Source organism: Chryseobacterium sp. SSA4.19 (assembly GCF_022601875.1).
GTDB lineage: Bacteria > Bacteroidota > Bacteroidia > Flavobacteriales > Weeksellaceae > Chryseobacterium.
Genome location: NZ_JAKVIP010000014.1, coordinates 1 through 115,343 on the forward strand (window position 1 = coordinate 1; position 115,343 = coordinate 115,343).

The 115,343-nt window shown below is 37.1% G+C and carries 108 protein-coding genes (1 of these 108 running past the window's edge); 44 read left to right on the plus strand and 64 right to left on the minus strand.

The window, feature by feature from the left end; translation table 11 throughout:
- Positions 1-99: 99 nt before the first annotated feature.
- The 9 genes from MKJ01_RS11050 to pdhA form a co-directional block, all read right to left on the minus strand.
- The gene (locus MKJ01_RS11050; protein ID WP_241614161.1) at positions 100-711 is read right to left on the minus strand and encodes an inorganic pyrophosphatase; all 612 of its coding nucleotides are present in this window, start codon (positions 709-711) and stop codon (positions 100-102) included.
- A gap of 22 nt (positions 712-733) precedes the next feature.
- Complete coding sequence (locus MKJ01_RS11055) at positions 734-1,246, minus strand: hypothetical protein (protein ID WP_241614160.1); 513 nt, start codon at positions 1,244-1,246, stop codon at positions 734-736.
- A gap of 35 nt (positions 1,247-1,281) precedes the next feature.
- A complete protein-coding gene (locus tag MKJ01_RS11060) occupies positions 1,282-2,178 on the minus strand; it encodes a phytanoyl-CoA dioxygenase family protein (RefSeq protein ID WP_241614159.1) in 897 nt (298 codons plus the stop codon).
- Positions 2,179-2,342: 164 nt separating this feature from the next.
- A complete protein-coding gene (locus MKJ01_RS11065; protein ID WP_241614158.1) occupies positions 2,343-3,257 on the minus strand; it encodes a hypothetical protein in 915 nt (304 codons plus the stop codon).
- Entirely contained in the window at positions 3,254-3,931 is a 678-nt protein-coding gene (gene radC, locus MKJ01_RS11070; protein ID WP_241614157.1) for a DNA repair protein RadC, read from the minus strand. The genes MKJ01_RS11065 and radC overlap by 4 nt, the downstream gene beginning before the upstream one ends.
- Positions 3,932-3,948: 17 nt before the next feature.
- Positions 3,949-4,530 (minus strand): murein L,D-transpeptidase catalytic domain-containing protein, encoded by a 582-nt coding sequence (locus tag MKJ01_RS11075; protein WP_241614156.1) that lies wholly within the window; start codon positions 4,528-4,530, stop codon positions 3,949-3,951.
- A 13-nt stretch (positions 4,531-4,543) separates the two neighbouring features.
- Positions 4,544-5,212 (minus strand): ABC transporter ATP-binding protein, encoded by a 669-nt coding sequence (locus MKJ01_RS11080; protein ID WP_241614155.1) that lies wholly within the window; start codon positions 5,210-5,212, stop codon positions 4,544-4,546.
- A 161-nt stretch (positions 5,213-5,373) separates the two neighbouring features.
- Positions 5,374-6,993, minus strand: coding sequence for a pyruvate dehydrogenase complex dihydrolipoamide acetyltransferase (locus tag MKJ01_RS11085; RefSeq protein WP_241614154.1), 1,620 nt, complete (start codon positions 6,991-6,993; stop codon positions 5,374-5,376).
- A 108-nt stretch (positions 6,994-7,101) separates the two neighbouring features.
- Entirely contained in the window at positions 7,102-8,103 is a 1,002-nt protein-coding gene (pdhA, locus tag MKJ01_RS11090) for a pyruvate dehydrogenase (acetyl-transferring) E1 component subunit alpha (protein WP_241614153.1), read from the minus strand.
- A gap of 126 nt (positions 8,104-8,229) precedes the next feature.
- Here pdhA and MKJ01_RS11095 point away from each other — a divergent pair, with 126 nt between their 5' ends.
- Entirely contained in the window at positions 8,230-8,832 is a 603-nt protein-coding gene (locus MKJ01_RS11095) for a phosphatase PAP2 family protein (RefSeq protein ID WP_241614152.1), read from the plus strand.
- A gap of 9 nt (positions 8,833-8,841) precedes the next feature.
- Complete coding sequence (locus MKJ01_RS11100) at positions 8,842-9,321, plus strand: BlaI/MecI/CopY family transcriptional regulator (protein WP_241614151.1); 480 nt, start codon at positions 8,842-8,844, stop codon at positions 9,319-9,321.
- A 51-nt stretch (positions 9,322-9,372) separates the two neighbouring features.
- Here MKJ01_RS11100 and MKJ01_RS11105 read toward each other — a convergent pair whose 3' ends face one another.
- Positions 9,373-9,804: an RNA-binding protein gene (locus tag MKJ01_RS11105; protein ID WP_241614150.1), complete on the minus strand. Its 432-nt coding sequence runs from the start codon at positions 9,802-9,804 to the stop codon at positions 9,373-9,375.
- A gap of 411 nt (positions 9,805-10,215) precedes the next feature.
- Here MKJ01_RS11105 and MKJ01_RS11110 point away from each other — a divergent pair, with 411 nt between their 5' ends.
- The 7 genes from MKJ01_RS11110 to MKJ01_RS11140 all read left to right on the plus strand — a co-directional run bounded on the left by MKJ01_RS11110 (position 10,216) and on the right by MKJ01_RS11140 (position 18,408).
- A complete protein-coding gene (locus tag MKJ01_RS11110) occupies positions 10,216-10,617 on the plus strand; it encodes an acyl-CoA thioesterase (RefSeq protein ID WP_241614149.1) in 402 nt (133 codons plus the stop codon).
- Complete coding sequence (locus MKJ01_RS11115; RefSeq protein WP_241614148.1) at positions 10,614-11,174, plus strand: AraC family transcriptional regulator; 561 nt, start codon at positions 10,614-10,616, stop codon at positions 11,172-11,174. The genes MKJ01_RS11110 and MKJ01_RS11115 overlap by 4 nt, the downstream gene beginning before the upstream one ends.
- 110 nt (positions 11,175-11,284) lie before the next feature.
- Positions 11,285-14,125, plus strand: coding sequence for a heavy metal translocating P-type ATPase (locus MKJ01_RS11120; RefSeq protein WP_241614147.1), 2,841 nt, complete (start codon positions 11,285-11,287; stop codon positions 14,123-14,125).
- A gap of 2 nt (positions 14,126-14,127) precedes the next feature.
- Complete coding sequence (locus MKJ01_RS11125) at positions 14,128-14,856, plus strand: DUF72 domain-containing protein (RefSeq protein ID WP_241614146.1); 729 nt, start codon at positions 14,128-14,130, stop codon at positions 14,854-14,856.
- A gap of 72 nt (positions 14,857-14,928) precedes the next feature.
- Complete coding sequence (locus MKJ01_RS11130; RefSeq protein WP_241614145.1) at positions 14,929-15,588, plus strand: YggS family pyridoxal phosphate-dependent enzyme; 660 nt, start codon at positions 14,929-14,931, stop codon at positions 15,586-15,588.
- Between the two features lie 57 nt (positions 15,589-15,645).
- Positions 15,646-16,830: a sigma-54 dependent transcriptional regulator gene (locus tag MKJ01_RS11135; protein ID WP_241614144.1), complete on the plus strand. Its 1,185-nt coding sequence runs from the start codon at positions 15,646-15,648 to the stop codon at positions 16,828-16,830.
- Between the two features lie 216 nt (positions 16,831-17,046).
- Positions 17,047-18,408: an MATE family efflux transporter gene (locus MKJ01_RS11140; RefSeq protein WP_241614143.1), complete on the plus strand. Its 1,362-nt coding sequence runs from the start codon at positions 17,047-17,049 to the stop codon at positions 18,406-18,408.
- A gap of 43 nt (positions 18,409-18,451) precedes the next feature.
- Here the strand turns inward: MKJ01_RS11140 and MKJ01_RS11145 are convergent, their stop codons facing one another.
- From MKJ01_RS11145 to MKJ01_RS11170, 6 genes are all read right to left on the minus strand, one after another.
- Positions 18,452-18,955 (minus strand): GNAT family N-acetyltransferase, encoded by a 504-nt coding sequence (locus MKJ01_RS11145; RefSeq protein ID WP_241614142.1) that lies wholly within the window; start codon positions 18,953-18,955, stop codon positions 18,452-18,454.
- A gap of 150 nt (positions 18,956-19,105) precedes the next feature.
- Positions 19,106-21,508, minus strand: coding sequence for a S9 family peptidase (locus MKJ01_RS11150; RefSeq protein ID WP_241614141.1), 2,403 nt, complete (start codon positions 21,506-21,508; stop codon positions 19,106-19,108).
- A 293-nt stretch (positions 21,509-21,801) separates the two neighbouring features.
- Complete coding sequence (locus MKJ01_RS11155) at positions 21,802-22,233, minus strand: DoxX family protein (protein ID WP_241614140.1); 432 nt, start codon at positions 22,231-22,233, stop codon at positions 21,802-21,804.
- 66 nt (positions 22,234-22,299) lie between these two features.
- A complete protein-coding gene (era, locus tag MKJ01_RS11160) occupies positions 22,300-23,175 on the minus strand; it encodes a GTPase Era (protein ID WP_241614139.1) in 876 nt (291 codons plus the stop codon).
- Positions 23,176-23,294: 119 nt separating this feature from the next.
- On the minus strand, positions 23,295-24,194 hold the full coding sequence (locus MKJ01_RS11165; protein WP_241614138.1) for a carbohydrate kinase: 900 nt from the start codon (positions 24,192-24,194) through the stop codon (positions 23,295-23,297).
- Positions 24,195-24,209: 15 nt separating this feature from the next.
- A complete protein-coding gene (locus tag MKJ01_RS11170; RefSeq protein ID WP_241614137.1) occupies positions 24,210-25,208 on the minus strand; it encodes a LacI family DNA-binding transcriptional regulator in 999 nt (332 codons plus the stop codon).
- A gap of 412 nt (positions 25,209-25,620) precedes the next feature.
- On the opposite strand from MKJ01_RS11170, the gene MKJ01_RS11175 reads away from it, so the two are divergent.
- A complete protein-coding gene (locus MKJ01_RS11175; RefSeq protein ID WP_241614136.1) occupies positions 25,621-25,947 on the plus strand; it encodes a multidrug efflux SMR transporter in 327 nt (108 codons plus the stop codon).
- A 43-nt stretch (positions 25,948-25,990) separates the two neighbouring features.
- Entirely contained in the window at positions 25,991-26,701 is a 711-nt protein-coding gene (locus tag MKJ01_RS11180) for a T9SS type A sorting domain-containing protein (protein ID WP_241614135.1), read from the plus strand.
- 46 nt (positions 26,702-26,747) lie between these two features.
- On the opposite strand, the gene MKJ01_RS11185 is transcribed toward MKJ01_RS11180, so the two are convergent.
- The 5 genes from MKJ01_RS11185 to gpmI all read right to left on the minus strand — a co-directional run bounded on the left by MKJ01_RS11185 (position 26,748) and on the right by gpmI (position 31,669).
- Complete coding sequence (locus tag MKJ01_RS11185) at positions 26,748-27,515, minus strand: class I SAM-dependent methyltransferase (protein ID WP_241614134.1); 768 nt, start codon at positions 27,513-27,515, stop codon at positions 26,748-26,750.
- Positions 27,515-28,324: a type I methionyl aminopeptidase gene (gene map / locus MKJ01_RS11190; protein WP_241614133.1), complete on the minus strand. Its 810-nt coding sequence runs from the start codon at positions 28,322-28,324 to the stop codon at positions 27,515-27,517. The genes MKJ01_RS11185 and map overlap by 1 nt, the downstream gene beginning before the upstream one ends.
- 157 nt (positions 28,325-28,481) lie before the next feature.
- Entirely contained in the window at positions 28,482-28,913 is a 432-nt protein-coding gene (locus tag MKJ01_RS11195) for a BT0820 family HAD-type phosphatase (RefSeq protein WP_241614132.1), read from the minus strand.
- A gap of 91 nt (positions 28,914-29,004) precedes the next feature.
- Positions 29,005-29,985, minus strand: a complete 981-nt coding sequence (locus MKJ01_RS11200; RefSeq protein ID WP_241614131.1) for an acyl-ACP desaturase — start codon at positions 29,983-29,985, stop codon at positions 29,005-29,007.
- Positions 29,986-30,127: 142 nt separating this feature from the next.
- A complete protein-coding gene (gpmI, locus tag MKJ01_RS11205) occupies positions 30,128-31,669 on the minus strand; it encodes a 2,3-bisphosphoglycerate-independent phosphoglycerate mutase (protein WP_241614130.1) in 1,542 nt (513 codons plus the stop codon).
- A 186-nt stretch (positions 31,670-31,855) separates the two neighbouring features.
- Here gpmI and MKJ01_RS11210 point away from each other — a divergent pair, with 186 nt between their 5' ends.
- Positions 31,856-32,179: a translation initiation factor gene (locus MKJ01_RS11210; RefSeq protein WP_241614129.1), complete on the plus strand. Its 324-nt coding sequence runs from the start codon at positions 31,856-31,858 to the stop codon at positions 32,177-32,179.
- A 4-nt stretch (positions 32,180-32,183) separates the two neighbouring features.
- On the opposite strand, the gene MKJ01_RS11215 is transcribed toward MKJ01_RS11210, so the two are convergent.
- The 3 genes from MKJ01_RS11215 to MKJ01_RS11225 form a co-directional block, all read right to left on the minus strand.
- Complete coding sequence (locus MKJ01_RS11215; protein ID WP_241614128.1) at positions 32,184-33,083, minus strand: leucine-rich repeat domain-containing protein; 900 nt, start codon at positions 33,081-33,083, stop codon at positions 32,184-32,186.
- Positions 33,084-33,141: 58 nt separating this feature from the next.
- A complete protein-coding gene (locus tag MKJ01_RS11220) occupies positions 33,142-35,292 on the minus strand; it encodes an alkaline phosphatase PhoX (RefSeq protein ID WP_241614127.1) in 2,151 nt (716 codons plus the stop codon).
- Positions 35,293-35,677: 385 nt separating this feature from the next.
- Positions 35,678-37,504 (minus strand): cytochrome-c peroxidase, encoded by a 1,827-nt coding sequence (locus MKJ01_RS11225; RefSeq protein WP_241614126.1) that lies wholly within the window; start codon positions 37,502-37,504, stop codon positions 35,678-35,680.
- Between the two features lie 301 nt (positions 37,505-37,805).
- Here MKJ01_RS11225 and MKJ01_RS11230 point away from each other — a divergent pair, with 301 nt between their 5' ends.
- From MKJ01_RS11230 to MKJ01_RS11240, 3 genes are all read left to right on the plus strand, one after another.
- A complete protein-coding gene (locus MKJ01_RS11230) occupies positions 37,806-38,660 on the plus strand; it encodes a nucleoside phosphorylase (RefSeq protein WP_241614125.1) in 855 nt (284 codons plus the stop codon).
- A 201-nt stretch (positions 38,661-38,861) separates the two neighbouring features.
- A complete protein-coding gene (locus tag MKJ01_RS11235) occupies positions 38,862-39,161 on the plus strand; it encodes a hypothetical protein (protein WP_241614124.1) in 300 nt (99 codons plus the stop codon).
- A 117-nt stretch (positions 39,162-39,278) separates the two neighbouring features.
- The gene (locus MKJ01_RS11240; RefSeq protein WP_241614123.1) at positions 39,279-40,088 is read left to right on the plus strand and encodes an enoyl-ACP reductase; all 810 of its coding nucleotides are present in this window, start codon (positions 39,279-39,281) and stop codon (positions 40,086-40,088) included.
- A gap of 149 nt (positions 40,089-40,237) precedes the next feature.
- On the opposite strand, the gene MKJ01_RS11245 is transcribed toward MKJ01_RS11240, so the two are convergent.
- The 7 genes from MKJ01_RS11245 to MKJ01_RS11275 form a co-directional block, all read right to left on the minus strand.
- Entirely contained in the window at positions 40,238-41,677 is a 1,440-nt protein-coding gene (locus MKJ01_RS11245) for a glycoside hydrolase family 30 beta sandwich domain-containing protein (protein WP_241614122.1), read from the minus strand.
- Positions 41,678-41,716: 39 nt separating this feature from the next.
- Positions 41,717-42,520: a family 16 glycosylhydrolase gene (locus MKJ01_RS11250; protein WP_241614121.1), complete on the minus strand. Its 804-nt coding sequence runs from the start codon at positions 42,518-42,520 to the stop codon at positions 41,717-41,719.
- A gap of 350 nt (positions 42,521-42,870) precedes the next feature.
- A complete protein-coding gene (bglX, locus tag MKJ01_RS11255; protein ID WP_241614120.1) occupies positions 42,871-45,093 on the minus strand; it encodes a beta-glucosidase BglX in 2,223 nt (740 codons plus the stop codon).
- Between the two features lie 8 nt (positions 45,094-45,101).
- A complete protein-coding gene (locus tag MKJ01_RS11260) occupies positions 45,102-46,562 on the minus strand; it encodes a glycoside hydrolase family 30 beta sandwich domain-containing protein (RefSeq protein ID WP_241614119.1) in 1,461 nt (486 codons plus the stop codon).
- An 8-nt stretch (positions 46,563-46,570) separates the two neighbouring features.
- Positions 46,571-47,419, minus strand: coding sequence for a hypothetical protein (locus MKJ01_RS11265; RefSeq protein ID WP_241614118.1), 849 nt, complete (start codon positions 47,417-47,419; stop codon positions 46,571-46,573).
- Between the two features lie 9 nt (positions 47,420-47,428).
- A complete protein-coding gene (locus tag MKJ01_RS11270) occupies positions 47,429-48,979 on the minus strand; it encodes a RagB/SusD family nutrient uptake outer membrane protein (protein ID WP_241614117.1) in 1,551 nt (516 codons plus the stop codon).
- A gap of 12 nt (positions 48,980-48,991) precedes the next feature.
- Positions 48,992-51,910 (minus strand): TonB-dependent receptor, encoded by a 2,919-nt coding sequence (locus MKJ01_RS11275; RefSeq protein ID WP_241614116.1) that lies wholly within the window; start codon positions 51,908-51,910, stop codon positions 48,992-48,994.
- Between the two features lie 175 nt (positions 51,911-52,085).
- On the opposite strand from MKJ01_RS11275, the gene MKJ01_RS11280 reads away from it, so the two are divergent.
- The 3 genes from MKJ01_RS11280 (at position 52,086) to MKJ01_RS11290 (ending at position 55,387) form a co-directional block, all read left to right on the plus strand.
- Positions 52,086-53,279 (plus strand): sugar MFS transporter, encoded by a 1,194-nt coding sequence (locus MKJ01_RS11280; RefSeq protein ID WP_241614115.1) that lies wholly within the window; start codon positions 52,086-52,088, stop codon positions 53,277-53,279.
- 16 nt (positions 53,280-53,295) lie between these two features.
- The gene (locus MKJ01_RS11285; protein WP_241614114.1) at positions 53,296-54,084 is read left to right on the plus strand and encodes an NUDIX domain-containing protein; all 789 of its coding nucleotides are present in this window, start codon (positions 53,296-53,298) and stop codon (positions 54,082-54,084) included.
- 121 nt (positions 54,085-54,205) lie between these two features.
- Positions 54,206-55,387: an acyl-CoA dehydrogenase family protein gene (locus tag MKJ01_RS11290; protein WP_241614113.1), complete on the plus strand. Its 1,182-nt coding sequence runs from the start codon at positions 54,206-54,208 to the stop codon at positions 55,385-55,387.
- Positions 55,388-55,457: 70 nt separating this feature from the next.
- On the opposite strand, the gene MKJ01_RS11295 is transcribed toward MKJ01_RS11290, so the two are convergent.
- The 4 genes from MKJ01_RS11295 to rsmG form a co-directional block, all read right to left on the minus strand.
- Entirely contained in the window at positions 55,458-58,151 is a 2,694-nt protein-coding gene (locus tag MKJ01_RS11295; protein ID WP_241614112.1) for a PD-(D/E)XK nuclease family protein, read from the minus strand.
- Complete coding sequence (locus tag MKJ01_RS11300) at positions 58,148-58,684, minus strand: hypothetical protein (RefSeq protein ID WP_241614111.1); 537 nt, start codon at positions 58,682-58,684, stop codon at positions 58,148-58,150. Before MKJ01_RS11300 ends, MKJ01_RS11295 begins: the two co-directional genes overlap by 4 nt.
- Before the next feature lie 3 nt (positions 58,685-58,687).
- Positions 58,688-59,095, minus strand: a complete 408-nt coding sequence (locus tag MKJ01_RS11305; RefSeq protein WP_241614110.1) for a hypothetical protein — start codon at positions 59,093-59,095, stop codon at positions 58,688-58,690.
- A 192-nt stretch (positions 59,096-59,287) separates the two neighbouring features.
- Entirely contained in the window at positions 59,288-59,923 is a 636-nt protein-coding gene (gene rsmG / locus MKJ01_RS11310) for a 16S rRNA (guanine(527)-N(7))-methyltransferase RsmG (RefSeq protein ID WP_241614109.1), read from the minus strand.
- Between the two features lie 91 nt (positions 59,924-60,014).
- Between rsmG and MKJ01_RS11315 the strand changes: the two genes are divergently transcribed.
- The 4 genes from MKJ01_RS11315 (at position 60,015) to MKJ01_RS11330 (ending at position 63,173) form a co-directional block, all read left to right on the plus strand.
- The gene (locus tag MKJ01_RS11315; protein ID WP_241614108.1) at positions 60,015-61,208 is read left to right on the plus strand and encodes a pyridoxal phosphate-dependent aminotransferase; all 1,194 of its coding nucleotides are present in this window, start codon (positions 60,015-60,017) and stop codon (positions 61,206-61,208) included.
- Between the two features lie 650 nt (positions 61,209-61,858).
- Complete coding sequence (locus MKJ01_RS11320; RefSeq protein ID WP_241614107.1) at positions 61,859-62,491, plus strand: peroxiredoxin; 633 nt, start codon at positions 61,859-61,861, stop codon at positions 62,489-62,491.
- 125 nt (positions 62,492-62,616) lie between these two features.
- Positions 62,617-62,922 (plus strand): thioredoxin family protein, encoded by a 306-nt coding sequence (locus MKJ01_RS11325; RefSeq protein ID WP_241614106.1) that lies wholly within the window; start codon positions 62,617-62,619, stop codon positions 62,920-62,922.
- 2 nt (positions 62,923-62,924) lie between these two features.
- Positions 62,925-63,173, plus strand: a complete 249-nt coding sequence (locus MKJ01_RS11330; RefSeq protein ID WP_241614105.1) for a hypothetical protein — start codon at positions 62,925-62,927, stop codon at positions 63,171-63,173.
- 147 nt (positions 63,174-63,320) lie between these two features.
- Here the strand turns inward: MKJ01_RS11330 and MKJ01_RS11335 are convergent, their stop codons facing one another.
- Genes MKJ01_RS11335 through MKJ01_RS11345 form a run of 3 tightly spaced genes read right to left on the minus strand, consistent with a single transcriptional unit; the run spans position 63,321 to position 65,588 of the window.
- Positions 63,321-64,007 carry a Bax inhibitor-1 family protein gene (locus tag MKJ01_RS11335; protein WP_241614104.1) on the minus strand — a complete coding sequence of 229 codons (687 nt, stop codon included), beginning with the start codon at positions 64,005-64,007 and terminating at the stop codon, positions 63,321-63,323.
- Positions 64,008-64,065: 58 nt separating this feature from the next.
- Positions 64,066-64,515 (minus strand): hypothetical protein, encoded by a 450-nt coding sequence (locus MKJ01_RS11340; RefSeq protein ID WP_241614103.1) that lies wholly within the window; start codon positions 64,513-64,515, stop codon positions 64,066-64,068.
- 38 nt (positions 64,516-64,553) lie between these two features.
- The gene (locus MKJ01_RS11345; RefSeq protein WP_241614102.1) at positions 64,554-65,588 is read right to left on the minus strand and encodes an acyl-CoA reductase; all 1,035 of its coding nucleotides are present in this window, start codon (positions 65,586-65,588) and stop codon (positions 64,554-64,556) included.
- A gap of 59 nt (positions 65,589-65,647) precedes the next feature.
- Here MKJ01_RS11345 and MKJ01_RS11350 point away from each other — a divergent pair, with 59 nt between their 5' ends.
- The 7 genes from MKJ01_RS11350 (at position 65,648) to MKJ01_RS11380 (ending at position 72,886) form a co-directional block, all read left to right on the plus strand.
- Positions 65,648-65,998 carry a 4Fe-4S dicluster domain-containing protein gene (locus MKJ01_RS11350; protein WP_241614101.1) on the plus strand — a complete coding sequence of 117 codons (351 nt, stop codon included), beginning with the start codon at positions 65,648-65,650 and terminating at the stop codon, positions 65,996-65,998.
- Between the two features lie 119 nt (positions 65,999-66,117).
- Positions 66,118-67,182, plus strand: coding sequence for a 3-phosphoserine/phosphohydroxythreonine transaminase (gene serC, locus MKJ01_RS11355; protein WP_241614100.1), 1,065 nt, complete (start codon positions 66,118-66,120; stop codon positions 67,180-67,182).
- 121 nt (positions 67,183-67,303) lie between these two features.
- Complete coding sequence (locus tag MKJ01_RS11360) at positions 67,304-68,266, plus strand: D-2-hydroxyacid dehydrogenase (RefSeq protein WP_241614099.1); 963 nt, start codon at positions 67,304-67,306, stop codon at positions 68,264-68,266.
- Positions 68,267-68,269: 3 nt separating this feature from the next.
- Positions 68,270-69,514 (plus strand): DUF1015 domain-containing protein, encoded by a 1,245-nt coding sequence (locus MKJ01_RS11365; protein ID WP_241614098.1) that lies wholly within the window; start codon positions 68,270-68,272, stop codon positions 69,512-69,514.
- Between the two features lie 52 nt (positions 69,515-69,566).
- Positions 69,567-70,973, plus strand: a complete 1,407-nt coding sequence (locus MKJ01_RS11370; protein WP_241614097.1) for a M28 family peptidase — start codon at positions 69,567-69,569, stop codon at positions 70,971-70,973.
- Between the two features lie 52 nt (positions 70,974-71,025).
- On the plus strand, positions 71,026-71,490 hold the full coding sequence (locus MKJ01_RS11375) for a hypothetical protein (RefSeq protein ID WP_241614096.1): 465 nt from the start codon (positions 71,026-71,028) through the stop codon (positions 71,488-71,490).
- Positions 71,491-71,515: 25 nt separating this feature from the next.
- On the plus strand, positions 71,516-72,886 hold the full coding sequence (locus MKJ01_RS11380) for a M20/M25/M40 family metallo-hydrolase (protein WP_241614095.1): 1,371 nt from the start codon (positions 71,516-71,518) through the stop codon (positions 72,884-72,886).
- 548 nt (positions 72,887-73,434) lie between these two features.
- Here MKJ01_RS11380 and MKJ01_RS11385 read toward each other — a convergent pair.
- The 5 genes from MKJ01_RS11385 to MKJ01_RS11405 all read right to left on the minus strand — a co-directional run bounded on the left by MKJ01_RS11385 (position 73,435) and on the right by MKJ01_RS11405 (position 78,598).
- Entirely contained in the window at positions 73,435-74,598 is a 1,164-nt protein-coding gene (locus MKJ01_RS11385) for an aspartyl protease family protein (protein ID WP_241614094.1), read from the minus strand.
- A 292-nt stretch (positions 74,599-74,890) separates the two neighbouring features.
- A complete protein-coding gene (locus MKJ01_RS11390; protein WP_241614093.1) occupies positions 74,891-75,466 on the minus strand; it encodes a hypothetical protein in 576 nt (191 codons plus the stop codon).
- A gap of 165 nt (positions 75,467-75,631) precedes the next feature.
- Positions 75,632-76,669 carry a peptidylprolyl isomerase gene (locus MKJ01_RS11395; protein ID WP_241632612.1) on the minus strand — a complete coding sequence of 346 codons (1,038 nt, stop codon included), beginning with the start codon at positions 76,667-76,669 and terminating at the stop codon, positions 75,632-75,634.
- A gap of 81 nt (positions 76,670-76,750) precedes the next feature.
- Positions 76,751-77,260: an FKBP-type peptidyl-prolyl cis-trans isomerase gene (locus MKJ01_RS11400; protein ID WP_241614092.1), complete on the minus strand. Its 510-nt coding sequence runs from the start codon at positions 77,258-77,260 to the stop codon at positions 76,751-76,753.
- Positions 77,261-77,527: 267 nt separating this feature from the next.
- The gene (locus MKJ01_RS11405; RefSeq protein WP_241614091.1) at positions 77,528-78,598 is read right to left on the minus strand and encodes a branched-chain amino acid aminotransferase; all 1,071 of its coding nucleotides are present in this window, start codon (positions 78,596-78,598) and stop codon (positions 77,528-77,530) included.
- A gap of 84 nt (positions 78,599-78,682) precedes the next feature.
- On the opposite strand from MKJ01_RS11405, the gene mnmD reads away from it, so the two are divergent.
- Together mnmD and MKJ01_RS11415 are read left to right on the plus strand one after the other, a co-directional pair.
- Positions 78,683-79,360: a tRNA (5-methylaminomethyl-2-thiouridine)(34)-methyltransferase MnmD gene (gene mnmD, locus MKJ01_RS11410; protein ID WP_241614090.1), complete on the plus strand. Its 678-nt coding sequence runs from the start codon at positions 78,683-78,685 to the stop codon at positions 79,358-79,360.
- Between the two features lie 149 nt (positions 79,361-79,509).
- The gene (locus MKJ01_RS11415) at positions 79,510-79,926 is read left to right on the plus strand and encodes an NUDIX domain-containing protein (protein ID WP_241614089.1); all 417 of its coding nucleotides are present in this window, start codon (positions 79,510-79,512) and stop codon (positions 79,924-79,926) included.
- Between the two features lie 32 nt (positions 79,927-79,958).
- Here MKJ01_RS11415 and MKJ01_RS11420 read toward each other — a convergent pair whose 3' ends face one another.
- Entirely contained in the window at positions 79,959-80,663 is a 705-nt protein-coding gene (locus tag MKJ01_RS11420) for a DUF4294 domain-containing protein (protein WP_241614088.1), read from the minus strand.
- Between the two features lie 53 nt (positions 80,664-80,716).
- Here MKJ01_RS11420 and MKJ01_RS11425 point away from each other — a divergent pair, with 53 nt between their 5' ends.
- Together MKJ01_RS11425 and rpe are read left to right on the plus strand one after the other, a co-directional pair.
- Entirely contained in the window at positions 80,717-81,793 is a 1,077-nt protein-coding gene (locus MKJ01_RS11425) for a M42 family metallopeptidase (RefSeq protein ID WP_241614087.1), read from the plus strand.
- Between the two features lie 106 nt (positions 81,794-81,899).
- Positions 81,900-82,550, plus strand: coding sequence for a ribulose-phosphate 3-epimerase (rpe, locus tag MKJ01_RS11430; RefSeq protein ID WP_241614086.1), 651 nt, complete (start codon positions 81,900-81,902; stop codon positions 82,548-82,550).
- 293 nt (positions 82,551-82,843) lie between these two features.
- Here rpe and MKJ01_RS11435 read toward each other — a convergent pair whose 3' ends face one another.
- The 10 genes from MKJ01_RS11435 to MKJ01_RS11480 all read right to left on the minus strand — a co-directional run bounded on the left by MKJ01_RS11435 (position 82,844) and on the right by MKJ01_RS11480 (position 92,414).
- Positions 82,844-83,935 carry a DUF692 family multinuclear iron-containing protein gene (locus tag MKJ01_RS11435; RefSeq protein ID WP_241614085.1) on the minus strand — a complete coding sequence of 364 codons (1,092 nt, stop codon included), beginning with the start codon at positions 83,933-83,935 and terminating at the stop codon, positions 82,844-82,846.
- Between the two features lie 3 nt (positions 83,936-83,938).
- Positions 83,939-84,145: a hypothetical protein gene (locus MKJ01_RS11440; protein WP_241614084.1), complete on the minus strand. Its 207-nt coding sequence runs from the start codon at positions 84,143-84,145 to the stop codon at positions 83,939-83,941.
- Positions 84,146-84,349: 204 nt separating this feature from the next.
- Entirely contained in the window at positions 84,350-84,766 is a 417-nt protein-coding gene (locus MKJ01_RS11445) for a nucleoside-diphosphate kinase (protein ID WP_241614083.1), read from the minus strand.
- Positions 84,767-85,194: 428 nt separating this feature from the next.
- Positions 85,195-86,121 carry a ribosome small subunit-dependent GTPase A gene (gene rsgA / locus MKJ01_RS11450; RefSeq protein WP_241614082.1) on the minus strand — a complete coding sequence of 309 codons (927 nt, stop codon included), beginning with the start codon at positions 86,119-86,121 and terminating at the stop codon, positions 85,195-85,197.
- Between the two features lie 91 nt (positions 86,122-86,212).
- Positions 86,213-87,292: a chorismate mutase gene (locus MKJ01_RS11455; protein WP_241614081.1), complete on the minus strand. Its 1,080-nt coding sequence runs from the start codon at positions 87,290-87,292 to the stop codon at positions 86,213-86,215.
- A gap of 471 nt (positions 87,293-87,763) precedes the next feature.
- Positions 87,764-87,997: a hypothetical protein gene (locus MKJ01_RS11460; RefSeq protein WP_241614080.1), complete on the minus strand. Its 234-nt coding sequence runs from the start codon at positions 87,995-87,997 to the stop codon at positions 87,764-87,766.
- A 386-nt stretch (positions 87,998-88,383) separates the two neighbouring features.
- Positions 88,384-89,469 carry a DNA polymerase III subunit gamma/tau gene (gene dnaX, locus MKJ01_RS11465; RefSeq protein WP_241614079.1) on the minus strand — a complete coding sequence of 362 codons (1,086 nt, stop codon included), beginning with the start codon at positions 89,467-89,469 and terminating at the stop codon, positions 88,384-88,386.
- A gap of 94 nt (positions 89,470-89,563) precedes the next feature.
- Entirely contained in the window at positions 89,564-90,193 is a 630-nt protein-coding gene (locus MKJ01_RS11470) for a TetR/AcrR family transcriptional regulator (protein ID WP_241614078.1), read from the minus strand.
- Between the two features lie 6 nt (positions 90,194-90,199).
- On the minus strand, positions 90,200-91,456 hold the full coding sequence (locus MKJ01_RS11475) for an aminotransferase class I/II-fold pyridoxal phosphate-dependent enzyme (RefSeq protein ID WP_241614077.1): 1,257 nt from the start codon (positions 91,454-91,456) through the stop codon (positions 90,200-90,202).
- A gap of 196 nt (positions 91,457-91,652) precedes the next feature.
- Positions 91,653-92,414: a response regulator transcription factor gene (locus MKJ01_RS11480; RefSeq protein ID WP_241614076.1), complete on the minus strand. Its 762-nt coding sequence runs from the start codon at positions 92,412-92,414 to the stop codon at positions 91,653-91,655.
- Positions 92,415-92,512: 98 nt separating this feature from the next.
- On the opposite strand from MKJ01_RS11480, the gene MKJ01_RS11485 reads away from it, so the two are divergent.
- The 3 genes from MKJ01_RS11485 to MKJ01_RS11495 all read left to right on the plus strand — a co-directional run bounded on the left by MKJ01_RS11485 (position 92,513) and on the right by MKJ01_RS11495 (position 94,799).
- Complete coding sequence (locus MKJ01_RS11485) at positions 92,513-93,160, plus strand: DUF1349 domain-containing protein (RefSeq protein WP_241614075.1); 648 nt, start codon at positions 92,513-92,515, stop codon at positions 93,158-93,160.
- 499 nt (positions 93,161-93,659) lie between these two features.
- On the plus strand, positions 93,660-93,989 hold the full coding sequence (locus MKJ01_RS11490) for a hypothetical protein (RefSeq protein WP_241614074.1): 330 nt from the start codon (positions 93,660-93,662) through the stop codon (positions 93,987-93,989).
- Between the two features lie 393 nt (positions 93,990-94,382).
- Positions 94,383-94,799, plus strand: coding sequence for a hypothetical protein (locus MKJ01_RS11495; protein ID WP_241614073.1), 417 nt, complete (start codon positions 94,383-94,385; stop codon positions 94,797-94,799).
- Positions 94,800-94,967: 168 nt separating this feature from the next.
- Here the strand turns inward: MKJ01_RS11495 and MKJ01_RS11500 are convergent, their stop codons facing one another.
- Complete coding sequence (locus MKJ01_RS11500) at positions 94,968-95,768, minus strand: Cof-type HAD-IIB family hydrolase (RefSeq protein ID WP_241614072.1); 801 nt, start codon at positions 95,766-95,768, stop codon at positions 94,968-94,970.
- A gap of 311 nt (positions 95,769-96,079) precedes the next feature.
- Between MKJ01_RS11500 and MKJ01_RS11505 the strand changes: the two genes are divergently transcribed.
- Together MKJ01_RS11505 and MKJ01_RS11510 are read left to right on the plus strand one after the other, a co-directional pair.
- A complete protein-coding gene (locus MKJ01_RS11505) occupies positions 96,080-97,522 on the plus strand; it encodes a LuxR C-terminal-related transcriptional regulator (protein WP_241614071.1) in 1,443 nt (480 codons plus the stop codon).
- Positions 97,523-97,893: 371 nt separating this feature from the next.
- Entirely contained in the window at positions 97,894-99,261 is a 1,368-nt protein-coding gene (locus MKJ01_RS11510) for a T9SS type A sorting domain-containing protein (protein WP_241614070.1), read from the plus strand.
- A gap of 309 nt (positions 99,262-99,570) precedes the next feature.
- On the opposite strand, the gene MKJ01_RS11515 is transcribed toward MKJ01_RS11510, so the two are convergent.
- Both MKJ01_RS11515 and MKJ01_RS11520 read right to left on the minus strand, forming a co-directional pair.
- Positions 99,571-100,032 (minus strand): Lrp/AsnC family transcriptional regulator, encoded by a 462-nt coding sequence (locus MKJ01_RS11515; protein ID WP_241632614.1) that lies wholly within the window; start codon positions 100,030-100,032, stop codon positions 99,571-99,573.
- A gap of 332 nt (positions 100,033-100,364) precedes the next feature.
- Entirely contained in the window at positions 100,365-101,531 is a 1,167-nt protein-coding gene (locus MKJ01_RS11520; protein ID WP_241614068.1) for a cytochrome-c peroxidase, read from the minus strand.
- Between the two features lie 146 nt (positions 101,532-101,677).
- Between MKJ01_RS11520 and MKJ01_RS11525 the strand changes: the two genes are divergently transcribed.
- Positions 101,678-103,867, plus strand: coding sequence for an outer membrane beta-barrel family protein (locus MKJ01_RS11525; RefSeq protein ID WP_241614067.1), 2,190 nt, complete (start codon positions 101,678-101,680; stop codon positions 103,865-103,867).
- A gap of 137 nt (positions 103,868-104,004) precedes the next feature.
- The gene (locus tag MKJ01_RS11530) at positions 104,005-104,286 is read left to right on the plus strand and encodes a hypothetical protein (RefSeq protein WP_241614066.1); all 282 of its coding nucleotides are present in this window, start codon (positions 104,005-104,007) and stop codon (positions 104,284-104,286) included.
- 51 nt (positions 104,287-104,337) lie between these two features.
- On the opposite strand, the gene MKJ01_RS11535 is transcribed toward MKJ01_RS11530, so the two are convergent.
- From MKJ01_RS11535 to MKJ01_RS11565, 7 genes are all read right to left on the minus strand, one after another.
- On the minus strand, positions 104,338-104,697 hold the full coding sequence (locus MKJ01_RS11535; RefSeq protein ID WP_241614065.1) for a response regulator: 360 nt from the start codon (positions 104,695-104,697) through the stop codon (positions 104,338-104,340).
- Positions 104,698-104,725: 28 nt separating this feature from the next.
- Positions 104,726-105,289, minus strand: a complete 564-nt coding sequence (locus MKJ01_RS11540) for a chemotaxis protein CheB (protein ID WP_241614064.1) — start codon at positions 105,287-105,289, stop codon at positions 104,726-104,728.
- A 27-nt stretch (positions 105,290-105,316) separates the two neighbouring features.
- Complete coding sequence (locus MKJ01_RS11545) at positions 105,317-106,147, minus strand: protein-glutamate O-methyltransferase CheR (RefSeq protein ID WP_241614063.1); 831 nt, start codon at positions 106,145-106,147, stop codon at positions 105,317-105,319.
- Positions 106,148-106,513 carry a response regulator gene (locus MKJ01_RS11550; RefSeq protein ID WP_241614062.1) on the minus strand — a complete coding sequence of 122 codons (366 nt, stop codon included), beginning with the start codon at positions 106,511-106,513 and terminating at the stop codon, positions 106,148-106,150. It abuts the gene before it with no gap.
- Positions 106,514-106,528: 15 nt separating this feature from the next.
- Positions 106,529-110,140 carry a response regulator gene (locus MKJ01_RS11555; RefSeq protein ID WP_241614061.1) on the minus strand — a complete coding sequence of 1,204 codons (3,612 nt, stop codon included), beginning with the start codon at positions 110,138-110,140 and terminating at the stop codon, positions 106,529-106,531.
- Positions 110,141-110,144: 4 nt separating this feature from the next.
- Positions 110,145-111,620 (minus strand): ATP-binding protein, encoded by a 1,476-nt coding sequence (locus tag MKJ01_RS11560; RefSeq protein ID WP_241614060.1) that lies wholly within the window; start codon positions 111,618-111,620, stop codon positions 110,145-110,147.
- A gap of 429 nt (positions 111,621-112,049) precedes the next feature.
- Entirely contained in the window at positions 112,050-112,250 is a 201-nt protein-coding gene (locus tag MKJ01_RS11565) for a hypothetical protein (RefSeq protein WP_241614059.1), read from the minus strand.
- Positions 112,251-112,472: 222 nt separating this feature from the next.
- On the opposite strand from MKJ01_RS11565, the gene MKJ01_RS11570 reads away from it, so the two are divergent.
- From MKJ01_RS11570 to MKJ01_RS11585, 4 genes are all read left to right on the plus strand, one after another.
- Positions 112,473-113,069: a Crp/Fnr family transcriptional regulator gene (locus MKJ01_RS11570; protein ID WP_241614058.1), complete on the plus strand. Its 597-nt coding sequence runs from the start codon at positions 112,473-112,475 to the stop codon at positions 113,067-113,069.
- Between the two features lie 137 nt (positions 113,070-113,206).
- Positions 113,207-113,566 carry a hypothetical protein gene (locus tag MKJ01_RS11575; RefSeq protein WP_241614057.1) on the plus strand — a complete coding sequence of 120 codons (360 nt, stop codon included), beginning with the start codon at positions 113,207-113,209 and terminating at the stop codon, positions 113,564-113,566.
- A 100-nt stretch (positions 113,567-113,666) separates the two neighbouring features.
- Positions 113,667-114,959: a serine hydrolase gene (locus tag MKJ01_RS11580; protein ID WP_241614056.1), complete on the plus strand. Its 1,293-nt coding sequence runs from the start codon at positions 113,667-113,669 to the stop codon at positions 114,957-114,959.
- A gap of 218 nt (positions 114,960-115,177) precedes the next feature.
- On the plus strand, positions 115,178-115,343 hold the 5' end (the start) of the coding sequence (locus MKJ01_RS11585) for a response regulator (protein WP_241614055.1). It continues 197 nt past the right edge of the window; 166 of the gene's 363 nt are visible here — the first part of the coding sequence; its start codon is at positions 115,178-115,180; its stop codon lies off the right edge, out of view.

The following is a 115,343-nucleotide window of genomic DNA, read 5'->3' on the forward strand; positions in this document are numbered from 1 at the left end:
TGCAACTCTAAGATAGCTTTTTTAGAGATAATCTCAACAAAAAATTGAGGCTGACCAAACTTTTTGGACAGCCTCTTAATTTTATATTTTATGAGAATTCTATCCTCCGTATTTGTTAGCGTAATCTTCCTGAGAAGCTTTGATTACTCTTTTGGCATGTTCAGCCCCGTATACTTCCTGGATTCTGCATTTCGCAGGCTCATCAGGTAAATTTTTATAGGTCAGGAAATAATGCATTAATCGTTTCACTTCAGCTTCAGGCAATTCTGAAATATCCCTGAAATGTCCGAAAGCGTGGTCTCCGATCATTACCGCAACAATCTTATCATCAGCTTCACCACCATCGATCATTTTAAAACCTCCGATCGGAATAGCTTCCATCAATAAGCCTCCTGCATGAATGTTGTGAGAACTCAATACACAGATATCCAGCGGATCATGATCTCCCATCGTTACATCTTCTGCCCCTCTCTCCACTGCAAGATTCATCACGGCAGCATCACAATACGTTCTTGGAACAAAACCATATAACGCAGGAATGATATTGGAAAACTTTTGGGGCCTGTCTACCTTTAAAAACCCGGTTTCTTTATCCACTTCATATTTAATAGTGTCCGAAGGAACAATTTCCACGAAAACATTAACAACGTTCGGCGCATCTTCTCCCGCAGAAATCCCGTGCCATGGATGTGCTTTAAAATTTGGAATCATTATTTAATTTTATTTTTTTTAGTTAAGCTATTATTAAGATTTCTTTCCTCATATCATCAATGGTTGCTGAGATATAGTCATCACCATTCATGTAGTTCATAATGAATATGGTTTTAAATTCATCAAGATCAGTATTGCTGTTAATTCCTTCATAGGTTTTATGAAGCAGGCTCACGACTGCATTTTTCGAATCGACAATGTTCTGCCAGGAATTTTTTGTCACATACAGCTGCTGTGAAGAATTGTATTCAAACTCATCCTGAATTGATTTTTCCGTTAAAAAGATAAACTCATGGACAGCCAGTTCTTTATCGAATCGCTGAATAAGATTTGACGGCTTCATTCTTTCCAGAAAAAGAATCATTCTTTCATAAGACTGGGTCTTGTTCTGTGAATTCGATTTTACGGAAAGAAGTTTTATTTCCTGCTCTTTAAGTTTAATATAAGTGAATACAAATTGTCTTAGCAAAACCAGAAACGGTATTGCAATAATCAATGCAAAAGCATAGGGTAAATATCCTGAAAAATTTGCCATAATTTGAGGTAGCAAAATTAATGATAATTTCTGAATTATGCTTCAAATAAAGCAGGCCGTTGTGTTACTTCATGATAACATATGCTGTTTTCATCAAAATAGTGGTATACAAGGCTTTTTCTGGTTCTCGTTTTGTCAATATGAGGTTCACCACCATGCAGTATATTGGCGTGCCATATTAATAAGTCCCCTTTTTTAGCATTAAAAATTTCCTTTTTCAATCCCATTTCTCTTACTTTGCTTTCAAGAAACAGTTCATATTCCTTATAGCTCTTTTTGCCTATTTTAAAAAAGGTTCCTTCGTTATCATAATCGGAATTCAGGAAATAAGGTAATTTATGGCTTCCCGGAATATAGTGCAATGCTCCGTTATTTTCATCCACATCTTCTAAAGCAATCCAGACTCCCAAAAGACCTCCCAACGGATAAGTCGTCATATGAATACTGTCCGAATGGGTTTTTTGCTGGCTCCCGTTGATAAAGTTAATGCTCTGGAAAAGTTTAGCTTTCCCATCCAGTAAAACAGAAAGGAACTCCAACAGGTTTTTATCGGTACCAATATTGCGCAGGAGATCGGAATGGTGAATGGCAAACATAAGCTTCCCTCCATACCTGAATTTCAAGGTTTCATTACTGACAAGCTTTTCAATTTCAGAATTGATGGCATCTGCTGTTTCAGCACTAAGATAATTTTTCAGAATCAGGTAGCCATTATCATCATATTGATCTGCACTTTTCTTATTTTCTTCAGAAAGATTTTTATACAAAGCAGTATTGGTTAAGTGTTGCTCGTCAATTTTTCTCTCATAAGGAGTGAGATGTGAAAAGTCTTTGCTGGATATACTTGAGTAATAGTTTTTATTAATTTTATACTTTTTATATAACGGAATATTATGTTTCAGTTTTCTCTTGTTGAAAAAATTGAAAAGCATGTACGTTATTTTATAGTTACGGATCTTATTTAACATGGTATTATCATTTTTATGATGTAAATTTATTAATAATCAAGACGACAATATCAGATATTGATTATCTTATAGTTAATAGCGATTGTATAGTTTTTACGACACTCAAGTGAGTGGATTAAAATATTTATTTACAGGAAGTTATTTTTAAATTTTTCTAATATCAATACCTCTTTGGCAATTTCTTTTTTAGAATTTCTCAGAAATGGATAAGGCTTTAATTCGGGACGGAATCCTCTGAAAAATTCTTCAATAGCAGAAACTTCACTTCCTTCAAAATCAAAAATTTTATTTTTAATATTTTTCTTAATGACATGGTCAATCAATACTGAAGAGCCGGAGAGTTTCACAAATTCTTTATCATTGAATGTCCCAAGCAATGCAGCTGTTTTATCGTCATGATACACTGCAATAGAATTGATGATTTTATTTTCATACAAAAAAGAAGTGATCGTAAGCGAGCCTGCCTTATCAAAATCTTGGAAAGTCTTTATGAATTCCTGCTTATCATGGTCATTCTTTGTACCGATCAAATGTTCAGAAATAAAGGAAGATGCTTCCTGCATTGAAAGGTCTTTTATTTCAGATAGGGCCAGCACTTCTTCATCAAGCCTTAATTTCCTTTTTCTTTTCGGTGAATATTTCTGCCTAACCACCTCGTATTCTGCAGGAGGAATAAGAAAATTCTTTCTTTGATTTAATGGTATGCTAAATGTATTCTGATCATTAAAAGGATAGTACCAGATGTTATATTTTTTTTTAAAAAAGGTTAAAAAATGATCATTTACATGGACATCATCTTTTTCAGAAAATATGCCCAATTGCTGGCAAAGCCTGGGATTAATAATTATTTTTAATCCGAATTTTCGTATGAATGGAACAGGCATTATAGCTTCATAATCGTTTAAAACCAGAATCTCCCAGTTTTTACGGGCTGTAATATCAAGGAAAAGCTTAGAGGCAGAATATTTTCTCTGCTCAGAATTTTCCAGGCACCTGCTATATTTATCAAAATCAATTTCATTATACTTTAATCGTCTGATCATAATATTCCGTCGTCTGAAAAGCTAAAATATGCGTTTTGGGTAATAATGAGATGGTCCAGAAGCTGGATGCCCAATATTCTCCCGGCTTCTTTTATCTTTTGCGTGATATCAATATCTTCCCGGCTTGGTTTTAAATTTCCTGAAGGATGATTGTGCGCCACAATAATTCCCGTTGAAAAATGATCCAAAGCCGTTTTGAATAAGACTCTGACATCTACAATAGACTGGCTGATTCCGCCTTCGGTCAGTTTAGCCGTATGAATGATTTTGTTTCTTTGATTAAGGAAGATGGCCCAAAATTCTTCTGTCCGTAGATCCGACATTTGATTTTTGAAAATCAAATAGGCGTCATTACTACCGGAAATAACTTTGATGTCCGAAGTTTCCTGTCTTGCTCTTCTTCTTCCAATTTCCAATGCTGTGGCAATAGAGATCGCCTTTACTTTTCCCACTCCTTTAAATTTCATAAGGTCCTGAATAGAGAGCAGGCTCAAGCGGTGCCAATTGTTATCCACCGAAGCCAGTATTTTCTGGCCCAGTTCCAAAGCGCTTTCATCTTTGTTTCCATTTCTCATGATAATGGCCAACAGTTCGGAATCAGACAATGAATTCTTGCCCTTCTGAAAAAATTTTTCACGGGGACGGTCGTCTTCAGCAAGAAATTTTATAGACATATTTTTTCATCGTTTCGTTAATAAAAAGCATATAAAATTACAGGGCTTTTTGATTCATCAAGATATTGTGCCGTTTCCCGGAACGCATTCTTGGAAAGCATAGGACATCCGAAACTTAAACAGGTAAGGCTTTTCGATTCCTGATCGGGCACACAATAATAGGAATGAAGAACAATAGCTCTGGGCATGGCATTACTGTTGGTTTCGTCAAGGCCTTTCAAACGGTACGCTTTCCCGAATTTTCCGGAATAACTTTCGCCAATTTCATACTTACCTAAAGAAGACTGATGGGAACCGTCTGTATTACTAAACTTTAAAGTTTCCGAATTTTTAACAACCGAACCTTCACTATGTGCTACAATAGCTTTCTGTATTATTTTATTGTTCTTAAGGTCGTATATAAAATACCTGTACTTCCCGGAATGGATTTTAAAATTAATAAAAACAGCAAGATTCTGATTGTAGTTTTTTCCTTTAAGAAAATTCTTAATCTCAGAAATTTTTGATTGGGGCAGATCATTAACAGCAGATGATGATTGAGATCTGATTGTTGAATTGAAGCTCAGGAAAGCCAATACAATAATAAAGTTTTTCATCATGCGATTATCAATTTTATTCAATGATCATTCCGTCTTTCATTACCAATTTCCTGTCAGTGATTTCTGCAAGATTTGGGTTGTGGGTAACAATGACAAATGTCTGGTTATACTTGTCTCTTAAATCAAAAAACAAACGGTGAAGATCATCTGCATTTTTTGAATCGAGATTACCTGTAGGCTCATCTGCGAAAATAATCTTAGGGGAATTGATTAAAGCTCTGGCCACCGCTACCCTCTGTGCTTCCCCTCCTGAGAGCTGATTGGGCTTATGGTGCAGCCTTTGCTCGATTTTCAGGTCTTCAAATAAAGCATACGCCTTCTCGGTGGTTTCTTTTTCATTCGCTCCGGCAATTTTTGTAGGCAGCAGAACATTCTCCAAAGCGGTAAATTCTGGAAGCAGCTGATGAAATTGAAATACGAAGCCAATATTCTGGTTTCTGAATTTAGAAAGCTGTCTGTCGTTCATATTGATAAAAGACTCTTGAGCGATGGTTATTTCGGTATTGTATTTATTTGAATAGCTTGGCTGATCCAATGTTCCCAGAATCTGCAGCAACGTAGATTTTCCTGCTCCGGATTCACCGACAATTGATACTACCTCTCCCGTTTTAATATGGATATCAACGCCTTTCAATACTTGTAAATTCCCATAAAATTTATGGATATTCCTTGCTTTAATCATGATTCAAAAATAGTAAATTGATTTTATATAATGACAATTTTTGACAGTAATAAATGGTTTTGAGATCTGTTGCTTTTTAACTTTTTTTAATATCACTAAAAATTAATAGTAATGAAAAAACCTCTCGGAATGGAGAGGTTTTTTATGAAAAATTTAAAAAATTACAGTAACAAAGTTAATGGACTTTCTAAATAGGTTTTTAAAGTCTGTAGGAACTGTGCTCCTGTAGCACCGTCTACCACTCTGTGGTCACATGCCAGTGAAAGCTTCATTATATTTCCGACTACGATCTGACCATTTTTCACAACAGGCTTCTCTGTGATGGCACCTACTGAAAGAATGGCTGCGTTAGGCTGGTTAATGATGCTGGTAAACGTTTCAATCCCGAACATTCCAAGGTTGGAAATAGAAAATGTGGAACCTTCCATTTCATTTGCCTTAAGACCTTTGGATTTCGCTCTTCCGGCCATATCCTTTACCGCAGCAGAAATCTGCGTATAGTTCATCTGGTCGGTATTTTTAAGTACCGGAACCACCAAACCGTCCGGAATAGCAACTGCCACACCGATATTGATGTTTCCTCTGTGAATAATCTTATCACCAGCCCAGCTTGAATTTACCTGCGGATGTTTTCTCAGGGCAACAGCGGTAGCTTTGATAATCATGTCGTTAAAAGAAATTTTTGTATCCGGTAAGGAATTGATTTCTTTTCTGGCTTCAATGGCTTTGTCCATATTGATTTCTACCATCAAATAGTAGTGAGGCGCAGAGAATTTACTTTCGGAAAGACGTTTCGCAATAATATTTCTTACCTGTGAATTCGGAGTTTCCGTATCCTCGCCCTGAACAAAGCTTACTGCTACCTGAGCCGCTGCAGATGATGCCTGAGTTGCTTGAGCAGTTTCCTGTTTAGCTGCAGGCGTATAGTTTTCAATATCTTTTTTAACGATTCTTCCGTTTTCTCCTGATCCCTGAACACCGTGGATATCCACTCCTTTTTCCTGGGCCATTTTCTTTGCCAACGGAGAGATTGCCACTCTGTCAGAAGATGAAGAATTTTCAGCCGGAGCCTGTTTTTCTTCTTCTTTTTTTACTTCAGCTGTTTTTTCAGCAGGCTTTTCTGATGACTGATCAGCAGCTTTCGGGGTATCTACTCCGGAAACATCTGTTCCTTCAGGTCCGATGATAGCCAATACAGAATCAACCGGAGCTGCTCCTCCTTCTTCAACACCCTGTTTTAAAAGGATCCCGTTAAATTCAGATTCAAAATCCTGAACCGCTTTATCTGTTTCGATCTCCGCAAGAAGGTCTCCTTCTTTCACAGTATCGCCTACGTTTTTATGCCATTTAGCCACTTTTCCTTCCGTCATGGTATCGGAAAGTCTTGGCATGGTAATCACTTCCACTCCTGCAGGAATCTCAGCATCGGTTTGTTCCACGCTGGTAGCGTTATTCTCTGTTTTTAATTCTTCTTCAGATTTCTTTTCTTCAGAATCATCAGATTTAGGAGCATCTCCGCCGGTCAGCCCTGAAATATCTTCTCCTTCTTTACCTATAATGGCAAGAACAGAATCTACCGCAGCAGCGCCTCCTTCTTCAACACCAATATACAAAAGAGTTCCTTCCAGCTCAGATTCAAAGTCCTGAACCGCTTTGTCTGTTTCGATCTCTGCTAAAATATCTCCTTCTTTTACTTTATCTCCTACGTTTTTATGCCATTTTGCCACCTTTCCTTCTGTCATGGTATCGGAAAGACGCGGCATTGTAATTACTTCTGCCATAATTTATTTTAATTTGAAAATTTGGTAATTTGGTAATTTGAAAATTAAAAAAGATATGATAATAAATCATTTTCAAATTTTCAAACTTTCAAATTGACTTATTATCTTTTAGTTCTCTAATTTGTCTAAGAATGGATAATCTTCCTGAGCATATACGTACTCATAGATTTTTTCAGGATCCGGATATGGTGAATTTTCCATAAACTCAATGCATTCTTCAACGAAATCCCTTGATTTGTTGTCTGTAGCTTCCAGTTCCTCTTCCGTTGCCCAGTTATTTTCAAGGATTCTCGCTTTGATCAATTCAATAGGATCATCTTTTTTATGGATAGCCACTTCGTCTTTAGAACGGTAAGGTTCCGCATCAGACATTGAATGCCCTCTGTAACGGTAAGTTCTTGCCTCAATAAAAGTAGGTCCGTCTCCTCTTCTTGCTCTTTCAATGGCTTCATAAGCAGCTTCGGCTACTTTTTCAGGATCCATTGCATCTACGGCAAGACAAGGCATTTCATAGCCTAAACCTAATTTATAGATATCTTCGTGGTTTGCCGTTCTTTTTACAGAAGTACCCATTGCATACTGGTTGTTTTCCACTACAAAAACCACCGGTAATTTCCAGTTCATCGCCATGTTAAACGTTTCATGTAATGAACCCTGTCTAGCAGCTCCGTCCCCGAAAAAGCAGATGTTTACCGCTTTTCTGTCAAAATACTGATCTGCAAAAGCAATACCCGCACCTAAAGGAATCTGTCCTCCTACAATACCGTGGCCTCCGTAAAACCGATGCTCTTTACTGAAAATGTGCATAGATCCACCCATACCTCCGGACGTACCTGTTGCCTTACCGCAAAGTTCTGCCATAATTCTTTTAGGGTCTACGCCCATAGCCATCGGATGAATATGACATCGGTAAGCGGTAATCATACTGTCTTTGGTTAAGTCCATTGCATGGGTAAAACCGGCAGGAATAGCTTCCTGGCCATTATACAAATGTAAAAAACCTCTGATCTTTTGTTTTAAATAAAGAGAACGGCATTTGTCTTCAAACCTTCTCCACATTGTCATATCTTCATACCACTTCAGGTATACCTCTTTAGAAAATTCTTTCATGTGTTGAGCTCTTGCTTATTTATTATGAAATAGTTGAGCAAAATTATAAAAAAAACTTCGTTTTTATTGTATTTACACCCATTGTTTTTTAGTTATAATATTATATTTACATGTTCAAACTTACTTATGGAAGAAAAACAGACCTCGATTATTTATAAAATCTCAAAAATCATATCGGATTTCTTCAACCCATTGGTTTCTCTGGTGATCTTTTTCTTTTATATGAGCGTGAAAACATATTCCCTGCATGCTTCATTACTGTACTTTCTTCCTATTTTATTGATAATTATACTGCCCGTCATTACCTGGATCGTATGGAATGTAAAAACTGGAAGGTATACCAATATGGATGTCTCGAACCGGAAGCAAAGGATATCACTGTATTTTTTTATCGCAGCCTGTGTTCTTGTTTATATCGGTTTTGACTATTTTAAAAAAGGACATGTTGATTTAATCATGCTTTTCATTCTGATCCTGCTTTTAACCATGCAGCTCAGCAATTATTATATTAAAAGTTCGATGCATACGGCATTTAATATATTTGTTGCCGCTTTATTTTTTGCTTTGGATACTACTCTGGGAATAGCCTGGCTGGGAATTGCTGTTTTAGTAGGGATTACAAGGGTGGTCGTTGGAAGGCATACCCCAAAAGAAGTATTCATGGGCGCCGGAATTGCGTTTATGGTATCTTTTGTTTATCTTTATTGCAACATACAATTTCAATCGTAAGGATCTCATATGAAAATTAATCATCTTACATCCGCTGAAGAAAACTTAATGAGGCTGTTGTGGAAACTTCACAGGTTTTATTTGAAGGATATTATGGAGCAGCACCCAGAGCCCAAACCCCACCAGAATACCGTTTCCACCTATTTAAAAATACTTATTGAAAAAGGCTATTTATCTACCGAAAAAGAGGGACGGATTTTCAGGTATACCGCAGTGGTACCATTTGAAGAATACCGTAAGTTCCTGGTGGAGGAAATTGTACAAAAATTTTTTAACAATTCAGGGAAGGAAGTTTTGGAGCTATTGATGAATGAACACATGATTTCGCAGGAAGATATCAAAGATTTAGGGATTGATATTTCTATGCCGGGCCCGGAAAAAGTAAAAGAACCGGTTTTTGAATATGCTGAAGAAATTCTGAATGCTAAAAAAACCAAAGATAAAAAGAAAGGTAAGGATAAGAAAAAGAAGAAAGATAAAAAAGGATAGACATTAAACTTACAAATAAAAAACGGCTTCAATTTGAAGCCGTCTATATTTTTACCAACGTTTTCCACCGCCGTTTCCGCCACGGTCTCCACCGCCGCCGTAACCGCCGCTTCCACCTCTGTTGCTGCTTCCACCATAACCACCGCTACCGCTTCCACCTCTGTTTCCGCCACCGTAACCGCCGCTTCCGCCTCTGTTACCTCCGCCAGTGTTACCACCTCCGAAAGATCTTCTTGGCTTTTCTTCTCTTGGCTTAGCTTCTGAAACATTAAGTGTTTTTCCGTTGAATTCTTTTTGATTAAGAGCTTCAATAGCCTGCTGCCCTTCAGCATCTTCCATTTCAACAAAACCGAAACCTCTAGAACGACCTGTCTCTTTGTCTGTAATGATTTTTACTGAAGAAACTTCTCCAAATTCTGAAAATAAATCTTGCAACTCATAATCTTTAGTTGCGTAATTGATGTTTGAAACAAAAATGTTCATCTGAATAAAAAAATTAAAAATGTTAAAAATGATTTGGTTTATAAAAGAAAAGCAACATAAAGAATGAACAAATATTGATTCCAGATATAAGACAGGTGCAAGATACGATTATTAATTTCATAACAAAATTTTTTTTCGGAAATTTTTAGTGAATTTTTCAATCAGATTGTGATTCTTTTAAAGACTAACAATTATACTGTCATAATATTTAATATAATGAACTATTCTGCGTGAAATTTATAATCAGAATGTCTCATTGAATGATAATGAGATCAAAAACAGCATATATATATACAATTATACATTCATTACATTATCGAGCCGGTAAATCATTCTTTGTGGCTAACTCAATTCCTATTGATTGAACAAATCAGTTTTAAACAGTAAATTTGTGCTTTAAATTTTTATACTATGAATTATCACACCAGAAAGTGGGTAAAGCCTGAAGATCTAAATCCTAACCAGTCATTATTCGGAGGAAGACTACTACAGTGGATTGATGAAGAGGCTGCTCTGTATGCGGTCATCCAGCTGGAAAATAAAAAAGTGGTGACCAAATTCATTTCAGAGATCAATTTTGTCAGTTCTGCCAAGCAGGGCGATATTATAGAAATCGGTATTGAGGTTTCTGCTTTCGGGTCAACTTCTCTTACGTTAAAATGCGATGTGAGAAATAAAATGACTCACCAGACCATCATTACTGTTGAAAGGATTGTGATGGTTAACCTTGATGAAGAAGGAAATCCTGCGCCTCATGGGAAAACAAAAGTTGAGTTTGTAAAAGACAGGCTGAGTAATCATAACCCGTCATGAAGATCTTTATAAAAAATATGGTATGCGGAAGATGTATTTCTGCAGTTTCAACTATTTTTACTGAAGCGGGAATTAAAATGACCTCAGTGTATCTCGGTGTGGTGGAAACAGAATCTGAGATTAACGGTACAATGATGCAAGCCATTGATGAGAATCTTCTGCAGACAGGATTTGAAAGAATAAAAGATAATGCCCGTCAGCTTGTCGAAAAAATAAAGAATCTGATTATAACTGAAATCAGTGAGCTCGATATCCAAGAGGATTTTCTTTTATCTGAATTTCTTAGGTCTTCATTACACAAAGACTACAGTTCACTCTCGAAAACGTTTTCCCAAAACGAAGCGGTGACTCTTGAACAGTTTTTTATTCTCCAGAAGATCGAAAAAGTAAAAGAGCTTCTTCTGTACAACGAATTTACCCTGACTGAAATTGCCGGAAAGTTAGGCTATAAAAGTGTTCAGCACCTTTCGTCACAGTTCCGGAATATTATGGGTTTTACACCTACCGAATTTAAAAAGCTGAAAACTCATCAGAGAAAACCTTTAGACCATATTTAATAATCTATTTTATTCAAAAATTTTCCTGCCTAATTTTATAATCATTATCCTTAAATTTATAATACGTTTCCATCTTCATTTTGGAAATTTGTAGTATAAATTAAAGCATCATGCAAAAACAATATAAAATCCTCGGAATGACCTGCTCAGGATGTCAGAAAAAGATTTTTGAAAAACTGAACACCATTGAAGGCATTAAAGTAGAGATCAATGCAGAAGATCATACAGCAGTCATCATTTCCGATAAAAAGATTGAATTACATCTCTTAAATAAAGCCCTGGAAGAAACAGGAAATTATAAGCTGGAAGATCCTAAAACTCCGGAAAAGATTTCTGTAAAGCCACAGGACCGCGTCTCCCCTTCCTCAGTTTATTACTGTCCGATGGAATGTGAAGGTGAAAAAGTCTATTTCCAGCAGGGAAAAAGATGCCCGGTTTGTAATATGTACTTAGTGCCAATTGAAGAAAAACACTCAAAAGATCCAAACTATAGACCTAAGTATTTATCAACTTATTTGCCGGAAAACTTCAAAAATGAAAACGGGAACTACTATTGTCCAATGTTTTGTGAAGGAGACAAAGTGTATGAAGAAAAAGGTGACTGCCCCGTATGTCATATGCATTTGGAAAAAATCACGGAGGAACTGGTCAAAAATACGGAAACCCATACCCATGCGCATCATTACAACCATTATCATCGGGATACACCAAAAATTACCGATGCCATGGCCGGGAAATATTATTGCCCGATGTATTGCGAAGGAGATAAAGTATATGACAGCAACGTAGGCTGTCCGGTATGCGGAATGGACCTTGTAAAATATCCTGAAAAGCGTAATGTGCAGTATACCTGTCCGATGCACCCGGGAATTATTCAGGACGAGCCTGGAAACTGCCCTCTTTGTGGAATGGATTTGGTAAAAATGCCTGATAAGAATGACGATGAAGACGAAATGTATCGTGTATTGAAAAGAAAATTCATAATTTCATTAATCTTCACCATCCCTGTTTTTATTCTTTCGATGGGCGGTATGCTGATCAGCTTTCCATTTTCGCATCAGGTACAAGGAACTATAGAACTTGCTTTAACCCTTCCGGTATTATTTTATTCGGGATGGTTTTTGATGAAAAGAGGATTTGTTTCTTTCAAAACCATGAATCTGAATATGTTCAGCTTAATCGCTCTGGGAGTAACGGCTGCATTCATTTTCAGTATCGCAGCATTGATATTCCCGAATCTTATACCACACGAAATCCGAGGATCTCATCATGAAACCCCGTTATACTTCGAAGCGGTCTGTGTCATTTTAACTCTTGTGATTTTAGGTCAGCTGATGGAGGCTCTGGCTCATCATAAAACGGGTAATGCCATACGGGAACTTATGAATCTCTCCCCTGAAGAAGCAATAATCATGTTAAATGGAGAAGAAAAAAAAGTACTGATCTCTCAGGTAAAGATAGGTGATCTGCTTAAAGTAAAACCAGGAGCGAAAATTCCGGTAGATGGTAAAATTACCGAAGGAACTTCATATGTTGATGAAAGCATGATTACGGGAGAACCCGTTCCTGTGGAAAAAAATGTACATGATAAAGTGTCTTCGGGAACGATCAACAGCAATCAGGTATTTATTATGAAAGCTGAAAAAGTAGGTGATGAAACTCTGCTTTCCCAAATCATCAAATTGGTTAATGAAGCCAGCCGAAGTAAGGCCCCGATCCAGAAACTGACCGATAAGGTGGCAAAAATATTCGTTCCTGCGGTGATCTTAATTGCAGTAATCACTTTTATCTTGTGGCAGTCTTTTGGCCCCGAAGGTAAAAAAAGCTTATTTGCATTTGTAAATGCCGTTGCCGTTCTGATTGTTGCGTGTCCGTGTGCATTAGGACTGGCCACTCCAATGTCATTAATGGTGGGAATCGGCAAAGGAGCCAAAAATGGAGTTCTTATCAAAAATGCAGAAGCTCTGGAGCAGATGAATAAGGTAAATGTCTTAATTACTGATAAAACAGGAACCCTGACTGAAGGAAAACCTTTTGTAGAACATATTGAGACAATCGATAACAGCCAGGATCATTCGCAGATTTTAAAACTGGCATATTCATTAAACCAGAATTCAGAACATCCTCTGTCGGGTGCGGTCATCAAAAGAGCAAAGGAAAAAAATATTTCCCCTGAGAAAACTGAGAATTTTGAAAATATTTCCGGCAAAGGAATTAAAGGAGATATCAAAGGGAAAACCGTTTATCTGGGAAATGAAAGTTTATTGATTGCTCATTCCATTGCGATTCCTGAACACTTAAAACAAAAGGCATCCGAAATTCAGTCAAAAGCGCATACCATTTCTTATCTGGCACAGGGAAATGAAGTGTTGGGATTCATCAGCTTTACGGATAAAATAAAGAAAAGTTCTAAAGAAGCAGTCAAGCAGCTGCTGGAGGACGGGATTGATATTATCATGATGACGGGAGACAATGAACATACGGCTAAGGCTGTTGCAGATGAACTGGGAATCCTGCATTTTAAAGCCAGTTGCCTTCCCGAAGATAAACTCAACGAAGTTAAAAAATTACAGCAACAAGGCAAAATCGTTGCCATGACCGGTGACGGGATTAATGACTCCCCCGCTTTGGCTCAGGCCAATATCGGTATTGCCATGGGAACCGGAACAGATGTTGCTATTGAAAGCGCACCAATCACCTTATTGAAAGGTGATCTTTCCGGGGTTTTAAAAGCCAGGATACTCAGCGAAAAATTGCTTGGAAACATCAAAGAAAATCTGTTTTTTGCTTTTATTTATAATGTATTGGGTATTCCGGTTGCGGCAGGCTTATTGTATCCGTTCTTTGGAATTTTACTATCTCCGATGATCGCTGCGGCGGCTATGAGCGTCAGCTCTTTGTCGGTGATTTTAAATTCTTTACGGCTGAATTCTGTCAATCTAAACAAATAAATATGGAAAAAGAAAATCTTTATATCGGATGCTCAGGTTTTTATAATAATGACTGGAAGGGATCACTGTACCCCGAGGATACGAAAAGTAAAGACTATCTTATGCTTTATTCCAAAGAATTTAATTCTGTGGAAATCAATTCTACATTTTACAGAAAACCGACGGCAAAAACACTTCTGAAATGGGCTGAAGAAACCCCTGATGATTTTATGTTTTTCATAAAGATCCCGAAAGCTATTTCCCATGAGCAAAGGCTGAAAGGCTGTAAAGAAGAAATAAGTGAATTCTGCCATCATATCCAGAATCATCTGAAAGAAAAGCTTTCCGGTTTTCTGTATCAGTTTCCACCTTCTTTTAAAAATGCCCAGGAAAATACAGAGCTTATCCTCAATAATCTTGATTTTGATTTTCTGAATGTGATTGAATTCCGCCATGAATCATGGTGGCACGAAGAAATTTTCAATCTCCTGAAAGCGTATAATATTGTCTTTTCAGGCGTAAGCTTTCCCGGAAATCTGCCTGAAGATGTAATAACCAATCATCCTGAAATTTTATACTATCGGCTGCATGGAAAGCCTGTTTTGTATAAATCTGAGTACAGCAAAGAATTTCTTGATCTTTTGGCAGAAAAAATTAAGAACAGTCAGCAACAGGCTTTTATATTTTTCAATAATACCTGGGGAACGGCCGCCATTAAAAATGCGCTGTACCTTAAGGAAATCCTATCTTAAAATCTAGGAAATCAATCTCAATATGTACCTGACCGCATTGCTTTTTGTTTTTTAATTTCAGAAATTTGCGATATGAATATTCACGAACAGTACAACGATATTAAAAGCCGGCTCCCGGAACATGTGCAATTGGTAGCCGTTTCAAAGACACATCCCGCTTCGGCCATTCAGGAAGTTTATGATCTGGGACAAAGGATTTTCGGTGAAAACAAAGTACAGGAAATGACGGAGAAATCCCCTCTCCTTCCTAAAGATATCCAATGGCATATCATTGGGCATCTGCAGACCAACAAGGTAAAATATATTGCCGGATTTGTAGATACTATACAAAGTGTGGATTCTGAAAAGCTGATCAGGGAAATCGATAAAGAAGCTGCCAAACATAGCCGTATTATTAAAGTATTGCTTCAGGTAAAGATTGCTGAGGAGGAAAGTAAGTTTGGATTGGAACCGGAACAAGCAAAAGAAATCTTTCGCAAATACATCAACGGTGATTTTACAAACATTGAAATTACAGGATTGATGGGCATGGCTACTTTTACGGAAGATCAGGATCAGGTCAAAAACGAATTTCTAATACTTAAACACCTTTTTGATGAACTTAATAAGCTGAAACCGCTGCAAACTCTTTCAATGGGAATGAGTGATGATTTCCCGCTCGCTATTGAGTGCGGTGCAAATTCTATACGTGTCGGATCCGCTATTTTCGGGCGAAGGGATTATTCCAAATAGAATCATTTAGGTATAGTTTTTGCTAATAATTCAATCAAAAAATCTAAATTTGCAACTATGCAAAAAATCCTTATTGTAGAAGACGAAAAAGCAATTTCAGGCGTACTCCAAAGTATCCTATCCGATGAACTTACTGAATACGAATTTATTATCGCTGAAGATGGCCTAGAAGGCTATAAACAAATAGAAAAAGAAGATTTTGCCCTGGTGATTTCTGATATTAAAATGCCTAAACTTTCGGGTACCGAACTTCTAAAACAGAGTTTGGCTTTAAAACCGGAGTCCACCTTCATCATGATTTCCGGGCATGCCGATATTGATTCAGCAGTTTCATGTTTAAGAGACGGTGCATACGATTTTATTTCTAAGCCTATCGATATCAACAGACTGATTACAAGCGTAAAAAATGCTTTAGCTAAAGAATATCTTAAAAAAGAAAATAAAAACCTTCAGACAGAAAACAAAACCCTGAAAAAGAAGGTCAACAAAAAGTATCAGATGATCGGTGAATCCGCAGGTTTAAAGAAAATCCAGGATATGATTGAAAAAGTAGCGGCTTCCGATGCAAGGGTTTTAATTACGGGGCCGAACGGTGCAGGAAAAGAGCTTGTGGCTCACGCAATTCACAACCAAAGTGACAGGGCGAGAGGACCGATGGTTGAGGTAAACTGTGCAGCAATTCCTTCGGAACTGATAGAATCTGAGTTATTCGGCCATGTAAAAGGATCTTTTACAGGAGCGATTAAAGATAAGCAGGGAAAATTCGAACAGGCAAACGGAGGTACTATTTTCCTGGATGAAATCGGTGATATGAGCTTAATTGCACAGGCAAAAGTTTTAAGGGCCTTGCAGGAAAGCAAAGTTTCCCCGGTAGGAAGTGACAAGGAAATTAAAGTGGATGTAAGGGTTCTTGCTGCAACCAATAAAAATATGCAGAAGGAGATTGAAGCCGGAAGATTCAGAGAAGACCTTTATCACAGGCTTTCTGTCATTGAGATTTATGTCCCTTCTCTCGACGAAAGAAAAGAAGATATCGCTTTACTGGTAGACCATTTCTCAGGGATTATTGCTGACGAGCATGGTACAGCTGTGAAAAAATTCGATGACCAGGCGGTAGAAGCTTTAAAAGCACTTTCATGGACCGGAAATGTCAGAGAATTGAGAAACGTTGTGGAAAGGCTTATCATTTTGGGTGGCAATTCCGTTTCTGCCGATGATGTCGCAAGTTTTGTAAGGAAATAATGTAAGCATTATTTTAAATAAATATAAAATTGCAGTATCGTTGGTACTGCAATTTTTTTGATTTTATAAATACCATAAGATTAAAAAAAATTAATTTCAGATTATTTAAATCTGGTTATAAACATACTATTTTTGATGATTATTAATCAGGTTATATAGCAATATCTTATTATTTTAATTGTAACCAATTTTAAACTATACGAACCAGAAACCACTATGAATTTTTTACATAAAAACTATACCAAAGAATGCCTTACCCTGGCAATGCCTGTGATGCTGACGCAGGTTGGGCAAGTATCAGTAAACTTATTTGATAATATTATTGTCGGAAAATTATTGGGTGCCGATGCGCTGGCCTCCGTTTCTTTGGGAAACGCGGTATTTTTCTCCATTTTTGTATTGGCATTAGGATTTTCCTTTGCCATCCCTCCATTGGTATCGGAAGCACATTCAAAACATGATCATAAGACCATCAACTCTGTTTTCAGCCATGGGTTTATTATCAATATGACGGTTGGCATCCTGCTGATGGCGATATTGCTTTTGGCCATGCCGCTGCTCTATCATTCGGGACAGCCTGAAAAAATTATTCCGGACACGGTTGATTTCTTAACCATTATGGCTATCAGCATCGTTCCATTTATGGCATTTCAGACCCTGAGAGAAGTATCAGAAGGATTATCTTACACCATTGGGGTAACAAAAGCAACCATTATTGCCAATGTCATTAATATTGTGCTGAATTATGTGTTTATTAAAGGACTATTCGGCTTTCCTGAAATGGGTGTGAAAGGTTCTGCACTGGCGGGCTTAATCGCGCGGATTTTCATGGTGGTGTTCCTGTATTTTGTTCTTTTACACGAAAAGAAAACAAGACAGTATATTAAAGATTTTTCTCTGAAAATTGAAGTGTTCTCGAAAAAAATGTTTGACAAGATGATCCGCTTAGGTCTTCCTACGGCATTACAGATGTTTTTTGAAGTTACGGCTTTTGCGGGTGCCGCTTTTATATGCGGACTGATTTCCGCACATGATATTGCATCCCATCAGATTGCTTTGAGTATGGCCTCCTTTACCTTTAATCTCTGTATCGGATTTAGCGTAGCTTCTACAGTGATGATCGGCAGGAAACTCGGTGAGCAGAATGATGTGGAATTGAGGAAAGTAGGAATTAACAATCTGAAGATTGCTTTTATTTTTATGTGTATCTGCGGGATTGTTTTTATCCTGGGACGGAATATCCTTCCGACCTTTTTCACCAAGAAAGAAGAAATTGAAGTTATCAGCCTGGCTTCAAAATTAATGATTATTGCAGCATTATTTCAATTGTCAGACGGAATTCAGGTGACGGCTTTAGGAACACTAAGAGGGTTACAGGATGTGAAGATTCCTTCTATTTACACTTTTATTGCCTACTGGCTGATTACTATTCCTTTAGGATATTTTCTCTGTGTCACCCTTAAAATGGGCGCATTCGGAATGTGGATCGCTTTAGGACTGGGACTCACGATTTCTGCAGTGATGCTCGTCAAACGGTTTTTAAACCTTTCTGCCAGAAGAATTAAACGGAATATATAATTAAAAGCGGTCTTAACAGACCGCTTTTAATTATCATTTCATATCAATGAATTTTCTTTCCTAAAATCACCAGGGTCCGCTCGATTCCATCCAGTACTGCCACATCAGGAAATGTTCCCCAGGCTTCAAATCCGAAATGCCTGAAAAGCTTCATGCTTGGTTCATTGTGTAAAAAGATAAACCCAAGTAATGTTTTCACACCAAATTTCACGGCATTATCAATACAGTATTTCAGTACTTTTTTTCCTAAGCCTTTTCCCCGGCAGGTTTCGTCCATATAAATACTGACCTCCACCGTTCCGTTGTAAGCCGGCCGGCCGTAAAATGAAGAAAAGCTTACCCAGCCGAGTGTATTGTTCTGCATATCTTCTACAATCCATAGCGGCCGTGTTTCAGTGTAATGCTCATGAAACCATGCCACTTTGCTTTCTACCGATACAGGTTCCGTATCTGCAGTTACCATTCTTGATGAAATGGTAGAGTTATAAATTTCAACGATTTTTGGTAAATCCTGTATAGCGGCATTCCTGAATATTAATTCCTGCATATTCTCAAACTTATTGTACAAAGATATGATGTTTAGTTAAAAGGTTAGCGTATTCCATACCTGTGAGAACAAAGATGTCCTATAAATTAAGATCAATGGATGTTAACTTCCAAAAAAGTAACCCGTCCAGATCTGGACGGGTTACTTATATTATTTCTTAAGACATTTTTCCAGGAACTGATCCTGTTCCCAGAGTAAATGCAAAATATTTTCCTTAGCAACATATCCGTGCGCTTCCTTAGGCAGAAGTACCATTTTTACAGGAGCACCGAGGTTTTTCAGGGCCTGAAAATATCTTTCCGTCTGCAAGGTAAAGGTTCCCGGATTATTATCGGCATCCCCGTGAATCAGCAGTAACGGCGTTTTCATTTTATCGGCATTCATAAACGGTGACATGGTATTGTAAATTTCCGGTACATCCCAGTAATTTCTCTGCTCACTTTGGAATCCAAACGGAGTTAATGTTCTGTTATAAGCTCCGCTTCTTGCAATACCGCAGGCATAATCTTTAGAGTGGGTCAAGAGATTGGCGGTCATAAAAGCTCCGTAAGAATGTCCTCCAACCGCTACTTTAGTCCGGTCAATATATCCTAATTGGTCTACCGCATCAATGGCTGCCCTTCCGTTGGCTACGAGCTGTGGAATAAAGGTATCATTCGGTTCTGTTTTTCCTTCTCCTATAATCGGGAATGCAGCATCATCCAGTACGGCATAGCCTTTTGTTGTCCAGTATACGAAAGATCCGTAGTATGGAAATGTAAAATCATTCGGATTCTGGGTATTCTGCCCCGCTGTATTTTTATCTTTATATTCGGTAGGATATGCCCAGATCAGCAACGGCAACTTTTCTTTTTTCGCTTTCCTGTCGTAATTGGCGGGTAAATAAAGAGTTCCCGTTAAAGTAACACCGTCATTTCTTTTGTAGGTAATGACTTCTTTATACACATCCTTAATACTTTCAAAAGGATTGGCAAAATTGGTAATGGCTTCTGCTTTATTGGATTTAATATTTTTTCTGAAATAGTTTGGGTACAAACTTGGAGACTGCTGGGTCGTCAGGATCTCACCTTTTGAAGGATTGAGGATGTCAATAATTTCTTCTTTTCCGTTTTTAAGTTGAGAAGTATACAGCCTTTTTTTCTTCAGAGTCTTCATATCCATTTCATCAATAAAAGGATGCTGTCCGTCTTTGGTGAAACCGGCTCCGATCAGATAAGATTTTCCTCCCTTCATATCCACTACATATTTCCCGTACTGGTTTTTAGTGGTATTGAAATTTCCGGGATCACTGTAGACATCCTGGTAATTCCGGTCATCAATAACTTTTGTTGCTCCATTATTTAAGTCAATAAGGTAAGATTTTGTATTTCTGGTATCATACCAGCCTTCGTAAACAATGGCATAATTCCCGTTTGTCCAGCTGGTTCCTTCATACCGCTGACTAGTTTTAAAAAATGATTTAGGAGTTGATGCGAACGGAGCGTCCCATGTAAAGATCTCATCCCTGAACTCGGCTGATTTTGACTGGTCACCACCATCCAGTGCTTCTGCATATACTAAGGTAGCAGGAAGGTCGCTTCTCCACGCCATATCTCTTTTCCCGGTTCTTACTGATGAAAACCCCTTTGGCATGATCTCATTCAATGGTGTTTCGTTCACTACTTTTACTACATTTCCGTTCACATCATAGACCGTAGTGGTCATCGGAAACCTGTTCAAAGGAACAATGTAAGAAAAAGGCTTCTTAAGAGTCGTAGCCATCAGATAGTTGCCGTCCGGAGAATAGCTTATTCCGGTGTACATATCCTGATCCTTCAGCTTCTTTATATTTCCGTTGATATCAACATTGTAAATTTCCGAAGCGGTAAGGATTTCAAAATTCTTTTCATCCTGCGGATTTTTCAGCAAATCCTGATATGTCCTGTTCTGGGAAACTTTGCCGTCAGCCGTAGATACGATGGGTCCGGTAGGAAGGTCTTTACCGGAATCGATTAAAGCAGGCCTGTTCTGGGGAAGGGTTTTAATCAACAGATTTCCGGAGTCTTTGTTCCAGATGTACGGACTTCCCAGGTTGGCATTCAGGTTGTCGGAAGTAATTTTCTTTGCTGTTGCAGTTTCCAGATCAACAATCCATAATTCTACGCCTTTATTGGTGGTGTTGGTGAATGCTAATTTCTTTTCATCCGGTGAAAATGAGGTATAGGTGATTTTAGGGCTGGCAGGTAAACCCTTAACCTGTACTTCAGTTTTGTCATTAATTTTCCTGACTTTCAGATTATTGATATAGGTAGCGGTACTCGAAATATTGGTAATGGGGTTGATTCTTAATCCTCCCAGCTTCATTTCCTGCTGGCTGAGATCTTCCAGCGTTTTATAAGTGGGACGATATGTAAAAACCAGCCAGTCTTTTTTACTGTTCATCAATATACTTGGAGGTCTTTCATAATCAGCCAGTTTAAGTATTTCTGCAGAAGGTTTCTGATAGGTTATATTTTCCTGGGCTTCGTAGAAATTAAGAAAAGCCAGCAGGCAGATGGTGAGTTTTATCTTCATTATATTCTCTTTTTGACGAATTTAATACTTTTTTAAAATATATAAGATAGCCAAGGTATATAAAAAGGTAAATAACCAAATACAGGATAGTATAGCAATTATTAGAAATGGTGATTTTACTGTCAGCTTTTATGTAGAAATGGACAGAATAAATCTATAATAAAGTTCTCCTGATTAACTTGAGTCTATAAATGACTACCTTATCTGTCATAAACTACAAATAAAAACTGTCTCAAAAGTTAATTGAATCACTTTTGAGACAGCCTATTTTATTCAGTTTTATATACGCTCTACTACCAGTCTGAAGCCCTCTTCCTTTTTTCTATCATGTGATCTACCGAGATCTTTCCTGCTCCGAAAACCATCAGAAGAAGATAGATGGATAAATAGATAAGACTCATCTCTCTTTTTTCGAAGGGGTCTGCTCCGTGAACGGCAAAGGCAGCAATGATCATGGTAAAGATCAGAAATCCTAACGCGACCCTTGAGAACAAACCTAAAATTAAAAGAATCGAACATGCAAATTCTGCAAAAACAGTCAGTCCTAAAGAAATCTTCGGGCCCATTCCGAGGAAATTGAAAAATTCAATATCACCACCTTCCAGCAGCATCTGAAGCTTCGGAAACCCGTGAGACAACATGGCAAAACCAATAAATACCCTCACCACCAATAAAACAATATCTTTTACAACAGAATCAGAATGTGCGGAGTTTAAAGAATTCATTCAGTTAAAATTTGATTAAAGATAACGAAAAATCTTTTAATATAACGGTTTTTAGCCTTCTTTAGTCTATCGGTATCCGAAATTCTTGAGGTCCCTGTCATTTTTTCTCCAGTCCTTTTTCACTTTTACAAAAAGATTTAAATGAATTTTTTTGTTGAAAAATTTTTCCAGGTCGATTCTTGATTCGGTTCCTACTTTTTTAATGGCTTCTCCTTTATGCCCAATGATAATCCCTTTCTGGGTATCCCTCTCTACATAAATAATAGAATCAATAAAGATGATCCCTTCTTTTTCCTTGAACTGTTCAGTAACCACTTCTACAGAATACGGAATTTCTTTTTCATAATTTAAAAGAATTTTCTCACGGATTGCCTCGTTTACAAAAAATCTTTCAGGCTTATCCGTATATTGATCCTTATCGTAGTAAGGAGGGTTTTCAGGAAGCATCGATTTCAGTTTGGGCAAAATGATATCCGTATTGAAAGCATTTAATGCAGATATCGGAAGGATCTCCGCTTTAGGGATCCTTTCATGCCATGCTTCTACCAGTTTTTCAAGGCCTTCCTGATTGGTCTGGTCTACTTTATTGAGCAAAAGCAAAACCGGAACAGGAATTTTATTCAGCTTATCGATAAGAAATTCTGAAGGCTCGGCTTTATCGGTAACATCTACAATGAATAAAAATACATCTGCATCCTGTAAAGAATCCTTTACAAAATCCATCATCTTTTCCTGTAAACCGTATTTAGGATCCAATACTCCAGGAGTATCTGAGAATACGATCTGCAAATCTTCTTCGTTATAAATCCCAAAAATCCTGTGGCGTGTCGTCTGTGCCTTTTGGGTTACAATAGCCAGCTTCTCCCCCATTAATTGGTTCAATAAGGTAGATTTTCCGGCGTTCGGCTTTCCGACAATGTTTACAAATCCTGCTTTGTGCATAAAAAATATATTACAAGCTGCAAAGTTAGTAAAACAAATCTGGTCTTCCGAGCGATTCCAGAAAAAAGGCTTTAAAGCAAAAAGATCAAGACTTTTTAAAACCTATACTCAAAATAACTTTAGAAGTTTAGCTGTTTAAACTGTTCAAATTCCTTTAGGGCATAATCAGGGCAGGCTCCTGGTTTCGAAGTTATCCAGGCTCCCAAAGCAATAGCCTGCTTCATGATCTCTTCCGGGGTCTCGTTCTGAATTCTTTTTGAAAGAAACCCTGAAAGAAATGAATCTCCGCTTCCTACGGTATCAGCAATTGTAATAGGAACAGCTTTAAGATTGTAATTTTCATTTTCCGTAAAATACTTTGCCCCCTTACTTCCTTTTGTTAAAACAACTTCATGGATTCCAAAATGCTGCTTAAGAAATGCAACACCTTCTTCTTCATTTGTATATTCCTTGCCGGTCATTTCAATTATTTGTCCCAGCTCAGATTTGTTTATCTTAACAATATCTGATGTATGCAGAAGTTTTTTGACTAATTCCTTATCAATGAAAGGCGGCCTGAAATTAACATCGAAAATTTTAAGCTTTGCCACTTCAAGAAATTGAAGCAACGTATTTTTTGTCGTTTCATTTCTTGCTGAAAGACTCCCGAAAACAAAAGCTGCTGCGCTTTCAACCAATTCTTTGTGCTCCGGAAGGTATTCGATATAATCCCAGGCTACATGATTAATGATTTCATATGATGCTTCGTTATGCTCATCGATCTTTGCAATGACCGTACTGGTAGGATGTTTTTCATCAACCTGAATATAATCGGTAGTGATTCCCCAACTCCTGATCTGATCCGTTAATTTTTTTCCCAATTCATCATTTCCTGTTCTGCTGAGCATTTTCACATCAATCCCCATTTTATGAACATGGTACGCTACATTAAATGGCGCTCCTCCCGGTCTTGAACCTTCCGGAAAAATATCCCAGAGTACTTCGCCGAAGCATACGATATATGGCTTTTTATCTGTCATTCATTCAGTATTTAATTATTTTACGGAATTTCGTTCTATAAACCGTGCATGTAAAGTCACCCTTTTCCCATCAGGCGTATATTGGTTGATCTGGCTGTCAAGAAGCTTCACCGATTCTTTTGCCATATCGGCTAAAGGCTGCCGTACAAAGCTGACTTCAGTAGGAAAAAGATAATAGGCCTCTGTTTCATCAAATGCCACTACAGAAAGGTCTTCCGGAACTTTAATATTATGGTCGATAAGATACCGCAAGCCGGCAATCCCGAGTTTATTGCTGGAAAAATAAATCGCTGTTTTTTTCGACAGATCAAGATTCTCTTTTAACTTCGCAGGAATTTCTTCTGCGATGGTATGGATTCCTGTTAAAATCCTTTTGGCAGAAATATCCGATTTCAGGATTCGCTGATCAAAACCATTCTGACGGTCCAGAAGATGCGGAAGCTTCGTATCATAACCGACATAAATAATTTCATCAAAATTTCTGTTCACAAGATGACCGCAGATATGCTCTGAAATTTCCGAATTATTAATCATAACACCGGGAAGGCTTACATTTTTAAGATAACGGTCAATAGTCACCACCGGATATTCTTCTTTGATCAGCTTATTGATGGATTCATCAGAATCCACTACCGGAGCAATGATCATCCCATCAACCTGCTGCTCGGAAAACAGTTCCGTAAGCTTTTTGAATTTTTCTGGGTTTTCATCACAGCTCCCGATCAGAAGCGTATATCCCAGCTTCATGGCTTCATCCTCAATATTCCGGGCAATGTTGGAATAAAAATCATTTGAGATATCTGCTACAATTAAACCGATCAGCTTACTTTTACTCATTTTCAGGCTTCTCGCTATTTTATTGGGCGTATAATTAATATGTTCCGCCACTTCAAGCACCTTTTTCCGCGTGGCTTCACTGATACGGCTCCCTTCTTTCCTGTTAAGGACATAAGAAACAGTGGCAACTGATACTTCTGCAATTCTGGCGATATCTTTTATGGAAGCTCGTTTCATTTTTCTTGACTTTCGTGCAAAAATATTTTATTAACGTATTTAAAACAATAGCTCTATAATTTGTGCTGTTTGGAAAATAATTGTAGTTTGGCCATCCTTATAGATCAAATTCAATTTATTTTAAATGACTACAAATCAATAAATTAAAATAATATTATATTATTCCTTATTCTATATTAGTATTAAATAATTATGATAAACAAACTTCAACAGTAATTTTGGTTAAACGTTTATCCTTACAATTTAATAAAATTACATTAAAAATCAAAATTGTTGTGAAATATTGACTGTCATGTAAACAGAGTCTCACCTTGCAAAATGATCATAGAAGCAAGCGTTACTATTGCTTTATTTTATAATGACCTTTATTACTTATTTTTAAATCCGGAAATTTGTATCAGAAAATTAAAAAATGAATTGGATTATATTAATTATTGCAGGATTATTTGAAGTTGCCTTTGCTTCATGTCTGGGAAAAGTAAAGGAAACAACAGGCACTACTATGTATTTATGGTTTGCAGGCTTCCTTATCTCTTTAACTATCAGCATGCTTCTGCTGATCAAAGCTACCCAAACTTTACCTATCGGTACCGCATATGCAGTATGGACAGGAATTGGTGCGGTAGGCACCGTCTTAATGGGTATTTTCTTTTTTAAGGATCCGGTAAGTTTCTGGAGAATTTTTTTCATCATTACTTTGATCGGTTCTGTGATCGGATTGAAGGCAGTTTCACATTAGAGATAAGATTCTTTTTCTTATTTTTGTGAAAATTTATAACCTTATGAAAAAAACTTTATTTCTTTTACTTGCGAGCAGCTTATTAACTGCTCAGACCTCAGAATTACTTTCTAACAGCTGGTATATTTCCAAGATGGTAACCAACAGCGGACAGACCACAAATACTCCCTTAATTGACGGCGGCGTACTTGCCTCCACTTTTAATTCAGCAGGAGGTACCAGTTATGTTTTCAATTCAAAATATTATAATACCTCTCTTCTGGGATTTGGGATCATGCCGGGAAGCAATAATATGATAAAGACTGCCGGAGGATGTACACTGGCGTATTACAACGGAGGAAATGCTTTTGCGGTACGTAACTATGATCAGAAAAATTGTGATGTTTATAATGATGGCGGCTATGCCTCTGTTTATAATTACCAGATCACCACCAATTGCAATGTAAAAACACTGGTAATTACAGATCCTTCGGGAAATAAAGTGTATTATAACAATACTTTGCAATTAAGCACGAAAGAGAATGAACTTATAAAGAAAGTGTTTACTATCTATCCTAATCCTGTAAAAGAAGATTTACATATCGAAAACATTGAGAAAAATCTTACTTTGAAAATTTTTGATCTTTCCGGAAAGTTAGTTTATGAAACAACAACTGCAGATCGGAAAATGAAGATTGAAACCAATACTCTTCAGAAAGGCCAGTATATTTTAAGTATCGAAAACTATACTTCCGTGCCTTTCATTAAAGAATAATCAATAATGATTTTAATAAGAAAAGTCCCGAATTTCGGGACTTTTCTTATTTTTTATAAACTACAGGAAGGATTTCATTTTTGCGCAGCCCATATTTTTTAATTTCTTCTTCTGAAAAATTCTGAGAATAAAAGTTCGGTTCAGCTTCAAAACCTGCTTTCTTTAACCGGTCAAAATAATCCATTCCATACCAGCGTACATGGTCATATTGACCAAAATGTCTCTGGCGTTCTTTCGGATCTTTAATGGTAAAATCCTCATACGTTTTTTCAAGAGCATTTTTCATCGGAACCTGCAGAATTCCCCAGCCTCCCGGTCTCAGCACGCGGTAAAGTTCATTCATTGCCTTTGCATCATCTTCAATATGTTCAAGAACATGGTTGCAGAATATGATGTCGAAGCTTTCATCTTCAAAAGGAAGATCAAGGATATCCGCTTTCACATCAACAATCGGAGAAAACAAATCGGCTGAAATATAATTCAGGTTTTTCATCCGTTTGAATTTCCTTAAAAACTCCTGTTCAGGAGCAATATGCAGAACTTTATAATTTTTAATGAAAAAATCAGTTTCATTCTGAAGATAGAGCCACATCTGCCGGTGCCGTTCCAGGCTTAAAGTTCCCGGAGATAATGCATTTTCACGTTGTTTTCCATATCCGTAAGGAAGGAATTTCCTATAGGATTTTCCATCGATAGGATCCGTAAAGCGGTCTCCTTTAAAAAACTGGTAAATCAGCGGGCGTGCCCAGATGCTCATTTTGATCAGCATGGGACGCGGAACCGTATTCAATAAAAGTTTCGCGGCTTTTTTCATTAAAAATCCAATTGGAATGCTTTTTCTTCGTCACTTTCGATACTCAGAGCATCATAGATGTATTGAAAGGTAGAAAGCAATACCGGTTTTCCGTTGATTACCGCTACGTCATGCTCAAAATGAGCAGAAGGCTGGCTGTCAAGAGTGGTTACCGTCCAGCCGTCATTGTGGAACTTCACTTTTTCAGTTCCCAGATTGATCATCGGTTCGATAGCGATAGTCAATCCGTCTTTGATTACTTTGCCGCTTCCCTGTCTTCCGTAGTTCGGAACCTGAGGATCTTCATGCATCTGCCTGCCGACACCATGGCCGACAAGCTCTTTTACTACGCCGTATCCTTCTTTTTCACAGTGGCTCTGAATAGCATAGGAAATATCCCCGATTCTTTTTCCTCTGACGCATTGCGCAATCCCTTTATACAAAGATTCCTTAGCAACCTTCAGCAGCTTTTTGGTTTCAGGTTTCACTTCTCCGATTTCAAAAGTATAGGCATGATCTCCTACAAAACCGTTTAGCACCGCTCCGCAATCTACAGAAAGCACATCGCCTTCTTTAATCTCATCCTTATTCGGAAACCCATGAACGACCTGCTCGTTGGGAGAAATGCATAATGAATACGGAAATCCTCCGTATCCTAAAAATGCAGGTTCAGCACCATGATCTTTAATGAAATCATGGGCTAATTTATCTAAATACAAAGTAGTAATACCCGGCTTGATTTCTTTTGCCAACATTCCTAATGTTTTTGAAACCAACTGAGCACTCTGCTTCATCAGACGCAATTCGTCTATTGTTTTTAACTGAATCATTTTAATATAGATGTTAGATATTAGATGTCAGATATTAGATCAAAACTTTATGGATATTTTAAGTTTAATTCTAAACATCTATTATATTCTGGTCATTGTTAAATCAGAAGCTGATTTAGAACTAATATCTAATCTCTAACTTCCAATTTCTTTTAATTTACCAGAATAATCCTTTTTTCTTTTCTTTTTTAAGTTTTGAATAGGCTAAAACTTCTTTGCCTTCCACACGGAATTCTATTCTTTCTTTAATAATATTGTAGATCTCGCCCCATCCCGGAAATCCGCCAAGGTTTCTGTCATCAATAAACCAGTCTGCATCCAGCTTTCTTGATTGGGTTTCAGGGTTAAAAACCTCGCCTTCAAAACTTGAGTTCACGGCATAAAATTCGATTCCGTTTTTCTTACAGAATTCTATAGCCTCATCTAACGTTTTGCCGTGACGGTACGTCCAGAGAATAAGCCTGTATCCTTCGCTCTGCAGTTTTTTCAGGGTTTCAAAAGCGAAAATTTTAGGTTTGCCGATTGCCGGATACGCGTCATCAACAACAGTTCCGTCAAAATCTACAGCAATTTTTTTATTATTCATCATTTTGAATATATTTTTAAAAATGCAAAGATACAAATAAAAAGAGTGCTAAAAATATTCAGCACTCTTCCTTTTATTATTTTACTACGACCGGCTATTCTTTTACCCAGTTAAACTGGAACTGCAGATCCGGTGTTGATATCCTGTCGGTGATTTTCTGAAGCCTTGCAGGAAGTTTCATTAAGTATTCCTGAGCTTTTTCAGCTTTTTCATTAAGGCCTTTTATATGCTCAATTTTCCATTCATCCAGCAGGTCTTTCATAATGTTGATATAATCCTGTCCTGTATACACCATACATCTCTGCGCCGCATCTGAAAAATGACCCCAAAGTTCTCCGGCTTTCTGTCCAGACTGCCTCATCATATGAGCAGGCATCACGATTTTTTTGCGCATCATATCTTCAAATGCCAAAATCATTTCTGAAGGGTCTATTTCTAATATTTTTGCGACAAAATGTTTATATGCTTTGGCATGTCTTGCTTCATCAGCAGCAATAACCGCGCACATCTTAGCCAGTTTGGTGTTTCCCGACTGTTTTGCCAATGTACCTACTCTTCTGTGGGAAATATTGGTTGCCGTTTCCTGGAAGCTTGTATAGACGAAATTTCTATATGGATCCATGCTTGTTCCCAAATCAAAACCATCATTGATCAGGTACTGTGTCGTAACTTCCATTTCCCTCATGTTTACCCTTCCGCACAGATACAGGTATTTGCTTAAAAGGTCGCCATGGCGGTTTTCTTCACCTGTCCAGGCTCTTACCCAGTTGGCCCAGCCGATTTCTTTCTGTTCCTGATCTATTCCGTCCACACCCATGAGCCATGATTCATAGGAAGGCAATGCTTCTTCTGTGATACAGTCACCGATAAGTGTTACAAATAAATCATACGGCATTTCGCGAGCGAAAGTCTGGATTTCTTCTAAGTCGTATTTAAAATCAGCGCTTGACGGATCCGGAAGATAGTCTGAAGGCTGCCAGATTTTTTCGATTGGCGTTAAGAACTTTTCCAGAAAAGAACCGACTTCCTTCTCCAAAATCCCCATGACTTCTTTTCTTACAAGCTTTTGATACATTTTTAGAATTTAGAATTAATTTACAAAGTTATGATATTATTATTATTTAAGACATAATATTATGTTAATTCTACCTGATATTAATCATAAATAATGCCACTATGTAAAGTATAACGGCATTATTCATATAAAAGTATTTATTTTAATTTACTAGAATATCTCCTGTCATAATTTCCGGGATTTCCACGCCCATCACTTTTAAAATAGTTGGAGCAACATCACCCAGCTTACCGGGTTTCAGATTCCAGGTATGCTCTTTGTCCATTACGATGAAAGGAACCAGATTGGTGGAATGCTGTGTATTCGGGCTTCCATCCGGATTCATCATCACATCGGAGTTCCCGTGGTCGGCCAGTATAAAAACAGCATAACCATGCTCATAGGCGGTGGTAGCTACTTTTTCAATGCATTTGTCAACCGTTTCCGCTGCGGTTACTGCTGCCTGGAAAACTCCTGTATGTCCTACCATATCCGTATTGGCGAAGTTTAAACAGATAAAATCTGCTGTTTCGTGTTCCAGTTCAGGCAGAATGGCATTTGTTATATCATAGGCAGACATTTCGGGCTTAAGATCATAGGTCGGAACATCTTTCGGACTCGGACAAAGCAGTCTTTTTTCGCCTACGAACTGCTCTTCGCGGCCTCCGGAAAAGAAAAATGTTACATGCGGATATTTCTCCGTTTCGGCAATCCTGATCTGTAGTTTTTGGTTTCTTTCCAGAACCTCACCCATGGTTTCTTTTAATACCTCTTCATCAAAAACAACGTGTACATTCTGGAATGTTTTATCATAATTGGTTAATGTAATATAATAAAGCGGAAGCTTTCTCATAAAATATTCCGGATTATCATGCTGGCAAAGGACTTCTGTAATTTCCCTGCCACGATCTGTACGGAAATTGAAACAGATCACGACGTCATGATCCGTAATCTTACCAACAGGAACCACATTACCAATCTGTGTAGAATCAATCATAATGATCGGCTTCATAAATTCATCTGTAATACCTTCATCATACGATTTCTGAATAGCAAGCAACGCATTGGTAGTCTGATCTCCTACTCCTTCTACCATCGCATCATATGCAATTTTCACACGTTCCCATCTTTTGTCCCTGTCCATCGCGTAGTATCTTCCAACCACAGAAGCCAGCTTTCCTACTGTTTTTTCCATATGCTTCTGGATATCTTCAATAAACCCTTTACCGGAATGCGGATCACAGTCGCGGCCGTCTGTAAAGGCATGAACAAAAACATTTTCATGCAATCCGAATTCATGTGCCGCTGTGATCAGCCCTTTTAAATGATTGATATGCGAATGTACGCCCCCGTCTGAAACCAGACCGATAAAATGGACTCTTTTATTTTCTCTTTTAGCATATTCAAAGGCATCCTGAATCACTTTCTGCTGACCCAGGGAACCGTTTTCAACAGCCATATTCAGTTTAACAAGATTTTGGTATACCACTCTCCCTGCTCCCAGATTCATATGTCCTACTTCAGAATTTCCCATTTGCCCTACAGGCAGGCCCACAGCAAGCCCGCTTGCCTCAAGCGTAGTATGGGGAAAATTTTTAAAACAGCTATCTATAAATGGTGTATTGGCCTGATCGATGGCAGAAACGGCCGGATTTGTTCCCAATCCCCATCCGTCAAGGATCGCTAATATTGCTTTTTTCGACATTTCGTATAAACTTTTGTATCACAAATTTATTTAATTTGAAATGAATTTAAGAATCTGAAGGACTTAAATTTTCATTAAAAGATTTCAGTTTCCTGCAGTTTGGGATTATAAAGTTTGCAACCATCAACTTTGTTTTATGGTTGTATATGCATTCTCTGCCTTAAATATTTTCATTAATTTTGCCATATGGATTTAAGAGACCAACTGAAAAACCTTTTTCCTGAGCATGAGGAACAGGATTTTAAAATGCCTGAAGAGCAGTTCAAACAAAAAGAACCGCTGGTATGCAAGTTTGAAAAAAAAGGCAGAAACGGCAAGCCAGTAACTATTATTGAAGGCTGGGAAGGAAGCGAGGACGAATTAAAAAACATCTCCAAAAAAATAAAAACCACACTGGGAATAGGTGGTTCTGAGAAGGATGGAACGATCATTATTCAGGGTGACAACCGTGATAAGATAATGAATATCCTTGAAGAGATGGGCTATAAAACCAAAAGGGTCGGCGGATAGTTACTCAGAAGTAAATCTGAGTTTCCGGCATCATGGCTTTCAATTTTTCAATGGTTGAAGGAACCATCGGATTGCCCGTTAAGAGTAAGGTTTTAAGATTTTTTAATTGTGAAAATTCTTTCGGAAGGTCCTTTAATTTATTGTTAGCCAAATTCAGGCTCACTATGTTTTTCAAGCCTTTAATTTTAGGCGATATCTCTCTGATCTGATTACTGCTTACATTTAAAAACTCCATATTTTTTGAACGGAACAGCTTTTCAGGAAGTCTTGAAATTGAGTTTTGCTGAAGTTCAAGGTACTTCAAATGTTTTGGAAACTCCAGGTTTTCCATATCTTTAATCTGATTGGAAGACAAATTCAATGATTTTAAATGTTCAATCTTATCGAGATCTTTCGCAATAAAACTGATCTGATTTCCCTGCAAATTAATTTCTTCTAGACTTGGGATCTGCATCAATGCTTCCGGGAAAACATTCAGGTTGTTGGCATCCAGGTGAATAACTTTCAGTTTTTGAAGCCTGGCAATATTTGGGTTAATGCCAGTCAGGCCGTTTAAGTTCATAGAGAAACTTTCAAGCTTTCTGAGCTCTCCGATTTCATCGGGAATATATTTGATGTTGTTTTCGTTCAGGTTTAAAATTGTCAGTTCTTTCAAAGCGAAGATAGACTCATCCATCTTTTCGAGCTTATTTTCCATTACATTAAGAAAAAAGATCAAATTCAGCTTCCGGATTTCTGAAGGGAGATTGAACATTCCTTTGCCTCTTAAGCTCATGCTGTACACCGTTTTACCACTTTTCAAAGCCTCGTCAACATTAGTGTATGTAGGATATTTTACGGGATCAATCTGAGCTTTAACTTGTGAAAGAGCGATGATAAAAATAGAAAGGAAAATTTTTTTCATAAATGAAAATACTGCCGGGCACAAAGATGTTGCCGGCAGTATTGGTAATTATTAATGGTTATTTTTTCAAAAGTTTTACTGTCTGCTGGAATCCTCCGTCTGCTTCGATGTTTAAAATCAAAACTCTTGACGCTTCTAACTGTCTTGTAAAGTCAAGATCCAACACTTTGTTTGTTCCTGTATATTTCTGAGTGAATACAATTTTACCGTCAATGCTGTAGGCTGTTACCAAAATGTCTTTCAATCCTTTCGGAGAATTGATTTTCACAATTCCCGAAGTAGGATTCGGAGCTACCGTTACGGTATTTTCAGAATGAGTATCGATGGTACCTAAAGATCCTGTTGTCCCCAGGTTATTTTTAAGAGCCATAACCACCGTAGCAGATTTTCCTCTGTAATCAATCGTATTTCCTGTCGCATCAATATCTGTAGAAATCGTGGAATCCGGATGCTGAACGGAGAAGAACCCGAATTTATGATCCGGCGTAAAGGTAAGTCCGGTAGGCTCTGATCCTGCAGGCATGGAAGCAAACAGTTTCACCTTAGGATTGGCCTGTGTGTGATCCGGAGCAATTACCCAGATATAGTTTTTACCACCATCCTGAAGAACCCAAAGATTTCCGAGCTCATCAAACGTAAGGTTATCGTTTCCGTCTCCCCATGCTTCTGTTTTTGTACCTTGCGCCGTCTCAAAAGAATAGGTCGTTGTAAGGCCCCCTACGAAAGTTTCAACCTGAGAAGCCGTGGTTCCGTTATCCTGAAATCTGTATGTTTTATTCAATCCTTTTGCGGTAAAATAAACTTTACCGTCAATCGGGCTGATATCTACATCTTCAACCCCGTTAAAAGAAGTTCCGCCCAAAGACTGTGCTAATGAACCCGTATTATTCTGATCGGCTTTTGTCTTGTTAGGAACCTGAATCCAGGTTCCGGTGGTTGCTACCGGATCCCCGCCGCTTAATCCCTGATCTGCTTTCAGAACATATAGATTCCCTGATGAAAGATTACCCGGAGTATCCATTACATATTTATACACCATATTAGTTCCGCCATCTTCCCCGTAGTAGGCAATGGTTCCTGCATTATTAATCACTACATTTTCGTGGTTCATGATTCCCATCTGCCAAAGTTTCCCTTTAGATCCGTCAGCATTCTGAGAAATAACCTGAGCGGTTGCAGGATCAATTTCTACCAGCCATCCGTAATCCTTCATTCCGTCACCGTTCACATCATTGGAGGTTACCGATTCTTCGGCAGTCACTACAGTTCCCCAAGGCGTAATCCCTCCTGAACAGTTTCTGATTGTCTGAACAAGGCTCGGTGCTGAGAAACTTACCGCTCTTGATCTGGATAGCTGCCAAAGTTTAGTAACTGCATTGTAATTGATTTCAGCCATGGTCACACCTCCCGGATTGGTTTCATGGTTTACAGAAAGATATCCGTTGGTACTGCTTGAATTTTTCGCTACGTATGCTGTAAAGTCATTCTGGCCGCCCACTAATCCTCCGCCTTCTGTATAACTGTCCCCTTCTTTTAAAATCAGCTGGTATTTATGCTCAGCCGGAATAATCAGTTTATTGGTTTGCGCAGTCGGAACAATTGAGGTAAAGCAACTGATGTGATTAGCATTACAAGGAACCGGTGGGTTTGTAGTGGTTACTACCGTTTTAAGATACGCGTCAATTCTTAAATCAGAACTTTGAGAACCTCTGTTATGCAGTTCAATAGAAATTCTGTTGTTCCCGTTAACAAATTTAGATTTCGGAATCGAGAAAACATTATATACACTTTCTGCAGCCCCGTCAATGGTTGTGCTGGACAAAGTATTGAAGTCTATAGTTCCTGAAGGCATGTTGTCTCTTGCGATCTCTTCACCGTTAAGATAAACAACAATACCGTCGTCTCTCATTACTCCCAATTCCATAGAAGTGGAAAGGTCATTCAAATTAACGGTAAAATCCTTTGCAAAATAAGCTGTGATAAGACCTGTAGCCGTTGTAGTTGTTACCGGATCACCATAACCAAGCGGCCCATTTCCCTGCGACCAGGCAGAAACATTGTAGGCAGCATCTTTCCACTGAGCCGGCAAAGCCGTATTGCTGTCATTGTATTTCCATGAAGAATTTTTGTTAAAAACAAAAGTCTGGGCATTAAAAAACGAGCTTGTCATCAGTGCAAGCGCTGCCACGGTAAGTAATTTTCTTTTCATTTCAAATTTCGGTTTATTGAACGTTGCAAAGCTATTTTATTGTTGCAAACCCTCTATTAATAGGAGTTTAAATAATCCGGCACAAATATTAATTAATAGCGAACGGGATGTTAAGCAGGTGAATTTTATGTTAACTTAAACATTTCATCTAAATGAATTATTTAATACCATTTCTCATATTTCAGTTATTGAGTTTTACTTTTATACATCTGAATTTAAGAGAATATTTTTTAATTCTATTCTTGCAGATTTTCCAGATTGAGCAGATTTTTATTTTTATTGAAACTACCTGATTATAATCTGTGTAAGATTATCTCAAAAATAAAAAAGCCAGACAAGAAATCCCTTTGGCAGGCTTTATTTATTGTATAGGTAATTTATACTTTTATTTTCTACTGACATCGGTCAGTGAGTTGAGGAATGCAATAATCTGGCTGATCTCCGTTTTTGTCAGATTAAGCTTGTCCGGTGCCAGAGTCTGGTTTTTTACCGGCAGCCCAAGACCTTCTCCTCCGCCTTCGTTATAGAAATCCATTACTTCTTCCAGCGTGTTAAATGCTCCGTTGTGGAAATACGGTTTTGTTAATGCAATATTCCTTACTGTTACTGTTTTGAAAGAATTTTCGTAGATCCATGAATTTTCTTTTTTTACAGGGCTGTTTAGTCTTCCTTTATCAATATCCAGCTCAATTGGTTTTTGGTTAATTGGTTTTGCGGTAATCCCAAGCACTTCAGATTCATTTTCATTAAAAAATGGCGGAACCAGGCCTGAAAAATTGGGCGCGAAATGGCAGGTTGCGCAATTGGCTTTCCCCATGAATAAATTAAAACCTTTTTTTACATCTGATGAAATGTCTTTTTCATTGCGCATGAAGCGGTCAAAATCACTTTCGTAAGAATATAATGAAGCCACATAAGAACTCAGGGCTCTGGAGAAATTTTCTTTGCTGATTTTCCCATTTTTAAAAGCTTTTCCGAAAGCTTTTTTATATTCAGGTTTTGTTTTTAATTTCTTAATAATGCTTTCATAGCTGGTGTTGAACTCATCTTCATTATAAATAACATGCTCTGCCTGCTGTTCCAGGTAAAAAGCCCTCAGATCATAGAAAAATCTTTTAGCAAACACTGCATTATAGAGAGACGGGGAATTCCTTAATACGGTTCTACCCTCTACATTGCTAAGAGATTTGCTTTTTGCATCTGTAAAAGCATTTTCCGGCAAATGACAAGTTGCACAGCTCATTTTACCATTGTCACTGACTTCCTGGTCAAAAAATATCTTTTTTCCTAACTGTTTCAGGTTCGGGCTGTCATCTTCTTTTTTCAACAGTGTATAGAAATAAGGATCCAGAAAATCGCTGCTGAAAAAGTTCTTACTTCCTGCATTCCACCCTGAAAATTCTTTCAGGTCATCAGTATTTCCATCCCATGCCCCAAATTCCTCGTACAGAGGCTGGATATATTTTTTGTAAAACTCAATCCTGTCAAACGTTTCAAAATCCTTATTTTTTAATAAATAATTGATTGCCTCTGTTAAAATAACGTTCGCTTTCTGAATGTTATAATTTTTAAAATATGAATCATCATTTATGTATTTTTTCATTCCTGAAAAAGCGTGCATTGCTTCTTCGGAAATATTAAGCGAACCGGGTGTATCAAACCCCGTTACCCCAAGACTATATATTCTTATCAGCTCGATTCTTAACGGTAACGTTTTATTATTTCCTTTACTCAATCCGTTTTTAACGGTGCTTGAATAGAAACCCGCATAGCTGTTGTATAAAAAATCAGTAATTGTTTTGATTTCTTCTTTCTGATCTGCCGCTTCATCGGAAAATATCAGTTCATCCAACACCTGCAACCCTTCCGGAGGCAATGTATATGATGTTGTGCCTGCAGCTTCAATGTGAAATAGTGGTGCGGCATTAAGGTGTGTTTTTGTAAATTCAGGGTAATGATAGGCTACATAAAATTCTATTTCTTTAAAAGAATTTCTTGTATTTTTTAATGATTGCCTTAATTCATCAAGCGAAATTTTATCCTCTGAAAACCGATGGGCATCTGATTTTAACTGGTCCAGTTTATTTTTAAATTTCAATAGTCCTGTATTGATTACTGAATTCTCAGTTTCATAACCCTGATAAACCGGATTAAAAGACATCACCGCAAAACCTATCAGGAGAATAAGAGCCGCTAAAGGATAAAATTTCATTATAATTTTTGCGCAAAACTAATGATAGGTGCCGGTTCAGGTGTTACTAGAATTTTAAATCTGAGTTAAATTGTGTTTATATTGTACAACCATTTGATACTGGTGAATAAAAATTAGAGGATTTACCTAGATGTATTGTTTATGTAATCAGGGATAACATCCTCAGGTAATTTTTTTTTATTAATTTTAAATCCCGAAATTATATTCATGATCAATGGCCGGTTTCTTTTGGCTGTAGTTTTAAAAATGATGAGGCTTTTGGGGAAGAGTTTTAAAACAAATTAATTCAAATAAAAAACATATGCTTAATAAACTAGCGGCTTCAGAACTCGTTCTGAATGATGATGGAAGTGTTTACCATCTTAATCTGTTACCTGAAGATATTGCTGAAAAAATTATCCTTGTAGGAGATCCTGACCGTGTGGCTAAAGTTTCAGCTTATTTTGATACGGTTGAAATCAGGAAAAACAAAAGAGAATTCTACACGCACACCGGAACCTTGCGCGGTGAAAGAATTACTGTTATGTCAACGGGAATCGGTACCGAAAACATAGACATTGTGATGAATGAACTGGATGCACTAGTGAATATTGATCTTAAAAACAAAGAATTTAAAACCGAACATTCTGCCCTACAGCTTTTCAGAATGGGAACCTGCGGAAGTGTAAATCCTGAGGTTCAGGTAGACAACATGCTGGTTACACAGAATGTCGTTGGGCTGGACGGCCTTATGCACTTTTATCAGGATTATGCGTTTGAAAATGAATTTTCAAAAAACTTCATGGAAAAGTTTCCGTATCCTAAGATCAAACCAATGTTGTATTTTTCAGATTGGGCAGCAGAACTGGGTGATTTGTATAAAGATGCTAAGTACCATGGAAACACGGCTACTTTCCCCGGATTTTATGCGCCGCAGGGAAGACAGCTTCGTCTGAAGGCGGTGGATGATCAGTTTTTAGAAAAGCTAGACGATCTGGGCGTGACCAATTTTGAAATGGAAACTTCTGCAATTTATGCACTGTCTAAGCTGTTAGGGCACAAAGCCATTACCGTCAATAATGTAATCGCAAACAGAAGACGTGGCGAATTCTCGGCTGATCACTATAATTCAGAAAAGAAGCTCATCACTTGGGTGCTTGACAGAATCATTCATTAAGATCAATACCGGTGGCATTGTAAATTTTTGAAAAAATGTTAATCTGAATCTTATGGCTATTTTATAATTTCCGAAAACTGAATAATGAGTAATTAAATCTTCTAAAATAAATTATGAAAAATTTAACAATGTGATGAAAATTTAGGAATGGTTATTGTTTAATGATAATTATCAAAAAATAATTACACAAAATATCACATTATGAACAATTCAGATTATAACAAAGCAGAAAATGCAGTTGACAATGCAGAAAACTCATTAAAAAATACTGCTAATGATGCAAAATGGAAAGTTGAAGAATTAGCAGACAGAGCAAAAGACTACATCAACGAAAAAAGGAACAACGACCAGGAAGCACAACAGGAAGACTGGTTCGACCGGGTAAAAAACAACGTATCAGATACGTGGGAAAATATTAAGGATAAAGCAAATGATGCCTGGGAAAAAACGAAAGATGCATCAGAAGATGTGAAAGCAGAATGGAATAAGAAGACCAATTAAAATTTCAGTCATATAAATATTTCAAAAAACGGAGCCTTTTTTACAGAAGGCTCCGTTTTTTATTATGCCATCAACACAAATATTGCTACATTTGTATATTAATAAACATTAAAAATTATGTCATACGGTTTACTTAAAGGCAAAAAGGGGATTATTTTCGGGGCCCTTAATGAACAATCAATCGCATGGAAAGTTGCAGAGAGATGTCATGAAGAAGGTGCTGAATTTATCTTATCTAATGCTCCTATTGCATTAAGAATGGGAGAACTTAACGGTTTAGCAGAAAAAACAGATTCAGAAGTTATTGGAGCAGATGCTACTTCTCTTGAAGATCTTGAAAAACTTTTTGATGCTGCAGTTGCCAAGTTCGGTAAAATCGATTTTATTCTTCACTCTATAGGAATGTCCATCAATGTAAGAAAAGGAAAACATTATACAGAAATGAATTATGACTGGTTGGAAAAAGGTTGGGATATTTCCGCCGTTTCTTTCCATAAAGTGATGCGTGTAGCGTATGAAAAGGACTGTATGAATGAATGGGGAAGTATTTTGGCGCTTTCTTATATTGCAGCTCAGAGAACGTTCCCTGATTATAATGATATGTCCGATAATAAAGCGTATCTTGAAAGCATCGCCAGAACATTCGGAAACTACTGGGGTGAAAGAAAAGTACGTGTAAACACGGTTTCACAATCTCCTACGCCTACTACTGCCGGTAGCGGTGTAAAAGGTTTCGGAAGTTTCCTTGGATTTGCAGAGGATATGTCGCCGCTGGGGAATGCCACCGCTCTTGAGTGTGCGGATTACTGTGTGACACTTTTCTCTGACCTTACCAAAAAAGTGACCATGCAGAATCTTTTCCATGACGGAGGTTTCAGCAATACGGGAGTTACCCAGAAAGTGATCAGCAGATATGATGCTGAATAATATCAACTGATTCTTATTTTCAGATTATATGCCGAAACCATTTGTGTTTCGGCTTTTTTATGCATTATATTTTGGATAAAACTCAAATTAAACCGGCGGCACCTTTGGTGCCGCCGGTTCTAAAAAAATAATGTTAATATGAAGCTTTTTTATAAAATTACGGTTTGTATAGAATGTGCCGGTGCATTTAACTTTGCCGACATGCCTTCAATCCAGAGATTGGTATTGAAATCCTGATCCGAATCATTCATAATTACGGTCACCAACTGTCCGTTTTCATTCATAAATGTTGTTGAGTTCAAAGCTACGCGGTTTGACGAGCTTCCGATTCTTTGTGCATTGGGCTTGATGAATTTTGAAACATGTCCCACATAATAATATTCGTAGGTATAATGAACTTCGCCGGTTTTAGTATCTGCAATAATGGGTGCAAAACAGAAATTTCCAACGTGGTTCGGGCCACCGGTTTCATCTAAAAGAACGTTCCAGTCGGTCCATAAAGCGGTTCCCTTATTGAAATCATTGATCATATTTTTTCCATACAATTCACCTAAGCTGACATCATAAATTTTTGTCATATCAAACTGCTCTTTACACCCTTCGGTAAAAGCCAGGAACTTATCAGGAAATGCTCTTTGGGTTTCCAGCAGGTTATCAAAAAGCTGCGTTTTGTTATTCCAGGTTTCATACCAGTGATAGCCGATTCCCGCAGCATATTTTGATGCTTCCGGATTACCTAAGGTTGTGGTTGCTCTTTGGTAGATCAGGTCACGGTTGTGATCCCAGATCATGACTTTTTTATCTTTATAACCGTTTTTCCAAAGCGTGGGTCCAAGATTGTTTTTAAGAAAATCACCCTCTTCTTCTGCCGTATAAATACATGATTCCCAGGTTTGTGTTGCCATTGGTTCATTCTGGATCGTTAGTCCCCAGATATTGATTCCTCTTTTCTCATATTCCTTAATGAATTTTACATAGTAATCAGCCCAGGTCTGATAAAATGTATTTTCCAGTCTTCCGCCTTTCAGCATGCTTTTATTTGATTTCATCCAGGCCGGCGGGCTCCACGGTGAAAAATAAAAGGTAAAATGATTGCCGATTGCCTTTTGGGCTTCTTTGATCATGGGAATTTTATATTTTTCATCATGCGCTACATTAAAAGATGTCAACGAGGTATCATTGTCCTGAACATACGTGTAGGAATCACTTGAAAAATCACAGGAGTTCATATTGGTCCGGACCACTGTATATCCCAATCCGTTTTTCCCGTAATATGCCTCAATAATTTCTTTCTGTTTGTTCTTCGGAAGTTTATAAAAAGTTTCGGCGGAAGCATCGGTAATCGCCCCGCCAATCCCGATCAGCTTTTGATATTTAAAATCCGGATCCACAAAAATACAGGCGTCCGTTTCTTTCGGCTGTGCCATCTTTTCAAATTTTACAGTTCCTTTATCAACCATTTTTTCATTGGTTTTAGAACCTGTAAAAATCACCTTCGCTGTTTTGCCTGCATTTTTTTTCCAGTAATTCTGAGCATTGACATTAAGTGCCATCCCGACTGCAAAACAACTTACAATTAATTTATTCATCTTTTCTTTCTGTTTATTGGAGAGAAATTCCCCGCTTCATTATTTGTTCTGATATACTCTTACATAATCTATATAATATTTCTGAGGGAAAACAGTATCATCAATACCTTCTTTTCCTCCCCAGAATCCTCCGACGGCCAGGTTTAAAATAATAAAATACGGCTGGTCAAACGGCCATGCATCGTATGTTTTTTCTTTATTCACATACGTGAAGAACTTTTGATTATCTACGTAAATATCAATTCTTTCCGGTGTCCAGTCTGCTTTATACACATGAAATTTTTCGCTGGCATCTTTTACAAAGACCGTATCTGTGATCTGGGTATTGATTTTGTGATTATAATCTTTTGTATGGGCAGATGCATGGATATATCCCTGATTGTAGCCAACATGTTCCATGATATCCAGTTCACCGTCATTCGGCCAGGTTCTCATCTTTTCACTCATCATCCAGATGGCGGGCCATGTGCCACGGCCTTTCGGAAGCTTCGCGCGGACTTCTACCGTTCCGTACTGAAAGGAAAACTTTCCTTTGGTTAAAAGCCTTGCGGAAGTATATTTGCTCTCTTCCCACTTTTCTTTTCTGGCTTCAATAATAAGATTTCCTTTTTCCATTCTTGCATTTTCAAGCCGGTCTTTGGTATAGAACTGAGATTCTTCATTACCGAAACCGTGCCCTCCTACGTCATAATTCCATTTTGTAGCATCCGGTAATCCTTTCCCGTTAAATTCATCATTCCAGATCAGTTTTCTGTGAGAATCGGGCTTATTGGAAGCGCAACCTGCAACAGAAAAAAGTAAAGCTCCGCCGGCAAAAACGGTAATGATATTGTGAAATTTCATATTCGACGTTTTGAATTATTTAATATTATTTTTAAAGCAAAGTATAATATAAAACTTTTTAATCATTTATTTTGACTATAAAAGATTAATACACTAAATTGAGTTCGTTACCAAACGGTAAACAGGAACACATAAGCCCTGTCAAATCACAGTATTGAATTTCTTTAGCAACTTACTCTATAATCCCTTTATTTAATCTTTGCACCTATATTCTTTAGTGCTTTTTATTCTGAAGAAAGAAAGCCTTATTGATCGTCCAAAACTAATATTTAATAGTAAATGATTAAGTCTTTTACCGTCAAAAAGCGGGTTTCATCCCGCTCTTGATAAGTAAAAAAAGTATTAATTATTTATTTTGTCCAATTGATTCTTTTGGTCTGAACATGCTGAGAATCGGTTCCAACCATAATATCAAATTCACCAGCTTCCCATTCATAATTTAATCCGTCATCATAGAATTTCAGGTTTTCGGGAGTTAGTGCAAAGTTAACGGTTTTACTTTCCCCTTTTTTAATAAATATTTTTTGAAAACCTTTTAATTCCTTTATGGGCCGCACCACTTTTCCCACCAGGTCCCTGATGTACAACTGCACCACTTCTTCTCCGTCGTAGTTTCCTGTATTAGCAATATTTACACTGACTCTCAATGTTTGATTTCCTTTAAGATCTGACGAATTCAATTTAATATCAGAATACTTAAAATCCGTATAGCTTAAACCATAACCGAACGGAAATTTCGGATCATTGTCCAGATCAATATACGCAGAAACATAATTTCTGTCCGTATTGTTTTTCGCCGGCCGCCCTGTATTATAGTGATTGTAATATACCGGGATTTGACCTTCCACTCTTGGAAACGTCATCGGAAGTTTCCCGCTTGGATTCACTGTTCCGAAAAGAACATCCGCAATAGAGTTTCCTGCTTCCGTACCCAGCCACCAGGTATACATGATCGCCGGGATATTGTCGGCTGCCCAGTCGAATACCAAAGGTCTTCCTGCATTGATCATCAATACAATCGGTTTTCCGGTTTTGGCAACCTCTTTTAAAAGATCTTCCTGAACACCTGAAAAATGAATATTGCTTCTGCTTTTTGCTTCACCGCTCATCGCGTGCCCTTCACCCAATGTCATGATTACGACATCCGCTTTTTTTGCTGTTTCCACAGCTTCGTCAAACATCGATTTATCCTGGTCATCAACATTAGCTCCTTTTGCATATAGTAAAGTGGAGTTTTTATCCAGCTGATTTTTAATGCCGTCAAACTGTGTGATGATTCTTTGGCTGTCATCTTTAAAAGCTACCGACCAAAATCCGTGATTGGCTGTTGTTTCTTTTCCGAAAGGACCGATCAGCGCAACTGTTTTTACAGATTTTGAGAGTGGAAGAATATTTTTTTGATTTTTTAATAAGACAATACTTTTTGAACCGAATTCCCTTCCGAATTTCCTATTCTCCTGATTGTCGGCCTGTTCTTTCTGCCTTTTTTCGTTGCTGAACCGGTAAGGATCATCAAATAATCCCATTTCAAATTTTTTGACCAAGATTCTTCTTGCGGCATCATCAATTAATTTTGGATTAACTTTTCCTTCCTGAACCAATTTTGGAAGTTCAGCCATGTAAGCACGGCTTTCCATATCCATATCGCTTCCGGCAGAAATTGCTTTTTCAGCTGCTTCTTTATTGTCTTTTGCGTAGCCGTGAGGAACCATTTCACCGATACTTCCCCAGTCTGACACCACAAAACCCTTATAATTCCATTGTCCTTTTAACAGATCTCTTAGAATATATTTATTTGCTGTCGCAGGAATCCCGTTGATGTCATTAAAAGAGTTCATGAACGTAGCTACTCCTGCTTCTGCCGCTGCTTTAAACGGGGGCAGATAGGTTTCATTCAGTTGTCTTAAACTCATATCAACCGAATTGTAATCTCTTCCGCCAACGGCTGCTCCATAGGCTGCAAAATGCTTGGCGCAGGCCATGATCGCATCCAGATTTCCCAATCCTTTTCCCTGAAAACCCTTGATCCTTGCCAAACCGATCTGTGTTCCCAGATACGTGTCTTCGCCTGATCCTTCCATCACCCTTCCCCATCTTGGATCTCTGGCGATATCCACCATCGGTGCGAAAGTCCAGTGGATTCCATATGCTGAAGCCTCGGTTGCGGCAATTCTTTCTGATTTTTCAATCAGAGCCAGATCCCAGCTTGCCGCCTGCCCCAAGTTCACGGGGAATGTGGTCCTGTATCCATGAATAACATCCTGTCCAAACAGCAAAGGAATTTTTAATCTTGATTTTAAAGCCAGTTCCTGAAATTTCCTGGTTTCTGAAGCTCCGGCAACATTAAGCATAGAACCGACTTTTCCTTTTTTAATTTCATCTAGAACTGTTGCAGAATTGGAATTCTGAGGACCGGTAGCATATTCAAAACCGCTGTACTGAACTAATTGCCCTACCTTTTCTTCTAAGGTCATTTTAGACAGCAACTCAGAAACCTTCTGATCTATGGTTTTTTGTCCGTATGCATTCATTCCAAATGCTGATATGAGTAATAAAAATGAAATTTTCTTCATAATATATTTTAAAAAATATAAGTGGCTGTGGAAATTCCCGGCATCGTGACAGAAGCTGTTTTCTGATTATACTTAATAGTAAATGTTTTATCACCGGTATTGCTGTTCTGTACAATCAAAACCGTTTTCCCTGCAGGAGTTTTAAAAGCTACCGTTGAAAGGTTGTCGCCTTGTGTAGATGCTATTCTCTGGGAATTTGCCGGAACGAACTTTGAAGCATGGGCAATGATATAGTAGGCTACGTTTTTTTCATAACTTGATCCTCCCGTTATGGTAACCGCACCTTTACATTGGGTACACCCACCCGGTGTGTGAGGGCCGAATGATGCGTCATTGGCAACATTCCATTCCAAAGCGGTTCTGCTCCAATTTCTCATAGAACCGATAATAATATTTTTTACATGCCAGTCCAAATCTCCGGAAAAGTTACCGGTAGAGCTTGTCCATTGTTCGGTAAAATACACATTTTTATTAGGAAACAGATTGTGAACGGTACCCAATGCAGAAATCTCTCCCGCATATAGATGGAAAGCCGAGCCATCTACAAAAGGATTTGCTGCAGTATCATTTAAAATCGCTAAAGGATAAGCGGGATTATCACAATTGTGATCATAAGCAATAATCTTGGTATTGATATTGGCAGCCTGAAAAGCGGGTCCCAAGTGCGCTTTGATAAATGTTGCCTGATCTCCGGCTGTCATATACATACTTGGATTGTTTCCCGGGTGTAACGGCTCATTCTGAGGGGTAATGGCATCGATTTTAATTCCTTGAGCCTGCATCGCCTGAATATATTTAACAAAATATTGGGCATATACTCCATAGTATTCCGGTCTCAGGCTTCCTCCGATGCTGTTGCCGTTATCTTTCATCCAGACCGGAGCAGTCCATGGCGTTGCCAGGATTTTAATATTGGAGTTAATGGCTAAAATATCCTTTAACATCTGGATAACTGCCTGATCTTTTGTTACGCTGAATTGGGAAAGATTAGCATCAGTCTGCCCTGCAGGCAAATCATCGTAGGTAAAAACTTCACTGTTTAAATCTGAAGCTCCGATACTGATTCTTAAATAACTGATCCCGATTCCTGAACTGCTGAACAGGTCATTTAACAATTCCTGTTTTTTAGCGGCACCAAGCTGGTTAATAACCTGCACACTTCCACCCGTCAATGTATAGCCAAAACCATCTACCGTCTGAAATACCTTTGACGCATCTACTTCAATACTCGTACCCGAACCTGCGGCTCCGGAAAAATAAGCGGTATTCTGCTGCTGAAGTTTTATAGACTGGTCTCCTTTTGTCAACCATACCTGAACAGGATCTCCTGTTCCTACTCCGCCGCCATTTCCGGAATTATCATTATTTGACAGATCCGAAGACGTACTGCTGCAGTTTAAAAAAGAAAGAAGTGCTACACCGCAAAGTGCAGCACCTCTAAAGAAACTATATGAATATTGTGAAATCATATTGATAATTATTGTACACCACGTACCTCCACTTTATCAACTGTTAATCCTTTAACCGTTTTTCCTCCACATTTAATGGCGAGATAAACTGTACCGGTAGCTGTTGCTGTATAAATTCCCGTATTTTTGCTTCCACAACCTACTGCTGAAACTTTTCCACCAAACGCAGATTTACCACATCCATCCCAAGTATTAATATTTCTATAGACAGTTCCGCTAATATCATTTCCAGGAACCGGCATACTATTTAACACATATACTTCAAACCAGGTGTCCTCTAATGCTGTTTTAGATGAAGCAACTAAATCAATAGCGTATTTTTTACCATCCTCAACATTAAAAGTTGTATAAATTGCTTGCTGCTTACCTTCACTTGCTACAATGGTAGCAGATTTATTCGCAAAAACCCATTGAGCCATTGTAGGACTGATGGTATGAATCGACCATTTTGCAACTTCTTCCGGAGTATCAAATCTTCCTCCCTGTAATATATTTCCTGCAATGGGATCAGAATTGGGAACAATAACAGTGTGTTTGGCAGTACCACCAATCTGACCTCCGATTCCTACTGCATTATGCTCCAGAATATATGTTCCTGCATCAGGCAGAAAAATATCTATCTCATTTTTACCATTGACAAATCCGTCACCATCAATATTCCATTGTGAATTGATGAAGTTGTTATATGTTCTTTTCAAATGATATTTGTTTTCAGCAGTTTTAGTAACTGTAAAAGCTGCATCGACTGATGGTTGTATTAGTCCGTTGCCTTCATCGGTACTTTCTTGTGAACAGCTTGCAAAAAATAATATTGCTGAGCTTAGCACCAAAGTTTTATTAATATATTTCGTTATCATGTTTAATTTTTAGTATCCTGGGTTTTGTTTTAGTACTGTATTAGGAAGCTCATTAAAAGGAATTGGTAAGATTTCATTTTTTCCACTGTTAAATCCTTTAGATGCTAATTTCGAAGGGGCATCTCCCCATCTAACAAGATCAAACCATCTATGCCCTTCTCCGGCAAGTTCTCTTCTTCTTTCATCCTTAATTGCCTGTAAAGAAACCAGCACTGATGCTAATCCTACTCTTGCTCTTACAGCATCTAATAAAGCTTGTGCTCTTGCACCGTTTCCACCTAATGCTTCAGCTTCCATGAGATAGGTATCAGCTAATCGTATTGCGATGTAATTTTGTCTAAAGTTTAATTCAGCAGGTCCTGGCAATGAACTTTTCAGAGCATTTGTAGGTAAATATTTATTTAGAAAGTATCCAGTATCTGCATAAGCAGGACTATAAGAAATTTTACCGGCAGCTACCAATTGTTTTGCATTGAAAATCGTTACGTCTAACCTGGGGTCTCCTTGCATGAAGTTAAACAAATCATTCGTCACCGTATTAAATGCCCATCCTGAATATATATCAGGGGCATTGTTATTAGAAACATCTTTTAAAGAGTAAGATCTTGGGCCTACCATTACATTAATAGAATTTCCTTCATCTTTTCCTTGTCCCCAAAAACCCCAATCTGAATTTCCTTTATTGGTATGCATTACCTCTAAGATTGATTCTGTTGAAAATTTATATGGATCAGACGTTTCAGGTCCTACTTTGAATAAATCCGCATAATTTGCTACAAGTTTATATCCATATTGGCTGGTTCCCCCAGGAGTTCCATTTACTTCTGCGAATTGCGCTGCAGCCTCAGTCATCTTTTTATCATAAAGGTAAATTTTTCCCAATATAGCTCTTGCTGTACCCTGTGTTATTCTGCCTTTGTCATTTCCAGCCGAGGTTAACATCAAATCAGGAATCGCTGCTATCATATCACCTTCTATCTGCGTATAAACGTCACTCGGTTTTACTTGAGGAATATTCCAGTAATCATCATCAAATTTTATAGTTTTAAGAATTAGCGGAATATTACCGAACATTCTTACGAGTTCGAAATAATATAATGATCTGAGAACTTTAGCTTCTGCTGTATATCTTTTTTTTAATTGCTCACTCATCGTAGCTCCTGGAACTCTTTCTATTACGAGATTAGCGCGTGCAATCCCTTGATAATAATCTCTCCAATAACTTGCGGGGACTGTATTAGCATTAATGGTGTAATTATTTAAACCTTGAATTCCTGCTCCATCTCCAGAACTTCCGCCACCAGAGAAAAAGTCATCAGATCCTGCATTAAAAAAGGTAACTGTATTTTCAAAACCACCTGAATACTTTCTTAAAACATCATACACTGATACTAATGCACTGAAAGACTGCTGTTCATTTTTAAAATATAGATCCGTATTAAATGATCCAGAATTCTGTACATCATCTAAATATGCATCATTACAACTAATATTGCTAAAGCTTAGGCCTGTTAGAAATGCGATGGCAACGCCCTTATATAAATACTTTTTAGTTTTCATTTTCACTAATTTTTAAAATTGAATATTTGCTCCCAATAAGAATGTTCTTGCTTGTGGATAATAAGCTCTATCTACACCAATGATATCCTGCTCGGAATTATTTCTACCGGCAATTTCAGGATCATAACCAGTATATTTGGTAAATGTAAAGACATTTTCTCCCGTGATGTATAGTCTGACTTTATTCATTCCAAAACGATTTGTAACATCTTGAGGAATTGTATAGCCTATTTGAATAATTTTCAAACGGACATAATCTCCTTTTTGAAGATAATAATTAGACATCCATGAATAGTTATGATTAGGGTCATCTCTTGTAACTCTTGGATTATCATTTGTAGATCCTTCACCTGTCCAACGATCTAAAATTCTTGTTTGATAGTTGGCATTAAGTACATCCAATCTTCTTAAGCCCTGGAAAATTTTGTTTCCTGCTTGTCCTTGAGCAAACATCATGAAGTCAAAATTTTTATAATTCAAATTGACTGTTAGTCCAAAAGTATATTTCGGTATAGAACTACCTAAGTTCACCTTGTCATTGTCATCAATTTTACCATCGCCATTATTATCCTGCCAGATAAAATCTCCAGGTTTTGCATTTGGTAAGAGTAATTGTCCGTTTGAATTTCTGTAAGAATCAATCTGTGCTTGGTTTTGGAAAACACCACTGTAAGTTTGTCCGTAGAATGACCCGTATGGTTGCCCTACTGCTACTCTGGAGACTGCTCCCATAGTTTGGAAAGAGGCAAGATTGAAATAATCAATATCATCCTCTAATCTCAAAACTTTGTTCTTTATTGTAGCAAAATTTCCATTAACAGAGATACCGAAGTCATCCCAATTCTTTTTATAACCTAATTCAAGCTCTAAACCTGAGTTTTCCATGTCTCCTACATTCGACCAAGGTAAGTTAGGAACACCAATATAACCAGGGATATTAATCTGTCTTAAAATATCGGTTGTTTTCTTTTTATACCAGTCTACGGTAAATGTGAAATTGTTTAATAATTTAAAATCTGCAGCAATATTTAACTGGCTCGTTTCCTCCCATTTTAGGTTAGGGTTTTCTAATGTACTCGGGGCATAACCAATGATGATATTATTTCCCGAATTAGTATAATTACTTCCTGAAACCATGAAATTTGCAAATCTGAAATTTTCCATTTCATCATTTCCTAGAACCCCATACCCTCCTCTAAATTTTAGAGTATTGATGATTTTATTTTCTGGCCAGAAATTTTCTTTATTAACATTCCAGCCTAAAGACATAGATGGAAATGTTCCCCAATGTTGGTTTGTAGCAAATTTTGACGAACCATCTCTACGAATTGTTCCTGTAAACAAATATTTATCTGCATAGTCATAAATAATTCTACCGAAATAAGAAGCTTTACGAGTTTGAATGCCGTCCCAGCCAGTTGCAGTAATATCATCTTGCGGAATATTGAAGTTGAAAGATGCATCTTGCCAATTATCAATCGGTAAGTTACTATATGTTAAGCTTGTACCTCCTGAAATGTTATATCTGTAAACACCTTGTCCTGCTAAAATGCTTAAATTATGATCTCCGAACTTATTTTGATATGTTAAAGTATTTTCCATACTCCATTCAAATTTATTCTCTTCAACTTTATTTAAACTATTGAAACTGGTATTACTAAAGTTTGGACTCAAATAATATTTTGGAGAAAAAGAGCGACTACCCCAGTAAGATTTTTTACCATTTAAACTTGTTTTAAAAGTGAAATTTTTAAGAAATTTTAGTTCTGCAAAAACATTTCCGACAAAATCATCAGACCAATTGTGATTTCCTTGTTGTATATAACGGAAAGCACGGGGGTTTGTCATTTCATTGTTTACATATTGAGAAATGCCATAGGGGTTGCCATTTGGATCACGAATTATATATGGGTTAGTATATCCACTAGGATCTACCATAGACCAGTCTGTTACGACAACAGGGGTTGTTGGGTCTAGATTTACTGCAGAAGCCAACGGACCACCAAATTCTTCATTAGCACTAATGCCTTGAGACTTTACATGAGTGTATGCAAAAGTTTGTCCTAATGTTAAATAGTCAGTTACTTTATGTGTTGAGTTGAATCTGGCATTTATTCTTTTATAGTTCGAAATGTCACTCATAACGATACCAGATTGATCAAAATAACCAAAAGATGTGTAATACGTTGATTTTTCATTTCCTCCGGTAATACTTACTTCATGTGAACTTTTTTCACCCGTTCCAAAAATAGTGTCTTGCCAATCCGTTCCTTTTCCAAATGCCGACGGATTAGAGTATCTCGGAGCGCCACCATCATTTACAAATCCTTCGTTGATAATAGTTGCGTATTGAGTTGCGTTGAGGAGATCTAATTTTTTTGATGCATTTGAAAAACCATAAAAGCCATTATAGGAAAGATTTAATCTTCCTTTTTTCCCTTTTTTAGTTGTAACAAGAATCACTCCTTTAGCAGCAGAAACCCCATAGATAGCAGACGAAGCTCCATCCTTTAATACTTCTATACTTTCTATATCCGATTGATTAAGCCAGCCTATATTATCAACTACAATACCATCTACAACCCATAGCGGACTATTGCTTCCAGCTCCAAAACTAGTAATACCACGTACACGTACTGTTGCGGCAGCTCCTGGTTGGCCGGAATTTGTAACTACAGAAACCCCGGCTGCTCTACCTTGCAAAACTTGCTCTGGTTTACCTGCTGGAATATTTTCTATGTCACTCGCCTTAATACTTGCAATCGCTCCCGTCACGTTACTCTTCTTCTGGGTACCATAACCGATCATTACCACCTCCTCGATTTTGGTCTCTTTGGAGACGGTGTCATTCGTTCTGTTTTGGGCACTGAAATTCGCCGTAAAATAGAGCACGGCAACCACCCCTAAACTTCTAGATATTTTTACATTCATATACAGTTAGTTTTTTAATTCTCAAATTGAGACAATAAAAATATATTTTTTTTTAATTATTTAACATTATCTTAATAAATATTTTAATTTTTCCTTTATTTTTGGGACTTCAAAGGCATGTTTTTTTGTGCTTTTCATAAAAAATCATAACAAAAACAGAAAATTAATCCCCAAAATGATGGCCCAGACTGCCCGTATTGCTCTTTCGTTAAAACTTACTTTTCTTATTTTTTCTATGGTGCTGAACTGTATGGGCATTGTGATCCTGCAACTTTCGGAGACAAAAATCACTTATGAAAAGCTTGGTTTTCTGGAATCTTTTAAAGACCTTCCGATTGCTTTTATTTCACTTTTTGCCGTGAATTTCATAAGCAGATTCGGAACTAAAAAATCGTTGATTTTTGCTTTGTCGATTGTTGGGATCTGCTCTCTTATCTTACCTTTTGCAGAAGTATTCTGGTTTTACAAAGTATGGTTTGCTATTGTCGGGACCTGCTTTGCCATTGGTAAAATTTGTGTGTTCGGAATTATCAGAAATAATATTTCAGACGAGAAATCATTAGCCAAAACCATGAACAGTGTGGAAGCTTCTTTTATGATCGGGATTTTTGTTGTGAATACAGGTTTCGGTTGGCTGATTTCAAGTCATTTTTCGGAATTCTGGAAATTTGGGTTTTTATCTATTTCATTGTTGTCAGGGATTACAATTTTCCTTTTTTCCAGACTTTCAATTTCAGAATCTGTCGAAACCGAGAAAAATAATATAATTCAGGAACTTATAAAGCTGATTAATCCTTTAATGATGGTATTTTTGGTGATCATTTTTTCCATTGTTTTTATCGAGCAAAGTTTTAACTCGTGGCTGCCCTCTTTTTACAAGAATCATTTAAAAGTAAATTCATTTTTCGCTCTTCAGGCCTCCTCATTCATGGCGCTTTTTTCCTATGCCGGAAGAATTATTACCGCTAATGTGATTCACCGGTTTTCCTTATCAAAATATTATGTTTTGTGTATTTCAATGATTGTATTGGTACTAACAACGATTAGCGTAATACAGTTTTTCGGTACAGATGACAGCAGGATATTGCTGTTCCTGTTTCCTGTTACCGGATTTTTCCTTTCACCGCTCTATCCGATCATTAATTCAAAAATGATTGCTCAGGTCGACAAAAGCAGGGCTAATCTTTTCACTTCACTAATTGTCATTTTTTCATCTTTAGGCAGTTCCGTAAGTTCCATTATCATGTCGGTTTTATTCGGGAACCAAATGCTCGGCTATTATTCTATGTATATTTTATCGGCTGTTATCGTGCTGTTTGTCATTAGTTTAATTTATTTTAAGCTTGCTGATCCAAAATTTGGAAAATAATTTTATTTTTACCGGTATGAAAATCAAAAACGAAAAAAATAAGGAAACTCTTCAGGAACTCATTGATACAAAAGACTTTGTAGCACACGTATCGGTTGACTGCACCATATTTGGTTTTCATAATAATATCCTTAAAGTTTTGCTTTTAAAGTACCACGACCTGAATTTGTGGTCTCTTCCCGGCGGTTTTGTTTTTAATGATGAAGATCTTCGGGAAGCCGCTGCACGTGTTTTGTATGAAAGGACGCATCTTAAAGATATTTTCCTCAAGCAATTCCATACCTTCGGAAGGATTGACAGAACCGAAAATAATGTCCACCAGATCCTGCTGAACAACAAAGGGGTTGAAGTTCCTAAAGATCACTGGATTTTTCAACGGTTTATTACAGTCGGATACTGCAGCCTGATTGATTTTTCAATGGCCAATACATTTCCGGATGCTTTTAACGAAAGCTGTGAATGGTTTGAAGTGGATAAGCTTCCCAAAATGGCTTTTGATCACGACAGAATTATTGAAACCGGACTTGAATACTTACGAATGAATATTAATACGGAAGTAGCTGCAAGCAATCTTTTGCCGGAAAAATTCACCATGAAAGATTTACAGTCGCTTTATGAGACTATTTTAGGAGAAACATTCAGAAGGAATAATTTTCAGCGTAAAATATTAAGTCTCAATATCCTTGAAAGACTTGAAAAATTATATGACGGCTCTGCCAATAAAGCTCCGTATTTATATAAGTTTAAAAACAGAATCTATCATCCGGCCAACCAATACCCTATTTCCAACGAAGAAGAAAAGTAAGGCATTTCTTATTTTAACTAAAAATATAATGTAAATCCTTCAATATCAACTGATAAAAAGCATATAAAAAAAATTTTCCTGAACTCATGAAAAGTACTATTTTTAGGAAAATTAAATTACAATGTCATATTATCCTCTTACAAGCATCCCTGACTATTACGGCATCGATGCTTTACTTACCGAAGAACACAAGCTGATCCGTCAGTCTGTAAGAGACTGGGTAGAAAGTTTTGTGATGCCCCAGATTGATCAGGCTGCCCAAAATCACACGGATATTCCGGGACTGATGAAAGAATTGGGACAGATCGGTGCATTGGGCCCTTATATTCCGGTTGAGTACGGAGGTTCCGGCCTGGACCAGATTTCTTACGGCTTAATTATGCAGGAACTGGAAAGAGGTGATTCCGCAGTACGTTCTGCAGCTTCCGTACAAAGTTCTCTGGTAATGTTCCCAATCAATGAATTCGGTTCTGAAGAACAGAAAATGAAATACTTACCTAAACTTGCCGCCGGAGAGATGATCGGTTCTTTTGGATTGACAGAGCCTAATCACGGTTCGGATCCGGGATCAATGGAGACCAGTTTTAAAGATATGGGCGATCATTATCTGCTGAACGGTGCAAAAATGTGGATTACCAATTCCCCGCTTTGCGATATTGCAGTAGTGTGGGCAAAAAATGAAGAGGGAAAGGTGCAGGGACTGATTGTTGAAAGAGGGATGGAAGGCTTCACCACTCCTGAAACCCATAATAAATGGAGTTTAAGAGCTTCAAAAACAGGAGAACTGGTATTTAATAACGTTAAAGTTCCGAAAGAAAACCTGCTTCCGGGAGTTACAGGGCTAAAAGGGCCTTTATCCTGCCTGAATTCCGCGCGATACGGAATTTCCTGGGGAGTTATCGGTGCTGCCATAGACTGTTACTGTACAGCTGTTCAGTATTCCAAAGAAAGAAAACAATTCGGAAAACCGATCGGGTCTTATCAGCTGCAACAGAAAAAGCTGGCAGAATTTTTAACTGAGATTACTAAAGCTCAGTTGCTTTGTCTACAGTTAGGAAACCTGAAAAACGATCATAAAGCGACACCTGCGCAAATCTCAATGGCGAAAAGAAATAACGTGAAAATGGCTATTGATATCGCAAGGGAATCCCGACAAATCCTTGGAGGAATGGGTATTATGGGAGAATTCCCGATGATGAGGCATGCCGCTAACCTGGAATCCGTAATTACATACGAAGGAACGCATGATGTCCACCTGCTGATTACAGGGATGGATATTACCGGAATCAATGCTTTTAATTAAAATCTTATTTGAGTATAAAAAAAAACTAAAGAGCCTGAAATTTCAGGCTCTTTACTTAGATTATAAATCGTTAAGCAGAATAAGGCTTAAGTCTTTCAATAAAGTTAATCTGTGGATTCAGGATTTCTTCAATCAGGCTTTTAACCGATTTCATGGCCACATCAATATCTCCTTTCTCAAACTGAAGAGAAACGACTCCTTTTTTAGCTTCGGCAAAGCTCCAGATTCCGGTTTCTATAGGGAATCCCCAGAATTCCGGGAGGCTCTGAACAACGTATTGGTAGATGCATAGCTGTAATGCCTGCTTTCGGTCATTATTATGAAAATATTCGGTTATTTTTTCATCATCTATTTTAACCACCAGATTCTTTATTTTCGCTGTTTTATAATCAATAATTCTTAGTGTCCCATTAAGTTTGTCGATTCTGTCGATAAAGCCAAAGAAAGAAATTTTATCATTATCATCAAGATAGAAATCTACATGTTCAAAACGTTTCTCGATAGCAATGATTTCCAGTGCATTTCCGGTTTTTACTAAATCTAAATCATAATTCAGAATATTTCCGATTACCTTTTTTGCAATCGCCTTATGAATAAAGTTCATTCCTTTTTCATAAAATTCAGGCTGGTGTTTCAGCTTTTCAATGGCTGTTTCAATATATTGATCTATTGCTGCAATTGACTGCTTCAAATCATTTTCTTTTAGAACTTTACCTTTTAATACTTCATATACTTCTTGAAGGGTATAGTGTACCAGATTTCCGTAGTTTTTGACAGACAGTTCCTCTTCAATTTCATCACTTTCTGAAGTGTTCAGTATCTTGGAAAGATAAAAATCAATAGGATTATAAAGATAGCTTGTCAGGTGTGAAGCTGATACTTTCTCCTTCCACCGTTGCAGCCTTTCCATCACAACAGCTGTTTTGGAAATTTCGATAGGCTCTGTAATGATCGGTTCTGAGGTGTTCTCAATGATCAGATGTTCGATATTGTGGGAGCTCTCCATTTCAATCTGGGTGATAAACCTGCTTTTCTCACCTGTATTTACTCCGGAACTTAATGCATTGAACAGCAGGTGTACATTTTGGGAATCCTGAATCAGGCGGTAGAAATGATAGGCATAAATACTGTCATTTTCCAGAAAAGTATGAAGATTAAAAAATTTTCTGATGTCAAAAGGAATATACGTATTCTGGGAATTCCCTAGTGGAAGCTTACCTTCATTCACAGACAGCAGGATAACATTTTCAAAATTCAGAAGACGGGTTTCCAGAAGTCCCATCACCTGAAGTCCCTGCAAAGGTTCACCCTGAAAATCAATACTTTCAGAATTGATATGCTGATTAATTAAAATTTCAAGCGTTTCCATTCTGATCTCGAAATTATAAGGTGACAGCTGATTCTTAATCATCCTGAAGGCATTCTCAAAATGGGAAACATTTTCATATTGGATATCATCAATCTCCAGCCATTTGATCTGCTGGCAAAAAGCTATTAATGAATCCAGGTAATTATTGGTTGTCTCTGCCTTCTTAAGAAGATTATAATATGATAATTGGCCTAAAAGTTCATCCAAAAGTTTTTTTGAGATATAGACAATATTCCTCTGTTCTACATTTACCTTAAAATTATTGATAACCATCTCATCTTCCGGAGATTTCGGAAGCTCTTCAAGGATAGGAAAAACATCACGGTAATAATAGGAAGACCTGTTTTTCTCCAGTTGTTTCTGAAGATAAAAAAGCTGTTTGACAGCATTGGAAAAAGACAGGTTTTTCAAGGGAAACCCCATCGTAATATTCAGGTTCTGAACATCGTGCATGGCGTCAAGGCTTGCAGGAAGCAGGTTTTCATCCAGCAATACAACAGCGGTATTAGAATAGGTTTTATTCTCTATTTCTTTAAGAATTTCCGGTAGGATTTTGGTCTGGGTAATATTTCCTGACACTTCATAGATTTTGATATTTTTAGGCTGGTTAAAATCATCTTCGATCCACTGAAAAGTCCGTTCATCGGTAAATTCCTTCCAGGTTTTATGATTTCTTAAAAACTTGCCGGCTTCCTGCCTTTCATCATCAAAATAATAACGGTCCGCCTGAAAAAAACATTGTCCTTTATTCCACTGCAAAAGGCTTCGTACCAGCTTCTCTTCCACCGGAGTAAACGCATTAAAGCCACAAAAAATAAACTGCTGTTTTGTACTTTCAGCAAAATCGGCCATTTTCTTTCCAGCCTCTTCATGGATCATTCCGGAAGTCGCCCAGTTTTTTTCCTGCAGTCTTTTTTTCAGTACAGGAAGATAGATATTCATGTTTTTCCAGAAGGTAAGGAACTTTTTTCTCGCCGACTCGTCATCATCTCCCAGGTCCTGTGCCCATTCTTTAATTCTTTCTTCATCAAACATGTACTGAAGCACCGCTTCGTCATTGTCTGAGAATTTTAACATATCATCCCAGTCCTTCTGTAACGTCGGGAACCATTTCAGGAACTCGGAAAAGTCGTCATTAGGAATGAGATTCAGGCTTTTATAGACATCGAACGCAAACAACCATAACGAAATCCCGTGAATTTCCTGTTTGTCGGCAATACTACTGACCAGTTCCTCAATCGTATAAAAGTGAGGCAGAAAACCAGAATAATTATTTTCCTCTAAAATCCGCCGTATAAAAACGACAGGCCTTTTTCCGGGCAGAACGACATTAAACTCAGAAAGATCCGGGTTTTGGGCTAATAATTCGTGGATGATTTTATTGAGAAACTTCAAGACTTTCTGTAGCTTTTGTAATTTTCCAGCTCCTCAGCAATAATACGGTTATATTCCGCTTGCTTCTCTTCCACCATTCCGTTTTTGGTCTCCGCATCATAACGTTTCTGGAAATCCTGATAGTTCCTGAGAATACGATTATAAATGGACTTGAAAGATCTGTCAAAATCTGAAGACGTCTTTATTTTTTCCGAAATTTCTTTCCTGAGTTTGCGCGCGAAAACTTCTGCTGCGTCAAAGTGTTTCTGCTCGTGCAGCAGGACATAATCATTAATCCGTTTTACATCCTTCCACGATTGATTTTCATTGAAGACCGTTTCAACCTTGATTTTAATCGGGGCCTTCGGATTTGATGATTTTACATAAGAATAAGACCAGCCGCAGTTTGTATAAGCAACTACATTGGTACCTCTCTGATTATTCACTTTACTTTTAAAGTTATCCCAATTTAATTTCAATCCTTCCTGCCAATATATCTTCTGTCCAAATAAGATGTTGGACATCAGAATACACACAATAAAAATCCATTTCATTTGTTATTCAACTACAATTGTTTTGGTTATCCAGTTGCTGCCTCCGTTCCAGAATTTAAAAGTATAAATTCCGGTGTGCTGCGGACTGAAATTGATCTGTCCTGCTGCCGTATAGCTTTTCTGGGTACAGGGTCCGCTGGTAATATATTTGTAAGCAGTCACCGTTCTTAAGGTGCTGTCATTATAAACGTAATCATATCCGTAGAAACCTTCACATTGCGACGGATAAGTAGAATATGTTTTAATACGCTGAATACTGAACACATCCATTGTATCATTTACAATTTTTACACTATCAATTTTAATTTTATCAGTAGCTTCTATGGTCTGATAGTCGTCTTCATCATTACATGAAGTGAAAAATAATCCTAAAACCAGTGCAGAAAATCCAACAGTGAAAAAGTTTTTCATAGCTACAAAATTTGGTTATCAGTACACCTGAACATATAAAATAAACAGTTGATTCAATTGTATTAAAACAAGGTGCCGGCAATATTTTTGCCTATTACTATTAAATTCAAATATATTGAATTTTAATATCAAATATTACGGTATTCCGGATTTTAAAATTAAAATTTAATCAAAAGGGGGTTATCAGTTTTATTAGGAGTTAAAATTGCCTTTTGATAAATACACCACTTTTTTGGTGTCAAAAAACTCTTCATCAAAATAATTCTTAAGATTAAAAATTTCACATTTAATACCGGCAAGTTCTTCCGCAAGATCACCACCTTTTAAATATAAGATTCCGTTATGTTTAGGATTAAACTGTTCTTTTTCAAATTTACCTTTCAGCCATCTTAAAAATTCCGGCATCTGTGTTACGGCACGGCTTACTACAAAATGGAATTTTTCTTTCAGTTTCTCCGCTCTTCCGTGAATGGCTGTTACATTGGTTAATCCCACTCCTTCAGCCACTGCATTGACAACGCTTATTTTTTTTCCGATAGAATCAATTAAAGTAAACTCTGCCTCAGGAAATAAAATAGCCAATGGGATTCCGGGAAATCCACCTCCCGTTCCGATATCCAGAACCTTGGTTCCCGGAGCAAATCCCATCACTTTGGCAATTCCTAAAGAATGTAAAATATGCTTTTCATACAGAGATTCCATATCCTTTCTTGAAATCACGTTGATTTTTTCATTCCATTCCTGGTATAAACCTTCAAGTTTATTGAACTGTTCAATCTGATTTTCTGTAAGATCCGGAAAGTATTTTAATAGTAACGTTGTAGACATGTGAAATATTATAAAAAGCAAAAATAAGTTTTTATTCACATTTTATTCAAATTAAGTTTTTATTATATATTTGTTCAAATGCAAAAAAATTATGAATAAACTTTCAGACAGAGTCAATAGATTAGGCTACTCGCAGACTTTTGTCATGTCAAATAAGGCCAGAGAGATGAAAGCTGCCGGAATTAATGTGATCAGTTTAACTTTAGGGGAACCTGATTTTGACGTTCCTGACACTATAAAACAGGCTGCTTTTGATGCCATTAACCAAAACTACAGTCACTACTCTCCTGTTCCCGGATTTTTAGAACTTCGTGAAGCCATCTGTGACAAACTGAAAAGAGATAATCATTTACAATATAAACCCACTCAAATCTGTGTATCAAACGGTGCCAAGCAGGCTATTTTAAATGTTCTGGCAGCGCTTCTCAATGATGGAGATGAAGTAATCCTTCCGAATCCTTACTGGGTAAGCTATGATGAAATGGTAAAAATGATGGGGGGAACTTCCGTAATGCTTCCGACCTCTTATGTTACCGATTTTAAAATTACTGCCGAACAGCTTGAGGAAGCCATTACGGATAAAACAAAGGCTGTATTGTTCAGTTCTCCGTGTAATCCTTCCGGTGGATATTATACTTACGACGAATTGAAATCCCTGGCAAAAGTTATTGCCAAATATCCTTATGTCACTGTAATTTCAGATGAGATCTACGAATACATCAATTATGAAACAAAAACAACATCTATTGCACAGTTTCCTGAAATTTACGAACAAACAGCTGTGATCAACGGAATGTCAAAAGCTTTCGCAATGACTGGCTGGAGAATCGGATACTCCGCATGTCCGGAGTGGCTGGCAAAGGCTTGCGAGAAAATTCAGGGCCAGATGACCAGCGGTGCAAATACGATGGCACAGAGAGCTTCAATTACCGCTCTGAAAACCGATCCTTCGGAATATCGGTATATGATCGATGCCTTTAAAAAAAGAAGGGATCTGATGTATGATTTAATCAAAGAAATTCCGGGCTTTAAGGTCGTACTGCCGAAAGCGGCATTTTATTTTTTTCCTGATATATCCTATTATATCGGAAAAACTTTAAACGGAACAATCATTAAAGATGCTGATGATTTTGCCATGTTTCTTTTAGAAAATGCTTATGTTGGATGCGTCGGCGGTGTTTCCTTCGGAAGTCCTGAATGCATCCGGTTTTCTTACGCAGCATCAGAAGAAGATCTGATTGAAGCGATGGGAAGAATTAAAAAACTATTGGAGAAATTTAATTAAGATACTTGAACCGTGTAAAGTTCAAGTATTTGTTCTAATTGCTTTAAAAAAGGTTTTTATGATTGCAATGATAAATAAAACCGTCTTAAACTTATAAGACGGTTTTTTAATATCAATAGTGATAAGTATTGTTTGTCACACAACCTGCTACAGGGCCGCCACAAGCTTGTTCACCTGCAGCTAAAATGTCTGAAGTTAAAACTGAATCAACATCTTTTTGGAGACATGCTGCATACACAATGTGCTTTGCTGCGTTCAACAGCAAATTTCCCTCCAGAAAGTAATCTTAAATCCTCTCTTGATAATTTTTCAAATTTTTCATAAATAATAATTTTAGAAATACTAACTATAATATACAAAATCTAAATTTTGATATATTTCAACGACTTGAGAATTATTTCTATAGAATCCGCTTTTACTAATAATATTTTGGGGAAAGATCACTAAAATAGATATCAAGAAATTATTTGAAGTTTATAAATCTAGTTTTCTAAATATTTAATATTGAAAATATAATTCCTTAATCAAGTCATTTTCCTTTATATAATCAAAAATGGTTATAGATTTTATTTATTAATCATACATTGTTCAATAGACGAAATAGCAATATATTTGCACTAGAAAAATTTAAATATAAAAACAAGAAAATTATGTCTTTAGTAGGAAAAAAATTCCCGAATGTAGCGATTGATGCTATGTCTGAAATGGGTGACGATTTAAGGATCAACATCTTCGAAGAAGCAACAGCTAATCAGCAGAAAGTTCTTTTATTCTGGTACCCGAAAGATTTCACTTTCGTTTGTCCGACTGAGTTACATGCTTTCCAGGAGGCTTTAGGTGAATTTGAAAAAAGAAACACCAAAGTAATCGGTGCTTCTTGTGATACCAATGAAGTACACTTTGCATGGCTGAATGTATCAAAAGATAATGGAGGTATAGAAGGGGTTACTTATCCGCTTTTGGCTGACACGCACAGACAGCTGGCTAATCTTTTAGGAATTGTTGATCAGGATTTCGAATATAATGATGAGGGTGAAGAGGTTTTCACAGGCTCAAACGTTACCTACAGAGCAACATATCTTATCGACGAAACAGGAAAAATTTTCCATGAGTCTGTAAACGATATGCCTTTAGGAAGAAACGTAAAAGAATATATCAGATTAATTGATGCTTATACGCATGTTCAGAAGCATGGTGAAGTTTGCCCTGCCAACTGGGAAGAAGGAAAGGAAGCAATGAAAGCAGACAGAAATTCTACCGCTGAGTATTTAGCAAAAAACTAATACAATGTGTTAATTTGAAGATGAGATAATTTGAAAATTAATCCTATGATTATTAAGAATTATCTCATTTTCTATTTTATCCTCATTTTCAAATTATTAAATTACCAAATTTTCAAATTAATAAAATGTATACAGAATTAACAGAAGATACCTTACAGAATATTGTAAATGATAATGAAAAGGTTGTCGTTCAGTATGGAGCAACCTGGTGTGGCAACTGCAGGATTATGAAGCCGAAATTCAAAAAGCTGGCTTCTGATAATGAAACCATACCTTTCCTTTATGTAGATGCTGAGAAATTACCGGAAAGCAGGAAGTTAGCCAAGGTTGACAATTTACCTACTTTTGCCATTTTCAGAAACGGAGAATTGGTCAACCAGGTTCAGACCAACAAGGCAGAAAGTTTAACCGAGTTATTTAATGAATTGTAATTATGAAGTTACCTATCATCAGACAGTTTTATCAAAACCAAAGCCCGGAAAATCTTGAAAAGACACTGGAAGTTTTAGAAAGCTTCTGCGAATTCAGAGGAACCGGTGAAGAAGATCTTAATGTAGCAGGAGAATTAATCACCAACATCTGCGGAGCGCTTGAGGTTCATGCTGCCGTACAGAACGGAATGAGCGAAAAGGATGCTTTAAATTCTTTTGCCCAAAAGGTTTTAGGGTCAATTGACAAATAATTCAAATTAAATATTGAAAGATTTTAATATTTAAAAATTTCCAAGGAATCAATATTCTTGGAATAAAAAATCCCGATGGAGAACATCAGGATTTTTTGGGTTTATTAAGTTTATGATAAAGTCATACCTTTAAATTCATAATTCTTATCAGCTTCTTCTGCTCATCAGAATGCTCAGGATATACCAGAACAGGAGCATAATCGAGGCAAACAGCTGTAAAGAAGCACCCACGTACTGATTGGTAGCGTAGGAATCCTTAAGCTTGCTTGTTTGGTAAAGAATGGTTGCAGAAGCAAGAATTACCATTCCTACTGAAAACCAAAGGCCTAAATTAAAGCTGAAAACCATACCGCCAACGATCAGCCCCAGAGCAATGAATCCTCCGATCACAATAATATTCCTGAGAAAAGAAAAATCCCTTTTTGAAGTGAATGCCACGGTTGAAATCCCTGCAAACATAGCAATTGTTAACATTGCAGCCTGGAATATTACCTGAGGTCCGGCATACAGTGTAGCAATCTTGATAAGCGGAAGGAAAATCACAGCTTCCAGTAAGACATAAAATCCTAATCCGAAATACTGAGTGGATTTGCTTAAAGAAAGTGACCATTTGGTCGCCAGAACCGAAGCCAGCCAGAATACCCCGATAATCAGCAGCCAGAGATATCGCTGTGCAAACATGGCATAGATCAGCTGATCCGGAATGGTTTGTAATAAAACAGTCTCAACCCCGATAAAGGCTAGGATTGCTAAAGCAACGTGCAGATACGTTTTTCTGTAAAAGCCCGCCTTTTCTACATCCGAAGAATGTGCGACTAAAACATCTGTCATCATAGTATTTTAAGTTTAATTAATTTGATTATTTAATTCTGCAAAATATTTTATTGCCTTCTTACTTTGCATATTCCGGTTTCACACCAAGAATCTTTCCGTCATTTTCAAAAATTACCGTGATAATATCCCTTGGCGGATCTAGTGTATCATCGGCATATTTATACTGGATGGCAGGATAGGTTTCGTTATCCATTACTTTCTGATAACCGGATTTATATACTTCGGTTTTCCTTTCAAAGCTGATGCCTCCCGATAATTTCTGAATAATATTATCATTGACAACATCTTTAACCTTATCAGAAATGAGGCTGCTGACAGCATTCTTATCGGAAGCCTTTAAAGCTGCAACAAATTTTAAAAATGAATGGTTGTATAGGTCAATTTTATCTTTACTCAGCTCAGAAGTGAGTTCAGTTTTCTTGCTTTCAACGATTTTTACACTGCTTTTCTGTTGGGAAAAGCTTAGCTGAAAAGCCAAAACGGCAACTGCCAGGATTATTTTTTTCATATCGAATGTAATAATGGTTGACAGCAAGATACGAAGAATTATATTACTGATAAAAATTTCATTGTATCGACATTATCTGCATAGGTAGCTAAACCGGGACTTTGTGCTTCACCTGGTTTCACAGAATCCAGACCTAACTCATTTTTAGCAACCACACATTGAATATGTTCCTCATTTTCTTCAATAAAACTTTTCACATTGTCCAGGGATGAATATCTGCTGAAATTAATCACAGAAAGCGGGCTGAAAAGTTTTTCATCCTCCTTCAGCATTACAAAATTATTATCCCAGAACTTATCCTGGTTTAAAAGATAAACTGCACGGTTATAATCGTAGTTATTTGCATATTTATGATGATTGATAATATCCTGAAAATTTAAAAAACTTTCAAAAAGGCGGTCTATAAGAAAATCATCAGGAATAAAAAGTCTGGTTACATTCCTGCATCCCAATCCGAAATACCGGAAAATATCGTTTGCCAGAAGCTGTAACTCTTCATCAGTTTCATCCCCTTTTAAAACAGCCACTGAAGTCCTGTTTTTTCTGATGATGTGTAAATAGTTTTTAAAATAATATTCCAGATACCTCGCGGTGTTGTTACTTCCCGTAGCAATTACCGCATCAAAATTCTCCAGCTTTTCCACAAATTCATATTTGATCTGCCCGTCAGAAAACTCTTCCCATTTTTTTAACAGAAACGGAACCATATAGCGGTCTTTGGAAGATAGTTTAATCACAGGAATATGATTGCTCAAAATAACGGAAATAATATCATGAAAGCCAACAAGCGGAATATTTCCGGCTAAGATCAGTCCTACTCTTTTTGACGTTTTCGAAATAGAATATTTCTTAAGCCAATTGCTGATGTTTTCATGAGTCAGAAGATCTGCCCATTGCCTAAAGGCAAATTTCTGATTCTCAATAGTGAACCAGGGATTTTCAATTTCGGTTTTTTTAATTAAAAGTTCAAAATCAAAATCTTTATCATTATAATCTTCCGGATTTTCATCTAAAAACTCTGTTATATAGCTGCTAAGACGTATAAGTCCTAAAACTTGATTTTCAGTATTCATAATTGCTGCAAAATTGGGGAATATTTTGTAATTTTGTGCAAATTTAAAAAAAATTAGCGATGGCTATTAAAATAACTGATGAATGCATTAATTGCGGCGCCTGTGAGCCGGAATGCCCGAATAATGCAATTTATGAAGGAGCAGTAGATTGGAAAGCTTCAGAAGGCACCGAACTGAAAGGTACGGTAACCATGCCGTCCGGATTAACAATCAATGCGGATGATCCACAGGAGCCTGTAAGTGATGATGTATATTTTATTGTAACGGATAAATGTACGGAATGCAAAGGCTTCCATGAAGAGCCCCAATGTGCGGCAGTTTGCCCTGTTGACTGCTGTGTTCCTGATGAAGACCATGTGGAATCTGAAGAAACACTGCTTAATAAAAAAGCATTCTTACACGGAGAATAAAACCTGCCGTCTCAATCACCATGAGGCGGTTTTTTGTATATATACGTCACAATTATTTTATAAGAACAACCAAAAAGCTGTAAGAGAAAAGTTTTTACAGCCAACTAAAAAATAAAAATATGAGCAAAAAGCATAACTTCAGCGCAGGACCATGCATCTTACCTCAGGAAGTATTCGAAAAATCGGCACAGGCGATTTTGGATTTTAACGGAATCGGACTTTCCCTTCTTGAAATTTCGCACAGAAGCAAGGATTTCGTAGCCGTTATGGATGAAGCCCGAGCTATTGTGAAAAGACTGATGAATTTGGGCGATGATTATGAAGTCTTGTATTTGGGAGGCGGTGCAAGCCTTCAGTTTGCCATGGTTCCTTACAACCTGATGAAAGTGGGCGGAAAAGCAGCGTATACTGATACCGGTACCTGGGCGGCAGGAGCGATTAAAGAAGCTAAAAAAGTAGGAATGGTAGATGTGGTAGGTTCTTCAAAAGATCAGAACTACAATTTCATTCCAAAAGACTATACCGTAGGTTCAGAATATGATTATTTTCACTGTACTTCCAATAATACGATCTATGGAACCCAGATGAAATCATTCCCTGAAGTGGATACTTTGATGGTCTGCGACATGAGTTCAGATATCTTCTCCAGACAGCTGGATTTTTCAAAATTTGATCTCATTTATGCAGGAGCTCAGAAAAACATGGGTCCTGCCGGTGTCACATTAGTAGTGATTAAAAAGGAAATTCTGGGGAAAACGGGAAGAGAAAACATGTTCTCCATTCTGGATTATTCCCAGCATATTGCCAAAGAATCCATGTACAATACGCCGCCGGTATTCCCTGTATACGCATCATTGCTTACCCTGCAATATCTGGAAAACAACGGAGGAATTGCTGCAGCTGAAGCCAGAAATACAGCCAAAGCACAGCTTTTATATGATGAAATAGACAGCAATCCTTTATTTGAAACGTTCTGTGTAAAAGAAGACCGTTCCCTTATGAATGTCTCTTTCAGATTAACAGACGAAAGCAAAAAAGAAGCATTCGACAATGCATGGAAAACAGCAGGAATCAGCGGACTGAACGGGCACCGAAGCCTCGGCGGATATAGAGCGAGCCTCTATAACGCGATGCCTATTGAAAGTGTGCAGGTACTGGTAGATGCCATGAGGTCTGTAAAGTAATGTAAAGAATAAGAAACAGAGATTAAAGGAAAAAAACATTATTTTAAATTTTCTTAATTTGCAAGATGATTTAAAGTTTTAAAGATCAAATTTTTTAATCTTCAAATCAAGATACGAAACCATGAAAGTTTTAGCAAACGATGGAATTTCTGCAGCAGGTGAACAGGTACTAAAAAATGCCGGAATTGAGATGCTCAACCACAGGGTGGCACAGAATCAGTTAATCAGTTTCATCAATGAACATAACGTTACTGTTCTTTTGGTAAGAAGCGCGACGAAAGTGCGACAGGATCTTATTGATGCCTGTCCGGGGCTTAAAATTATCGGCAGAGGCGGAATAGGAATGGATAACATTGATGTAGAATACGCAATAGAAAAAGGACTGTACATCATCAATACCCCTACTGCGTCTTCAAAATCGGTGGCGGAACTGGTGTTTGCCCATTTCTTTTCCCTCGCAAGGTTTCTTCATGAATCCAACAGGCTGATGCCGCTGGAAGGGGAAACTCATTTCGATGCCATGAAGAAGTCTTTCAGTAAGGCATACGAACTTTCAGGAAAAACGTTAGGCGTAATTGGTTTTGGAAGCATCGGACAGGAAGTAATTAAGATGGGGATTTCTCTGGGAATGAAAATTAAAGTACTCACCAGAAAGCCAAAAACGGAAGTGCTTACCCTCAAGTTTTTTGACGGTCAGACAGTCAGTTTTGAAATTACTTCAGACAATGATATGGATGCCTTTCTCAAAGAAGCAGATTTCATCAGTATCAATACGCCGAAAACAACAGGATATATCATCGACACGCCCCAGTTTGAGAAAATGAAAGACGGAGTATATATCGTAAATACGGCAAGAGGCGGTGTCATTAATGAAGTAGCGTTGATCGATTTTATCGAATCTGAAAAAGTAGCGGGTGCCGCATTGGATGTTTTTGAAAATGAGCCACGTCCGGAATTACCGCTGCTGATGAACCCTGCGCTGTCACTTTCCCCGCACATCGGTGGAAATACGGTGGACGCACAGGAAAAAATCGGGATCGAATTAGCAGAACAAATTATTAAGATAAAAGAAACTATACAATAAAATATGCCTATTTTTAAACCTTTTCGTGGAATACGACCTCATAAAGATCATGAGAGCACCTTCCCTACCCATCCTCTTGATAACTTCACTCAGGAAGAAATAACGGAAAAAGCTCAAGTTGAAGATACTTACATCAATATGATAAAACCTTATGTTGTAAGTAAATCCAAGGATATCGACAGAAATTTAAGAAAAATCCGGTCGACCTTTGAAGAACTGATGGATGAGAAAAAACTCGTTCAGGACAATTCTTCCTACTATCTTTATGAGCAGATTTATCCCACAAAACAGGTTTTTAGAGGACTTTTGGGCCTGACCAGTATTGAAGATTTCTGGAACGGCAAAATCAAAAGGCACGAAAGTACGATTCCACAGAAGAAGGAAAAGCTTGCTCATTATCTTGAGAAAGTAAATCTTCAGGCGGAGCCTGTACTGCTTACTTATGCGGCTAACTCCAAGATCGAGCTCCTTATGAACCATGAGGAAAAAAATGTTCCGATATTCAATCATGTGGATACCAAAGGAATCAGGCATAAAATCTGGAGAATCGACAACCGTCTGAAACTTCAGCAGTTTAAAGAAGTCATTGACCAGATTGATTCTTTTTATATTGCGGATGGCCATCACAGGATCGGATCCACAGCACTTAACGCAAAGCATCAGAAAGCCAAAAATAAGAGACATAATGGTACCGAGCTTTACAATTTTGTTTACAGTTTCATTGTTTCTAACCAATCCATTAAAATCCACGATTATAACAGAATTGTAACAGATACAAACGGGCTTTCCAACGAAGAGTTTCTGAAAGAACTCGAAAAATATTTCCTGATTCATGAAAAAGGGGAAACGGCATATTTTCCCTCACAGAAATTCCACATTTCGATGTACCTGGACGGAAAATTTTATTCCCTTCACGTGAAACATGACCTGCGTTCACAGGAAATGTCGCTGGATAATCTTGACCATCATCTTCTGGATAAGTTTATCTTTAAGAATATCCTTAAAATCGAAGACCCGGACAGCTCTGAAAAAATTGCTTATGTAAAAGGGACTTCAAATCTGGAAGGCATCTCTTTAATCAAAGAAAAAATAGACAGCGGCGAAGGCAAAGTAGGATTCGGGATCTATCCGGTAAGCTTTAATGATATGATTAAAATTTCGGATCTTAAGCTGAGTATGCCTCCCAAATGTACTTTCATAGAACCTAAACTGATTACCGCCCTGCTCATGTACGACATGAAACAGTAAAATATAATCAATTTTTCCTTATTTTTAGCCACAGAAAAAAGGTAAATAAAAAATGAAAAAAATCTTCATTATCATTCCACTCTTTTTGGGTGGATTTTTATTTTCTCAAAAAAAACCTCAGAAAAAACCAGCAAATAAGACCGGAATTGCCGTCAAACTTAATTATCACGATGAATTTAAGAAGATCTCGGACGAAATCATGACCAACGGCAGGGCGTATGATAATCTCGGAGAACTTACGAAAGGCATCGGGACACGCTTCAGCGCTACTCCGGGATATACGAAAGCAGTAGAATGGGCAGAAAAGAAGTTTAAAGAAATCGGTATTGAAATGATCTGGAGACAGGAAGCCAAAGCACCGGTCTGGATAAGAGGAAAAGAATCACTGCAGATAAAAGCAGAGAACGGAGACTGGAAGAATATCAGAATGCTGTCTTTCGGAAATTCTGAAGGAACGGGTGGAAAAGATCTGACTGGCGAGATTGTTATGCTTACAAGCACCGCTGAACTTAATGCGTTATCAATAGGCCAGCTGAAGGGCAAAATTGTTTTCGTAAACCTTCCCATGGATCCGAGGATCATCAATACGAGTGATTCTTATTTAGCTACGGCAAAATCAAAGCTGATCTCTGCCTCTGTTATTGCTAAAACAGGAGCAAAAGCTTTAATCATCAGATCTTTAACCACCGCTAATGACGATACGCCGCATGCTAAGATGATTTATTATGAAGCAGACGATAAAATAAAGATTCCTGCACTGTCTATCGGGGTAAAGTCTGCAGATGAACTGGAAAAGATGCTGAAAAAACAAAAAGTAACGGCAAAACTCAATATGAATGCCGAATCCAGAGGCCAGACAACCAATCCCAACATCATCGCTGAAATTCCGGGTAAAAAGGATGCTAAAGTTATTGTTTTGGGAGCACAGCTGGATTCCTGGGATTTTGGGGAAGGTGCTACTGATGACGGTACCGGAGTGGTACAATGTATTGAAGTTTTAAGGACGCTGAAAACACTCGGTTTTGAAAATAACCATACAATCCGTGTCGTATTGTATGCCAACAGCGAAAATGGCGGCCAAGGCCGTGAGATGTATGCTGCTTACGTGAAAAGGAAAGATGAAAAACATATTTTTGCACTGGGTACCGATGCAGGAGGCTATTCGCCAAGAGGCTTTTCACTGGATATGTCTGCGCAACGGAGAAAGCTGGTTTTCGGCTGGAAAAACTTTTTCCTTCCGTACGGCGTATATGATTTCGACCAGACAGAGGCCATTCAGGATATTTCACCTTTGAAAAAACTGGATATTCCGTTGGCAGAACTTGTGGTGGATACGCAGAGATATTTTGATTATCATCATTCTATAGAAGATACTTTTGACAAAGTAAATAAAAGGGAACTTCTTCTTGGTGCCGTAGCCATGACCCAAATGATTTTGATGGTTGATAAAAACTGGTAAATATTTACATATTGGTCAACTTTACATTTTAAATACAAAATAACTTAAACCTATGGAAATTGTCAAACTTCATCTTGATCCTCAGTTTCTTGACGATAAAAAAACAGCTGTACTTTATCAGCAGATTCAGACCCTACTGAAGCTGATTGAGCAAAAGCAGATCCCGGTTAAGACAGTGGAAATCATCAACCGGAAAATCATGGATATCAATTTCATGTCTTTTCAACATGCAAATGTTTACAAGCCACTAAAGCAAATGCAGACGGATATGATCAAGCTTCTTGAAAAAGACCATAAACTCGTACCCAGGAATTACTATAGGAATATATGGCTTGCTGCTGGCATGGGAGCATTCGGATTGCCGATCGGAGCAGCGTTCGGACTGTTAATAGGGAATATCGCACTCCTAAGTATCGGATTACCAATCGGAATGGCTATCGGAGTCGGTTTGGGCACATCACTGGATAAAAAAGCAGCAGCAGAAGGCAGGCAGCTGGATATCGAAATCAGGCATTAAATTAGTTGACGCAGGTAAAATGATTATGAAAGAAAAAATAGTAAAGCATATTGTGTATACTGCATTGTTCTTAAGTGGAATAATGATCAATGGCCAAAACGGAAAAGATTCCCTTCAGTTTGAAAAAATTTCTACTGAAATATTAAATTACGGAAAAGGCTATACGGAATTAAAAGATTTAACAAAAAATATCGGTCACCGTTTAAGCGGTTCAGAATCTTATGAAAAGGCTGTGCAATGGGCTGCCCAGAGACTTCGTGGTGCAGGAGCAGATAAAGTATGGCTTCAGGAAGTCATGATTCCGGTCTGGATAAGAGGAAAAGAATCGCTACAGATCAGAACTGCAAAGGGGGCGTGGAAAAAACTAAAAATGCTTTCTTTGGGAAACTCCGAAGGAACAGGAGGAAAAGATGTTTCCGGTGAGATCATTATGGTACGCTCGATGAATGAGTATGAAAAGCTGTCTGCGGACCAGGTAAAAGATAAAATCATTTTCTTTAATTATCCATTCAGCCAGTCTTACGTAGAAACTTTCAGAGGATATGGTGATGCTGCGAAATACAGGACGACAGCCGCTTCCCTGACAGCAAAAAAAGGCGGAAAATTTGCAATGATCCGTTCACTTTCTTCCGCTTTCGACGATATTCCTCACACCGGAGCGATGCGCTATGATGGCGAAAATAAAATTCCTGCGGTGGCTATCGGGAGCAGTACTGCTGATGAACTGGCAGATCTGTTAAAATCAGGGACAATCACAGCGAAACTTAATTCCAACTGCGGCATGAAAGTTGAAAAACTGTCTCATTCCGTCATTGGAGAAATTACCGGTAAAAAAGATCAGAGTGTGATCGTAGTCGGCGGGCATCTTGATTCCTGGGATGTAGGAGAAGGAGCACATGATGACGGAGCAGGGATTGTACAGAGCATTGAAGTTTTGAGAACGTTTAAAAAATTAGGAATTCAGAATAACCATACCATCAGGGTCGTTTGTTTTGCCAATGAAGAGAATGGGGTCAAAGGCGGGATCCAGTACGGAAAAACGGCAAAAGACAAGAATGAAAAACATCTATTTGCAATAGAATCTGATGCAGGAGGATTTACGCCGAGAGGAATTTCCCTGAATATGGATGACACTAAAAGAAAACAGATCCAAAGCTGGAAAGATCTTTTCCTACCTTACGGGGTTTATGATTTTAAAGAAACGTACTCAGGAACCGATCTTTATCCGCTTCATGACATGGGCATCCCGACTGCTGAACTGTTTCCGGATTCCCAGCGGTATTTTGATATCCACCACACAGAAGAAGATACTTTTGAAAAGGTGAACCGCAGGGAATTACTGCTCGGAGCCGTCGCCATGACACAGCTGATTTACATGATTGATAAGAATTGGTAATAATAAGGAAACCGCCTTTTATCGGTGGTTTTTGTTTTTTCGCTGTTAATGAAGATCATAAAAAACCATATTGAACCAATGCCTTATTCCTCCGAAATGCCAGTTAGCATCTGTTTTAGTCACTTCTTTCAGGTAACGGGCATTTTTATTTTGGAATGAAACATCGGTCGGTTATCCTTAACTTTTTGAAAATACTCAATATCAAAATCTGATTTTCTAAAATACTCTATTTCAATGATGGTTTCAGATTTTTTGGCTTTAAAAACATATAAAAACAACATCATACAGATCAAAATATTCCGCTTCTAAATTTTCAATAATGTTTTCAAGGGGTTGCTGTGTTTTCTGCTTATTAAACTTAATTTTTAAATTTGCTGCTTCAATGCTATTCTCTGCTTTAATCTCACTAAAATCGGTTAAAATAAAAGAATTGTTTCGGGATAGCCGATTCCTGTAGTATTTTCAGCCAGGATAAGCAGGTTATCCAGACAAATATTAATTTCTGATCTCAGATGTTTTGAAATTATTTCATCCATGTCATTCAACAATCAATTCAGATATTCTTTTCGTTCCAGCTTAAAATCCAGGATCTGGCCATCTCGTTTTATTCTCATATCAATTGTTTTCTGATCTTTCTCAATTCTGTTAATGGTATAATAACAGACGGAGTCGTTATTGAGGTTTTCCAGATTGGTAGAGTTAATGCTGATAATGGCATCTCCTATTTTTATTGGCAGGCCCTTATTATGAAATACAAAGGTCACCATCGGTTTTGCATCAATAAAGCGGTAACTGAATCCGAAAGATTCCAGTTTCGGACGCTCCGTATTAATGGGTTTCAGATAGATTTTATTGTTTTTCCAATCCAGAATGAAAGAATAATTCTTTAAAAATTCATTTCCCAAAAGATCTGAAATACTGGTGGAGATAATTTCATTATTAAAAACGGTATTTCCTAACCCCAAGGAATCGATACGGAAAATTTTACCATTGACAGGTTTTGCCGCGCCAAATGCCCCGATGGCTCTTGTTCCGTACGTTTCTATAACTTTATCCGATTTAGGATTATCGGCTTTATTCTCCGTTATTTCAAATCTGCCAGAAAATCCCGTATCGAATGTAAATTCTATATCTTTATCAAAGAACTTGGCCTTTACAACAGGCGTTTTCTGTGGTTTGGGTTCAAATGGAAGAATGATGGGATAATCTTTCAGGTTAAAAAGAGAAAGATCATTCGTAGCTTCCAAAGAATGTTCAGCATAATTTACTTTCCAGAACAGCTTGGCCATTTGGTTGGCTCCGATAATCCCGTCTACTTTCAGGCAACCCAGCTCAGCAGAGTTAAGATCGAGCACAAGAGCTCCCACTTTTCTGAAAACGATCTGATCAACAATCATTTCCGGAAGTTCTGTAAAGATCTGCTGCTCTATTTTGTCGTTAGAATCCTTTACTGAAGCTTTATATTTCCTTGTAAGTTCCAGATCGTTAAATACCGCATAAGAGATTACCGTCGGTGCGCCTGAATCAAACAGAAAATTATAATTTTTTCCGTTAATGCTCACCTTTACAAACGGCAGATTATTGTCAAATCTCATGTTCACTTTTTCAACAGCATTCTGAAGCCTTGCCTGTCCCTTTGTAAAGATTTTTTTTGCCTGCGCAGAAACGGTTAATGTAGAAAATATAAATATTGAGTATAAGATTCTTTTCATGTATCTAATTTGTACGAAAATAAGGCTTTTTATGAAGTTAAGGAAATGAGCACTTTTAGTATTTCTTCCGCAGAGAGTTTTATTCTCAATTAAATTTATCCTTTACCGATGGAATCAAGGGATTTCAATAAAAAAAGCCTTCCGGAATAAATAACGGCTTTCAAAATCAATTATACTTCTAAAGCTTGTTTAAAATATAATTCTTAATCTTATTTTTTTTGAATATAAGCGTTCAGATGCAGCAGATTTTATTTGCATTTATATTTGCGAGAGATTATAAGTGTAAACAGGCTTAAAATTTATCCAGAATTTTCTTCGGCAACACCTTTACCAACCGCGGTTTGTATCCCTCTTCAAGAATGACAAACTTCCAGGATTTCCGGTCTTTGGAAACGGCGCAGGCTTTCATGCTGGCATTGATCAGATATGATCCTTCACTGGCAATATATTTGACATTATTTTTACCGTATTTTCCAGTCATGGCAGCACTGATTTTCTTTTTCATGTCATCATTCATCGAACTGACATTGCACTTCAGCTTAAAAAAATAATTGACAATTGAAAAATATTCTCCGTTAATCAGTTCCGGCTTTTCAACAGTTCCAAATTTCAGATCGTTCACGTCAATTTTCATGAACGGATTATTATATGTCATGTTCAGCAGCTGGGTCATCTGGTCTTTCGGAACAATGGTAAAGAATTTCGGATAGATGCAGTTAACAGCCTGATCGATATTTTTCGTCTTAATGCTGTTTACAAAGTACGTAAGCGACTTTTTTATTGCGGCATCGTCAGGATTGGTTTTGGTCTGCGCAAAAGAGGCAAACGATAACAGCATAAACAGGAATAGAAATGATTTGGTTTTCATAAATAGGTAAATAGTATAAATTCTCAAATTGTTTTTAATAGAGTCTTAAACTTTTCGGAGACATCAATTATTAATTAAATCTGTCGCAGGACAGACCCAATCGTTACAGGTAAACTAGAAAAGCCATCCTTATGGACGGCTTTTCAAAATATCTTAAAGATTACATTACTTCACTTTTACAAGCTCAACATCGAATACCAACCATGCATTTGGCGGGATCACTCCTCCTGCTCCATTCGCTCCGTAACCCATTGCAGGCGGAATCAGCAAAGTAGCGGTTTCTCCTTCTTTTAATAAAAGGATTCCTTCGTCCCAACCTTTGATTACTCTTCCCATTCCGATTGGAATTTCGATCGGCTCATTTCTCTTGAATGAAGAATCGAATTCAGTTCCGTCTACCAGCTTTCCTGCGTAATGTACAGCGATATTATCTCCTGCTTTCGGAGCTTTTCCGTCAGTAGTTTTTGTGATTTTATAATAAAGACCGGATTCTGTTTTCTGCATTCCCGCTTTCAGGTTTTCCACCATCTTATCCTGATTGGCTTTAAACTCTTCTTCCTTCTTTTTTTTGTCCGCTTCTTCTTTAGCCATAGCCGCTTTGTTATTCTCAGCGATTTTAGACTTCCCTTCCGTAAATGTTTTAGCTGGATCGTAGTTTTTGTACTGGTCCCCCTTGCTGAACACGGAAACTTTTTCTAAAACAATATCGGTTTTTGGTTTATCCTGAGGGCCTTTTTCCACATTGGCAATCGCATCGATCACATCATCTCCTTTTACTACTTTACCAAAGATCGTATGTCTTCCGTCTAACCAAGGAGTGGCCACTTCGGTAATGAAAAACTGGGAACCATTGGTGTTAGGTCCTGAGTTCGCCATAGAAAGGATTCCTTTTCCTGTATGCTTAAGATCATTCTTCTCATCCTCAAATTTATATCCCGGATCTCCCATTCCTGTTCCTTGGGGATCTCCTCCCTGAATCATGAAATCTTTGATTACTCTGTGGAAAATGGTTCCGTCATAGAAAGGAACGCCTTTCGCTTTCGCTTTGTTATCGATTTTCCCTTCTGCAAGACCGATAAAGTTAGCTACCGTTACAGGCGCTTTCTGATCTTCGAATTTTACGATTAAGTTTCCTTTTGTTGTTTGAAGATTGGCATAAAGCCCGTCGTTAAGACCTTCGTAAGTTTCTTTGTCTACGTTCATTTTTTTATAAATTGGTGTACAACTCATCAGCGAAATGCTTGCCGCCGCCAGAATTATATTTTTGTTAAACAATTTCATGGATTATAATGCTTTTAATTTTATGATTAACGGGATATCATTATCTATTTTTTTCTCATCTCCATATGTTCCGTAACCTAATGCTGAAGGAACCAGAAGCGTGACCTCTTCACCGTCATGAATAAACCGTAACGCATCTTCTACTGCTTTCAGTTCATCGAAATGTCCGAATTTAGCATTTCTTCTTTCGATAGGCTGATCATAGATCTTCGTTTCATCAAAATCATACAGATCATAAGAATAGGAAATCGAAGTATTGTCCTGCCTTCTCTGTCTCTGGTCAAATCCCTGAACAGTGGTCCAGTAATTAAGCTGGGTTGGGTAAAATTTCACCGGCTGCCCGTTAATCCATTCCTGGATCTGCATTCTTTCCTGGCTATTAAGATTTTTCATTCTTTCCCTGGAAATATTGAGATCATCCTTGCTGAGAACACCACCGACAGGTGGATGAGTCTGCGCATTTTTGCTGCAGCTCCATAAGCCCAATATTGATATGAAGAGTATTTTTTTCATAAACTATGCGAAAATACACATTTCATGAATCAATTACAAAACTTCATGAATTTATTGATTCAAAACTTTAATGTTCCCTTATCTTATTTTTGGTGAGACTTGATTAAACCTTAACTTATATTTATTGTTTTACAAAGAAATAACTTTCTTTTATAAAAATAGATGGATAATATTTTTAGCAGGTTACAACTTCCAAAATCTGTAGAATTAAGACAAATAAAAAAGCCGGAGAATTTCCCCGGCTTTATACTCCTTTTTATTTTAAGACTAAACAGTTTCCATAACATGATCAACCAATACTCTCCATCCGAAAGGATCATCGGCAAGGTTCGTCTGCAGGTCAACCAAATCTTTCTTTAACGAAACTGCATAGCTTTCTTCGTCTGACAGTCTTGGCAATTCCAGCTTATCTCCGTTATACCCTAAAGCCTGGAAAACGGTAGTTACAACCGCTGTTCCTACGCCCCAAACTTCTTTCAACGTGCCGTTTTTCTGAGCTTCTATAACATCTTTTACCTTAATCGGTTCTACCTTTACCTCAATCCCTTTCTTTTTAGCAAGTTGGATAAAACTATCTCTAGTAACACCGTCCAGGATCTTTTCAGAAGTCGGCGGGGTGAAAATCGTATCGTTGATTCTTACAAATACATTCATCGTTCCGCTTTCTTCAAAATATTCATGGGTAGCATCATCTGTCCAGATAATCTGCTCGTATCCCTCTTCGATAGCCAGCTGCGTAGGATAAAAAGAAGCCGCATAATTACCGGCAGCTTTTGCAGAACCTACTCCTCCGCTTGCCGCTCTTGAATAATGGTCTGAGATCTTCACAGAAACCGGCTCTGTGTAATAACTTTTTGCCGGTGTTGCTACAATTGCAAACATGTATTTATTAGCTACCCTCGCCTTCAAAGCTTCTTCAGTAGCAAAAATCAAAGGTCTGATGTATAAAGAATTGCCTTCTCCCGTTGGGATCCAGTCTCTGTCTAAGTCAACCAGCGCTTTCAGTCCGTCTAAAAATATTTCTTCAGTTACTTCAGGCATTGCCAGACGCTTTGCCGATTTATTGATACGTTCAAAATTCTTTTCGGGCCTGAAAAGGAAAACCTGTCCGTCTTTGTCTTTATAGGCTTTCATACCTTCAAAACAAGCCTGTCCGTAGTTTACTCCCATCATGGCAGGGGTAAATGCTAAAGGACCATAAGGAACCAACTTCACATCTCCCCACTTTCCATCTTCATATTCACAGATCACCATGTGATCGATGAAAGTATTTCCAAAAGAAAAATTTTCCGGATCGAATGTAGAAATTCTGGAGTTTTCAGTTTTTTGAATTATCATTTCTAAAATTTTTTATGATGTTCCACAAATTTAACATAATTTTCTAAATATAAAAATTTTAGAGTAAATTTGTAAAAAAATAGCTTGAAAAGAGAAATAAGAGCCACAAACGATGGAAGTAAAACACTGTTTATCAATGAATTGAATGAAAACTATCATTCTCATCACGGAGCCCTTCAGGAAGCCAAACATGTGTTTATTAAAAATGGACTTATTCTGATAAATGATTATGAAATTAATATTTTAGAACTCGGTTTTGGAACAGGTTTGAATGTTTTGGTAACAATTAATGAATATTTAAAAACTGACAAAAATCATATCATTAATTATTTTTCTCTCGAAAAATATCCCATAAATGAATCTGAAATGAATGATTTAGCCTATGCGGAGCTTTTTGATGACCAGGAATTTAAAAATATTTATCATAAAGTTCACAATGCAGATTGGGAAAAACCTGTTGAAATCATTAAAGGATTCCATCTTAAAAAGATCCAATGTGACTTCTTTGACCTGAAAAACATAGAGTTACCTCCGATTAATCTTGTTTATTATGACTGCTTCGGAGCAAGAGTACAGCCTGACCTTTGGGAAAAGCCGTTATTTGAACTGGTGGCTCATAAAATGAAGGTTAACGGATTATTAACAACCTATTCGTCAAAAGGAAGTGTAAGAAGAGTCCTGCAGGAGCTGAATTTTAAAGTAGAGAAAAAACAGGGGCCTCCAGGAAAAAGGGAAATGATAAATGCAATTAAGTTAAGCTGACATTCAATATTTAATCATAATCTGTTAAAAGCAGAAAGATTTACAATGATTAACTGCTTGTTTTATTGATCGGTTTTATCAAACACATGTCCCACACATCCATCCTGTTTTATCAAAATTTCTTACATTAGCTTTACCAAATATTATATATGATAGACAAGATTAACGTCAGAGCGTATGCCTGTGCTGTAAAAGACGAGAAAGTCCTGACTTTATTTGAAGAATACGCCGGGGAAGCTCTGATGAAGTTTCCGGGTGGCGGACTTGAATATGGTGAAGGGTTAGTGGAATGCCTCCACCGCGAATTTGATGAAGAGCTTAATGTAAAAATTGAAATTAAAGAACATTTGTATACTCAGGAAGATTTTCTGGTTTCTCGTTTCAGAGACAATGAGCAGTTGCTTACCATTTATTATTTGGTCAATATTATCAATGAAGAAGATTTTCTGATCCTTGATCCCTGTATTGAAAAAACAGAATGGGTTGAGATTAACAGACCTGATAATCCCTTCCCTTTGCCGGTAGATAAAATCGTATTTGATAAACTGAAAGAAAAATTCCTGTAAGCCACTGCCTACAGGAATTTTTATATGTTTGATTATTTGTAAACTTTAAAGTCCTTTGCTCCGGGATAAGGCTGCAGGTAGCCGGAATTCCAGTTGGACTGTAAGAGAGATTCCAAATACTGATCCGTTCTGTTAGCATGAGGATCATATTTATCCTTGATATCGATATCCGCCATCTTTCCTTTTACGTTCCACCAGAAAGCACTCCATCCGCCTCTCAGTTCTTTAATGATTTCATACACGTTTTTTCCGGTTGCCCGGTTCATCAGTTTGGCAAAAATCTGGCCTTCTGTTGTAGTAAGATCTCTTAGCTGCTTTTCGTACTGATCGGCGAGCATATTTTGTCTGTCTTTTACGTATTTTCTCTTCGACTTACTGTCCAGATCAGTCATATCCTTCTGAATATCCCGGTATTGTTGCAGAGCTGCTACAAACAAAGGATACACCCGGTATAATTTTTTATTAAGAAACAGATAATAATTTCTATCGAGCTGATTATTAAATTTCGGTTTATTGATCAATACCAGCTCATCCATCACGACTACGGTTTCACCATTAATCTCATACACCTTCATTTTCTGTCTCTCGTCGTAATAATACTTTTTACCAAACTCATCTGTTTTCAACAGTTCCTGAGGGTATTGGCTTAAAGGAATTGCAATAACAGAATCCCGCTGACCAAAGACTGAGGCTCCTAAAAAGAAAAGAAAAAGAGCTATAATCTTGTTAAATTTCATTATTTTTACACCTATTTACAGCAAAAATTAAACGCAAAAATCATTCCTTTTTTATGAAATTTGATAAGAAATCTATAAAATTTTTAGAAAAATATTTAAACACTTCATCACCAACAGGCTATGAACATGAAGGACAAAAAGTATGGATGGATTACATCAGGCCTTATGTTGACCGTATTGAAGTAGATCATTACGGAACCTGCTATGGAATCATCAATCCTGAAGCAGAATTTAAAGTAGTGATTGAAGCACATGCCGATGAAATTTCATGGTATGTAAATTATATTACGGATGACGGTTTGATTTATGTGATCCGAAACGGAGGATCGGATCAGACGATTGCACCTTCCAAAGTGGTCCATATTCATGGTGAAAAAGGAATTGTAAAAGGGGTCTTCGGATGGCCGGCGATCCATACCAGAAGTGCCAATCAAAACGAACCGACTCCGAAAATTGAAAATATTTTCATCGATTGTGGTGCTGTTTCAAAAAAAGAAGTGGAAGATATGGGGATTTATGTAGGTTGCATGATTACCTATCCTGATGAATTTTTTGAAATGAATGACCGGTATTTTGTATGCCGGGCGCTGGATAACAGAATCGGAGGATTTATGATTGCCGAAGTGGCCAGACTTTTAAAAGAAAATAAAAATACAATCCCATTCGGGCTCTATATCACCAATTCGGTTCAGGAAGAGGTGGGATTATACGGAGCCGATATGATTGCAGATACCATCAAACCGAATATTGCCATTGTCACAGATGTTACCCATGACACCACAACCCCGATGATTGAAAAGAAAAAAGAAGGCGATCAGAAATGTGGAGACGGGCCGGTAGTGTTTTTTGCTCCGAGCATTCATCATACCATCAGGGAATTAATTATTGATACGGCAAAAGACAAAAATATTCCTTTCCAAAGAGCTGCGGCAAGCCGGGCTACGGGAACTGATACCGATGCATTTGCTCATTCCAATGGCGGAGTACCGAGTGCACTCATTTCCCTGCCTTTGCGATATATGCACACTACAGTGGAAATGGTTTCTAAAGAAGATGTTGCAAACGTTATTAAGCTGATTTATGAAACTCTTCTGAAAATACAGCCGGAAATGAAGTTAAAGTACCACTAAAGACTATAAGATATCAGACAACAGATACAAGACTTGATACATTATGTCAAAAACTTTAAGTCTGGAGTCTGATATCTTTTATCTCAACATCTTATAAAAAATAAAAATGAAAACAAAGCTTATCGCTCCTTCCCTGTTAGCTGCAGATTTCGGGAACCTGCAAAGAGATATTGAAATGGTGAACAATTCACAGGCAGACTGGTTTCATATTGATATCATGGACGGCAGATTCGTTCCCAACATCTCCTATGGTTTTCCGGTGATGAAAACTGTTCAGCAGCATGCTAAAAAATTCGTAGACGTTCATTTAATGATTGTAGAACCTGAAAAATATATTGAGGAATTTATTGCTCATGGTGCAGATTTAATTTCTGTTCATTATGAAGCATGTACCCATCTTCACAGGACAATACATCATATTCAGAGTTTAGGCGCAAAAGCAGGAGTTGTATTAAACCCCTCCACTCCCGTGCTGATGCTGGAAGATATTATTGCTGATGTGGATCTTGTTTTATTAATGAGCGTAAATCCAGGGTTCGGAGGGCAAAAATTTATTGAGAATACGTATAAAAAAATTGCTGAAACAAAAGATTTGATCTTAAGCAACAACTCAACTGCCCTGATTGAAATTGATGGCGGAGTTAACCTGGACAATGCCGCTAAACTTTTTGATGCCGGTGCTGATGTCCTGGTGGCAGGAAATGCGGTTTTCTCTGCGGAAAGCCCTGAAAAAACCATAGAACTGATGAAGATTTAATCTTTATACAAATAGTAATAAAAATATAAAAAGGCAGCTTATGGGAGCTGCCTTACTCTTTTGAAAATCTGAGCCGTTAATGGTTATTAGTATTTAAGACTTTAATGCTTAAATTTTCTGTTCTAATGCTGATGTAAAGATGATAAAAAATATGATACCATGCATCCGTAGAAATACGTAATCTCATTTTCAGTATTTATACGCAATCATAGCAGATTTTTAGTCAGTCAAGACTTACAATTGATTCCAATAAAAACCTTTAGTGATTTAAATACAGACCTTTAGATCCGTTCTCAATAAGGATTCCATTTTTTAATAATGTTTTCAGCCGTTTTTATCATTTCCAGATCCCAGCTCGCCGTATTGAAATAAGTAAATGGATAATTTCGTATGGTTTCCTGATTTTCTTTTTCAAATAGCATTTTAGTAAGGAGGGCCTGCTCCTGATAAAGCAAAAGATCTTCCAGAGGTTCTTCCTGTAAAAATTCCGGCTTTACCCATTTTTCAATAACCGATTCAGCACTACTGTCATCCATTATTTTTCGTACCCTTCTAAAATCGTGTAAGAAATTTTGTATTTCTTTTTTTGTTTTAATGGAATTTCCAAGCCTTTCTATAATAATATAATTCAAATGATGACATTTTTCAAGAACGAAAGGAAGTATGGAAAACAGTTCTTTTGGTATACAGTCATCATGAGTATCGCGCCTGACCATGCTGATCTTCCCATACACACTTTCTTGCCAGCTTCCTCCTGACAGATGTACTTCTTTTACTTTATTTAAAGGATAAGAATTAATAATCTCTTTTATATCCATACGGAAATTATGAGCCTGGCAATAGATATTATGAAGGTCCAGAATCAGAAAACCATCGATGTCCCGGATAAGCTGATCTAAAAAATCACCCTGTTGCTTTATATCATCTGCCGAAAAAGAAAATGCAAGATTTTCTAAACCTACAGGAATCTCTAAAACATTCTGCAATCTGGACAACCGGTCTTTTCCGATTTGTAAAGTTTTTGAGCATAGAGGCACAGGCAAAGGAATTCCCTGATGAAAATTTTCAGTATTCATAAAGCCAAAATGTTCAGTAATATGGCTGTATTTACGTTTTTGAGTTTCTAATTTCAAACTATCAAGCCATTGCTGCTGACGGCTTGTCCATTTTGCATCAAATAAAGAATAATAGACTCCATGCCCGATCAGCCGGTTATTATCTGAATAAAAATCGATAAGATTTGAGAGCCAGTTTGGCTCTTCAGCATTGAAAAACGTATCAAATGACCATTCCAGTACTTCTATTTCGCTATTCTGCAATAATGGTAAAATGGCGGAAACAAAATCTGTTTCTGCCATCATTGATAATCCTAGGTAAGGTTTCATATGTTATCCCATTCCACACGCAGGGCAATATCCTGAATGATGTACAACAGTATCTTTTTGCACTACAGTTTTTGCAGTTGCCGGTTTTTTTGCAGGAACGGTACTGGTTTTTTTAGTAACTTTTTTTACTTTTTTAGTAATCGGCTTAGTAGTCTGGGCAGATAAGCTCACCGTTAGAAGACTGACCATTAATGCTGCTGGAATTTTCATCTAATTATTTTTGGAAATGGCATCAATAAGTATTCCAATTTCCGGCTGTTGATTTTAAAAACAGGAGCTAACAAATTTATTAAGCCCTCAGCTGATGAATAAGATCTTCCGGCCCTTTTCATAACTTTATTCCATGCCAACACCTTACTTCATAAAAAAATCCGGAGAAAACCATCTCCGGATCTGTATTTGAAACTATTTTTCTTAGAAAATTTCTCTTCCTGAAAAATGAAACTGTGCTTCGATGAGAGCATTTTCATCAGAATCAGAACCGTGAACGGCATTTTCCCCGATGCTTCTCGCAAACATTTTTCTGATGGTTCCCTCTGCAGCTTCAGCCGGATTAGTTGCTCCGATTAAAGTTCTGAAATCTTCAACAGCATTATCTTTTTCTAAAACAGCAGCAACAATCGGCCCAGAACTCATAAACTCTACTAATTCTCCGTAGAATGGCCTTTCAGCATGTACTTCATAGAATTTTTTTGCATCCGCTACAGTAAGCTGAGTCAATTTCATTGCTTTGATTTTGAATCCTCCTTCTGAGATCTTTCCCAATATCCCACCAATATGACCATCTGCAACAGCATCAGGCTTAATCATTGTGAATGTAATGTTAGACATAACTATATATTTTTTAATGACGCAAAAATACAAAAAATAAATTGGAAAGGTGTTAAAATAATTTTAACACAATATAACTTAGATTAACAAATGTTAACATTATTAATGGCACGCTAATTGCTATTATAAAAGCGATTCTCATGTTTAATTTGAGTTTTCATGGTTATTAGTTTTTACCCAGCTTCGGCTGGGTTTTTTATTGGCCGGAATTTTCCGTTCATCTTATCATAAATCTGATATAAGTTCACTGATTTACTAAATGAATTTACATGAATAAAAAATAAAGTATTAAAGCGATCTTTATATTGCTTTATAATTAATTCCTACTTTTCTGAAAATTGAGAATATTGCAGATTATGTTATATTTAAATAAAATTAAGTATTTTATATAGTAATAAGGTTATTGTAACTCTTGGGAAGAGAGGTAATTATTTTTGAGCGGATTCTTCAGCCTCTTCCATCAGTTTTATATAGTTGGCATAGCGTGAATGCTGAATCTCACCTGTCTCCAAGGCATCCAGGACAGCGCATTTAGGTTCATTGATATGCATGCAGTTATGAAACTTACACTCTTCCCGCTTGTTAAAAATTTCAGGAAAATAATGCTGTACTTCTTCTTTTTCAATATCAATCATGGCAAATTCACGGACGCCGGGCGTATCGATCACATTGCCGCCGAAATCCCAGAAATGCATCTGTGCAAAAGTGGTGGTATGCTTTCCTTTTAAATGGGTATCAGAAATTTCAGAAGTTTTAAGATTCAATCCGGGCTGTAATGCATTGACCAAGGTAGATTTTCCACACCCCGAATGCCCGAAAAATACGGACGTTTTATCTTTAACAATGTCCTGCAGCTTTTCGAGGTTTAATCTGGAATAGGAAGAAATCTCCAGAGAATCATATCCTATCTGCTCGTAAAGAAATTCTATATCTTTTACAATTTCAATTTCTTCCTCATGCAGCACATCGATTTTATTGAACAGAATAAGAGGCTTAATATTGTACGCTTCACAACACGCAAGAAAACGGTCTAAAAAGCCAAGTGAAGTTTCAGGATGCTTCAGAGTAAAGATAAAGCATGCCAGATCAATATTGGATGCAATGATGTGGGCCTCTTTGGAAAGGTTTACCGATTTTCTGATCAAGTAATTTCTTCGCGGTTCAATTTTTGTGATCCACGCAATATCATCCTGTTCGAGCTGGAATTCTACAAAGTCACCTACAGCAAGCGGATTGGTGAGTCTGGTTTTAATCAGTTTGAATTTTCCGCGGATTCTCGCTTCAAAAACTCTTTCAGATTCTGAATCTAAAATCTGATACCAGCTTCCTGTGGATTTAATGACTTTTCCTTTCATATATTAAGATCACACAAAGATAAGAAATTAGGGCTTAGAAAGGAAAGCAAAAATTTCTCCCTCAAGCCCTATATTTCATTTTGATAACATCTTATCTGTCAATCATGATATTATTCTGAACTTCAATGGATTCTTCGTGAATGGCTTTAAAAAGTTTTTCGATAAATTCTTTGGACATTCCGGTCTCTACTGCCTTCTGCTCGGCATATTCACGGATCACTTTCCAGCGTTCCGGCTGAAAGATGGCAATATCATTTTCTTTTTTAAGCTTTCCAATTTTTTCTGAAATTTTCATTCTTTGAGAAAGAAGTTCAATCAGCTGGAAATCTAAATCAGAAATCAATGTCCGGTGTCTTCCCATATCTTTTTCAAAACCAGCTACATCAGTATTTCTGACTTTCAGGTTACTTATAAGCGTTGCTAAAACTTCCGGTGTGATCTGCTGGGCTGCATCACTCCATGCTTCATCAGGATTGCTGTGCGTTTCAATCATCGCCCCCTGATACCCGACATTCAGTGCTTCCTGAGTGACATCTGCCAGTCCTGTCCTATTTCCACAGATATGCGAAGGGTCAATCAGCATAGGAATATCCGGAAACTGACTCTTAAAATCCAATGCAATCTGCCAGTTAGGATTGTTTCTGTATTTTGTTTTCTGGTAGGTAGAAAATCCTCTGTGAATTACGCCGAGCTTCTTAATATCCTGCCCCAGCAGTCTTTCCAAAGCCCCGTTCCACAGAGCAAGATCCGGATTAACGGGATTTTTTACAAAAACAGGTTTGTCTGTTCCCTTCAGAGCCATGGCAATCTCCTGAATTGTAAAAGGATTTACGGTAGAACGGGCTCCGATCCAAAGAATATCCACATCCGCTTCAAGCGCTGCAAATACATGATGGGCATTGGCTACTTCCGTTGCTGTTTTAAAACCGTATTCTTCTTTTACTTTTTTTAACCAGTTCAAACCAATTACACCTACTCCCTCAAATCCGTTAGGTTTAGTACGGGGTTTCCAGATTCCGGCACGAAATACCGGCACTTCAGCATGCGTTTCTTTTATTCTTCTCGCTGTCTCAAGCATTTGAGACTCACTTTCCGCACTGCATGGGCCTGCAATCATCAGCGGCTGTGAAAATTCATTGAACCAGTTGCTTTTTAATTCTTTTAAATCCATTATTTTTTTTGTTTCTCGGGTTTGTGTTATATCCATAGCAGCGGCATTATAAAGCTTCTTTATAATTCTTTTCAAAAAATGCCGTTAAAATTATTATTAAGGAATCAGGAATCGGAAAATAATATCCCTGTATATTTTTTGGAAAGAAATTCAGTTAGCAATACCAATAATATAATTGATAATAGTTTCTGAAATTTCTAAAATAATAAGCAAAGCTAAAATATCCGCTTAAAGAATGAGCGGATTGAAAAAAAGACAAATATGGTTTTAATAAATTTCCCATTGCCGATGTCTGTTTCAGCTTTATTATAGTGTTATAATTGTCAAAGAAATTAATCTTTGGAACAGTAAATTATCCGACAAATATATAAAATATTTTTAATAAAATAATTTTTTGAGATATTAAAATACTGATACAAATAGGATTCTAAGAAAGAATTATATTTTCTTTTAGTTTAATTCAACAGATAACTAGGTTAAGTCAAATTTCATTAAATCATCAAGATCTTTCAGAAGCGGATTTTTTTCTGCGAATTTTTCGAAAATTTTCCTTTTGGTCATCACTTCTATTTTAAGGTTTTCCATGTCTCTTTTATAAAGTATTTCAATAGAGAAATTATGGACCTTTGTTTTAAAATGATTAAAAAACTCCCTGCTTACCTTATCGAACTCCGCTTTGGCAGAATCAGATGGAAAAAGGATCATAATCTGATTCTCACCCGACTTTATCATTTTGAAGGTCTTAACCGCGTTAAAAACGATGGTGTTTTTTTTCTGAAGCTGTTTAAGAAATATACTCCATTCGGTCTGGAGATCGGTCTCAGTAAAGTGACTTTGCGGAAGGTTTTCAGCTTTGACATGTTGAATTTCCTCTTTTTGAGGCTCGTCCTCCTTACTTAAAAAGGCACTGATACTGAATCCTGATGTGATCCCCTGTTTCGAAATAGGTTTTGTTGTTGTTCTTTTTATTTCAGCTTCTGCAGGAGTATTAACGTTTGCAGAAGGCTTCTCCTGAATCGGTTCCGGCTTCTCTTCCAGAGGCTTTGCAACAACTTTTATTTCCCGCTTTTCATTAATTACCGGAGGTAATATTATGAACTTTTTTTTTTAGAGGTGTCTGACTGAGCAGACAGCGAGGCCAATTGCATCAATGCAATCTCAACGGTAAGCCTCGGATTTTTAGAATTTTTATAATTGATATCTGCATGGTTGCAGATTTCAATGGCATCGATTAACTGTTGGGCATTCCAATTCTGAGCCTGTTGTACAAATTTGGCTTTTGTCTGCTCCCCGACCTCAATCAAATCAATAGTTGAAGGATTTTGGGCCATCATCAGATCCCTGAAATGATTCCCTAATCCTGCAATGAAAATATGGGCATCAAAGCCTTTTTTAACGATTTCATTAAATGCAAAAAGCACATCCGGAATTTTATTTTCCTTTGCAAAATCAACAATTTTCAGATATTGATCGTAGTCCAGGATATTCAGGACCTCTGCTGCTTTTTCGAGTGTAATGTTTTTCTGAGAGAACGTTGAAAGCCTGTCGAAAATAGACAATGCATCCCTTAATGCACCATCTGCTTTCTGAGCGATTAAATACAGTGCATCGTCCTCATAGCGGATCTGCTCTTTCTGAGCGATCGTTCTGAGGTGTCCCTGAATGCTTTCAATGGTAATTCTTTTAAAGTCGTAGATCTGGCAACGTGACAAGATCGTAGGAATGATCTTATGCTTTTCAGTAGTTGCTAAGATAAAAATTGCATGGGCAGGCGGTTCTTCAAGCGTTTTAAGAAAGGCATTAAAAGCCGCGGAAGACAGCATGTGTACCTCGTCAATGATATACACTTTATAGGTTCCCACCTGAGGAGCAAAGCGTACCTGATCAATCAGTTCCCTGATGTCATCCACAGAGTTGTTGGATGCCGCATCCAGCTCATAGATATTATAGGCAAATCCGTCTTCTGAGACCGATCCGTCTTTTTCATTGATCTTTCTGGCCAGGATTCTGGCGCATGTGGTTTTCCCTACCCCTCTGGGGCCGCAAAATAATAAGGCCTGAGCCAGCTGATTTTCCCCGATTGCATGTTCTAAAGTATCTGTAATATGCGATTGCCCGACAACAGTGTCAAACTCCTGTGGGCGATATTTTCTTGCAGATACGATGAAATTTTCCATTGGCCAAAAGTAAGAAATATAGTTCTAATCTGAAAATGAAAAGTTTTCAAATTATCCACAAACTTGTCATTGGTCAATGGGAAAATTTTTCGCTTTATTTTTCTTCATAAGCGAAATCAATAATTTCTTCAATCGCTTTCTGAATTTCTTTTCTTCCTTCGTCAGTTTTCAGATCAATCCCGCAAAACTTGCTCGCATTATGTCCGGTATAAAGATTCAGATAATATGAACCTGAAACAAGAAGCGCTGCTATAGCACGATATCTTGTAGATTTGTCTTTCAGATAAGGATCGATTATATTTGAAAAAAGGGTCTCTCCGATCGCTTCTCTCTCATCAGCAACTTTTTTTAGAATAGGCTTGCTCTCTGACAGTCCCCAAAGGATAATTTTCTGAAGCTCCTTATTTCTTTTTACATACTCAAACTGATTTAAGATGGCCATCTTTGACAATGCCTTACCTCCGTCTGAAATATCAACCTCAATATTACCATCGTTCATTTTACTCCAGTAATCCTGAGTTTTGATATATTCATCGATCAGTTTTTCGGTACTTCCGAAATATTCATAAATAAGTTTCTTGTCAAAGCCTGCCACAGCTGCTATTTTACTAACTTTCAAACCGGGATATCCTCTGGTTTTTAGAATTTTCCCTACCGCTGCAAGCAATTTCTGTTTTGTTTTTTCTTTATCCCTTATCGGTCCCTGTACAACTTTTCTAGGCATTATTTATTATTTTTTCGCAATATGCAACTTTTTATTGATATCTTCAAATGCATTGAGTGTTTTATCAAGATGTGCCCTTTCATGAATTGCCGTAACACTCATTCTGATACGTGCATTTTTTCTGGCTACTGCGGGGTAGATAATAGGATTTGCATAGATACCATACGCAAGCAACATTTTCCCTACATCACCTGTTATGTGAGGGTCTCCTATCTTTACAGGCACTACAGCGGAACAGCTTGTTCCTGTATCTAATCCCAGCTCGTCCAGTCCTTTTTTAAAATAGTTGATATTTTCCCAAAGTTTTGTACGCCATTGCGGTTCTTCGTCGATTAGGTCAATAGCCTTGATAATACCTGTTGCAGAACCTGGAGGAGTAGTCGCGGAAAAAATCTGCTGCCGTGACTGGAATCTTATAAATTCAGCCAGTTTTTCATTGGTAATCACATAGCCTCCAAGGTTACCGAATGTCTTGCTGAATGTACCTGTAATAATATCAATTTTATCAAGCAATCGCGGATCTTCAAGGGTTCCTCTACCATTCTGTCCTAAAATTCCTACGCCATGCACATCGTCTACCATTAAATAGGCATTATATTTTTTGACAAGCCTGTATATCTCTTCCACAGGCGAAACATCTCCATCCTGAGAATACACACCGTCAATAACCACCAGTTTTGTCCGGTACTGATTTTCAGAAGTTTTCAGAATATGTTCCAATGCATCGAGATTATTGTGAGGAAATGTTTTCCTGTTGGTTAGAATGCATCCCTCATGCACACTTGCATGAACAGACATATCCAAAATAGCAAGATCTTCTTTCTGCAGTAAAATCTGTAATGTAGCACTATTGGCCGTATATCCTGTTGTAAATATCACTGTTTCTTCTTTTTTTCTGCCAAAAAAAGATGCTATTTTGTTTTCAAGATCATTATGATAGGAATAGTATCCGCCGATCAGTGGTGTTGCTGCGGTACCTGTTCCGAACTTCTCTATCCCTTCCATTGCTGCCTGCTTTACTTTAGGGTGTTGGGTAAATCCAAGATAATCACTTGTGACAAAACTTACGAATTCCCTGGTTGCGTTTTCTGTATTGACATTCATTATCGAACTGCAGCCTGTATTATTTTGTAACCTGTACCGATGACCGTTTGATTTCATATATTCCAGAAAGTCATAATAAATATCTGCGCGCTTCATCATATCAAAGCCCGGAATATTCTCAAAATCTTTAAATGTTGCTGTTGAGAAATTAATTTTCATCCTTGATTTGTTAGTTGTTAGTTATAACAAATATAGATTTAATTTTAAGACAAAACAGGATAATACCGTATTTTTCATATGATCTTTATGTAAAAAATCTTAAATAAGTTTCATATTCGCAACATAAAAAGCATAAATTAACTAATAATTTAAAATTTCTATATCATAAAGTGTTGATTTATCAAGTATTATGAAATTAATCATGTCTTGAAATAAACTTTCCATTCAAGGCTTCAACAGAATTTTTAACATTCAGCTTCTGGAGAATATTTTGACGGTGCCTGTTGATGGTATTAATACTTATGGAAAGCAGTTCTGCAATTTCCTTGCTGGTAAAGCCTTTTCCTACATAGTGTAGAACTTCCAATTCTCTTTGTGAGAGGACATGTTTATACTCAAATTTATCTTCTGCTACAACTTCACCTTTTACAGTATTGATAATCAGAAATTCAGATATCAATCCTTTAGAATGGCCCGCAGCTCTATCATACAGGCAGAGTGCAAATCTCAGTTTAAAAGCATATGGAGAATAGAAATAAAACATGCGGTGGCGAATCCATTCATAGACATCGTTTTTGCCCAACAACCTCATTTTTGAAACCACACAGAAATCTGAACGTTTTTCGTTGCCTGTATCTTCCAATAACTTAAAAAACCTCATTTCATGTATGTATTTTTTCATTCTGTCATCCGGGTGAATTCTTTTCAGGATTTCTTCTTCCCATATAGAATCGATTACAGTAGGATTTTCCGGAAAGCTCAATCCCAGTTCACTCGCTGTCCTTGACGAAAAAACATAACTTTTATTCAGGCGCATATCACTTAAAACCGCTATCAAATTTTCTGTCTGTGCATATACCGAAGCAATATTTTTATAGATTTCAGGATCCATAAGACAGGCTTTATCAGCTTCTTTACTTTTCAGGAGGATTTTATTCAGTGTTTCTAGAATGTTCATAAAATGGTTATTTATCAGTATTGGACAAAGCTTCTATTTAGTTATACATTTGCTAAAATAACAATAATTACACACCGTGTATTTACAAGGGAAGAATAATGAAAAGAATATTTTTAAGTTTTTGCACACTTTGCATCATCACTAAAAGCATGGCACAGACATTGGAAAAAATGACATGGTTCAATGAACCGGAAAAATGGGAGATTAAAAACAACAGTCTAACTATGTCTGTAACCCCACAGAGTGATTACTGGAGAATTTCGCATTACGGATTTACAGTAGATGATGCCCCTTTCCTATACACGACCTATGGCGGAGAATTTGAAGCGAAAGTAAAAATTACCGGAAATTATAAAGCAAGATTCGATCAGATGGGCCTGATGCTGAGAATAGATAAGGAAAATTATATAAAAGCAGGAGTTGAATTTGTAGACGGTAAATATAATTTAAGCACAGTCGTGACACATACAACCAGTGACTGGAGCGTAATCACTCTTGATAAAACACCTTCTGCAGTATGGATAAAAGCTGTAAGAAGGCTTGATGCGGTCGAAATATTTTATTCTTTTGATGATAAAAACTACATTTTGATGCGTAATGCTTATCTTCAAGATAACTCTCCTGTTATGGTTGGTCTTATGGCTGCCTGCCCGGACGGAAACGGATTCCAGGCAATATTTGAACATTTCAAAGTAAAACACCTCCCTGACCAACGCCGGTTAAAATGGCTTGAAAATAATAAATAACCTAATAAGACTACTCACAGATCATGATTTTTGCCTCACGGAAAGTGAGGCTTTTTTTTGGCTAAATTATGACACCAAAATTTATTATAAATAAATTCATAATGTATAGCTAAACAATTATATATATTTAATAAATATAATTATATCCAGCAAGATTAATCTGAAATAGTGGATACCACAAAAATATCGTAAATATAATTTAAGGTATTGAAATAATATTACATTTTTATATCACTTTAATACATATATTTTATTATTTTTAAAATTATTTATTTTTTGGTTAGATATTTGAATGACTTAATTTAATGTAAAAAAGAATACGCCTCGGACGCTTACACAATCATCTAAATAGATATATCATGTTAACACACTTTATTTCTCCACAAGACTGTATTATTAAGATAGTGCAAAAGTCTTTCTCTATACCCGTCAATTGATCTGTAATAACTACAATGAAGTGTCTTGAACAATTTCTAAATTTTATAAACTTTTACCGATCATGATTTTTGAAGATGAACATTCTGTTTTACAGGATAGCCACAACCTTTCGTTTGTTAAAAACGTTATTAACTTTCACGGAGACAAATCTTTTATCCTTAATTCTTTACAAAAAATAAAGAACAATACACTATGTAAGATAAAAAGAAAAACAATTAATAAACTTATTAAAGATTATACCCGGCATCTGAATTATATTGAAAATGAAGATGTCAATTCAAAGCCTGTCAATTATGATCTTTCACCCATATATGCCAGACAGTCGTACAACAAAGTTGTAAAGGAAAATGAATACCTCCAGAAGGTTATGACTTTTTTAATGAATCAATAGCTTTTCTTTATTCCGGAGTGTTGCTCCGGAATATTTGTTTGTTGATATGATCGATTGATTGCCTTTATCATTTAAAACCAATTAAAATCTTATTTTAGACTATCCTTATTTTCATTTATTAGTAATAAGGACATTTAAATCACTAAAAATTGACTATCGATTTTAAAAGTTAAATTCACCAGTACCACACGAATACCACATATTTAATTTATTATATTTAACCTAACACTAAAATACCATAATTAAATACTGAATGTCAGCGATTTAACTGTATTTCTCATTAATTATAAACAAATATTAAAATATTATTCATTCCATAAGGCATAGTATTTGTAATTAAACCAATACTATATATTCACCTATATACAGTAGTAACTTAACACACAAAATATTATGAACGTTGCAGATCTAAAAATCAAAAATTTAGTAGAATACAAAAATCAGATCTATAATATCACTGAAATTTTTCAGGATAATGAGAGAGACTATTTTGTGAAAATTGAAAATGACATTCACAGTTTTTCCGTTCCGGCAGAAAGTATAAAGCCGATCCAGATTACTGAAGAATGGCTGGAAAAGTTCGGTTTTTTAAGAACTTATAGCTCAGAGCAGCGAATAAGATATGAAAGACCTGAATCTTTTATCAAGTATGATATTGATCTGAGTTCAAGAAAAATTGTTGACGGATTAAAGATTTATGGAAATTCTATCAGATGTAAATACATTCATGAATTCCAGAATATTTTTTCTTGTCTTTTCGGAAAAGAACCGGCAATAATGAGCTACGGATTAGTTGGCACCGAATTTTAATATAACATATTTTCAATTAAAATCCACAACTTAATACGTTGTGGATTTTGTTTTTAGTTTATATTTTTTTGATTATATTAAGGTGTATCAAGAATGACAATAAATAAACTGATCCAAAACCCTTCATTTCAAATATTTGAAGAGCTTTATCTCTAAACTACTCTATTATCAACTTAGATCAAGGTAATCCTTAATGATTTTGAGAACGCCAAAATTGTCATTGGTGCATGCTTCAAAAGAAGCCGCTTCTTTCACAGACGGATGAGCATTTTTCATTGCATAAGAATACCTGGAATTTTTCAACATTTCAATATCATTCATATAATCTCCAAAAGCCATCGTTTGCTGAGGGGAAATATCCAGCGCCTCCTGGAGCTTTTCCAGCGCATTGCCTTTATTGATATTTTTATTCATAATATCCAGCCAATACTTTCCGGAAACTACGATCTCAAGGTTATATTTTTCAAATTCTTTTAAAACCGGATAAACGTTTAATTCGGAGCCTTCAGGATGATACACTGCTATTTTAAAAATACTGTCATCAATTTCTTCGGTTAAATCCCCTCTTCTTTCGTTACGGGTATAAAACTGGGATATATAATGGAGAAAATCTTCATTATCACTATCGACATAGGCTGTTTTTTTTCCTGACAGGACCGCCGTAGCACCGGAGATATTCCGTATAGCGGTGATAATTTCAGTAATATAAGTAGGATCAAGCCTGTCCGCAAACAGTTCTTTATTTTTATAGATTACATATCCTCCGTTTTCCGCAATAAATGCCATCTCATTCTCAATCTCTCCGAAATATTTGGTAATTCCCATCATCTGCCTACCGCTGGCGGGAACAAAAAGAATGTTTCTTTTTTTTAGTTCTTCATATACAATCGGAAAATCCGGGCTCATCTGATGTTCAGAGTTCAGAAAAGTTCCGTCCATATCCGTTACAATCATCCTTATATCATCCATAAAAATACTTTTCGGTGTTTTTTCAAAACAAAGATATTACATTAAATTTTAATCGAATTTAAAACTCATTTTAACACTGCAAAACACCTGTCTGTAGTATAGAATTTGCGAGATTAAAATCCACAACATTTTTTACAATATAAATTCTAATTGTTGCCACGATGTATACTCCAGGTTTTATTAATTGTTGTACTTAATAATACTGTTTATTGTTTATAGAATAACAAATATTTTAAATGATTATCGTCTATGTTATTACAAATATCGTTTTAAATAATAAAATTTTTAAATTTACGGCGTAATGAACACTAATGATGAACAAGGCCCAACTGATAATTTTATTCGTTTTATTTTTCTGTGCAAGCACAAATGCTCAATCTTCGAAAGAAATAGCAGGATTTAAAAATAAAGTCGCGGAAAATTCTAAATTGTTCGAAGCCAATATCAATAAATCGTATCATGATCTGGACGGACTTATTAAAGAGTCCAGAAAACTTAAAGATTCGCTTTCCGAAATGAAGCTGCTGGAAAAAAAATGCAGATATTTCTATAATAAAAACCAGATCGACAGTCTGTTCACAGCATCCGAACAGCTGCAAAAAGTTTCCGAAAATTATGGAAATACATACAATTCAACGATGGCCGATATTTATCTGGCACACACATATTCCGTAAATAAACTTTATGACAAAGCTATTATTCACCTGAATCATGCTTACGATGCCTTACAGAACAACAGACCTGCGACTAAAGATATATTTTATGCAAAAGCAAATATCCTGAGCAGTTTTGCCAATGTTTATATGGATAAAAAAGAGCCGCGAAATGCAGTCCGGAAACTGCGTGAACAGATCAGAAACAGTGACGAACTGAAAGACCATAGAGAGCTTGCCAGATTTAAGTATCTCAATTATTCAAATATTGCAAATGTCTATTTGCAGTATAATATAGATTCCGCTTATTATTTTGCCCGGAAAGCAATTGAGATCAAACCGAAGGAAATTCAGGAAGACGGATCGATGAGCGATAATTATATTGTGATCGGCAAATACTATCAATATCTTAAAGATGATGAAAATGCAGTAAAAAATTTCCACAGAGCTTTAAAAATCGGAAACCATATAGGTGTTGAACTGAATATTAACGACATATATAAGTCCTTAAAAGAAATTTATCTAAGGAAGAACAATAAAGACAGCGCTGATTTTTATGAAAACAAAATCAAGCAGTATAATCTTCAGGTACTTCAGAGCAAATACAATTCTCTACAGAAGGTAATTAGCAAAGACGAAGAAGAAAAGAGCCGGTCTTCAAATAGGTTATTTTTGTTTTTGGGTATTTCATTGGTAATTGTTTCGGGAATTTCCACTTTCCTATTTTTAAAATTCAGGAAGAAAAAGAACATCAAAATAGAAGAAACAATGCAAATGAAAACCGAACCTCACGCCAACACCAACCTGCATGAAGCGTATAAAAATCTCATCAGCCTTCTCGAAAATAATGACTCTGGATTTATGTTTGCCTTCGAAAGCCTGTTTCCCGGATTTTCTGAAAAGCTGCTTAAAATAAAACCCGATCTTCAACAGTCTGAAATTGAATTCTGTGCACTTCTGAAATTAAAACTGACGACCAAAGAGATTGCAAAATATACCTTCATTGAAACCCGGACGGTCCAGAATAAAAAGTACAGGATCCGTAAAAAATTTGAGATTCATCAGCAGACAGACATCTATCATTGGATAGACAGTATCTGAATTTACTTAATTTTTTTCCATTTTATCTCTTATTATCTGCTTTATCTGATTATCAATATTTACCTTTTAAAAGCAAATAAATATAAATTTATTAAAAGAGAATATGCACTATTAGATGAACAACAACCCTGTCTTTATTTTAAAAACGGGAATATCAGATTTCTTAAATTTTAAAAAATCCATGATTTTAAACCACAAATCACTAATAAAGTATCAAATGAGTAGGTGTTTTCTTCATAAATCATAGGCCTAACTAATGTTTTTCATATCCAATCAATAAATTTGCAGACAGTTCTTCATCTGAAGAATTACACCAGATCTACAATTCATTAAAAGCTAGAAATCTTCACATTTTTTAAACATTCTTTATTATGCGAAAAAATTATTTTTTAAAGTTCAGAAAAGCTCTGATGATTAGTGCTGTGAGCCTTAGTGTTACAACATTTGCGCAACAATGGAATAATGTAGGTACATCTGCAGTAGTTTCTACAGGATTCAGCAGCTATAATAATCTGGCCATCGATGCCTCGGGAAATTATTATATTTCTTATTATGATGTTTCTGCAGGCAAGGGATCTGTACAAAAGTTCGATGGGACTTCATGGTCTTATGTAGGAGGCTCTGCAGGCATTACAACAGGTCTTGCCACTTATAGCTCTCTTGCTCTCGATATGCAAGGAAATATCTATTACAGCAACCAGGCGGCTTATCCAGATACAGGCATGGAAATGAGAAAATTCAGTTCCGGTTCATGGGCCGTACTTCCGCAGCCTACAACTTCCACTGTAAATTTCCAGGCAACAGCAGTATCGCCATCCACCAATACGCTTTTTGCCTATAGTTCAGATGACTCCGGAACTGTAAGAAGGTATAATAACGGAATTTGGGAACAGGTGGGCGATGCCGGATTTGCCGGAGGTTCCACCTATGCAGAAATGGCAATAGGATCAGATAACAATATTTATACGGTACAATTTGCCGGCGGAGTTGTCCTGGTGTATAAGATCAGTGCTAATGCCACATCTTCAGATACCTGGACACTGGTAGGCGGAAGCCCTGTAGGAAGTGCTTACGCTATGGACAATTCTTATTGCGACATTGCTCTTGACGGCAATAATGTTCCTTATGTCGTGTATGTATCAAATGCAGGAGATGGAAGAAAACTGAATGTGAAAAAATTTGACGAAAATTCCTGGGTACAAATCGGGACGGCAAATTTTACCGATACCGTGGTTAATAATGCCGCTATCACAGTATCACCAGACGGAACCCCATATGTTATTGCAGGAATTTGGGACTATTCCAATCCAAATCATGGAAAAAACAGTGTTTACACCACTAACGGAGGAAACTGGGAAAAAGTAGGAAGCCCTTTCTTGTCTTCTGCCACAGCAACATACAATGATATTGCATTTGATACCGCAAACAATAACCTGGTTGTGACTTATTCCGAAGGCGGAATGAGGGTAAAAAGATTTGCACTGAACAATCTCTCTGTAAACGATGTTAAAAATAAAGATACATTTGGAGTTTATCCGAATCCTACAAACGGGATCGTTTATTTCAAGGATGAGAAAACAATCAAATCTCTGGAAGTAGTCAATGTAGTTGGACAAAAAATGAGTACGGGGACATTTGGTAATCAAATTGATATTTCCGATGCTCCGAAAGGCATTTATTTCATTAAAGCAACTCATGAAGACGGTAAAACTTCAGTGAAAAAGCTGATAAAAAAGTAATTAACTAACCATTTATAATAAATACCTTATACCTGGGAGTTCCAATAAAACTCTCAGGTTTTCTTGCTTAAAAAGTATATCCCTATCCTATCACTTTAAAATGCTGAAGAAAATTCATCCTGCCTGCTTAAGTTTTTCTAAAATGGCCAGCTTTTAATCTAATGAGATAATGATGATAAATACTGATTTAGTAGTACATTATTCAAGTTATCTTAAAATTCTTCAGCAAATTTTCTGTGAACAAAACAGAGGTTTTTAAATTAGCTGAAATCTATCATTCAGCATCTGTAAATTTGTGTAAGATTTCTTTCAGATGGTTAATCCATGGATGTTTTTTACCTCGGCCATCACAAAAGTACTGTGGGTGCTTCCGATAGAAGGTACTGCACCCAGAACATTGAATACAAAATCCTGATACTGTTTCATATCCTTCACATATACTTTCAGCAGAAAATCAAAATCTCCGGAAATGCTGTAGCATTCTGCAACCTCTTCAATTTTCATAATTTCCTGTTCAAACTCTATCGCAAGGTCACTGTCATTGCTTTTCAGTTTCAGCTGGCAATACACAGTAATTCCCAGACTAAGCTTTTCAGGATCCAGAACAGCCGTATATTTCTTGATATATCCTTCCTGCTCCAACCGTTTCACCCTTTCAAAAACAGGTGACGGAGAGAGGTTCACTTCTTTGGCTAGTTCTTTTACCGTAAGTTTTGCATCTTTTTGAAGCAACATGAGCAGATGCTTATCTTTATTGTCAAGGTGATCCATAGAATAATATTCTTTTAACATGATTAGTTGGTTAAAGATACAGAATAAAATTCTTTAATAACAAAATTAATAAGTTTAATTTACTTATATTAATTATTTTGACACTTAATTTATACTTTATGATTATATTTACTAAACAAAAGAGATCAGAAATGATTTCCAAAGGATTAAATAGAATAAGGGAATATTTTATCTTGAGGCCGCTCCTTACGGGGAGCGATCTCTTTTAAGAACTTATAAAGATATAATTTTAGTAAAATTAATTAAGGGAAAGCAGCTCTGCATGATGTATAGCTGCTTTTTATTTGTCCTAATTATCAAGCTCCATGTTATTATTCTGGCAGTTCAGGGATAACAACCTTTTCTGACTTTGATGATAAAGTTCTTAGAAATGCTTCTAATTGAGAAATTTCCTGTTCTGATAACTCTAACATTCTTACCATACCTGATTTTCCTGAATGCAATACCGTTCCTTTATGAACCGTCATGCGTTTTTGTGAATGCTCAGGATTTCCATTGCTGTAAAAACGGATCACTTCCGATAGGTCGGCCATAGATCCGTTATGGAAATAAGGGCCCGTCCTTGATACTTCACGCAGACCCGGAACACGGAACCTTCCTGCATCTTCAGGGTTTTTTGTCACCCGGAACCTGCCGAGATCCTCTCCTTTCTCACCGAGCAAAGATGTTCCTATATTTTCAAATCTGTTATTGGAAAAATAGCCTGAATTATGACAGTTAATGCATTGGGCTTTTGTCCTGAAAAGATGCAGCCCCATAATTTCATCATCTGTATATAATGCCGACTTACCATCAATAAACTGGTCAAACTTGCTGGGTGTACTTTTAACTGTTCGCTCGAAAGCAGCAATGGATTTTGAAATTCTGTCTTTAGTCACTTTCCTGTCTCCAAATGCGTTTTCAAATAAAACTCCGTAACTCTTTATTTTTGCAATCTTATCTGCTGCTATATCAATATGCCCACCCATTTCTTTTTCATCCTGAATCGGCATCTCTGACTGCTGCTCCAGCGAATTTGAACGGCCGTCCCAAAATAATGATTTCGCATACGCTACATTAAGAATAGTCATTGCGTTCCTGGTCCCCGGCTGCCGGTTATGCCCAAAAGAAAAAGTTCTGTTGTCGGACCAGGCAAGTTCCGGATCATGACAGGAGGCGCAGGCAATCTGATCGGACTTTGAAAGTCGGGGATCAAAAAAAAGCGTTTTCCCCAATAATACTTTTTCAGGTGAATATTGATTGTCGGCGGGAAATTGATTATCCAGTAAATGGCCGATTTCAACAAATGATGAAATGGATTCCGGATCTAATATAGGTTTTGGCCATTTTGAAGCATCACCGGAAGAATACGCTTGTCTCAGGTAATTAATAAAATCTTTTTCCTTCTGTACATGTTTTTTTACAGAATTATTTAAACAATTATTAAAAAGCGAAACAATAAGAAATATGATAAAAATCCAGCTTAAAACATTCTTCATAAGCATTTTGAGTTTTAACAAATGTATAATATTTTTTACTTCCTGCCTATTTTGAAGGTTTGGCGGAGATAATTGAGGTAGAATTAATTCGATCAGATGTAACAGAACCTATAATTGTATTGTCTTATAGATAAACTTAATTGTTAATGAAAACTATTTTGATCCCAATCGCCTTACTGGCGGGTATTATCACTTTTGCACAGGAGAAACAGGACAGTATAAAATCCAGAGAAAAAAATATAGAAGGCGTTACGGTAACCGTAAAAAAACCTACCGTGGAATCTAAAGTCGACAGAACCGTTTTTAACGTAGCCAATAGTGCCATTCTTGCAGGAAATACTACTTGGGATGTTCTGAGAATGACCCCTTTGGTAAATATTGATAATAATGATGCGCTTAAAGCAGAAGGAGAATCCGTAACGGTATATATCAATGACAGAAAATCTGTTTTTACGGGTAAAGAGCTGAAAGAGTACCTTAAAACTATTCCGGCTGACAACCTGATGAAGATTGAGGTAATTACCAGCCCGTCTTCACGGTATGAAGCGACCGGATCCGTAATCAATATTGTTTTGAAAAAACGGGATGATGAAGGAATGAAAGGAAGCATTACTTTAAACAATAAACAGAACACAAAAAATTCACAATATACCAATCTGAATTTAAATTACCACAGGAAAAACTTTACCCAAACATTGATAGGAGGTTATAGTGACAATACTTATGTTCAGAGAAATTCCAGTCTGTACACCTGGTATCAGGATAATGAGACCAACCAGATCAACAGTTATGTAATAGGCAGGAGTAAAAGCCCTTCATTTTCTACTACATCTGAATTTGAAATCAATAATAAAAATACGGTAGGTCTTATCTTGGAATATTACCAGGACAATTCCACTTCCAATTCAGAAGCCACCAGAATAAACCGCAGTGACATTTCTAAGAGCTCTTCTGATCAAAATCAAAATTCTACCGGACTTAACCGCAATGTAGGAACCAACCTTTTTTATAAATGGTATGATAAGGAAAAGAATAAAATTCTTGATGTAAACTTAGGCATAAATTATTACGGACAGTCTGAAGACAGTTATTTCATTAATAATATTTTTTCAAGTAAAGACGGCCCGTCCAGGGAAGATCTCGGTGTTCTTACCGATACCGAAAACCGGAATTACTATTTTAAGGTAGACTATACTCAGCCCTTAGGAAAATCGGGTGCTACTTTTGAAACCGGCGGAAAAATGAGTTTTAACAATAATGTGATTCCCAATAACCTGTACGGAAGTATGGTGTACAGCTTCAGCCCGAGAGATATTTTCCACTATGAAGACAATATTAGTTCATTATATGCCAATTACAGCAGAAAGTTTTTTGATAAATTAGAAACCAGAGTCGGCATCCGTTATGAATATATTGACTATAGAATGCGCCAGGATGTTGCAGGAACTTCAAGGAAAGATGGCTACGGAGCGTTCCTGCCCAATATACTGGTAAAATATTCTTTCTCTGACAAATATGATTTGAGCTTAACTTATAACAGAAATATCTGGAGACCCTGGTATGCAGAATTCAATCCTTTCATGACGCCCAATACAGACGGGATTTACAGCCGCGGGAATATAGATCTCGAGCCCAATCCGAGTGACAGGCTTTATATGAAGCTGGGAATTTTAAAGAAGTATTTTATTTCCGCAAGATATTCATTTACCGACCAGGATTACTGGACTGATTATTTACAGCGGGAAATTGAAGTCCCGGGTGAAAACGGCACTACTACCATTAAAAAAATTACAATCACACAACCTTCCAACTTTAGCGGAAAAGTGCATAAATATTATGTTTACGCAAATACCAACCAGACATTTTTCAAGAATAAATTTACTGTTAATTTAGGTCTTGGGTGGTATTATATTGACAACAGTGATTTTAATGAAAGAAACGGGTTAAAAAACAATTTTTATATCAGCTATCTGAGCGCTTCAACCAATCTTTCGTATACCAATCTTTTTAATAAAAATATTAATTTAAGTGCGTGGGTTGAAGTATCCAACCAGAACAATGGAAACTCCACGACCAATAAACCGAATATTTTCCATAATATTTCTGCTACCAAGATATTCCCGAAAACCCAGATGGAAGTCAGCTTACAGCTGATGAATATTTTCCAGAGGCCTAACTATGACGCCACCACCTATAATCAGCAAGGCTATGTAAGGAGCATCTCAAAATGGGACTGGTACGGAGCTTCCATTTCATTTGTAAAAAGGTTCGGAAACCAGAAAGTAAAAGAAAATACTAAAACAGATGCTGAAAAGAACGGCGGAGGAGGGAAATGATTTTAATATCTTAAAAATTCCCTTAGATTTTAACAGTTTTTAGCTTACTTAATATATTGTGTTAAAAATATATAGAAATATTACTAGGATACTCATTTTGGCATAAATATTAATAGTATTAGGTAAAATACTTAGTGATGACAACCTATATTAAAATAAAAGAACTGATTACAAAATATTTAACCCGCAGTATTAAATTACAGTTTGATTTGGATATAGATTTACAAAATGAATATATTCTGACTGAAAATATCGTATCCAAGAAAACGATTATCGTGCGAACCTTTTCAAATAAGATATTATCAAAGCCTGATCTTAATTTATTTTTAACATCGTTAATAACAGAAATCAATAATGAAAAATGCAACATTTCATTTATGATCGGAAAAATGAAATCTTTACAGAAAACTGCTTCATAAAGAATAAACGAATACAGTTTATCCCCGATAATGATATCGGGGATATTTATTTTAAATATATTTAGCAACCTTCTGCTCAAGATCATCAAGATTGAAAGGTTTTGCCACATAATCATCTGCCTGAGCTTCTCTGGCCAGTGCCACAATATCGTTATTGGCTGTTACATAGATTACAGGGATATTTTTAAATTCTTCGTGATTTTTTAAAAGTTTTGTGGCTTCCACTCCACCGATTCTGGGGATCCAGTTGTCCATAAGGATAACATCCGGACGGTATCGCGCCACACGTTCCAGAATATCGTGTGAGGTTTCTGAAATTTCTACCTGAAATCCATTCTCTTCAAAAATAATCGTGATCACTTCGAGAATAGTTGTATCATCATCAAAAATCAGGATTTTCTTTTTACTCATAGTATTACTAATTAAATGATTTCTAATTTTACTTATTTATATGATTAATATGATCGGCCAGATTCTCCGGCGTAATAATCAGATCATAATCAACTTGTTCCATGGCATTTCTGGGCATATAATCCACTTCAGCCGTTTCAGGATCCTGAATCCATACTTTTCCATTATTTTTTTTGATATAGGCTAATCCCTGTACTCCATCTGCATTGGCACCTGACAAAAGTACCCCAATTACCTTTTCACCATAAACTTCTGCTGCAGACCTGAAGGTAACATCAATCGAAGGCCGGGAATAGTTCATTTTTTCGGAACTGTCAAGCGACATTGTCCTTTTATCTTCAAACAGTACATGATAATCAGCCGGAGTAATGTATAGGGTATTATTTCTAATTTCTGTTTTATCATCTATTTCAATCACCTCAATATGGGAAAGCTGCTGCAGAAGGGCATGCAGTATGTTAGTTGAGTGTGCCTTACGATGGAGAATCAAGACAATAGGAACTGTTATCCTGTCATTTAGTTTTTTAATCATTTCTAAAATAACCTGCAGACTTCCGGCCGAGCCTCCGATTACGATCAATTCTGCTTTCATCGATTCTGTTTTATCAAATAAATACCACTAATTATGATCCAGCTTTTTCCAGATTCTCTGATCATCGATCTGATGGAAGTTTTTATCTAATTTAGAAAATCTCAGGGTTTCTTTAGCACCTAAGGCCAAAAAACCCAGATTTTCCAGGCTGTTATCAAATAAACGGAAAACTCTTTCCTGTAAACCTCTGTCAAAATAGATCAGTACATTCCTGCATATAATCAGCTGAAAACTATTGAAAGAACTGTCTGAAACCAGGTTATGGGTTGATAAAATAAGCTTTTGCTGTAAACTTTTATCAAATCGCACACTGTCATAGTTCGCGGTATAATAATCTGAAAAATCCTTTGTGCCTCCGGACAGCATATAGTTCTCCGAATACAGTTTCATCTGATGCAGAGGAAAAACCCCTGATCTGGCCTTTTCCAGGACAGACGGATTAAGATCAGTTCCGTAAATCAGCGATTTATGGTATAAATTCGCTTCTTTCAGCAGAATCGCCATGGAATAGGCTTCTTCTCCTGTTGAACAGCCTGCTACCCAGATCCTGATCAGAGGATAAGTACCCAGCTGAGGCAGGATCTTTTCTCTTAAGGCTTTAAAAAACTGAGGATCACGGAACATTTCCGTCACATTTACCGTAATCTCTTCAATAAAACGCTTCAGGTATTCAGGATCATTTATAACAGTATATCTTAATTCCGCAAAGCTGGTAAAACGGTCTATCAGGCAGATCCGGTTAATCCTTCTTTTGAAAGATGCCCGGCTGTATTCGGAAAAATCATAGCCATACCTGTCATAAACATCTTTAATAAGATATTCTACTTCATCATCTTTTACTATACTGGGTTCAAGCATTTATAATAGTTTTTCGATTGCCATGATTAACTGATCTACATTTATAGGTTTAGAAATATAATCGTTAGCCCCCGCATCCAGGCATTTCTGGCGATCTTCCGGCATGGCCTGCGCCGTAACCGCAATTACCGGCACATGACCTATGGAAGGAGTACTCCTTATAATCCTGGTTGCTTCGTAACCATCCATTTCAGGCATCATCATATCCATGAGGACCGCATCGAAATCCTGATCTTTTTTAAGTATATCAATTGCTTCCTGAGCCATCATACAGCTTTCCGTATGATATCCACGGGATTTCAACGTCAGCTTCAGGGCAAATATATTACGCGGATCATCATCCACAATTAAAATCTTTTTATTCATCAGTATCTGAACTGTTTAACTTTCATATAACCAAACCCGCAGTAAGGACAGCAGCTGATCTATATCCACCGGTTTGGAGATGTAATCTGAGGCACCTGCCGTAATGCATTTTTCACGTTCACCGATCATTGATTTTGCCGTAATGGCAATAATCGGCAATTTTTTAAATTTAGGCATCTTCCTCAATTCTCTTATCGTTTCATAGCCATCCATTTCAGGCATCATCATATCCATAAGCACCACATCCACATCAGGATGTTCCTTGATCTGCTGGAGAGCATGTTTGCCGTCCATAGCTACCACCACTTCCACTTTGTATTTTTCCAGCGCTTTCGTTAACGAAAAAATATTGCGTACATCGTCATCAGTAATCAGTATCTTCTTACCGCTGAGGACTTCCGTGAGGGAACCCAATGTTTTATTTCTTACTGTTTCTACAGAATTGTTCTTCTCTTCCACCAAATGTAAGAACAGTCCGACTTCATCCAGGATTCTCTGATAAGAATGTGCGGTTTTCACTACGATAGAATCTGCATATTGTCTTATCTTCAGCTCTTCGGACTTAGAGAGATTCCGCTCTGTAAAAATAATGATCGGAAGATTTTCAAGGCCTTCATAGCTTTTTATGGATTCAATAATTTCATATTCATCTCCTTTGGAAGCTCCAATATCCAGAATAACACAATCAATATGATCTTTAGTCAGGGCCTTTACACTGTCTTCCACATTATTCTGAACTGATAAAGAGATATTAAAGTTACTTAAGAAATAAGATAATGCACTCGCATGTTTGGCATTTTCTTCGACGATCAATACTTTTTGAAGGGATTTGCTTAATGCCTGTTCAATTTTCCTGAAAACATCAGTCATCTGGTCCAGAGCCATCGGTTTATTGATGAAATCAATGGCTCCCTTCATCAGGCTTTCTTTTTTTACGTGAAGCACAGACATCATGTGTACGGGGATATGTTTGGTTTTCGGGTGACCTTTAAGTTCATCCATTACCTGCCACCCATCTTTTACGGGCAACTGAACATCAAGCAATATGGCATGCGGATGGTACTGCAACGCAGCAGATAAACCATGATCACCTCTTACGACAACAATTCCTTTATAGTTTTGCAGGCGTGCATATTTCAGTAAAGCTTTGGCAAAATTAGTATCATCTTCGATGATTAAAATAACCTTATCTTCTTTCGTGATATCATTTCTGTCATCTTCAACATCTTCAGGAATTTCCAGCATATTTATCCATTCATCATCTTCAATATCTTTTCCTTCCAGAATATGCTGAATCTCTTCTACGTCTTCTTTGATATTCTCCATCAGGTCTTTGTCCGTTTCCATAGGAGATACATCAGAAGTTGCCTTAACAGGGATAATCAGGCTGAACTCGCTTCCTTCATTCACTTTACTTTTCAGAATCAGTTCACCACCCAGCAATCTTGCAATCTCACGGCTTATAGAAAGTCCAAGACCTGTTCCTCCGAATTTTCTTCTCGTGGAACCGTCGGCCTGCTGGAAAGCTTCAAAAATAATTCTCTGTTTATCTTCTGCAATCCCGATTCCGGTATCCCGTACTGAAAAAATAATGAAATCAGATCTTTTCGGGTCTTTTTTAATATGCAGGTTAATACTTCCCTCTTCTGTAAATTTAATGGCATTTGATAATAAATTCCTTAGTACCTGATCGATACGCAAACGGTCGGTTTCAATAGAATTTTGCAGGTCATTTTCAATCTCAATATTTAATTGAAGCCTTTTTTCCTGAATGACCGGATTGAACAAGCTCTTCAAATCTTTTACAACATCTTTAATGATAACCTCATGATATTCCAGTGTCATCTTACCGGATTCAATTTTGGCAAGATCAAGGATTTCATCAATCAGGGTAAGCAGGCTGCTTCCTGAGCTCTGTATTACTTTTGCCGATTCTATCTGATCTTCATTCAGATTCTCTTCCGGATTCTCTGCCATCAGACGGGACAGAAGAAGGATTGAATTAAGCGGAGTACGTAATTCATGGGACATATTGGCCAAAAATTCTGACTTGTATTTTGTGCTGAGTGCCAGCTCTTCAACTTTTTTCTGGATCTCATTATTGCGTTCTGCGATCATATGGTTCCTGTCTTCCAACAGCCTTGAACGCTCTTCAAGTTCGGCATTGGCCTGCATCAGTTCCTCCTGCTGGACTTTTAATTCTTCTTCGGAAGCCTGGAGCTTTTGCGTCTGTGCTTCGAGTTCCGTATTTAGGTTCTCAAGCTCAGAATGCTGTACCTGAAGCTCTTCAGACTGCGCCTGTGTTTCTTCCAGAAGCTGTTGTTCTTTTTCACGGCCTTTTGCAGCACTCAGGGCAACGCCGATATTTCGTGTACATTCAACAAAATAATCAACCCTGCTTTCATCAAAATTATTGGTCGATCCCAATTCTAAGACTCCAATGATATGATTATCTGCAAAGACAGGAAGCAATACTATCCCATAAATTTTTATCGTGCTGCTGGCAAATGTTACTACAAAATCATCTTCGTGAAGATTATTGTAGACCTGTGTTTTTCCCGTAACAAAAGCGTGCCCTACCATTCCCTGACCAGGTTCAAACACTTTTTTCATATTGTTTTCCAGACCGATAGCAGCTTTCAGCTTCAGTAACCCTTCATCATAGAGATAAAGTGATCCGTTGATGCATTTCCCATATTCAATAACCTGATTCAATGCATTATCGGAAACTTCTTTCACGGATTTGTTTCCCATCAATGATTCATTTAATAAAGCAAGACCCTTTTGGCGCCAGTCACTTTTATTAATGGTATCAAAAGATTTTTTTAATGACTCCGTCATATAGTTAAGTGAACCTACCAGGTCTCCCAGGTCATCCTGTGAGTCATCTACTGCTCTCTGGCTGTAATCCCCGTTGGCTACTCTGTTGGCAATCTCACGGATAGCACTCACCCGTCTGCTTATTTCAAGATCTTTAGCCTGTAATTCTTTTTCCAGCTTCTCCCTTCGGATCAGGTCAGATTTCAGCCTGATGTAGAAAAAGGCAGTCACCACAATGGCTGCGATGGCAGAAAAGAGAATAAATAAAACCGTTGTACTCGAGGAGCGTGTAAGATCTTTATTTTTAATTGCAAGCTGAGTTTCTTCATACTGTACAAAATCTTTGACAATCTGCCGGCATCTGTCCATGTACACTTTGCTGGACATTACCTGGTCCTGGGTCATCACAATGCCCTTTTTCCTGTTTTCTACAAAATACTTTAAGTTGGAGATATTCGTGTTTACGTTCCTTTCCAACTCATTTAAGCGCCCCAGCTGACTTTTATCAGTTATATCTAACGCTTTTGCATTCTCAATTGCTTTTGGAAATTCATCCAGGCTGCGGTAGTACGGATCCAGAAAACTTTCTTTTCCTGTAAACTGATAGCCTCTGCTGCCTGTTTCTGCATCCAGAAGTGAAATGAGAACATCTTTTACAGCAGTAACTGCTCGCCTGCTTTTGGAAAGGCTTTCCCGGTGCTCCATCTGATTTTGTATGCTCCAGTATGAAGCAATGGAACTTGCAATAAGGATCACTAAAGACAATCCGACTCCAAACTGGAGATTCCGTATGATTTTTTTCGGCATGAAATTAATTTAATGGTAATGTAAAATAAAACGTCGACCCTTCATCTACCTTGCTGGATACCCCGATATTCCCGTGGTGCTGCTTTATAATTTCAGAACAGATGAACAGTCCTATGCCCATTCCCTGGAACTGGAGGGATGACTCTTCCACCCGGTAAAACTTTCTAAAAACGGCTTCCTGCTTAAAATCAGGAATACCGATTCCGAAGTCGGTGACGTTTACTTTTACTTCCTGCTCTTCTTCATCTACAAAAGTGGTCACGATAATCTGATTGTTTTTAGGAGAATATTTGATGGCATTAGTGAGGAAATTGATCAAGACCTGTTCGATACGGATTTCATCAAGCGGAATTAAAATATCAGGTTTAGTGCCGTCACGTTTGATTTTTATTTTCAGCTCATCATGAGTCTGCAGAATCGTATCAATGGCATTGCTGATGACATTCTCAAGATTGGTGGGTTTTTTATTGATTTTAAGCTTGCCGTTTTCGATTTTGGAAACATCAAGCAGATCAGTGATCAGCGTATTGAGTTTTTCAATCTGGTCCTGGGCTTTGGTTACAAAACCCGCTTCGGTGCTTTCTTTATCTAACTTTAACCGTCTTTCAAGCAGTTGAACATAGGCTTTAATGCTTGTCAATGGTGTTTTAAGCTCATGGCTCGCAATACTCAGGAATTCATCCTTTTCTTTTTCTACTTTTTTCTGGTCGTCAATATCCGTGAAGGTCCCCACCCAGTTTTTAACAGTATTGCCGTCATAGACCGGAGTAACGCGCAGTAAATGGTAGCGGTAATCTCCTGATTCTATATTCTGTATCCTGATTTCCAGGTCTAAAGCCCTCCCCTTTCTTCTGCAGCGCTCAAACTCATCTTCAATATTGAAGTCATCCGGATGGGTCTGAGGAAAATGTTTATCGGATGCGGAATACTGGTACCATTTACCATTTACAAAATCTACAACGCCTTCTTCATTCAGTGTAAAGGCAATCTGAGGAAGAGATTCCAGCATGAGATGAAAATGATCAATCTGTGATTTCATCGTTACCTGAGACTCTCTCCTTCCTTTCACTTCAAGTTCCAGGCTCTGCTGTGTTTTCCGCATGGCAACACTTTGCTCCTGAAGATTATAAAAAGTTTTTACTTTTAATAAAAGAATTTCCGGATCTACCGGTTTAGTTACATAATCCTTGCCTCCTGAAGCATATCCCTTGGCAATAAATCGTTTGTCAGTATTTACTGCCGACAGAAATATGATCGGCACTTCTTTCGTTTTACTATATCCAGCAAGTGTTTCGGCAACTTCGAAGCCGTCCATATCAGGCATCTGTACGTCTAAGATTATAAGGGCATAATCATTTTTCAACGCTTTTCCCAATGCTTCTTCACCAGAGTTTGCCGTATCCACTGAAAAATCTTTCGATTTAAGTAATTTTTTAAGTGAATAAAGATTACTCTGGTTATCATCAACAATTAAGATCATAGAAATGTAAAATCAATAATTAATTATATTTACTTCAATACCAAAAATACTCACAATATTCCGAAAAACACCTATTTTTTGCTTAATATCAATCATCTGAGGTATTAATACGAGTATCTTTTACTTCGTAGAAAAAAAACAAATTTCATAAAAAGATATTTATTACAGTATATCAATACTATAGAGATAGAATAATCAATTATAAGTGATATTTCAGTGTTTTTTTTCAAATATGGATTATCACGGCACAATGTTTGAATATAGTGAAACAACACTTTTTCACTTAAATATATACTTTCAAATTATAAACCCCTATTATTTTAGGGGTTTATTTTTTTACGATGCACAAAATTATGCTTGGAGATTTTAAAAATTTGGCAGTTACGGTTTTGTTTTAAAATATTCAGAATAATTGACCGTCATTATCAATTACTCATTATCGGTTTCTACATCGGTAGGTTTGCCTTTTTCCTTAATGGTATCCGATTCTTCCTGTAAGGTACGGATCGTATCTGAAGCTTTGTTATTAACCGTCTCTCTCTTATTATCCTGTCCGGTATATTGTGTTTCAGATTTTGTACAAGCGGTTATTATACAAAAAACAGATAAGGTTATTGCTATTTTTTTCATATTACTAATTTAATTTCATCAAACTTAATGAATTTCCCAAGTTGGTTTTATGATAGCAGTCACAATTTAATAATTAGATCATTAGGCACCTTTACAAGCTTTGAACATTTTTGTGATCGTAGTCATAAATACTGAATTTATAGTTTATTTATATTTAAAGTTTGTCTTAATCGGATATTGGATCATAATTTGTACTCAAAAATTATAATTCTTATACTATCTATGTTAATACCAGAAGAACTTTTACTATCATACGGAGCGGAAATAGAAGATCTCAGTCCATCATATGTCATATTCACAGAAAACAGTACCCCTAAATATTATTACCAGATTATAGAAGGCAGGATAAAACTCAATCATTATGACGATGAAGGAAAAGAACTGATCTTAGCCATTCTGAACAAAGGTTTAAGTGTGTGCGAGCTTTTATTATTTATTGATCAGCAATATCCTGTAAATGCGATTGCTTTTGAACAGACAAAAGTCATAAAACTCCCGAAAAGCAGTTTTGTGAAATTGCTGGATGACCATTCACAGATCTCAAGGGATATTAACAAATTTTTATCAGAACGCTTATATTATAAGTATATCATGCTGGAGAACAATGCTTCCCTCCGGCCTGATGTAAGAATAAAAGGTGCTTTGAACTATCAGAAAAGTTTCAGTGAAGACCAGACGCAGTTTTCTTTTGAAGTTCCGCTAACCAGGCAACAGATAGCTTCTATAACGGCTTTGCGCGTAGAAACAGTGATCAGAACCATAAAAAAGCTGGAGAAAGAAAATTTCCTGAAAATTATTAACAGAAAAATATACGTATAAATTCTACTAATAAAATCAGAGGATATTTAAAAACATCTTTACAGCATAAATAATACCTCAATTTTGATTAAAAAGATGCTTTTATTTTGTTCTTTTTATGCTTCTGACTAAATTTGTAAAAATTTAAATTTAAATTAATGAACTATACACTTGAGCTTAATACACAGGAGGCCGGCTCTAATATTGTATTCAACACAATCGTATTTGATTCGTTCAAGGTTAATATAGTTGAAAGATACGGCGGGCGAATGGGTTTTAATCCCAAATTATGGGAAGCTTTATTTAAAGTAAGAACCCTGGACAATGAACTTATTGAAAGAAGAGACGGTAACCTGAGGGTTAAAATTAAAGGAGATCAGTTTGAAGCTTACCGGAAATTAACGGAAGTATTAAATTCATACGATTATAAAAACAAGCTTATCAACAGAAAAACAGTAGAGGAAGATTATGTACATTTTATTCTGAGCCTTGTTATTCAAAATTATCAACTTAATTAATATCTTAACTCAGCTTGTTTAAAGATTTAAAAGAGCTTGCCGGATGAACATAATAATTCCGGCAATACAATTATTTAAATAAGCACTAATCCAATATACGATGACGACTGGAAATTTCAGCCGTCATTTCGTATATTCCAGATTACAGACCACCAGCATAATCCTGTACAGCATCTTTAAAAACGAAGCCGCGGCACAACCTTTGAATCATCTGTTGTCATCAAGAATCAATTATGAAATCTGCATCAGTCATCTTTCAACAATGAAAAAAATACTTTCTGTTTTTATTGCAACCGCTTCAGGAATCGCTGCCGCTATCTATCTTTCAGGATATGGATATATTTTTAAAGCTGCTGCTCTTAATCTTAAAAAAGGACCTATAGCGCCTTCCATTGATGATGAGGAAAAATTCCCATCCCGGCCTGTTCCCAATCTTTATGCTGAACCCTGGAAAAAAAATACCGCTTACAATACAAAGTTCCTCCCGGAAAATATTCTGAAGGAACTTAAAAAAACCCAGGCTTCATCCCTCGTCATTATCCGAGATAATGAAATTTTCCATGAGCAATACTGGAAAGATCATCAGCCTTCTTCGCTGATGAATTCTTTTTCAATGGCGAAAGGCATACTTTGCCTTTTAGTAGGCTGCGCTATTGACGACGGCTATCTGAAGTCGGAAGACCAGCTGCTCTCTACCCTGTTTCCTTCTTATAAAAACAGCCGTTACGGACAGTTTCTTACCATTCGTCACCTGATGACCATGCAGGCTGGATTAGACTGGAAAGAAGAATACCATCATCCTTTTGCCGAGAACTCGAAACAATATTTTATAGAAGACCTTGCTGAGCAGGCATTTGGTGTCGAAGTGAAAGAAATGCCGGGACAAACATATAAATACCAAAGTGCCGCGCCACAACTTTTAGGGCTTGCCCTGCGAAAAGCCACGGGTAAAGATCTGGCATCTTACCTGTCTGAAAAAATATGGATCCCGCTGGGAATGGAGTTTCCTGCCAAATGGAGTACGGATGAAAAAGGCATTGAGAAAGCGTTCTGCTGTATTCATGCAACCCCGAGAGATTTTGCAAAAATAGGACAGCTTATGATGCAGAATGGCAAATGGAAAGGAAAGCAGCTCATCAGCAAAAAGTTTTGTGAGAAACTGCTTACTCCGACAAAAGCAAACGATGCTTTCTGTTTCAGCGTATGGGCAGACGATGAAAGTGAGCTCAAATGCCGTTTCCTGTATGGATTTTTAGGCCAGTTTATTATTATGGTCCCTGAAAAAAATATCGTCATTGTAAAAACAGGCTTTTACAACCGGCTGGATGTAGATAAAAAACAGAGGCCGGTTCAGGTAAAGATGATGATTGAGGAAATCATCGGTATGCTGTAACGTCTACTGCAATTTATAATGTGTGGTCGATTTATATTTTCTTTCAGCTATAGTATTTCAGTTATGCATGACATTCAACTGTGTGCCTGTTTGTAAAAAATTCTTTTTATCTTTACTCGTTATTATCCGGCAGTGAATATTCATATAAATCAGGAATATGCTTCTGAAAATGACATAATAATATAATTTGATAAACAATACATCTGACGATAAAGCTTATGCACAAAAAGAAAATATTGGTTTTCGATGACGATAAAACTCTTTTAGATGTTCTTACCATGGTGTTTTTTGAAGATGGGTATGATGTTGAAATTTCAGAAACTTCACATGACATTGTCGAACGGGTTACAGAATTCCGTCCCAACCTGATTCTGATGGATAATT

What these genes read in the sequence shown, in the direction of transcription:
- MKJ01_RS11050 (WP_241614161.1), bottom strand. Translation starts at nt 711, where the DNA reads ATGATTCCAAATTTTAAAGCACATCCATGGCACGGGATTTCTGCGGGA.
- MKJ01_RS11055 (WP_241614160.1), bottom strand. Translation starts at nt 1,246, where the DNA reads ATGGCAAATTTTTCAGGATATTTACCCTATGCTTTTGCATTGATTATT.
- MKJ01_RS11060 (WP_241614159.1), bottom strand. Translation starts at nt 2,178, where the DNA reads ATGCTTTTCAATTTTTTCAACAAGAGAAAACTGAAACATAATATTCCG.
- MKJ01_RS11065 (WP_241614158.1), bottom strand. Translation starts at nt 3,257, where the DNA reads ATGATCAGACGATTAAAGTATAATGAAATTGATTTTGATAAATATAGC.
- radC (WP_241614157.1), bottom strand. Translation starts at nt 3,931, where the DNA reads ATGTCTATAAAATTTCTTGCTGAAGACGACCGTCCCCGTGAAAAATTT.
- MKJ01_RS11075 (WP_241614156.1), bottom strand. Translation starts at nt 4,530, where the DNA reads ATGATGAAAAACTTTATTATTGTATTGGCTTTCCTGAGCTTCAATTCA.
- MKJ01_RS11080 (WP_241614155.1), bottom strand. Translation starts at nt 5,212, where the DNA reads ATGATTAAAGCAAGGAATATCCATAAATTTTATGGGAATTTACAAGTA.
- MKJ01_RS11085 (WP_241614154.1), bottom strand. Translation starts at nt 6,993, where the DNA reads ATGGCAGAAGTAATTACAATGCCGCGTCTTTCCGATACCATGACAGAA.
- pdhA (WP_241614153.1), bottom strand. Translation starts at nt 8,103, where the DNA reads ATGAAAGAATTTTCTAAAGAGGTATACCTGAAGTGGTATGAAGATATG.
- MKJ01_RS11095 (WP_241614152.1), top strand. Translation starts at nt 8,230, where the DNA reads ATGGAAGAAAAACAGACCTCGATTATTTATAAAATCTCAAAAATCATA.
- MKJ01_RS11100 (WP_241614151.1), top strand. Translation starts at nt 8,842, where the DNA reads ATGAAAATTAATCATCTTACATCCGCTGAAGAAAACTTAATGAGGCTG.
- MKJ01_RS11105 (WP_241614150.1), bottom strand. Translation starts at nt 9,804, where the DNA reads ATGAACATTTTTGTTTCAAACATCAATTACGCAACTAAAGATTATGAG.
- MKJ01_RS11110 (WP_241614149.1), top strand. Translation starts at nt 10,216, where the DNA reads ATGAATTATCACACCAGAAAGTGGGTAAAGCCTGAAGATCTAAATCCT.
- MKJ01_RS11115 (WP_241614148.1), top strand. Translation starts at nt 10,614, where the DNA reads ATGAAGATCTTTATAAAAAATATGGTATGCGGAAGATGTATTTCTGCA.
- MKJ01_RS11120 (WP_241614147.1), top strand. Translation starts at nt 11,285, where the DNA reads ATGCAAAAACAATATAAAATCCTCGGAATGACCTGCTCAGGATGTCAG.
- MKJ01_RS11125 (WP_241614146.1), top strand. Translation starts at nt 14,128, where the DNA reads ATGGAAAAAGAAAATCTTTATATCGGATGCTCAGGTTTTTATAATAAT.
- MKJ01_RS11130 (WP_241614145.1), top strand. Translation starts at nt 14,929, where the DNA reads ATGAATATTCACGAACAGTACAACGATATTAAAAGCCGGCTCCCGGAA.
- MKJ01_RS11135 (WP_241614144.1), top strand. Translation starts at nt 15,646, where the DNA reads ATGCAAAAAATCCTTATTGTAGAAGACGAAAAAGCAATTTCAGGCGTA.
- MKJ01_RS11140 (WP_241614143.1), top strand. Translation starts at nt 17,047, where the DNA reads ATGAATTTTTTACATAAAAACTATACCAAAGAATGCCTTACCCTGGCA.
- MKJ01_RS11145 (WP_241614142.1), bottom strand. Translation starts at nt 18,955, where the DNA reads ATGCAGGAATTAATATTCAGGAATGCCGCTATACAGGATTTACCAAAA.
- MKJ01_RS11150 (WP_241614141.1), bottom strand. Translation starts at nt 21,508, where the DNA reads ATGAAGATAAAACTCACCATCTGCCTGCTGGCTTTTCTTAATTTCTAC.
- MKJ01_RS11155 (WP_241614140.1), bottom strand. Translation starts at nt 22,233, where the DNA reads ATGAATTCTTTAAACTCCGCACATTCTGATTCTGTTGTAAAAGATATT.
- era (WP_241614139.1), bottom strand. Translation starts at nt 23,175, where the DNA reads ATGCACAAAGCAGGATTTGTAAACATTGTCGGAAAGCCGAACGCCGGA.
- MKJ01_RS11165 (WP_241614138.1), bottom strand. Translation starts at nt 24,194, where the DNA reads ATGACAGATAAAAAGCCATATATCGTATGCTTCGGCGAAGTACTCTGG.
- MKJ01_RS11170 (WP_241614137.1), bottom strand. Translation starts at nt 25,208, where the DNA reads ATGAAACGAGCTTCCATAAAAGATATCGCCAGAATTGCAGAAGTATCA.
- MKJ01_RS11175 (WP_241614136.1), top strand. Translation starts at nt 25,621, where the DNA reads ATGAATTGGATTATATTAATTATTGCAGGATTATTTGAAGTTGCCTTT.
- MKJ01_RS11180 (WP_241614135.1), top strand. Translation starts at nt 25,991, where the DNA reads ATGAAAAAAACTTTATTTCTTTTACTTGCGAGCAGCTTATTAACTGCT.
- MKJ01_RS11185 (WP_241614134.1), bottom strand. Translation starts at nt 27,515, where the DNA reads ATGAAAAAAGCCGCGAAACTTTTATTGAATACGGTTCCGCGTCCCATG.
- map (WP_241614133.1), bottom strand. Translation starts at nt 28,324, where the DNA reads ATGATTCAGTTAAAAACAATAGACGAATTGCGTCTGATGAAGCAGAGT.
- MKJ01_RS11195 (WP_241614132.1), bottom strand. Translation starts at nt 28,913, where the DNA reads ATGATGAATAATAAAAAAATTGCTGTAGATTTTGACGGAACTGTTGTT.
- MKJ01_RS11200 (WP_241614131.1), bottom strand. Translation starts at nt 29,985, where the DNA reads ATGTATCAAAAGCTTGTAAGAAAAGAAGTCATGGGGATTTTGGAGAAG.
- gpmI (WP_241614130.1), bottom strand. Translation starts at nt 31,669, where the DNA reads ATGTCGAAAAAAGCAATATTAGCGATCCTTGACGGATGGGGATTGGGA.
- MKJ01_RS11210 (WP_241614129.1), top strand. Translation starts at nt 31,856, where the DNA reads ATGGATTTAAGAGACCAACTGAAAAACCTTTTTCCTGAGCATGAGGAA.
- MKJ01_RS11215 (WP_241614128.1), bottom strand. Translation starts at nt 33,083, where the DNA reads ATGAAAAAAATTTTCCTTTCTATTTTTATCATCGCTCTTTCACAAGTT.
- MKJ01_RS11220 (WP_241614127.1), bottom strand. Translation starts at nt 35,292, where the DNA reads ATGAAAAGAAAATTACTTACCGTGGCAGCGCTTGCACTGATGACAAGC.
- MKJ01_RS11225 (WP_241614126.1), bottom strand. Translation starts at nt 37,504, where the DNA reads ATGAAATTTTATCCTTTAGCGGCTCTTATTCTCCTGATAGGTTTTGCG.
- MKJ01_RS11230 (WP_241614125.1), top strand. Translation starts at nt 37,806, where the DNA reads ATGCTTAATAAACTAGCGGCTTCAGAACTCGTTCTGAATGATGATGGA.
- MKJ01_RS11235 (WP_241614124.1), top strand. Translation starts at nt 38,862, where the DNA reads ATGAACAATTCAGATTATAACAAAGCAGAAAATGCAGTTGACAATGCA.
- MKJ01_RS11240 (WP_241614123.1), top strand. Translation starts at nt 39,279, where the DNA reads ATGTCATACGGTTTACTTAAAGGCAAAAAGGGGATTATTTTCGGGGCC.
- MKJ01_RS11245 (WP_241614122.1), bottom strand. Translation starts at nt 41,677, where the DNA reads ATGAATAAATTAATTGTAAGTTGTTTTGCAGTCGGGATGGCACTTAAT.
- MKJ01_RS11250 (WP_241614121.1), bottom strand. Translation starts at nt 42,520, where the DNA reads ATGAAATTTCACAATATCATTACCGTTTTTGCCGGCGGAGCTTTACTT.
- bglX (WP_241614120.1), bottom strand. Translation starts at nt 45,093, where the DNA reads ATGAAGAAAATTTCATTTTTATTACTCATATCAGCATTTGGAATGAAT.
- MKJ01_RS11260 (WP_241614119.1), bottom strand. Translation starts at nt 46,562, where the DNA reads ATGATTTCACAATATTCATATAGTTTCTTTAGAGGTGCTGCACTTTGC.
- MKJ01_RS11265 (WP_241614118.1), bottom strand. Translation starts at nt 47,419, where the DNA reads ATGATAACGAAATATATTAATAAAACTTTGGTGCTAAGCTCAGCAATA.
- MKJ01_RS11270 (WP_241614117.1), bottom strand. Translation starts at nt 48,979, where the DNA reads ATGAAAACTAAAAAGTATTTATATAAGGGCGTTGCCATCGCATTTCTA.
- MKJ01_RS11275 (WP_241614116.1), bottom strand. Translation starts at nt 51,910, where the DNA reads ATGAATGTAAAAATATCTAGAAGTTTAGGGGTGGTTGCCGTGCTCTAT.
- MKJ01_RS11280 (WP_241614115.1), top strand. Translation starts at nt 52,086, where the DNA reads ATGATGGCCCAGACTGCCCGTATTGCTCTTTCGTTAAAACTTACTTTT.
- MKJ01_RS11285 (WP_241614114.1), top strand. Translation starts at nt 53,296, where the DNA reads ATGAAAATCAAAAACGAAAAAAATAAGGAAACTCTTCAGGAACTCATT.
- MKJ01_RS11290 (WP_241614113.1), top strand. Translation starts at nt 54,206, where the DNA reads ATGTCATATTATCCTCTTACAAGCATCCCTGACTATTACGGCATCGAT.
- MKJ01_RS11300 (WP_241614111.1), bottom strand. Translation starts at nt 58,684, where the DNA reads ATGAAATGGATTTTTATTGTGTGTATTCTGATGTCCAACATCTTATTT.
- MKJ01_RS11305 (WP_241614110.1), bottom strand. Translation starts at nt 59,095, where the DNA reads ATGAAAAACTTTTTCACTGTTGGATTTTCTGCACTGGTTTTAGGATTA.
- rsmG (WP_241614109.1), bottom strand. Translation starts at nt 59,923, where the DNA reads ATGTCTACAACGTTACTATTAAAATACTTTCCGGATCTTACAGAAAAT.
- MKJ01_RS11315 (WP_241614108.1), top strand. Translation starts at nt 60,015, where the DNA reads ATGAATAAACTTTCAGACAGAGTCAATAGATTAGGCTACTCGCAGACT.
- MKJ01_RS11320 (WP_241614107.1), top strand. Translation starts at nt 61,859, where the DNA reads ATGTCTTTAGTAGGAAAAAAATTCCCGAATGTAGCGATTGATGCTATG.
- MKJ01_RS11325 (WP_241614106.1), top strand. Translation starts at nt 62,617, where the DNA reads ATGTATACAGAATTAACAGAAGATACCTTACAGAATATTGTAAATGAT.
- MKJ01_RS11330 (WP_241614105.1), top strand. Translation starts at nt 62,925, where the DNA reads ATGAAGTTACCTATCATCAGACAGTTTTATCAAAACCAAAGCCCGGAA.
- MKJ01_RS11335 (WP_241614104.1), bottom strand. Translation starts at nt 64,007, where the DNA reads ATGATGACAGATGTTTTAGTCGCACATTCTTCGGATGTAGAAAAGGCG.
- MKJ01_RS11340 (WP_241614103.1), bottom strand. Translation starts at nt 64,515, where the DNA reads ATGAAAAAAATAATCCTGGCAGTTGCCGTTTTGGCTTTTCAGCTAAGC.
- MKJ01_RS11345 (WP_241614102.1), bottom strand. Translation starts at nt 65,588, where the DNA reads ATGAATACTGAAAATCAAGTTTTAGGACTTATACGTCTTAGCAGCTAT.
- MKJ01_RS11350 (WP_241614101.1), top strand. Translation starts at nt 65,648, where the DNA reads ATGGCTATTAAAATAACTGATGAATGCATTAATTGCGGCGCCTGTGAG.
- serC (WP_241614100.1), top strand. Translation starts at nt 66,118, where the DNA reads ATGAGCAAAAAGCATAACTTCAGCGCAGGACCATGCATCTTACCTCAG.
- MKJ01_RS11360 (WP_241614099.1), top strand. Translation starts at nt 67,304, where the DNA reads ATGAAAGTTTTAGCAAACGATGGAATTTCTGCAGCAGGTGAACAGGTA.
- MKJ01_RS11365 (WP_241614098.1), top strand. Translation starts at nt 68,270, where the DNA reads ATGCCTATTTTTAAACCTTTTCGTGGAATACGACCTCATAAAGATCAT.
- MKJ01_RS11370 (WP_241614097.1), top strand. Translation starts at nt 69,567, where the DNA reads ATGAAAAAAATCTTCATTATCATTCCACTCTTTTTGGGTGGATTTTTA.
- MKJ01_RS11375 (WP_241614096.1), top strand. Translation starts at nt 71,026, where the DNA reads ATGGAAATTGTCAAACTTCATCTTGATCCTCAGTTTCTTGACGATAAA.
- MKJ01_RS11380 (WP_241614095.1), top strand. Translation starts at nt 71,516, where the DNA reads ATGAAAGAAAAAATAGTAAAGCATATTGTGTATACTGCATTGTTCTTA.
- MKJ01_RS11385 (WP_241614094.1), bottom strand. Translation starts at nt 74,598, where the DNA reads ATGAAAAGAATCTTATACTCAATATTTATATTTTCTACATTAACCGTT.
- MKJ01_RS11390 (WP_241614093.1), bottom strand. Translation starts at nt 75,466, where the DNA reads ATGAAAACCAAATCATTTCTATTCCTGTTTATGCTGTTATCGTTTGCC.
- MKJ01_RS11395 (WP_241632612.1), bottom strand. Translation starts at nt 76,669, where the DNA reads ATGAACGTAGACAAAGAAACTTACGAAGGTCTTAACGACGGGCTTTAT.
- MKJ01_RS11400 (WP_241614092.1), bottom strand. Translation starts at nt 77,260, where the DNA reads ATGAAAAAAATACTCTTCATATCAATATTGGGCTTATGGAGCTGCAGC.
- MKJ01_RS11405 (WP_241614091.1), bottom strand. Translation starts at nt 78,598, where the DNA reads ATGATAATTCAAAAAACTGAAAACTCCAGAATTTCTACATTCGATCCG.
- MKJ01_RS11415 (WP_241614089.1), top strand. Translation starts at nt 79,510, where the DNA reads ATGATAGACAAGATTAACGTCAGAGCGTATGCCTGTGCTGTAAAAGAC.
- MKJ01_RS11420 (WP_241614088.1), bottom strand. Translation starts at nt 80,663, where the DNA reads ATGAAATTTAACAAGATTATAGCTCTTTTTCTTTTCTTTTTAGGAGCC.
- MKJ01_RS11425 (WP_241614087.1), top strand. Translation starts at nt 80,717, where the DNA reads ATGAAATTTGATAAGAAATCTATAAAATTTTTAGAAAAATATTTAAAC.
- rpe (WP_241614086.1), top strand. Translation starts at nt 81,900, where the DNA reads ATGAAAACAAAGCTTATCGCTCCTTCCCTGTTAGCTGCAGATTTCGGG.
- MKJ01_RS11435 (WP_241614085.1), bottom strand. Translation starts at nt 83,935, where the DNA reads ATGAAACCTTACCTAGGATTATCAATGATGGCAGAAACAGATTTTGTT.
- MKJ01_RS11440 (WP_241614084.1), bottom strand. Translation starts at nt 84,145, where the DNA reads ATGAAAATTCCAGCAGCATTAATGGTCAGTCTTCTAACGGTGAGCTTA.
- MKJ01_RS11445 (WP_241614083.1), bottom strand. Translation starts at nt 84,766, where the DNA reads ATGTCTAACATTACATTCACAATGATTAAGCCTGATGCTGTTGCAGAT.
- rsgA (WP_241614082.1), bottom strand. Translation starts at nt 86,121, where the DNA reads ATGAAAGGAAAAGTCATTAAATCCACAGGAAGCTGGTATCAGATTTTA.
- MKJ01_RS11455 (WP_241614081.1), bottom strand. Translation starts at nt 87,292, where the DNA reads ATGGATTTAAAAGAATTAAAAAGCAACTGGTTCAATGAATTTTCACAG.
- MKJ01_RS11460 (WP_241614080.1), bottom strand. Translation starts at nt 87,997, where the DNA reads ATGATCCTTTTTCCATCTGATTCTGCCAAAGCGGAGTTCGATAAGGTA.
- dnaX (WP_241614079.1), bottom strand. Translation starts at nt 89,469, where the DNA reads ATGGAAAATTTCATCGTATCTGCAAGAAAATATCGCCCACAGGAGTTT.
- MKJ01_RS11470 (WP_241614078.1), bottom strand. Translation starts at nt 90,193, where the DNA reads ATGCCTAGAAAAGTTGTACAGGGACCGATAAGGGATAAAGAAAAAACA.
- MKJ01_RS11475 (WP_241614077.1), bottom strand. Translation starts at nt 91,456, where the DNA reads ATGAAAATTAATTTCTCAACAGCAACATTTAAAGATTTTGAGAATATT.
- MKJ01_RS11480 (WP_241614076.1), bottom strand. Translation starts at nt 92,414, where the DNA reads ATGAACATTCTAGAAACACTGAATAAAATCCTCCTGAAAAGTAAAGAA.
- MKJ01_RS11485 (WP_241614075.1), top strand. Translation starts at nt 92,513, where the DNA reads ATGAAAAGAATATTTTTAAGTTTTTGCACACTTTGCATCATCACTAAA.
- MKJ01_RS11490 (WP_241614074.1), top strand. Translation starts at nt 93,660, where the DNA reads ATGATTTTTGAAGATGAACATTCTGTTTTACAGGATAGCCACAACCTT.
- MKJ01_RS11495 (WP_241614073.1), top strand. Translation starts at nt 94,383, where the DNA reads ATGAACGTTGCAGATCTAAAAATCAAAAATTTAGTAGAATACAAAAAT.
- MKJ01_RS11500 (WP_241614072.1), bottom strand. Translation starts at nt 95,768, where the DNA reads ATGGATGATATAAGGATGATTGTAACGGATATGGACGGAACTTTTCTG.
- MKJ01_RS11505 (WP_241614071.1), top strand. Translation starts at nt 96,080, where the DNA reads ATGATGAACAAGGCCCAACTGATAATTTTATTCGTTTTATTTTTCTGT.
- MKJ01_RS11510 (WP_241614070.1), top strand. Translation starts at nt 97,894, where the DNA reads ATGCGAAAAAATTATTTTTTAAAGTTCAGAAAAGCTCTGATGATTAGT.
- MKJ01_RS11515 (WP_241632614.1), bottom strand. Translation starts at nt 100,032, where the DNA reads ATGGATCACCTTGACAATAAAGATAAGCATCTGCTCATGTTGCTTCAA.
- MKJ01_RS11520 (WP_241614068.1), bottom strand. Translation starts at nt 101,531, where the DNA reads ATGAAGAATGTTTTAAGCTGGATTTTTATCATATTTCTTATTGTTTCG.
- MKJ01_RS11525 (WP_241614067.1), top strand. Translation starts at nt 101,678, where the DNA reads ATGAAAACTATTTTGATCCCAATCGCCTTACTGGCGGGTATTATCACT.
- MKJ01_RS11530 (WP_241614066.1), top strand. Translation starts at nt 104,005, where the DNA reads ATGACAACCTATATTAAAATAAAAGAACTGATTACAAAATATTTAACC.
- MKJ01_RS11535 (WP_241614065.1), bottom strand. Translation starts at nt 104,697, where the DNA reads ATGAGTAAAAAGAAAATCCTGATTTTTGATGATGATACAACTATTCTC.
- MKJ01_RS11540 (WP_241614064.1), bottom strand. Translation starts at nt 105,289, where the DNA reads ATGAAAGCAGAATTGATCGTAATCGGAGGCTCGGCCGGAAGTCTGCAG.
- MKJ01_RS11545 (WP_241614063.1), bottom strand. Translation starts at nt 106,147, where the DNA reads ATGCTTGAACCCAGTATAGTAAAAGATGATGAAGTAGAATATCTTATT.
- MKJ01_RS11550 (WP_241614062.1), bottom strand. Translation starts at nt 106,513, where the DNA reads ATGAATAAAAAGATTTTAATTGTGGATGATGATCCGCGTAATATATTT.
- MKJ01_RS11555 (WP_241614061.1), bottom strand. Translation starts at nt 110,140, where the DNA reads ATGCCGAAAAAAATCATACGGAATCTCCAGTTTGGAGTCGGATTGTCT.
- MKJ01_RS11560 (WP_241614060.1), bottom strand. Translation starts at nt 111,620, where the DNA reads ATGATCTTAATTGTTGATGATAACCAGAGTAATCTTTATTCACTTAAA.
- MKJ01_RS11565 (WP_241614059.1), bottom strand. Translation starts at nt 112,250, where the DNA reads ATGAAAAAAATAGCAATAACCTTATCTGTTTTTTGTATAATAACCGCT.
- MKJ01_RS11570 (WP_241614058.1), top strand. Translation starts at nt 112,473, where the DNA reads ATGTTAATACCAGAAGAACTTTTACTATCATACGGAGCGGAAATAGAA.
- MKJ01_RS11575 (WP_241614057.1), top strand. Translation starts at nt 113,207, where the DNA reads ATGAACTATACACTTGAGCTTAATACACAGGAGGCCGGCTCTAATATT.
- MKJ01_RS11580 (WP_241614056.1), top strand. Translation starts at nt 113,667, where the DNA reads ATGACGACTGGAAATTTCAGCCGTCATTTCGTATATTCCAGATTACAG.